The sequence below is a fragment of the Parabacteroides sp. genome, from assembly GCF_977054455.1.
On the sequence record NZ_CDRTCT010000013.1, the window covers coordinates 1 to 115,343 of the forward strand.

Annotated in this window: 80 protein-coding genes; 59 read left to right on the forward strand and 21 right to left on the reverse strand. The window is 46.4% G+C overall.

The window, feature by feature from the left end:
* The first annotated feature begins 183 nt into the window (after positions 1 to 183).
* The 3 genes from ACW6QF_RS07980 to ACW6QF_RS07990 all read left to right on the forward strand — a co-directional run bounded on the left by ACW6QF_RS07980 (position 184) and on the right by ACW6QF_RS07990 (position 9,378).
* Positions 184 to 939, forward strand: coding sequence for a DNA-binding domain-containing protein (locus ACW6QF_RS07980; protein ID WP_456087412.1), 756 nt, complete (start codon positions 184 to 186; stop codon positions 937 to 939).
* Between the two features lie 202 nt (positions 940 to 1,141).
* Positions 1,142 to 5,347 (forward strand): DUF6383 domain-containing protein, encoded by a 4,206-nt coding sequence (locus ACW6QF_RS07985; RefSeq protein WP_456087413.1) that lies wholly within the window; start codon positions 1,142 to 1,144, stop codon positions 5,345 to 5,347.
* A gap of 20 nt (positions 5,348 to 5,367) precedes the next feature.
* The gene (locus tag ACW6QF_RS07990; protein ID WP_456087414.1) at positions 5,368 to 9,378 is read left to right on the forward strand and encodes an Ig-like domain-containing protein; all 4,011 of its coding nucleotides are present in this window, start codon (positions 5,368 to 5,370) and stop codon (positions 9,376 to 9,378) included.
* A gap of 113 nt (positions 9,379 to 9,491) precedes the next feature.
* Here the strand turns inward: ACW6QF_RS07990 and ACW6QF_RS07995 are convergent, their stop codons facing one another.
* Positions 9,492 to 10,382, reverse strand: a complete 891-nt coding sequence (locus ACW6QF_RS07995) for a PfkB family carbohydrate kinase (protein ID WP_456087415.1) — start codon at positions 10,380 to 10,382, stop codon at positions 9,492 to 9,494.
* A gap of 183 nt (positions 10,383 to 10,565) precedes the next feature.
* Between ACW6QF_RS07995 and ACW6QF_RS08000 the strand changes: the two genes are divergently transcribed.
* Both ACW6QF_RS08000 and ACW6QF_RS08005 read left to right on the forward strand, forming a co-directional pair.
* On the forward strand, positions 10,566 to 13,508 hold the full coding sequence (locus ACW6QF_RS08000) for an alpha-L-arabinofuranosidase C-terminal domain-containing protein (protein ID WP_456087416.1): 2,943 nt from the start codon (positions 10,566 to 10,568) through the stop codon (positions 13,506 to 13,508).
* A 25-nt stretch (positions 13,509 to 13,533) separates the two neighbouring features.
* Positions 13,534 to 15,822, forward strand: a complete 2,289-nt coding sequence (locus ACW6QF_RS08005; protein WP_456087417.1) for a DUF2339 domain-containing protein — start codon at positions 13,534 to 13,536, stop codon at positions 15,820 to 15,822.
* A 78-nt stretch (positions 15,823 to 15,900) separates the two neighbouring features.
* Here the strand turns inward: ACW6QF_RS08005 and ACW6QF_RS08010 are convergent, their stop codons facing one another.
* Complete coding sequence (locus ACW6QF_RS08010; RefSeq protein WP_456087418.1) at positions 15,901 to 16,161, reverse strand: hypothetical protein; 261 nt, start codon at positions 16,159 to 16,161, stop codon at positions 15,901 to 15,903.
* A 751-nt stretch (positions 16,162 to 16,912) separates the two neighbouring features.
* Here ACW6QF_RS08010 and ACW6QF_RS08015 point away from each other — a divergent pair.
* The 7 genes from ACW6QF_RS08015 to ACW6QF_RS08045 all read left to right on the forward strand — a co-directional run bounded on the left by ACW6QF_RS08015 (position 16,913) and on the right by ACW6QF_RS08045 (position 33,669).
* Entirely contained in the window at positions 16,913 to 20,044 is a 3,132-nt protein-coding gene (locus ACW6QF_RS08015) for a DUF6383 domain-containing protein (RefSeq protein WP_456087419.1), read from the forward strand.
* 129 nt (positions 20,045 to 20,173) lie between these two features.
* Positions 20,174 to 23,227: a DUF6383 domain-containing protein gene (locus ACW6QF_RS08020; RefSeq protein WP_456087420.1), complete on the forward strand. Its 3,054-nt coding sequence runs from the start codon at positions 20,174 to 20,176 to the stop codon at positions 23,225 to 23,227.
* A gap of 737 nt (positions 23,228 to 23,964) precedes the next feature.
* Positions 23,965 to 24,534 carry an RNA polymerase sigma-70 factor gene (locus ACW6QF_RS08025; RefSeq protein ID WP_456087421.1) on the forward strand — a complete coding sequence of 190 codons (570 nt, stop codon included), beginning with the start codon at positions 23,965 to 23,967 and terminating at the stop codon, positions 24,532 to 24,534.
* Positions 24,535 to 24,601: 67 nt separating this feature from the next.
* Positions 24,602 to 25,585: a FecR domain-containing protein gene (locus ACW6QF_RS08030; RefSeq protein WP_456087422.1), complete on the forward strand. Its 984-nt coding sequence runs from the start codon at positions 24,602 to 24,604 to the stop codon at positions 25,583 to 25,585.
* A gap of 151 nt (positions 25,586 to 25,736) precedes the next feature.
* Entirely contained in the window at positions 25,737 to 29,186 is a 3,450-nt protein-coding gene (locus tag ACW6QF_RS08035; RefSeq protein WP_456087423.1) for a TonB-dependent receptor, read from the forward strand.
* 18 nt (positions 29,187 to 29,204) lie between these two features.
* Positions 29,205 to 31,112: a RagB/SusD family nutrient uptake outer membrane protein gene (locus tag ACW6QF_RS08040; protein ID WP_456087424.1), complete on the forward strand. Its 1,908-nt coding sequence runs from the start codon at positions 29,205 to 29,207 to the stop codon at positions 31,110 to 31,112.
* An 82-nt stretch (positions 31,113 to 31,194) separates the two neighbouring features.
* Positions 31,195 to 33,669 carry a glycoside hydrolase family 88 protein gene (locus ACW6QF_RS08045; RefSeq protein ID WP_456087425.1) on the forward strand — a complete coding sequence of 825 codons (2,475 nt, stop codon included), beginning with the start codon at positions 31,195 to 31,197 and terminating at the stop codon, positions 33,667 to 33,669.
* A 711-nt stretch (positions 33,670 to 34,380) separates the two neighbouring features.
* Here ACW6QF_RS08045 and ACW6QF_RS08050 read toward each other — a convergent pair.
* Positions 34,381 to 35,667 carry a UDP-N-acetylmuramoyl-tripeptide--D-alanyl-D-alanine ligase gene (locus tag ACW6QF_RS08050; RefSeq protein WP_456087426.1) on the reverse strand — a complete coding sequence of 429 codons (1,287 nt, stop codon included), beginning with the start codon at positions 35,665 to 35,667 and terminating at the stop codon, positions 34,381 to 34,383.
* A 97-nt stretch (positions 35,668 to 35,764) separates the two neighbouring features.
* Between ACW6QF_RS08050 and folP the strand changes: the two genes are divergently transcribed.
* The 4 genes from folP to ACW6QF_RS08070 all read left to right on the forward strand — a co-directional run bounded on the left by folP (position 35,765) and on the right by ACW6QF_RS08070 (position 39,788).
* Complete coding sequence (gene folP / locus ACW6QF_RS08055) at positions 35,765 to 36,625, forward strand: dihydropteroate synthase (protein WP_456087427.1); 861 nt, start codon at positions 35,765 to 35,767, stop codon at positions 36,623 to 36,625.
* 4 nt (positions 36,626 to 36,629) lie between these two features.
* A complete protein-coding gene (gene cdaA, locus ACW6QF_RS08060) occupies positions 36,630 to 37,415 on the forward strand; it encodes a diadenylate cyclase CdaA (RefSeq protein ID WP_298546417.1) in 786 nt (261 codons plus the stop codon).
* Between the two features lie 132 nt (positions 37,416 to 37,547).
* Positions 37,548 to 38,564 (forward strand): phosphate acetyltransferase, encoded by a 1,017-nt coding sequence (gene pta / locus ACW6QF_RS08065; RefSeq protein ID WP_456087428.1) that lies wholly within the window; start codon positions 37,548 to 37,550, stop codon positions 38,562 to 38,564.
* A gap of 24 nt (positions 38,565 to 38,588) precedes the next feature.
* Entirely contained in the window at positions 38,589 to 39,788 is a 1,200-nt protein-coding gene (locus ACW6QF_RS08070; RefSeq protein WP_298546413.1) for an acetate/propionate family kinase, read from the forward strand.
* Between the two features lie 80 nt (positions 39,789 to 39,868).
* Here the strand turns inward: ACW6QF_RS08070 and ACW6QF_RS08075 are convergent, their stop codons facing one another.
* The 8 genes from ACW6QF_RS08075 to rsmA form a co-directional block, all read right to left on the reverse strand.
* Positions 39,869 to 40,645, reverse strand: coding sequence for a UDP-2,3-diacylglucosamine diphosphatase (locus ACW6QF_RS08075; RefSeq protein WP_298546411.1), 777 nt, complete (start codon positions 40,643 to 40,645; stop codon positions 39,869 to 39,871).
* Positions 40,646 to 40,649: 4 nt separating this feature from the next.
* On the reverse strand, positions 40,650 to 40,967 hold the full coding sequence (locus tag ACW6QF_RS08080) for an SUF system Fe-S cluster assembly protein (protein WP_008146258.1): 318 nt from the start codon (positions 40,965 to 40,967) through the stop codon (positions 40,650 to 40,652).
* A 394-nt stretch (positions 40,968 to 41,361) separates the two neighbouring features.
* Positions 41,362 to 42,042, reverse strand: a complete 681-nt coding sequence (radC, locus tag ACW6QF_RS08085) for a RadC family protein (protein ID WP_298546404.1) — start codon at positions 42,040 to 42,042, stop codon at positions 41,362 to 41,364.
* Between the two features lie 84 nt (positions 42,043 to 42,126).
* Complete coding sequence (efp, locus tag ACW6QF_RS08090; protein WP_298546402.1) at positions 42,127 to 42,690, reverse strand: elongation factor P; 564 nt, start codon at positions 42,688 to 42,690, stop codon at positions 42,127 to 42,129.
* A 191-nt stretch (positions 42,691 to 42,881) separates the two neighbouring features.
* The gene (locus ACW6QF_RS08095) at positions 42,882 to 43,580 is read right to left on the reverse strand and encodes an LrgB family protein (protein ID WP_298546400.1); all 699 of its coding nucleotides are present in this window, start codon (positions 43,578 to 43,580) and stop codon (positions 42,882 to 42,884) included.
* The gene (locus ACW6QF_RS08100) at positions 43,573 to 43,923 is read right to left on the reverse strand and encodes a CidA/LrgA family protein (RefSeq protein ID WP_298546399.1); all 351 of its coding nucleotides are present in this window, start codon (positions 43,921 to 43,923) and stop codon (positions 43,573 to 43,575) included. Before ACW6QF_RS08100 ends, ACW6QF_RS08095 begins: the two co-directional genes overlap by 8 nt.
* Before the next feature lie 78 nt (positions 43,924 to 44,001).
* Positions 44,002 to 45,351: a magnesium transporter gene (gene mgtE / locus ACW6QF_RS08105; protein WP_298546397.1), complete on the reverse strand. Its 1,350-nt coding sequence runs from the start codon at positions 45,349 to 45,351 to the stop codon at positions 44,002 to 44,004.
* 80 nt (positions 45,352 to 45,431) lie between these two features.
* Positions 45,432 to 46,217 carry a 16S rRNA (adenine(1518)-N(6)/adenine(1519)-N(6))-dimethyltransferase RsmA gene (gene rsmA, locus ACW6QF_RS08110; RefSeq protein WP_456087429.1) on the reverse strand — a complete coding sequence of 262 codons (786 nt, stop codon included), beginning with the start codon at positions 46,215 to 46,217 and terminating at the stop codon, positions 45,432 to 45,434.
* 96 nt (positions 46,218 to 46,313) lie between these two features.
* Between rsmA and ACW6QF_RS08115 the strand changes: the two genes are divergently transcribed.
* The 8 genes from ACW6QF_RS08115 to porU all read left to right on the forward strand — a co-directional run bounded on the left by ACW6QF_RS08115 (position 46,314) and on the right by porU (position 58,608).
* Entirely contained in the window at positions 46,314 to 47,330 is a 1,017-nt protein-coding gene (locus tag ACW6QF_RS08115; protein WP_456087430.1) for a lysylphosphatidylglycerol synthase transmembrane domain-containing protein, read from the forward strand.
* Positions 47,331 to 47,422: 92 nt separating this feature from the next.
* Positions 47,423 to 48,877, forward strand: a complete 1,455-nt coding sequence (locus tag ACW6QF_RS08120; protein ID WP_456087431.1) for an aminoacyl-histidine dipeptidase — start codon at positions 47,423 to 47,425, stop codon at positions 48,875 to 48,877.
* An 858-nt stretch (positions 48,878 to 49,735) separates the two neighbouring features.
* Positions 49,736 to 52,720, forward strand: coding sequence for a DUF6383 domain-containing protein (locus ACW6QF_RS08125; RefSeq protein WP_298552119.1), 2,985 nt, complete (start codon positions 49,736 to 49,738; stop codon positions 52,718 to 52,720).
* Between the two features lie 354 nt (positions 52,721 to 53,074).
* Positions 53,075 to 53,272, forward strand: a complete 198-nt coding sequence (locus ACW6QF_RS08130) for a hypothetical protein (protein WP_298552120.1) — start codon at positions 53,075 to 53,077, stop codon at positions 53,270 to 53,272.
* On the forward strand, positions 53,241 to 53,828 hold the full coding sequence (locus ACW6QF_RS08135) for a hypothetical protein (protein WP_308573259.1): 588 nt from the start codon (positions 53,241 to 53,243) through the stop codon (positions 53,826 to 53,828). Before ACW6QF_RS08130 ends, ACW6QF_RS08135 begins: the two co-directional genes overlap by 32 nt.
* Positions 53,829 to 53,918: 90 nt before the next feature.
* A complete protein-coding gene (locus ACW6QF_RS08140) occupies positions 53,919 to 54,569 on the forward strand; it encodes a redox-sensing transcriptional repressor Rex (RefSeq protein WP_456087432.1) in 651 nt (216 codons plus the stop codon).
* Positions 54,570 to 54,572: 3 nt separating this feature from the next.
* Complete coding sequence (locus ACW6QF_RS08145; protein WP_298552122.1) at positions 54,573 to 55,187, forward strand: fumarylacetoacetate hydrolase family protein; 615 nt, start codon at positions 54,573 to 54,575, stop codon at positions 55,185 to 55,187.
* A gap of 16 nt (positions 55,188 to 55,203) precedes the next feature.
* Entirely contained in the window at positions 55,204 to 58,608 is a 3,405-nt protein-coding gene (porU, locus tag ACW6QF_RS08150) for a type IX secretion system sortase PorU (RefSeq protein WP_456087433.1), read from the forward strand.
* Here porU and ACW6QF_RS08155 read toward each other — a convergent pair.
* Genes ACW6QF_RS08155 through ACW6QF_RS08165 form a run of 3 tightly spaced genes read right to left on the reverse strand, consistent with a single transcriptional unit; the run spans position 58,597 to position 61,377 of the window.
* Entirely contained in the window at positions 58,597 to 59,877 is a 1,281-nt protein-coding gene (locus tag ACW6QF_RS08155; protein WP_456087434.1) for a DUF6080 domain-containing protein, read from the reverse strand. The two genes, porU and ACW6QF_RS08155, sit on opposite strands and share 12 nt — an antisense overlap.
* An 8-nt stretch (positions 59,878 to 59,885) precedes the next feature.
* Positions 59,886 to 60,479 (reverse strand): HAD-IB family hydrolase, encoded by a 594-nt coding sequence (locus ACW6QF_RS08160; protein WP_456087435.1) that lies wholly within the window; start codon positions 60,477 to 60,479, stop codon positions 59,886 to 59,888.
* A gap of 1 nt (position 60,480) precedes the next feature.
* Positions 60,481 to 61,377, reverse strand: a complete 897-nt coding sequence (locus ACW6QF_RS08165; protein ID WP_298552128.1) for a decaprenyl-phosphate phosphoribosyltransferase — start codon at positions 61,375 to 61,377, stop codon at positions 60,481 to 60,483.
* Between the two features lie 128 nt (positions 61,378 to 61,505).
* Between ACW6QF_RS08165 and porV the strand changes: the two genes are divergently transcribed.
* Positions 61,506 to 62,672, forward strand: a complete 1,167-nt coding sequence (gene porV / locus ACW6QF_RS08170) for a type IX secretion system outer membrane channel protein PorV (RefSeq protein ID WP_456087436.1) — start codon at positions 61,506 to 61,508, stop codon at positions 62,670 to 62,672.
* Positions 62,673 to 62,702: 30 nt separating this feature from the next.
* A complete protein-coding gene (gene ispF / locus ACW6QF_RS08175; protein ID WP_456087437.1) occupies positions 62,703 to 63,179 on the forward strand; it encodes a 2-C-methyl-D-erythritol 2,4-cyclodiphosphate synthase in 477 nt (158 codons plus the stop codon).
* Positions 63,180 to 63,293: 114 nt separating this feature from the next.
* Here the strand turns inward: ispF and ACW6QF_RS08180 are convergent, their stop codons facing one another.
* On the reverse strand, positions 63,294 to 65,189 hold the full coding sequence (locus ACW6QF_RS08180; protein ID WP_456087438.1) for an ATP-binding protein: 1,896 nt from the start codon (positions 65,187 to 65,189) through the stop codon (positions 63,294 to 63,296).
* Positions 65,190 to 65,383: 194 nt separating this feature from the next.
* Between ACW6QF_RS08180 and ACW6QF_RS08185 the strand changes: the two genes are divergently transcribed.
* The 5 genes from ACW6QF_RS08185 (at position 65,384) to ACW6QF_RS08205 (ending at position 70,728) form a co-directional block, all read left to right on the forward strand.
* Positions 65,384 to 65,728, forward strand: coding sequence for a translation initiation factor (locus ACW6QF_RS08185; RefSeq protein WP_456087439.1), 345 nt, complete (start codon positions 65,384 to 65,386; stop codon positions 65,726 to 65,728).
* Positions 65,729 to 65,732: 4 nt separating this feature from the next.
* A complete protein-coding gene (locus ACW6QF_RS08190; protein ID WP_456087440.1) occupies positions 65,733 to 68,960 on the forward strand; it encodes a UvrD-helicase domain-containing protein in 3,228 nt (1,075 codons plus the stop codon).
* Between the two features lie 72 nt (positions 68,961 to 69,032).
* Positions 69,033 to 69,695, forward strand: a complete 663-nt coding sequence (locus ACW6QF_RS08195) for a phosphatidylserine decarboxylase family protein (RefSeq protein ID WP_456087441.1) — start codon at positions 69,033 to 69,035, stop codon at positions 69,693 to 69,695.
* A gap of 9 nt (positions 69,696 to 69,704) precedes the next feature.
* Complete coding sequence (locus ACW6QF_RS08200) at positions 69,705 to 70,409, forward strand: CDP-alcohol phosphatidyltransferase family protein (RefSeq protein ID WP_456087442.1); 705 nt, start codon at positions 69,705 to 69,707, stop codon at positions 70,407 to 70,409.
* A 52-nt stretch (positions 70,410 to 70,461) separates the two neighbouring features.
* Positions 70,462 to 70,728 carry a DUF4834 family protein gene (locus ACW6QF_RS08205; RefSeq protein ID WP_456087443.1) on the forward strand — a complete coding sequence of 89 codons (267 nt, stop codon included), beginning with the start codon at positions 70,462 to 70,464 and terminating at the stop codon, positions 70,726 to 70,728.
* A gap of 5 nt (positions 70,729 to 70,733) precedes the next feature.
* Here the strand turns inward: ACW6QF_RS08205 and ACW6QF_RS08210 are convergent, their stop codons facing one another.
* Complete coding sequence (locus ACW6QF_RS08210; protein ID WP_298552143.1) at positions 70,734 to 71,177, reverse strand: nucleoside deaminase; 444 nt, start codon at positions 71,175 to 71,177, stop codon at positions 70,734 to 70,736.
* Positions 71,174 to 71,401, reverse strand: coding sequence for a hypothetical protein (locus ACW6QF_RS08215; RefSeq protein ID WP_005644624.1), 228 nt, complete (start codon positions 71,399 to 71,401; stop codon positions 71,174 to 71,176). The genes ACW6QF_RS08210 and ACW6QF_RS08215 overlap by 4 nt, the downstream gene beginning before the upstream one ends.
* A gap of 70 nt (positions 71,402 to 71,471) precedes the next feature.
* On the opposite strand from ACW6QF_RS08215, the gene ACW6QF_RS08220 reads away from it, so the two are divergent.
* From ACW6QF_RS08220 to ACW6QF_RS08230, 3 genes are read left to right on the forward strand one after another with little or no spacing between them, the layout of a single operon-like run.
* Positions 71,472 to 71,837, forward strand: coding sequence for a YraN family protein (locus ACW6QF_RS08220; protein ID WP_456087444.1), 366 nt, complete (start codon positions 71,472 to 71,474; stop codon positions 71,835 to 71,837).
* A gap of 19 nt (positions 71,838 to 71,856) precedes the next feature.
* Positions 71,857 to 72,213, forward strand: coding sequence for an MmcQ/YjbR family DNA-binding protein (locus ACW6QF_RS08225; protein ID WP_456087445.1), 357 nt, complete (start codon positions 71,857 to 71,859; stop codon positions 72,211 to 72,213).
* Complete coding sequence (locus tag ACW6QF_RS08230; protein ID WP_456087446.1) at positions 72,206 to 72,961, forward strand: biotin--[acetyl-CoA-carboxylase] ligase; 756 nt, start codon at positions 72,206 to 72,208, stop codon at positions 72,959 to 72,961. The genes ACW6QF_RS08225 and ACW6QF_RS08230 overlap by 8 nt, the downstream gene beginning before the upstream one ends.
* On the opposite strand, the gene ACW6QF_RS08235 is transcribed toward ACW6QF_RS08230, so the two are convergent.
* On the reverse strand, positions 72,930 to 75,173 hold the full coding sequence (locus ACW6QF_RS08235; protein ID WP_456087468.1) for a GH92 family glycosyl hydrolase: 2,244 nt from the start codon (positions 75,171 to 75,173) through the stop codon (positions 72,930 to 72,932). The genes ACW6QF_RS08230 and ACW6QF_RS08235 overlap by 32 nt on opposite strands.
* 438 nt (positions 75,174 to 75,611) lie before the next feature.
* Here ACW6QF_RS08235 and ACW6QF_RS08240 point away from each other — a divergent pair, with 438 nt between their 5' ends.
* From ACW6QF_RS08240 to ACW6QF_RS08260, 5 genes are all read left to right on the forward strand, one after another.
* Complete coding sequence (locus ACW6QF_RS08240) at positions 75,612 to 76,181, forward strand: RNA polymerase sigma-70 factor (RefSeq protein WP_456087447.1); 570 nt, start codon at positions 75,612 to 75,614, stop codon at positions 76,179 to 76,181.
* Positions 76,182 to 76,405: 224 nt separating this feature from the next.
* Entirely contained in the window at positions 76,406 to 77,347 is a 942-nt protein-coding gene (locus ACW6QF_RS08245; protein ID WP_456087448.1) for a FecR family protein, read from the forward strand.
* Positions 77,348 to 77,557: 210 nt separating this feature from the next.
* Entirely contained in the window at positions 77,558 to 80,869 is a 3,312-nt protein-coding gene (locus ACW6QF_RS08250; protein WP_298552155.1) for a TonB-dependent receptor, read from the forward strand.
* Between the two features lie 17 nt (positions 80,870 to 80,886).
* On the forward strand, positions 80,887 to 82,368 hold the full coding sequence (locus ACW6QF_RS08255) for a RagB/SusD family nutrient uptake outer membrane protein (RefSeq protein WP_298552157.1): 1,482 nt from the start codon (positions 80,887 to 80,889) through the stop codon (positions 82,366 to 82,368).
* A gap of 14 nt (positions 82,369 to 82,382) precedes the next feature.
* A complete protein-coding gene (locus tag ACW6QF_RS08260) occupies positions 82,383 to 83,762 on the forward strand; it encodes an FAD-dependent oxidoreductase (RefSeq protein WP_298552159.1) in 1,380 nt (459 codons plus the stop codon).
* 102 nt (positions 83,763 to 83,864) lie between these two features.
* On the opposite strand, the gene ACW6QF_RS08265 is transcribed toward ACW6QF_RS08260, so the two are convergent.
* Positions 83,865 to 85,604, reverse strand: a complete 1,740-nt coding sequence (locus ACW6QF_RS08265) for a T9SS type A sorting domain-containing protein (protein ID WP_298552160.1) — start codon at positions 85,602 to 85,604, stop codon at positions 83,865 to 83,867.
* Between the two features lie 72 nt (positions 85,605 to 85,676).
* On the opposite strand from ACW6QF_RS08265, the gene hflX reads away from it, so the two are divergent.
* Positions 85,677 to 86,888 carry a GTPase HflX gene (gene hflX, locus ACW6QF_RS08270; protein ID WP_186929603.1) on the forward strand — a complete coding sequence of 404 codons (1,212 nt, stop codon included), beginning with the start codon at positions 85,677 to 85,679 and terminating at the stop codon, positions 86,886 to 86,888.
* Positions 86,885 to 88,879 carry a DUF4954 family protein gene (locus ACW6QF_RS08275; protein WP_456087449.1) on the forward strand — a complete coding sequence of 665 codons (1,995 nt, stop codon included), beginning with the start codon at positions 86,885 to 86,887 and terminating at the stop codon, positions 88,877 to 88,879. Before hflX ends, ACW6QF_RS08275 begins: the two co-directional genes overlap by 4 nt.
* Here the strand turns inward: ACW6QF_RS08275 and xerD are convergent.
* Positions 88,876 to 89,781: a site-specific tyrosine recombinase XerD gene (xerD, locus tag ACW6QF_RS08280; protein WP_298552165.1), complete on the reverse strand. Its 906-nt coding sequence runs from the start codon at positions 89,779 to 89,781 to the stop codon at positions 88,876 to 88,878. The two genes, ACW6QF_RS08275 and xerD, sit on opposite strands and share 4 nt — an antisense overlap.
* A gap of 315 nt (positions 89,782 to 90,096) precedes the next feature.
* Between xerD and aroQ the strand changes: the two genes are divergently transcribed.
* The 5 genes from aroQ (at position 90,097) to ACW6QF_RS08305 (ending at position 94,409) form a co-directional block, all read left to right on the forward strand.
* Positions 90,097 to 90,531 carry a type II 3-dehydroquinate dehydratase gene (aroQ, locus tag ACW6QF_RS08285; protein WP_456087450.1) on the forward strand — a complete coding sequence of 145 codons (435 nt, stop codon included), beginning with the start codon at positions 90,097 to 90,099 and terminating at the stop codon, positions 90,529 to 90,531.
* Between the two features lie 119 nt (positions 90,532 to 90,650).
* A complete protein-coding gene (gene pyk, locus ACW6QF_RS08290) occupies positions 90,651 to 92,102 on the forward strand; it encodes a pyruvate kinase (RefSeq protein WP_456087451.1) in 1,452 nt (483 codons plus the stop codon).
* Between the two features lie 84 nt (positions 92,103 to 92,186).
* Positions 92,187 to 92,810, forward strand: coding sequence for an O-methyltransferase (locus ACW6QF_RS08295; RefSeq protein ID WP_456087452.1), 624 nt, complete (start codon positions 92,187 to 92,189; stop codon positions 92,808 to 92,810).
* A 15-nt stretch (positions 92,811 to 92,825) separates the two neighbouring features.
* Positions 92,826 to 93,161, forward strand: coding sequence for a 30S ribosome-binding factor RbfA (rbfA, locus tag ACW6QF_RS08300; RefSeq protein ID WP_298552174.1), 336 nt, complete (start codon positions 92,826 to 92,828; stop codon positions 93,159 to 93,161).
* Positions 93,162 to 93,173: 12 nt separating this feature from the next.
* The gene (locus ACW6QF_RS08305) at positions 93,174 to 94,409 is read left to right on the forward strand and encodes an FtsX-like permease family protein (protein ID WP_456087453.1); all 1,236 of its coding nucleotides are present in this window, start codon (positions 93,174 to 93,176) and stop codon (positions 94,407 to 94,409) included.
* A 132-nt stretch (positions 94,410 to 94,541) separates the two neighbouring features.
* Here the strand turns inward: ACW6QF_RS08305 and ACW6QF_RS08310 are convergent, their stop codons facing one another.
* Positions 94,542 to 95,441 carry an Rpn family recombination-promoting nuclease/putative transposase gene (locus ACW6QF_RS08310; protein ID WP_456087454.1) on the reverse strand — a complete coding sequence of 300 codons (900 nt, stop codon included), beginning with the start codon at positions 95,439 to 95,441 and terminating at the stop codon, positions 94,542 to 94,544.
* Between the two features lie 721 nt (positions 95,442 to 96,162).
* On the opposite strand from ACW6QF_RS08310, the gene ACW6QF_RS08315 reads away from it, so the two are divergent.
* The 13 genes from ACW6QF_RS08315 to ftsZ all read left to right on the forward strand — a co-directional run bounded on the left by ACW6QF_RS08315 (position 96,163) and on the right by ftsZ (position 115,258).
* Positions 96,163 to 99,480 (forward strand): DUF6383 domain-containing protein, encoded by a 3,318-nt coding sequence (locus tag ACW6QF_RS08315; RefSeq protein WP_456087455.1) that lies wholly within the window; start codon positions 96,163 to 96,165, stop codon positions 99,478 to 99,480.
* A 415-nt stretch (positions 99,481 to 99,895) separates the two neighbouring features.
* Positions 99,896 to 100,837 carry a 16S rRNA (cytosine(1402)-N(4))-methyltransferase RsmH gene (gene rsmH, locus ACW6QF_RS08320; RefSeq protein WP_298552085.1) on the forward strand — a complete coding sequence of 314 codons (942 nt, stop codon included), beginning with the start codon at positions 99,896 to 99,898 and terminating at the stop codon, positions 100,835 to 100,837.
* A 5-nt stretch (positions 100,838 to 100,842) separates the two neighbouring features.
* Positions 100,843 to 101,193 (forward strand): FtsL-like putative cell division protein, encoded by a 351-nt coding sequence (locus ACW6QF_RS08325; RefSeq protein ID WP_298552087.1) that lies wholly within the window; start codon positions 100,843 to 100,845, stop codon positions 101,191 to 101,193.
* Positions 101,194 to 101,195: 2 nt separating this feature from the next.
* Complete coding sequence (locus ACW6QF_RS08330; RefSeq protein WP_456087456.1) at positions 101,196 to 103,391, forward strand: penicillin-binding protein; 2,196 nt, start codon at positions 101,196 to 101,198, stop codon at positions 103,389 to 103,391.
* 3 nt (positions 103,392 to 103,394) lie between these two features.
* On the forward strand, positions 103,395 to 104,870 hold the full coding sequence (locus tag ACW6QF_RS08335; RefSeq protein WP_456087457.1) for a UDP-N-acetylmuramoyl-L-alanyl-D-glutamate--2,6-diaminopimelate ligase: 1,476 nt from the start codon (positions 103,395 to 103,397) through the stop codon (positions 104,868 to 104,870).
* Between the two features lie 40 nt (positions 104,871 to 104,910).
* Complete coding sequence (mraY, locus tag ACW6QF_RS08340) at positions 104,911 to 106,170, forward strand: phospho-N-acetylmuramoyl-pentapeptide-transferase (RefSeq protein WP_456087458.1); 1,260 nt, start codon at positions 104,911 to 104,913, stop codon at positions 106,168 to 106,170.
* Between the two features lie 68 nt (positions 106,171 to 106,238).
* The gene (gene murD / locus ACW6QF_RS08345) at positions 106,239 to 107,576 is read left to right on the forward strand and encodes a UDP-N-acetylmuramoyl-L-alanine--D-glutamate ligase (protein WP_456087459.1); all 1,338 of its coding nucleotides are present in this window, start codon (positions 106,239 to 106,241) and stop codon (positions 107,574 to 107,576) included.
* Positions 107,577 to 107,680: 104 nt separating this feature from the next.
* Positions 107,681 to 109,027: an FtsW/RodA/SpoVE family cell cycle protein gene (locus ACW6QF_RS08350; RefSeq protein WP_456087460.1), complete on the forward strand. Its 1,347-nt coding sequence runs from the start codon at positions 107,681 to 107,683 to the stop codon at positions 109,025 to 109,027.
* A complete protein-coding gene (murG, locus tag ACW6QF_RS08355; RefSeq protein ID WP_456087461.1) occupies positions 109,024 to 110,130 on the forward strand; it encodes an undecaprenyldiphospho-muramoylpentapeptide beta-N-acetylglucosaminyltransferase in 1,107 nt (368 codons plus the stop codon). Before ACW6QF_RS08350 ends, murG begins: the two co-directional genes overlap by 4 nt.
* Before the next feature lie 165 nt (positions 110,131 to 110,295).
* On the forward strand, positions 110,296 to 111,726 hold the full coding sequence (gene murC / locus ACW6QF_RS08360) for a UDP-N-acetylmuramate--L-alanine ligase (protein ID WP_456087462.1): 1,431 nt from the start codon (positions 110,296 to 110,298) through the stop codon (positions 111,724 to 111,726).
* Between the two features lie 3 nt (positions 111,727 to 111,729).
* The gene (locus ACW6QF_RS08365; protein WP_298552105.1) at positions 111,730 to 112,458 is read left to right on the forward strand and encodes a cell division protein FtsQ/DivIB; all 729 of its coding nucleotides are present in this window, start codon (positions 111,730 to 111,732) and stop codon (positions 112,456 to 112,458) included.
* Between the two features lie 5 nt (positions 112,459 to 112,463).
* On the forward strand, positions 112,464 to 113,888 hold the full coding sequence (gene ftsA / locus ACW6QF_RS08370) for a cell division protein FtsA (RefSeq protein ID WP_456087463.1): 1,425 nt from the start codon (positions 112,464 to 112,466) through the stop codon (positions 113,886 to 113,888).
* Positions 113,889 to 113,914: 26 nt separating this feature from the next.
* Positions 113,915 to 115,258: a cell division protein FtsZ gene (gene ftsZ / locus ACW6QF_RS08375; RefSeq protein WP_298552111.1), complete on the forward strand. Its 1,344-nt coding sequence runs from the start codon at positions 113,915 to 113,917 to the stop codon at positions 115,256 to 115,258.
* Positions 115,259 to 115,343: the final 85 nt, after the last annotated feature.

The following is a 115,343-nucleotide window of genomic DNA, read 5'->3' on the forward strand; positions in this document are numbered from 1 at the left end:
GGATTATATCGTCCGAGAATCGAATATTTTGGAAAATTCCGCAAAAATCGGTCGCCTGAAAATAATCAGACTCTCGGAACCACTAAAACAGAGGCTGCGCCGTAAAACTTAATTACGACACAGCCTCATTAATTGTATTGGTATTTCCCGCCTCACCACCGGGTAACTTAAATTTAAAATATTATGGCAACTGAAAAGACAATCTTGTCAGTAGAATTGTACGATAACGTACTGACAGAAGCCCCCGGCGATTACACCGGAAAAGTCAATATCACCGGTACATACCGCAATGAGAATATTGCGGAAGACATCGTAAAAGAACGTACGGAGTTCCGTCCGGAAACAATCATCAATATCCTGAATCTGGCCGACCAGAAAAAGATCGATGCCGTTCTCAACGGCAAAAGCGTGATCGACGGTGTCGGGCAGTACCTCTTGAACTTCAGCGGCCCGTTAGAAGGCGAGAAACCCATTTTCGATCCCGAAAAGAATAAATTCGGCACTACCTTCACCCCAGGGAATGCCCTGTTGAAAGGCTTGAAAAACCTAACGGCAAGATTCCACATGGCCACAGTAGGCCCGGTCATCAACTCTATTATCGACTCGACAACCGGCAAGGAAAGTCAGGAACTGACCGCCGGCGGTCCGGCCATTATCAACGGCTCTACTCTTCTGTTGAAAGGCGACGATCCTTCCGTAGGCGTCTATTTCACCCCCGACGGAGGAGGCGAACCCCAAAAAGTCTCGGTTATTGTGACCAACACGAAGTCGCAGATCATCATCTCGGTCCCCCAACTCTCCAACGGTTCTTACTATCTTAGTGTCACGACGCAAGCCGGCAGTGGTTACAAATTAGTAAAAGAACCCCGCACATACCGTTTCCCCATCCTGCTGACTGTCGGAGGCGGCGGAGAAGAAGAACGCCCCGGAGAACTCTAACCCGTCCGCTCGATACAGGTGTCGATCCCTCGTTCCCTACGTATGGGGGACGAGGCTTCGGCACTGGTGTCAAACGGGCGATCACTATAGGTATCAACTTAGGCATCACTATGGGTGTCAAAGCCTAAGTTGACACCATACGTCCTAACAAATGTTAATGATTTATTTCAATATTAATAACTCACTTTAAAATCAAAAGCTTATGAAGCGAAAATTACACTTTTTGCTCGCCGTCAGTATAGGGTTGACGGCAAGTGTCGGTTGGCTGCATGCGGAAGATGCCAAGTTAGCCAAAGATGCAAACGTTACATTTAAAGACGTACCGGGTTTTACCTTCGTGTATGCCCAGGGAAATCCGGTTACGGTGACTGCCGGCGATAATAGTACGACTATAATAAAAGCCGATGGTTCAAACGAACAGCTGGTTATTGCTAAAGATAGTGTAAATAAACTGTATCTGTTCGGGGGCAGTAAAAATGGCACAGTATCATCTACTAAAATAACAGTGGAAAGTGGAACGATCGCCAGTGTGTTCGGTGGAGGATATGGGGATTTGACAAATGGCACTCATGCCGCCGTTTCGGATACGAGCAAGATTATTGTCAAAGGAGGTTCTATCCATAACATTATTGGGGGTGGCCTTTACTATTCAAAATCAAAAGTGGTAAAGATCGACATTTCGGGTGTGACGATGGACGATAATGCCTGGGTTATGTGTGGAGGACAAGAAAGCGGAAAGACGTCCGGCAGCATATATCCTGCATTTAATGCCAGTGCGAATACAGTAGAAAGCGGAATTATGAATATTACCGGAGGTACATTCTGTTATGTCGCAATCGGCGGTACGGATGGTTCAAAAGGATATGTGAAAACGGCAAAAGCCAATATTTCGGGTGCAACGATAGTGGGCCTGTTCGGAAATGGTTCGAACGGAGCATCCGATGATGTGGAAGGGAAGATTACAAATTGTACTTTTGCTGCTAAGGGTACTAATTATCCGGTAGAAGTGGCTGCCATCAACAGAGGGCATGTAAAAAATGTCAAGTTGGAGTTTGACAACTGTATTTTCCCGGCAGGAGAAACATTCTGCTTTGTAGGTGGAACTTCGAATTGGAAAAGCGGTTATAAAGGTTCTGAAGTTCAGGTTGTCAATCCGGGTAAAATCTCTTATTCGTTTACAAGCTGTACGAATACTCCCGTATTGGGTCTGAGTGATGGATTGGACGCTGCGAATGTGGAAGTAACCGGTGCAAAGGTCAAAATTGTTCCTTTTAATAACGGCGTCGACCAGCCGATCACCGCTTTCAAGATTAGTGAAAAGAAGACTTGGACCTTCAATAATGGCTTGTTGTCCGACGATGGCGTGACATTGACTGTTGATAAAGATGGTATATTAAACAACCTGTTCTTTGCCAACGGGAAACCTGTTACGATCACTGCACGCGATGGTGGCAAGAAAGGGGCTAAGATAGGCACGGAAGAATACGACCAGACCCTGAGTGTGTTTGGCGGATCATTGAATGCTTCTGTCGAAACATCCAATATTACAATGGAGAGTGGTTCTATCCGTAATCTGTATGGCGGCGGATATGGTGCAGGTAATAAAAGCTCCGGTACAGCGGCTAATGTGACAACGAAAACTACGATTGCCATTAAAGACGGAACTATCAGTAACACACTGGTCGGGGGCGGTTATTACTATTCTAAATCTCCCGAAGTGGACTTGACTATTAGCGGCGGCCGGATTGCTACCCTGTACGCCGGCGGTTATGATGCGGGGAAAACGTCAAATGCGTTGACGTCTACATGGGAAAACTGTGTGAATGGCGTCAAAACATTCAAACTGACCATGACCGGCGGAACCATAACCGAAGGACTCGGATGTGGCGGTGGGCAGGGATATGCTCACACGGATAGTAGCCATGTCGAGATCAGTAATGCAACGCTTGCTGCTTTCTACGGCGTTCTATCGAACGGTAGTGCGAGAACGATTGAAGCGGTGCTTAACAACTGTACATTTAGCGCTATGAATGATTACTATGAATTTGCGTCTGTCAATCGAGGTAAAGCCGGTAATATAGATTTTACTTTTAATGGATGTTCTTTCAATAACTTGGATAAGATTAATTCGAGTTTAGTAGCTGTTGGTGGCTGGGCAAGTTCGGATACGAATGGAAAGGATGTTCCTTGCGTGACAGGTAAAGCCAAATATACATTCATCGACTCTAAAACGAACACACCGGTCATGAAGGTTGGACAAGGCTCAGATAATGCAGATCTTGAACTGATAGGAGCTGTAGCTAAGATTGATTCGGCATTGTATTCAGAAAAAAGTGGCAAACAAGTATGGCATAAAGAATTTACTCTCGGAACCGGCAAAACCTGGACCTTCAACGACGGTCTTTCAATGGCAAGCGGTGTGACGCTGACGAAGACAGGGACATTGAAATATGGCAAGTCTTTCGAAGCCGATGTCAAGACGTTGGCTGAAATGAAGAATGCTCTGGAGATGGCCAATGCAGGGGATGAGTCGATTGCCAATACGATCAATTTGAATGCGGATTTGCTTGTACCGAATGACAGTACAGCTTGGATGGCAGCATTCAATAACATGGGATATTACTATCGAATAATGAAACCTGTCATAATTAATGGTAATGGCAAATCGATATCCGGTACATTCCCAAGTAATGCGACTAAAAAGTATGTTATCACAGCCGACTATACCGGAGATAAAGCAATCACCATTAACGATCTGACCATTGAAAAGACCAATGCAACCGCATTGAATATCACTTGGCCGAAGAATGTGATCCTGAATAATGTAACATTGAATGAAAATGAAGCTGGCGCTCTGAATATCAACTCTGCAGTGGTGAGAGCAACAAATCTGCAAACAGCAGGCAACCGTGTCGGTGTCCGTATTCAGAATCAAAATAGCACAGATCACACATTGCCTCACTTCGAATTAGTAAGTGGAACATTGAAAGATACGGTTCAGATCGCTTTCCATGATCGTACGCTTGCAGGCAATGAAGGCGGCGAAGCTATTACCGATTATGATGCTTTAGTTACTCTCCCGAAAGATGGCGGTTACATCAAGACTTGGAGAAATGCTGAACTGAAAGCCGGCAAAAAAGCTATCGTACGTGTTTGGGCGAATAGCCGGTTTGCTACCGAATATGTCAGCAACAATGCTACCGTACAGTTGGATAGCATCTCTTCCGGTCTGGACTCACTGCTGGTCGACCAAACATTTGCAAATGTTGCCGGTGTGATGAACACAGATGTGAAATATGCTACATTCAATGGTAAGGATCTGGTCGCTTCCGCTTTGAGGAATGGTTTGGTCATCAACTGCGAAGATGCTTATCTGGTGACAGGCAAAGAAGATGCAGCCAATTTTGCAGAGGCGGCAAAAAAGAAGCCGGTTAAACAACTGACGCTTGCTGATAACAAATTGGCAGTCGTTTCTGCATTCTCTGCTCCGGTTATTAATGACGAACAATCTTGGAATGACGCTATGTATGCAGAGCAGAATGTTACGATTACAAAAGACGGTATTCTGAATATCAACGTAGCAATGGCTCTCGATACAGTCTTTATGGAAGAAGGCGCACAATTGAAGGTGCTTCCGAATACAGCCGTAACGGCTAAAGCTGTCCAGTTGGCCTATAAGGTAACAGACAAATGGAAAGCATTCGGATTCCCGTTCAATAAAATGGGGGATAGCAAGACAATGACAGTTAAGGATGCAAGTGGTACTGATGTTAAAACTAAAGAAGGAAACTTTGGTGCTGCAGAAACAGGTCTTTGGGCTGCTACTGTAAAAGATTCTGAAATAGGATTTGCTATGAAATCAGCTGAAGCAACTCTTGATTCCGCTTGTTTGATCGCTGCAGACAGAGATAGCTTTATCTACGTAACAAGCCCGGCTGGCGTGGTTGTCTCTTTAGGAACGAAAGAAGCCCCGGTATCGGTTGGTGATTTGAAGAATGGTACTCCTACATTGAAAATGTCAGCCAACCCGAACCTGTACGAAATGCAGCTTTCCGGCTATGCTTATGTATTAGATGAAGGTCAGAATGTATTTACACAGCAGTTCAACCCGGCAATCGCCCCGTTCCAGAGCTATATCTTAGCTGATGAAACGACTACCAGCACATTGCGCTCCCTCCGTGTAGGCGAAACACCGACAGGCAACGAAACCATCACTCCGGCGGAAGGCTATTATGTCGAATCCGGTCATGGAACGATTACGATCCGCACGGCTGAACCTGTACAGGTGGTTGTCGCCGATATGTTGGGCCGTATCTATTATAATGCCCGCGTAACCTCCGACGGCTATCAGATCAACCTCCCGGCAGGCATCTACGCTGTAAACAAACAGAAAGTAATAGTTAAGTAACAATTAAAACGAAGACGAATATGAAAAAGATAAAATCCGCGTTATCCCTCGCCCTTCTCGTTGCGGCCCCGGCGATATACGCTCAAAATATAGACACCAAAGCCCCCGCAGAACCGGGCTTCATGGTGACGTTGAATGTAACGGACAAAGGCTCTGCCGCCGATACGGTATGGATAAGAGATTACAAAAATACGAAGGATTCCGTTGAACTGAAAGGCAATCAGGTCAAGTATGGCTCATACCTTCGTATAGGTCTGAAAGCCCGACCGGGACAGACTATCGACTCATTGAAGGTAGGTGGAAAGAAAGCGATTTGGACAGGCACTGCTGATGAAAAAAACATACTTGGAACTCTCACCTTCACGGCAGGAAATCCGAACCTCTATTCTCTTCCTCTTGGTCAGATAAAGAGTGAAACGAATGTAATGGTTGCCTGGAAAGAAAAGGCAAGCTGGAACTTGACTTTCGAGAACACGACACAGACGGTCAATACTTCTGGGGCTACGGCTGTTACCGTAAAGGATAACGGTACTGGCAATGCTGATATTATAAAAGGCTATTATAAGACGAATGCCTGCGAGGAAAACGATAAACTGTCAAACGGTGCTTCCGATATCAAGACAGCCGGTACTTACTATGTCAAACTCCAAGCTGATGAGACCGCCGATAAGAAAGGCTTGGATATGGTCATACCGTTGGTTGTCAACAACAAGCTGGCGTTGACTGTTGCAACTCAGCCGTCTGTCGCCTCCGGTTTGATTATAAAAGAAGGCCAGTTGTTATATAATGTCCCTCTCACCGCCGGAACTTGTAAATACGGTGAACGTGTGATCAAAGGTACATGGGCATGGGAGAATCCGAATCTTGTCTTGTCAAAAGGCACTAATACCTGTAAAGCAATCTTTACTCCGGATTCATCTGCAATCTATAATAATGCCACCTCCGGGGATATAACGGTCTCCGCCTTGTATGTGGCTGCTGTCACCGTTGAACAATCTGCCGGCGGTACGGTCACGATTGATGACGCTACCCCTGATAATAAATATGTAGGAACGACCAGCGCTTATGCAGATGTAAAGGTTACGGCCACTCCTGCAACGGGGTATAAGTTCGTATCATGGGCTTCACCTGCTGAACAAGCTAAAGCTGCTTCGACAGAAAAGTATGAAGAAGCTAAAACGAGGGAAATAAAAGCCGCTCCTGACGGCACGGTCATCAAGGCTGTTTTTGCAAAAGCAACCCGTAAGATTACCTTTACGGCTTCTCCTGATAATGGAACGGTCAAAGTGTTGAATGGCGATAAGGAAATTGCGACAGACGCTAATATTTCGTATGGCACAAACCTGACGATCGTAGCCGAACCGGCATCCGGAAAGCAGGTGAAATCTGTTTCTTATGCCTATAAAAAGAGTGATAGCGATACAGGTACAACAACCTCTGCCAACAATTTTGTCGTAGGAGGAGAAGAAGGTGGTTCTTATGCCGTAACTGTAGAATTTGAGGACATCCCGAACCAGAAAGTGATGGTAAATGTCACAGCTCCGGTCAATGGCTCTATTACCATGCTGGATAAAGACAATAAAGCCGTGAATCCTAACTCTTCTGTTGATAAAGGGTCTGCCCTGACAATTGTCGCTGTTCCGAACAGAGGTTATAAGTTGGCTTCGTTGAGAGCGGGCGATACCGAAGTGACTGGCGATTATATTACTGTCAATACCGCCATCACGATTGCGGCAAGCTTCGTGAAAGAAGAATATCTGGTGCAAAACCTGGCTCCCGAACAGGTAGAGTTTAGCAATGTCTCGTTTGGCAAGTCGGAGTTCAACACGTCGATCAAGAATGTGAAAGCCTCTATAAAAGAAGCCTATAAGGGTACTCATAAATTAGTTTCCCTCCTACTGAACAACCAGGCAATCGCCAATGGCGATAACGATTTGCTGGTGGAAGGTGATATGAACTTCTCTGCTTTGGTAAAGACTTTGGAACCGGTCAATATCCAAAATGAAAAGGAGACGAAAGTTATCTATAATGGCAATGCCCAAGTGTATACGGTGAAAACAGCTGCTAATCTTGCGGATTTCAAGGTTACATTTAAAAAAGATGGTAACGAAGTGGTTGCTCCATCGACAGTCGGTAAGTATCAGGTGATCATTACGCGTGAAGCCGATGAGCTATATGCCGCTTACTCGAACGAAAAAGACTATACACTTGAAATCCTTCCGGGAGTACCGGGTGTATTGGATATCCCGTTCTCGGATAAATTGACAGATGCGGATGTAGCTGCTAAGACAACTGTGGCAGGTGAGTGGCTGGATCAAGCTGCTTTTCAAAGCAAATATCCGAATCGTGAACCCGCTACAAAGGCTGGCAATAGTTCTGTCATTTACTTTGTACCGTCAGACGATAATTTGGGATATGTGAAGACAACTACTGTTCCTGCTTCTGAAGCCTCTAATGCAAAAACAGTTACAATCACCTATGCCACTAATGATGCCAACGATCATGGTACTGTCTCTGTTGAAAACGACTTCGTACCGGTTGGCAATAAGACTTATAGCGGTTTGAATTTGACGCTTAATGCGAAAGTTGAAGCCGGTTATAAGATCGATTGGAGCAAAATCACGGTAACAGATGGTACGTTAAAAAACGATCATACGTTTACAGTTTCCGGTAATGTGGCGGTTAATGTTGCTGCCGATGCTTTCACACTCATGTCAACTCCTTCATATAAAACGAACCAGTCAGTGAATGCTACCTATACAGGCCGGTCTTTGGCTTGCACATCCTCTGCTTTAGGCTTGGCTCCTGATGTGGCTTGGAAGGTCCAGTATGTAAAGCAAGATGCTTCAAATCATGATGCGTACACGACCCCTGACCCTGTTGATGCCGGAACTTATAAGATTAAAGTAAGTTGTGACAATGGCACGACATATAGTGCACTTGCAGAAACGGAAATCGGTACGTTGACAATCAAGCCGCAACAATTAGTGGTGACGAATATTAAAGTTCCGAATGCTTCACCTGTAGCTAAGAATGCCATGTTGTCTACTTCTATTTTGGACACGAATGGAAAGGTTACGGATGCACAGGGTAATCCGGTCCCCGGACAATTTACCTGGGAGGATGACAAGAAGGTGACATCTGCCGGCGACCAAAATGTGATATTTACACCGAGTGATCAGAATAACTATTCGGTAGAAGGCCTTCAACTTCACTCTTATGTCTCATTGAAGGGAGTCGCAAGCTATCTGATGACGGTCAAGGCAGAGAATGGAAATGCAAGTAATCTGGTCTTTACGGATGCTACAGGCAATGTGATAAATCCGGCTACCGATAATAAAGTGCCTGCCGGTATGAAGCTGTTTATTACAACTACCAGCGGCACGATTGAGGCTGTTACTGTCAGTGGAGCAAATGCCTCTTCCGGTAGCGAAGCCGGTAGTGGCGAACCTACAAAATGGTATTGTATTGCCGGTAGTGAAGCGTTTACCGTAACTGTAACCTTCAAGTCCGGTACAGAAGGTGGTGGCGACACCCCGTCAGAAGGCGTAGCCGTTACGGGGATCTCCCTGAACAAGTCGACGCTTACTTTGGCTCCTAAGAAATCCGAAAAATTGGTTGCTACCGTAACGCCTACAGGTGCGACCAAGAAGGATGTGAAATGGACCAGTACCGATCCGACGATTGCCAGTGTCGATGCAGACGGAACCGTGAAAGCATTGAAGGCGGGCAAGGCGACGATTATCGCGACCACAGTCGACGGAGGCTTTACCGCAATGTGTGAAGTAACCGTTGATGCCGCTACCGGCATTGAAAAGATCCTGTCCGAAAGCCGCGTCTACGGACAAAGAGGACAGATCGTGATCGAACCGGCTGCACCGGTCGAGGCTACAATTGTGAATATGGCAGGTGTCATGATCTACAAGAGCTTGGTTAACGGAATGGAACAGGTTCCGGCTTACAGCGGCATTTATATTGTCCGCCTGTCTGCTTCCGGCAAGGCGACGACAACGAAAGTTATTGTAAGATAGTATAACTATTATGCGCACCTCGTAATGAGGAAATCATTTGATCCGAAAACGAAGGGGGGAACCGTGAGGCTCTCCCCTTTGTTGTGATCAAGTGCTAATTGCGGGAAATGTCTTTATCCTTGTTTTTTATTCCTTTCGATAATCTCCCAGACATCCTTCTCCGTTCCCCCGAAAGGCCCGGAAGCCTCCAGCTTGATTGTACACATGGCGGCGGCAAAACATCCCGCTTCTTTGTAGGAAGCTCCTTTGTTCCGCATATACAGATAGCCGGCCATATAGGTATCGCCGCATCCTGTAGCGTCTACGATCTCTGTGGGAGGGTAGGCGGGTATCTCATGAAATTCGCCGTCGGCATAAATGACGGATCCCATGCTTCCCAATGTCAGCAAAACCTCCTTGACACCCCAGTTGGCTAATTTCAGGGCTGCTTCGCGCGGGTCTTTGCATCCGGTGAGGACTTCCGTCTCGTGTTCGTTGGCTTTCAGGATATGGATGTATTTCAGCGCCTCTTCCTTTTCCGGCCAGTCTACGGCGAACACTTTCTCACCGCGGACTTCACGCAGGTATCCCTGGGCATCGACCGACAGCATCCCTTTGGTCGATAGATATTTGATTACGTCTAAGGAAAAATCGTCCGCCAGCAGACTTCCCAAATGGTAGATGCGGGCATCGACATCCTGCAACCCTTCGACTGTGAACGGATCGGCTTTTGCCAATACCCGCTGCGTCCGGTTGTCCTGGTTCTCGCCGTATGTGTTCTCGAAGTAGACGGAATGGGCGCTGGGCAACACTTTGACATCAATCCCTTTTCTCCGTATTTCTTCCACCGCATCCATTTCGCTGGCAGCAAGAGCTGTTACCAACAGGAAGTCGGAAGTGTCTAAATTGCTCATTCCATGCGCAAAATAGAAAGATGTCCCTCCCGGCATGTGCAGTGTCCTTTTCGGCGTTACAATCTTATCCAACGTAATGTGGCCGATACAACAAAGATTATGTGTATTCATATTACTTATTTAATCAGAGTGCAAAAGTATATAAAAACAAGGAATAAACCGCTGTTATGGCCATTTTTAGCTCTTTCTCCTCCATTTTGAATAATAAATAGTGTACGTTCTTACACTTTTTCTTTATATTTGCCACTGTTATACGTATTTGATTTATGTAATACCTGAAAAAGCAGTCATCTTATGAGAAAACATCTTTCCTTTTTTATCTTGGTCTTGTTCCTGTTGCCGGGAGTCTTTTCGTTGGCACAGGCATCGTCTTCTTCCGACATACGCTATCTGTTCGCCTATTTTACAGATAAGAATGAGAATCGCAACGGTATGCACTTGGCTTGGAGTGCGGATGGATATTCCTGGACGCCGATAGGGCCGGAACATAGTTTCCTGAAGTGCGATTACGGGACCTGGTATGCCGATAAACGTATGCGCGATCCTTTTGTCATGAAGGGGCCGGATGGACTTTGGCATTGTATCTGGACGCTGAACTGGGACGGGAATGCAATCGGATATGCTCACTCCAAGGACCTCGTGCACTGGTCGCGCCAGTCCTATCCGAAAGTGATGGAAGGGTATGAAGTCCGGAACTGCTGGGCTCCTGAAATGATTTACGACGACGAGAACCGGCAATATGTGATCTTCTGGGCCAGTACGATCAAAGAGAACGGCGTGTGGAAGACCGAGCCGGGAGAAAAATATGACCATCGTATGTATTACACTACGACAAAAGATTTCAAGACCTTTTCCCCTGCAAAGATATTCTTCGATCCGGGACATAACGTGATTGACGTGACCATACAGAAAAAGGATGGCAAATACTATATGCTTTATAAAGACGAACGCATCTGGCCGAAAGCCAAAAAGGAACTGTCGGTTGCCGTAAGCGACCATGCGACAGGTCCGTATCTGCCGACCGGAGACATGCCTTTTGCGACCGACTGGGTGGAAGGGCCGGCCGTTTGCCCGCTGTCCGACGGGAGCTATGTCGTTTATATGGACGCCTATACCCGCCATCGCTATGAAGCGAAACGGACACGTGATTTCCGAACCTGGGAAGATGTGACGGATCGTATTTCGATACCGAAAGATGCCAAACACGGCTCTATCATCACTGTTACCAAAGCGTTTGTCGATAATATCCTTTCGGAAGTGGATGCGGCCCGGCAGCGCGAGAACCTGCGCAATGAACGGCTCGCCTTGCCCGACTCCTTAAAAGAGGCGGTTCCTGTCGAGGCGGAAATTACCGTTGAGGGCGACCGGGCGAAAAAGATCAGTGATTATCTGTTCGGTGTCTTTTTTGAAGATCTGAATTATGCTGCCGACGGCGGCTTGTATGCCGAACTGGTCCAGAACCGCGATTTCGAGTATGATCCGGAGGATAAGACCGGCAACGACCCGGACTGGAACAACCGTTATGCCTGGGATTTGAAGTCATATAAGGCAGATGCCCCGGCAGAAAGTATCGGATTGGAGATCGACACGGTAGAACCGGTCCATCCCAACAATCCGCATTATGCGGTGCTCCGTGCCAAAGGTGCTGAGTTGGACCTGGTCAATGGCGGTTTCGACGGTATCCATATCCGGAAGGGGGAGAAATATGATCTTTCTTTTTTCTCCCGTGTCCGGGGGAACGGTCAGGGCGCCTTGCAAATCCAGTTGAGGAACCGTTTCGGTAAGCCGCTTGCGCAAGCCGCGGTTCAACTCAATTCCGGAGAATGGACGAAGCAGCACCTCACGTTGCAGGCGGTGGAAGATGCGGACAGTGCCTGCCTGTCCATACAGACGATGGCTCCCGGCGTTTATGCCTTAGATCTGATCTCCCTTTTCCCGCAGAAAACATTTAAGAACCGTCCGAACGGTTTGCGTGCCGATCTGGCACAAGCGATAGCCGACCTGCACCCGCGCTTTATGCGCTTTCCGGGAGGTTGCCTGGCGCATGGTGATGGCGTGCATAATATTTATAACTGGAAAGAAACGATCGGTCCGCTGGAAAGCCGCAAACCCCAACGCAATTTGTGGGGGTATCACCAGACGAAAGGGCTTGGGTATTACGAGTTTTTCCAGTTCTGTGAAGATATCCAGGCGGAACCTGTTCCTGTCATTGCCGCAGGCGTATGTTGCCAGAACTCCCGTGGAGGCGGGCAGCAGGGAGTCGCGATGTGCGATATGGACGCTTTTATCCAAGACATTCTGGATTTGGTGGAATATGCGAATGGAGATGCCTCTTCGAAGTGGGGGCGAATGCGTGCCGAAGCCGGCCATTCGGAACCTTTCCGCCTGAAATATATCGGGATCGGAAACGAAGACCAGATAACGGATGCTTTTGAAGAACGTTTTACGATGATCTATGAGGCCCTGAAAGCCAAACATCCGGAAATAACCGTGATCGGTACGGCCGGGCCTTTCAACGAAGGGACCGACTATGAGGAAGGCTGGGAGATTGTTGACAGATTGCAGGTCCCGATGGTGGACGAGCACTATTACCAGACACCCGGCTGGTTCCTGAATAACCAGCATTTCTATGATTCCTACGACCGTCAGGGCGCGAAAGTTTATTTAGGAGAGTATGCCGCCCACCTTCCCGGCCGTCCGAATAACCTCGAAGTCGCTTTGGCGGAAGCGGCTTATATGACTTCACTGGAACGCAACGGCGATATTGTCGGCATGGCCTCCTACGCTCCGCTCCTGGCAAAAGAAGGGCATACGCAATGGAATCCCGATCTCATCTACTTCAACAACCGGGAGGTGAAGCCGACCGTTAACTATTATGTCCAGCAAATGTATGGCCTCAATGCCGGCGACGAGTATCTGCCGGCCACGGTCAGACTATCCGTTCCGTCGGGCGATATTGCCAAACGTCTCCCCGTATCTGTCGTAAAAGATAGTAAAACGGGCGACCTGATCGTGAAATTAGTCAATATCCTACCGGCTGTAACCCGCACAAACATCAGGCTGGACGGAGTTGCAGTTGCCGATACACACGCAGTCAAGACTGTTTTATCCGGCGCGTTGGAAGATACGGATTTGAAACCGCAGACCTTGGACTGCCAGGTCGGACAAGTATTTGCCTGCGAATTGCCGGCATATTCGTTTACGGTGATCAGGATAAAGATAAAATCCGTATATTAGTCGCTGTTAATAAAACAGCAATATTATGGAAACTGCATTTTTCGTTTTGCTACTTCTTGTCGTATGGATCAGCCTGCATAACCATATAGGTAAGGCAATTGCCAATATCGAGTCTCTCAAAAAAGAGATAGCCAGTCTAAGGAAGCAATTGGAAGGGCGGGAAATTGTAGCGGAGGAAGAGTGCCATATCCCGATTTTGTCTGTCGAAATAAGAGTGGATGAAGAGACTTCGAAGCCTGAGGTAAAACAGCCGGAACCGGAACCTCGGAAAGAACCTGTTGTTCCGGTGGCGCCCCCGCCTCTTAAAACGTGGACTCGTCCTAAGCCGGCGCCTCCCAAAAAGAAACGTAAACCGGTTAATTACGAAAAGTTTATCGGAGAGAACCTGTTCGGCAAGATCGGCATCCTGATATTGGTGATCGGCATGGGTTTGTTCGTGAAGTATGCGATCGATAAGAATTGGATCAACGAAGTTTTGCGGACCGTGCTGGGCTTTGTGGTCGGTGGCGGTCTGCTGCTGATCTCGCAGAAGTTGAAGAAAACCTACCGCGCGTTCAGTTCCTTGTTGGCAGGCGGCGCTTTTGCTATTTTCTATGTCACGGTGGCGATGGCCTATCATTACTACGGGCTGTTCAGCCAGGCGACTGCCTTTGTCATTTTGGTGGTGCTTACGATCCTGATGTCCGTCCTTTCCGTCTTTTACAACAGGCGCGAATTGGCCATTATTGCGCTGGTCGGCGGTTTTATATCGCCTTTCCTTGTCAGCAACGGCATGGGGAGTTACTTGGTGCTGTTCGTTTATGTGACAATCCTGAATCTTGGGATGTTCGTCCTTTCCCTTTATAAGAAATGGGGAGAGCTGCCGATCGTCAGTTTCGTGGCGAGCTATCTGATCCTGTTTGGTTATTCGAGCGCGGGAGATCTGGACGTGGCGGGGTTTACGCAATTGGTGCACCTGTTGCTTTTCGCGACCCTGTTCTTCCTTATCTTCCTTCTGCCCGTCGTGACGGTGATACGTTCCGACAGCCGTAAAATCAACCAATTGCTGATGGCAGTCGTGGTACTGAATAACTTCCTTTACCTCTTTTTCTGTTTGTGGTTTCTGCGTGAGATGCAGCTCGAACAGAATATAAAAGGGGCGTTCACCTTGTTTATCGCTCTGATAAATGCGGCGGTGGCCTTTGTTGTAAACCGGAGGAAAGTCGAAAGCAGCTTGCTCTGCCCGGCATTGACCGGACTGGCGCTCACCTTTGTTTCCATCACCATACCGATCCAGTTGGACGGGACCTTTATCACCCTGCTTTGGGCGTGTGAGATGGTGGTCGTCCTGTGGCTCTTCATCAAATGGAGAATCCGGATATATGAATACTTTGTGGCAATCCTGTTTCTCCTGACGAATGTTTCCTATTGGATGGATATCGAAGCCTTGTTGGGGTCAGGCATAAGGCAGGCTTTGTTCGTCAACGGCACATTCGCTACCGGAATTTCTGTCGGCATAGCTTTTTTGCTGGTTGCCTGGTTCTTGTTCCGGAATAAAGATCTGTTTGCGACTACTTCCGTATGGAAATATTCGCCCTGTAATGCGATAACTCTTTTAGACGGAAGTGCGGTCCTTTATACGGCCTTTATGATCGAGTTCGCGCGGAATGTCGACGACTGGTATCTGTCGCAAGGTCTAATGATGGCGTTTACGGCGGTTACCTTGTTTCTATTGCTTCTCGTTATGCGGAGACGTTTTCCGATGGAACGTTATTTCCGGTGGTATGCGTTTTCCTTGTTGATCCCGGTTTGCTGGTATATGTGCGTTTTCCTGTCCGGCCGCTATTTTCAGTGGACGGCTTTGCAGGCACTCGGATGGCTGACGGTGGCTATTATTGCGGCGCATATTTATTGGCTGGCAAAAGAATATTATGCCGTGTTCAATTTCCGTAGCAAGTCGGCGAACAGGATGACGGTCTATGTCAGCATTCTTTCCACCGTTTTGTTGACCCTTGCCGTACGAAGCCTGCTTTGCCAGCTTTCGCTTTCCGATGAGACGAATGCCGGCTTCTCCATTTCCTTGGCGATTGCGGGGTTTGTCGAAATGGCGATTGGCATGCGGTTGCACCTGAAGTCTTTGCGTATGATCAGCCTGACGACTTTCGGCATTGTCTTGCTAAAGTTGGTCGTGATCGATTTGTGGTTGCTGCCGACCCTCGGAAAGATTATTATCTTTATCATTCTGGGTGTTATCCTACTTGTTCTTTCATTTCTTTACCAGAAATTGAAAAAGGTTTTGTTTGAAGAAGACCGGGAAGAGTTGGCAAATAATTAATACAATAACCCCAGATGGGTTCAGATTCTATTTCGGGTAAAATTCCGGATCGTTTTGATTTGACTTTTTGCCGGCTTTTTACCGGAATTGGTAACGATTGAAAAAACGTCGTAGGCAGAAAATGAAAAAACGATGTCTCTTTGTAATCAGATAGGAGAAAGATCGGATATTGTGGAAAACCTGAACTCCCGGAGAATCGCCTGTAGTAAAAAAGTCGGGATATTCCCCGTATATCTCAAACCGATTCCGGGGCTTTTCCGCCACGACGACCGTCTTCGTTCCCTTAACGACCGTCTTCGTTGCCATCAAGACGGTCGTCATGTTATATACACCGCGCATCTCAGAGCCATTACGACCGTCTTCGTGACAAAAAACTGCGCACCTTAGCCGACAAAGCCCTTTTTACCCGCAAACAAGCCGGATTTCAGCCCTATTATTAAAGATTGTATATTGTTGTCAAGGAACCGGTATTTTACAATAAGCCCTCTGTCTTTATGAAATCCATACTGTTCCTGTTTTATAGATACGTGTCATTGCCGTTTTCGTCCAAAAGCTTCTTGTCGCGATTTGCATCCATTCAAAAAACCAAGCATCGGAGGCCCCCAAAAACAGGCAAAAAACCGCACTTTTTGCAGAAAGCCTGTTTTTTGCCGTTTTTGCCTTTTGTAAATGTTTGATTATTAATAGAATATGATTTGCATACTATGTACGCGCGTACCTATATTTATGGGTAAAAATGGCATGTTTTATGCTTTTAAGTGATTGTAGATAAGCGAGATAGATGAGGGAAGACAAAATGACGAAAAAAACGTACGTTTTTTTTAGTCATTTTTCAGCTACAAAAATACGCATACTTTTTAATCCTGCAATTCTTTCTACAAAGATTTTTCTTTTTCTATATTGTTTCTTATCAATTAGATAGCTTAACTTGTACAAAAATACACCTTTTCGGCACGAACCCTGAAGTAGCTCTCAAAAAATGACTAAAAAAAACGTACGTTTTCATTAGTCATTTTGGAGGGGCTGAACTCCCCGTACATATATATTCATTGCTTTTAGTGTAAATAGTATTAATATTAAATTTAGAATTATGAACAAAAGATTTTCTACTCTTTTGGCTACTCTTCTGGTAGCCGGTGGTTTGTCTTCTTCGGCTTGGGCGGATACTGCTGTTAAAGATTATAAAGCAGGTCCTGGTACTGTGGAAGATGGCGAATACACATTCCTTTGTGTTGGAGATGCTGATAATGTACTTTCAATTGGGGATGGAAATGTATTGACTAAGATTTCTGCTCCTTCCACAGGACTGTCTGCCGTTAATAAAGCTCTTTGGAAAGTTTCCGTTATCAAATCAACAAGTGTTGCAGGTGGTAATACTTACAAATTTCAGAACAAGGCAACGGGACAGTGGTTGGCTATTGATTTGAAAAGTGATAAAGCTGCTGGTAGTGCTAACTTTGTTACTTCTGACGGTAATGTGAAAGTAGGTGGTGCTAATTCTACTTGGGGATGGGATGCCACTAAAGGTTTGTATGCTGTAAAAGGTGACTCCATCTTTACTTTGACTGCAGATACAGATCCTAATACACAGTTCAATTTGACAGCTACCAAAGGCGAGACTCCGGGTGCAACTGCTGTTGTTATCGGTTATGATGCAAATTTGAAGGAGAATTTGAAACTTCCTCTTACTGCTGATGAATTTAATACACTTACAAAAGGTAAATTGTATTTCAAAGGAGGAAAGGATGTTTCTACTGGAAATGCTAATGTTTTGACTGCTAATACTTGGAAAGCTGTTGAAGAAGTGGCTGATGGTTCTGGTAGTTCAACTTCAGCTAATTATGTGAATTTGAAGAATGCTGCAGGTAAATACTTAGTTGTAGATACTGTTCTTTATACAGGGACTACTTATGATAGTGATCCTGCATTTAAGTTAAATGTGGATACTGTTTATAAAGAATCAACAGCTCCTACTGCAAATGATGTTAATAAAGCTGCAAAACAGAGATTTAAAGCGGCGTATGAATTCCAGCCTATTTATTGTGTATCTAAAGACTCTATCGTATTGTTGATTGCAAGTCATCCGACTTATAATGAAAATGGAAAACCTTCACAATGGAGTGATAGCCATACGAATTATGGCTCAAATAAAACAGGTCAGATTATTCTTCGTACTTTAGCAAATGCAACTATATTAACAGTTGAAGCTACTGATAATATAGTTGCTAGTCCTAAAGCTTACGTTGTAGAGCCCCTTATCCAGCCGACAGCCGGCAATATCGGCGGTACAGCTAAGATTGCTGCTGATAAGGTTTACTATGTTGCCAATATGGAGAAATATGTAGGTGACAAAGAAAATACTGCTTATGGCAAGTTCTATGATATAAACCGTCCGAACCAAGCTCATTACCTGAATGCTGGTCAGGCATTTAATGCAGGATCTCAGTTTGTCGTTGAAGCTACTCCGGGTGCTGACCATGGTAATTATACAATCAAACAGCGTTTCTATGATATGGTTGTTTGGGAAGGTGTTGCCGATTCAACTGCTGACGGTTCTATTGTTATTCTGCCGACTACGACAGCGCAAACTGCTCTTACAAAGATGGGTATTAATGTTGATCTGGCCGACACGATCAAATTGGTTGACGCAGGTCTTGAATACAAAGATGCTGTAGAATATGCTACATTCCACGCTTCTGATTTTGCGTTAAAAAACAAACAGTTCAAGATTCAGTCTGCTTCTCCACTATTGGGTTCTGACATGTTTATCCACATGAAGAAAGATAGCACATTGGCTTTACAGGATGGTGAAGTGTTGTATTCTTTCAAACATGTTGGTAATGTTCCGGTCAAGTCTGCATCAATCAAAGACGCTGTCGCTCCTTTGTCTGTAGAGGCTTATGAAATCTCAACTAAAGACGGCCAGTATCTGGTCTATGATGGTAAGAACTATCTGTTGACTGCTGATCCGGCTAAATATCTGATGACGGTTACATATAAGTATAATAATGATAAGTCAGAAACACTTACATTGACAAATACAGCCTTTATCTTTATTCCGACAGAAGCTGCTGATAAATATGTGGTTGCTCCGGTATTCCCGCGTGTGGAAATTGCAGGAGCAAGTAAATCTGTAGAAAAGAGATCTGTTACATTGAAATATTCGAATGTAAGCTGTAAGGTCGTTGTAGATGGTGACGTAATGAACCATGATGCTACTGAAACAAAAGATGTAACAGTCGCTTATTCAGGTGTTATCCATGATCTTAATCCTGGAGATGTTAAAGACAGAATGATCACTGTCAACACCAACACCGGTGACCTCGAAAACCGTATCCAGGGTACTGCAAAATATGACCTCTTCTATGTTGCTGAAGAAGACGATCCTCAGAGCCTGTTCTCTATGCCGAAGCATATCCAGATTGAAACAACAAACAACCAGTTCGTAACTGTAAATACAAAGAACGAAGCGTTGGTAGTTGCTGAAAATGCTTTGAAGGCTGCAAACTATACAGCTGAAGACTTCACATTCTGGTTAGATACTGCTGCTTACAACCGTAACGGCGAAACATTGGTTGCTCCTTCTTACTATGTAACAAGAGGTGTTGCTGCCGATACGACTACTAAGGTTGACGCTCACAGACTGTATATGTACAACGCTGCTGACTCTGCTGCAAAAGCAACAGTCAACAAAGAACAGTATCTGGCTTACGGTTCGACTCGCGTGATCTTCCGTGAAGCTTTGCGTTACGGTGCAGACTCTTTGATCGTTGCCGGTGACACATTGACATTGGATGGAAAAGCAACCGCTACAATCGCTAAACCGAAAGCCGGTGTTGCTAACTTCCGTTTCAATTTCCTGCAAGCTAAGGACGAAGCCGAAGGTGTTTACAACATCAAGAGCGGTGACAACTACTTGCGCAACCTGAACGGTGTATTGGTTATCGGTGACGCAGAAGAAGCTGTTATGGTAACAGTCAATGCAACAGATGCGCCTACAGCAAACGAAGGCGTTGAAGTTTCAGAAGTGAAGGTAATCGCTTCCGAAGGCTCAGTTCAGATCGTTGGTGCTCAGGGTAAGAAGGTTGTTGTAACCAACATTTTAGGTCAGGTGGTTGCCAACACGGTTATCGCATCCGACAACGCTGTAATCGCTGCTCCTCAGGGCGTAGTCGTAGTAGCTGTTGAAGGCGAAGAAGCTGTTAAAGCAATCGTTAAATAAGAATGAAGGGAACCTACATATTAAAGTAGATGCCTATGAGGGTGTGTCAGACTGAACGCTGACGCACTCTCATACCCGTTAAAAAATAAGTATTTCAACACTTAAGTATTAATATTAAATTTTAGAATTATGAACAAAAGATTTTCTACTCTTTTGGCTACCGCGTTGGTAGCTGGTAGTTTGTCGGCGTTTGCAGCAGATGCAACAATCAAAGGTCCTGGTACTGGCGAAAATGCTGTAAAAGACGGTGAACTGACCTATCTGTATGCTGGTACCGAAGATGATGCTGATGTTATCGTCCTGAATGCTGCTGGTGAACTGGAAAACAAAGCTGTTACAGAGTTAACGACATTAGCGACTGTAAATTCTGCCTTATGGAAAGTAACCGTTATCAAATCGACTTCTGTAGCAGGTGGCAACACTTACAAATTCCAGAACAAGGCAACAGGTAAGTGGTTGTCTGTGGATTTGAAAAGTAACACAAAAGCTGCTGAAGGCATTGCTACTTCTACAGGCAATGTAAAAGTAGGTGGTTCTAACTCTGTTTGGGGGTGGGATGACACGAAGGGTCTATATGCTGTAGTTGGTGATACGACTTTCTGTTTTAAGCCGGCTACAAATAATTACAATTTGTTGGCGACACATAAAGATAAAACTGTTGCTGGTAATGCTGTTTTTGGCTATACAGCTTTAGACAAAACGTTAGAACTTACTGCTGATGAATTCAATACCTTGACAAAAGGCAAATTGTATTTCAATGGTGGTAAAGATGTTTCAACAGGAAATACAAATGTTTTGACAGCTAATACTTGGAAAGCAGTTGAGGCTATTCAAAAAGGAACAAATAATGCAAACTTTGGAGGTAAAAGATTTAGCTTGAAGAATACTGCTAACAAATATCTGGTAGTTGATACTGTTTATTATGATGGAACAGACGATGCTCTGAAATTAACAGTTGATACTGTATATGCAAAAGATTATACAGCTGATCTATTAAAAGATGATCCAGCTAATAAAAGAGCGGCTAAGTCTTATAGATTCTCAGCAAATTGGAATGTAGCTAAAGATTCTCTTATTATCCTGATGGACGATGTTCCTGCTAAAAAGGCCACAACTGATGCTACCGGATCAGATTGGGCAGGAAATGTAGCAGAAGATAATGGTGCTGCAATTCCTTCTCAGATCGTTTTGCGTAATCTGGCAAATGCAACAGTGTTGACTACGGGTACAAAAGTTACAGAAGATAATAAAGATAATCGTCCTGCATATGAAATTCAGCCTCTTATCCAGGGTACTCCTTCTAACATGGGCGGTATCGCCATTATCACGCCTAATAAGGTTTACTATGTAGCTGATATGAGAGGTTATGCAGATGGTAAAGTTAATGCTAATAACGGTAAATTCTATGATTATAATACTGTTAATATGACTCATTACTTGGAAGCCGGACAAGCATTCAACTATCTTTCTCAGTTTGTTGTAACAGCAACTCCGGGAACAGATAAGGGTAATTATATTATTCAACAACGTGCTACAGGTGATGTTGTTTGGGCTGGCATTGCCGATTCTTTGGCAAATGGCAATATCGTAATTGCTACAGAAACTGGAGTCTCTGATACTATCAAGTTGGTTGATGCTAATATTGCTTATGCAGGTGCAACTCAGTATATAGGTTATCATGCTACCGACCATGCATTGAAGAACAAACAGTTCAAGATCCAGTCCGCTTCTCCGCTGTTGAGCGAAGAAATGTTTATCCATATGAAGAAGGACAGTTCAATGACTTTGAAAGCTGGCGAAGTTATGTATAACTTGGTTCGTTTGGATACTCGTGACTACAATGATGCAGCCATCAAAGATGCTGTAGATAAATTGGCTTGGGATGTTTATGCTATCAAGACTTCTAAAGGTGAATATCTGGTATTGGATAACAACGGAAATTACATTCTGACTGCTGATCCTGCTAAATATAATTTCACTGTAGGTTATAAATATACGGATGGAACAGTAAAGGATGCAGCTAAATCGTTTATTAGAACAGGCTTTGCCTTCATCCCGACTGATGCAGCAGATAAATATGTGATTATGCCGACATTCCCATGTGTGGAAGTTGGTGATCAGGGTAAGAAACTTGCTGAAGTACCTGTTTCTTGCTATTATTCAAATATCCCGAAAGAGGCTAAGGTGGCTTCTGGTAAAACAAACACTCTTACAAAGACTGCTATTACAGCTTCTTTGAAACAGAGTATGGCAACTGTAAACACCAATACAGGCGATTTGGAAAATGAAAAGATTGGTGCAGTTAAATACGACCTCTTCTACGTTGCCGAAGAAGATGATCCTCAGAGCCTGTTCACAATGCCGAAGCATATTCAGATGGAAACTACAAACAACCAGTTCGTAACCATAAATGCTAAGAACGAAGCGTTGGTAGTTGCCGAAAATGCATTGAAGGCTGCTAACTATACAACTGAAGACTTCACATTCTGGTTGGATACCGCCGCTTACAACCGCAACGGTGAAGTACTGGTTGCTCCTTCTTATTATGTGACGAGAGGGGTTGCCGCCGATACGACTGCAAAGGTTGAAGCCCACAGACTGTATATGTACAACGCTGCTGACTCTGCTAAGAATGCAACAGTTGACAAAGAACAATACACTGCTTATGAATCGACTCGCGTAATCTTCCGCGAAGCTCTGCGCTACGGTGCAGATTCTCTGGTTGTTGCCGGTGATACATTAACATTGGACGGTAAAGCTCCGAAGACATCTCCGATTGCTAAGCCGAAAGCTGGTGTTAACAACTTCCGTTTCAATTTCTTGCAGGCAAAAGATGAAGCTGCCGGTGTTTATAACATCAAGTGTGGCGACGATTACCTGCGTAACTTGAACGGTGTATTGGTAATCGGTAAGTTGGCCGAAGCCGTTAAGGTAACAGTGAATGCAGCTGAAGCTCCTACTGCAAATGAAGGCGTGGAAGTTGCCGGAGTGAAAGTGATCGCCGGCGAAGGCTCGGTTCAGATCGCAGGTGCTCAGGGTAAGAAGGTTGTAATCTCTAACATCCTCGGCCAGGTAGTTGCCAATATGGTTATTGCTTCCGACAACGCTGTTATTGCTGCTCCTCAGGGCGTAGTTGTTGTAGCCGTTGAAGGAGAAGATGCCGTAAAAGCTATCGTTAAATAAGAATGGCATTTAGTGGGAGCGAGGTTCGCCTCATCCCTATTAAATATTTTATAATCAAATAATCTACCACGTGTCCGGTTCTTTCGAACTGTTCAAGTAGCCCGTGACGGGTGAACAAGTGGTACATTAATACTAAAGTAAAATAAAAAGTTCATCTGCATTCCCCCTGTGAAGGACGATTGCAGACAAAAAACAAGCTCCGGTAACACAATGCTACCGGAGCTTCGTTGATATTGTAGAATTCTTGAAATTCATCATGGTAATACTAAAAGATCGTTCTTCCCTTAATTCAAAAAGATATTGCATCAAATTGGAGAAAGAAGTCATGCCTCCTTTTGCTTATTTCAACCGTGGTTGATTCAACCGCTGTTGCAAAAATAATGAATAAAACATTACAATGTAACTTTTTTCGAAGAATCGGTTCATTAGGGAATTTTCTGGAAATTTAAATTACTTGTTTAACCAATAACTATTACTATATTTGCATTGTGCAAATAGCACAATTGCGTTGTTTAACTGATTCTTTCAGAAAAAATCTGGAAAATTTATAGAAGAAGAATGAGTTAACGTATCTCGCATCGTATTTGTAAATATGGTGTGGGAGTATGTTGCTTATTTACTTCTACGGTTTTCCAGAGCCTTTCTGATAGATAAGTCACAGCTCTCACACTTCATATATAATTTAAAGATTAGAGTTTGGAGATCGAGAAGCTCGTGATTTAATTCACATTAAAAAGATGCAGGTTGAAAGGAAAATATTATCCGACCATTTTGAAGAAATATATGTCTCTTGGTTTTCCCGGATGAAATATTTCGCGCTGGAATATGTCGTGTCAGAAGAAGACGCAGAAAATATCGTCCAGGACGTATTTACCGAACTGTGGGAAAAGAAAGAGATCTTGGCTTATGATGTGAATCTGGTCGCCCTGCTTTTTACCTCGATCAAGAACCGTTGTATCGACCTGTTGCGCCACCGTATTGTTGTGAAGGAAGCTGTCAACCTGATGCAGGAAGAGTATCAGGCTACTTTGCGGATGAAACTTGCCTCTCTGGAATTATTCGATCAGTCCCTGCTCTCCGAGCAGGATATCGAACGGATCATTACCGAAGTGATAGACTCTCTGCCTGAAAAATGCCGGGAAATTTTTATCAAAAGCAAAATAGAGGGTAAAAAGCAGAAAGACATAGCAGTTGAACTGAATATTTCACTTAAAACCGTTGAAAACCAAATGGCTATCGCCTATAAGAAAATTAAAAGCGAATTGAAGGACTATCTTCCTTTATTACTGTTTTTACTCGTGAATTAAAAAAATCCGTTTATCCTTTGGGGGTTTTGGTTTCCTGATCCGTTTATTAAGAACAAAAGCGGAAAATATGAACGAACGGATACATAAATACTTTTATGAAGAACTTTCTACAGAAGAGCGACTATCCCTGCTGCGCGATGTCGAGGCGGACGAAGAACTCAAAATAGAATTTGCAGAATATCAAAATCTATATGCCTTGTTGAACTTAGGACATCAGGTACAGGATAAAGCAATCGGCAAACAAAAATACGACCGCTTTATTTTGCAAAAGCAACACACCGTGATGTGGAAGCGTTGGACACGCCGGATCGGGTATGCCGCTGCTATTCTGGCATTAGTCGTTTCAACAAGTGTATTGACATATTGGTACGCACAGCCTGAACAAACGGAGTTTTTATCGGAGAATGTGATGAACACTTTGTACACTCCTGCCGGACAGCGGGCACAACTGGTTTTGCAGGACGGAACGGAAGTCTGGTTGAATGCGAAGTCGAAGTTGATCTATCCGGCCCGTTTCACCGGTGATAAAAGGAATGTTACGATCGAAGGGGAAGCCTTCTTCAAAGTGGCGAAAGATCCTTCCCGTCCTTTTATCGTTTCCACGCATGATGTCGACATGAAAGTTTTAGGTACTCAGTTTAACGTGTGCAGCTACCCGGCGACCGGCTATGTGCAAACCAGCTTGCTGGAAGGTTCCGTTCGCGTTTTTTTCCGGGAAAGGGAGTCTGACGGAATCACTTTGGAACCGGATCAGCAGGTGACCGTCTCAAACGGGAAGATGAGGGTGGAACCGATTCGCCTGAAAGATCATTTTTTATGGCGTGACGGTATATATGCCTTTGAGAACGAACCTTTGATCAATATTCTGGAAAAGATGGAACTTTACTATGACGTAAAGATCGTAGTAAAAGATACATCCTTGTTTAAAGATACTTATACGGGGAAATTCAGGCAGCGCGACAGCCTCGACGATGTTTTCCGCGTATTGCAGCAAATCCGTAAATTCAAAGTAGAGAAAGACGCGGAGCGGAACATAGTGACCTTAAAATAACAACATGTCAAACATAAAAACGTATAGCCTATGATGAAAGAACAGTAGAAAAGAAAACAAAAGCGGCAGAAGCTACCAACAACTGCCGCCGGAGTTAAAGCAAACACAAGTCGTAATTTTTTAGTATTCACTTTAAATTTAGAACAAAGATATGAAAAGAAAAACTTTGTTACAGTCCTTTATTGTGCATAATAACCGCATTAAAGATTTTTTTAGAATTATGAGAATATCACTTTTCCTTTTGTTTGTTTGTGTGTGTCAGTTAATGGCAGAAGAGGCTGGTGCGCAAAATATTGAGATCAAGATCAGCCAGAATAGTATGACTATTAAACAACTGGTCAAAGAAATCGAGGCACAGACCGACTATCTGGTTGTGTTTCGGGATCAGGATGTGGATGTCAATAAGACTGTGTCTTTTCGAAAGAAATCTGCAAAGATATCTGATTATTTGGAGCAGGTAGCTGAGAGTACCGGAATTGGGTATCGATTTGATCATGATTATATTACGTTGGTTTCTAAAAAAATGTCTGTCAATCAGGATAAAAAAATGATTTCTGGTAGGATTGTTGACTCGGCAGGTGAACCGATTATAGGTGCGAATCTGGTTGAAAAAGGTACAGCTAATGGTTCGATAACAGATGTTGATGGAAACTTTTCTATACAGGTCTCTGATAAAGCGGTTTTAGTAGTATCATATATTGGTTATTTATCACAGGAAATAAAAATAAAAGATCAGCGTTCTATACGTGTAGTGTTAATTGAAGATACACAAGCTCTGGAAGAAGTTGTCGTAATTGGTTATGGAACAGCAAAACGTCGTGACTTAACAGGTGCTATAGCAAGTGTAAAAGCAGAAAAAATGGAAGTAGAGGCCCCTCGCGATATTACAGATCTTATGCGTGGAACGGCTGCAGGTTTAAATGTCGGTATGTCTACATCGGCAAAAGGAGATTTAACTCCTCAAATACGTGGTGTTAATACTTTGACGGCAGGTTCAAGCCCGACAATAGTTGTGGATGGAGTTATTTATTATGGTTCTTTATCTGACATAAATACGAATGATGTTGCAAGTATTGATGTTTTGAAGGATGCAAGTTCTGCTGCTGTTTACGGTTCACAAGCGGCTAATGGAGTTATTGTAATTACAACAAAAAAAGGTAAAGGTAAAGAGGATGGTTCTGCGTCTGTCACATTTAATGCGAATGTGGGTTTTGTTCAATCAGCCAATCAAATGCCGATTTTAGATGGTAAAGGATATTTAAAATATAGACAGGATTATAATATTGGAAATAGTTCAAGTGACTATTTAGCCCAATATCCTGAAATTTATACAAATCCTTTTGAGTTGGATGGTACAGGTGTTAATCCTTTAGACTGGTACAATTATAATCAAAAAACGCCTGTCTCATCTGTATCGGATGAAGAAATGACGCGTGCATGGCTTTCTAGATTGCAACTTTATACTCCAGAAATTGACAACTATATAGCGGGAATAGAGACAAATTGGGCTGATCTTGTTCTTCATAAAGGTTTACAGCAGGATTATACGGTAAGTGTATCTAATCGAACAGATAAGGTAAACTATCATTGGTCGTTGGGCTATGTAGATCGGAAAGGTATAATAGTTGGAGATGATTATAAAAACCTTCGTACTCGATTGAATCTTGATTCTAAAATAACAAGTTTCCTAACGGTAGGAATGAATGCTAATTTTGCTATTAGGGATGAAAGCTCACAACCGGTAACTTGGGAAGCAATGGCAAAAAATTCACCTTACGCATCAAATAATTTAGATAACTCTGAAAGTTTGTATCGCTATTATGTGGCAGGTGATAATTCGACAACAAACCCTTTGTATGCGCGTGAATATAGGGATCAAACGAAAAAATATTATTCATTGAATGCAAATTTATATGCGAAAATACAGTTACCTTTTGGAATAGAATATCAGATGAATTATACTCCTTATTTACAGTGGTACCATAAATTCTATCATCAATCAGCAGATAGTGAAGTTGAGACTCAAGGTGGAACCTCTGAACGTCAACATGACATTAAGTCACATTGGACAGTTGATAACATAGTCCGTTGGAAAAAAGAGTTTAATAATGAGCATAATTTAGAATTGACTTTATTAGCTAATGCAGAGAAAAAAGAAACTTGGTCAACTATTGCATCAACTTATGATTTTAATCCAAGTGATGTTTTAGGACATCATAATCTGGCTTCTGGTTTGAATCCTACGAATCAAAGTTCTGATACATATTGGACAGGGGATGCTTTAATGGCACGTGTTTTTTATTCTTTCCAAAATAAGTATATGTTGACAGCATCCGTTCGTAGAGATGGCTATTCGGCTTTTGGTGTTAATAATAAACGAGCAACGTTTCCATCCGTTGCACTTGGCTATGTTTTTACTTCTGAGAAATTTATGGAGGGAATAAATCATTGGCTAAATTATGGAAAATTACGCTTCTCTTGGGGGCAGAATGGAAATCGTGATATCGGTCAATATGCTGCACTGTCTAATATGAAAACAAATCCTTTGACTTATATCGGACCGGATGGAACTGTTTTCACCTCAACTTATATTTATGTAAATACAATGGCCAATAATAATTTACGGTGGGAACGGACAGAGTCTTATAATTTGGGATTGGATTTTTCTTTATTTAATGATATTATTGGTGGTTCATTAGAAGTTTATTCAGGAACGACGAAAGACTTGTTGGTTGAACGTTCTCTGCCAAGTATAACAGGCTTTGCAAATGTTACAGCAAACTTGGGAAAATTGAGAAATAAAGGGTTGGAGTTAACTTTGAATGCAAATATTTTCAAGCAGGATGATTTTGAATGGTCTGCATCTTCAACATTTTCTATGAATAGAAGAAAGATTGTTACCCTTTATGGAGACATGGAGAATGTATTGGATAACGAAGGTAATGTGATAGGAGAAAAAGAATCGGATGATCCGACGAATGGATGGTTTATCGGACAAGATCCAGATCGTATATGGGCTTATGAACGTTTAGGGGTATGGCAGTTGGGAGAAGAGGAACAAGCTGCGATTTATGGTTGTAAACCAGGGGATTTTAAATATAAGGATCAGAATGGAGATGGAGTTATGAATACCGAAGATAAAGTTTTTCAAGGATATAAAACGCCTCGTTACCGTTGGTCTATGAGGAATGATTTTACGATATATAAGAATTTTACTATTTCTTTTACAATGTATTCTTATTTTGGACATTATGGTGCGTTTAACGAAGCTGCAAATTATAATGGTGGATCTCCTTACAAATTTTCATCTTATGATTTACCACGTTGGACTAAAGATAATCCGACTAATGATTATGCAAGAATTAGTTCTTATAATGCCGGTACGAATTGGGTAAAAAAATCATTCTTGCGTTTGGATAATGTATCCGTTTCGTACAATTTGCCAAAATCTTTCTTACGGAAATTTGCTATTCAGAATATGAGATTGACGCTTACTGCTCGTAATGTTGCAGTTTTGTCTCCACATTGGACATTTTGGGATCCGGAAAATGGCAGTTTGTCTCCGAGATCTTTTAATTTAGGTATAAACTTTACTTTATAACTTTAAACAGAATAGATTATGGAAATTAATAGATATAAAACAAAACTTTTGGTTTGTGTTGCAGTTTCGTTTTTAGGATGTAGTGATGGTTGGTTGGATACAAAACCGTTATCAATTTATACTCCTGAAAATTCATATGTTGATGCTGCTGGGTTTGAATCTGCTTTGGGGGCATGTATGCGGAATATCGTGAGTGAGTTCTATGGAGATGCTGCTCCCATTATAACGGAAATGGTACAATCAGATATTTGCGTAGAGGGAACAACGAATAAATCAGGACCTCAACAAGATATGGATCAAGCTCTTTTGCCTAGTGCAAATTTGTCAAACATAAATACTACACGGGTCGGTTGGTTTTGGGAATATACATTCAATGTTGTGAAATATTGCAATACAGTTATTTCTAGAATTGATAATATCGAATGGGGAAAGAAAGAAGATCGGAATCATATATTGGGCACAGCTTTTTTTCATAGGGCTTATCGTTACTATAGAGCTGTGCATCAGTTTGGAAATGTCCCTTTTTTAGATGAGGAACTTACGGAGCCGAAGACTGATTTTTATTCGAGTGATAGGTGGAGTATTTTAGAACGTTTGTATTCTGATATGGAATTTGCTTATAAATGGGTTCGTGCCGAAACTGAACGTGGAAAAGTAAATAAAGATGCTTGTGGGGTATTATTGATGAAAATATGTATGAGTTTAGGTAAGTTTGATCGGGCAATTGAAATTGGAAATGAAATTGTCGCTAATCATCCGTTAATGACAGAACGTTTTACATCGAATAAAAGTAAACCTCGAACAAATCTGATGCATGACTTGCATAGTATAGAAGCAAAATTGGACATGAACAATACGGAAGGAATTTTTTATACTTCTTCTTATCCGGATGTTGTCGGTTCTGTTCAGATTTTTACGATGAGAAATGGAGTCCCTTCTTGGAATACCGGGGGGCAGGGAACAATAACACCTGATGGAAAAACGGGTACTGCCTGGAACGTTTCGGCTATTGCTGATGATATACGGGAAGATCCTGATTTGGATATTAATCGTGTGTATGGTCGCGGTACAGGTAAGGCGAGACCAACCAACTATTTTCAATATGAAATTTGGGGTGAAAAAGAAAAAAATGATTTAAGAGGAGTTTATAATCGTGACAGTTGGAGACGAACAGAAGATTTAAAATACAACAATCCAGATTTGAAGAAGTCTGGAAATCCTTGGTATAGAAAAAATCTACAGAAAAATGTGAACATCAGCGTGAATGACTCCATTATGTGCTGGTTTCAGTGGCCTCATTATAAAATATTTGTACCGGAAAAAGAAACGGTAACGCAATGGTATGGTGGTGAAACTCCTTGGTATATTTATCGATCAGCTGAAGTTTATTTGATGTTAGGAGAGTGTTATTATTGGAAAGATCAATATACTCAGGCTGCTGAAATGTTGAATGTCGTACGAACTCGTGCAGGTGCTGAGCCATTGACTGCTGCTGATATTAATATTGGAGAAATATTGAACGAACGAGCACGAGAGTTGTATTATGAAGAATTGCGTCATGTAGAGTTAGTGCGTATTGCATATACTTATGCGAAATTGGGTAAAACCTGTGAAGTGTTTAATCGTACGTATTCATTGGACAATTTTGCTGGTCCGGGGGGAACTGGAGCTAATGTGAAAGAAGCTGGAGTCAATTTTTGGTGGGATTGGGTGATGGCTAAAAATAATTTTTATAGAGAACATGTTACCACTTCATGGTACACTTATCAAATAAGTGTTCACCACGTTTTATGGCCGATTCCAGAAAATGCTATTGTCTCAAATGTGAATGGAGTGATTAATCAGAATATTGGTTATCCTGGGGCTGAGAACAATGTTGAATTATTGACAGTTGCTCCTGTTTCTCCTCAAATAGAAGGTTATTAATCATAAGCCATAGTGACTTCTTTATGAAAGGATGGCTGTTTTTATTGTTAATTTATGAATTGAATAAATATGTAAACGAGTCATGAAGATAAAAAATATATTATTATTTCTTTTATTATCGTTTTTTTGCTCTCTTTCAGCACAGAAGAAAGGTGAATATAATAATTGCAAAATAGATGGATATCGACCAATATGGTTTGATTTGGGGCAAAAATCTGAATATGGATCTAAATATTCAGGTGGTTTGGGTACTTATACGGTAAAACATAACCCGATGGCTATATATTCTCCAGAAACAAATAAAACATTTTTTGTTTTTGGAGGGACTATTAATAAGGATGAAAGGTATTTGCTTTGTATGATTGGTTGTTATGATCATGTAACAGGTAAAGTCTGTAAGCCAACAGTTGTTTATGATAAACAAGGAGTGGATGATCCACATGATAATCCTGCTCTTTTGATTGACAGAGAAGGATATTTATGGGTATATGTTGCAGGGCGGGGCAATCATCGTCCCGGATTTATATATAAGAGTGTGAAACCTTATGATATTTCAAAATTTGAATCGACTGGCTTTAAAGATATAATGGCTTATCCTCAGCCTCGCTTGGTAGAAGGAAAAGGGCATTTTATGTTTTGTACCCGTTATGATGGTGTCCGGCGATTGTTTTACCGGACTTCTCCGGATGGATTGCAATGGAGCGATTACCACCAGATTGCATCTATTATCCCGGAAGGAGAAAACAAGTCAGGCCATTATCAAATTACAGGCCAATATGGGAATAAATTGGTGACAACCTTTAATCGTCATAAAAATGGGGATTGTGATACCCGTACGAATATGTATTATCTACAAACAGTGGATTTTGGGAAAACCTGGACTTTGGCTGATGGTACTCCTATCGAGTTGCCCATTGTGGATAAAGACAGTCCGTGTCGGGTTATAGATGCTGAGTCAAAAGGACAAAATCTTTATATTAAGGATGTGAATTTCGATGAGAGAGGGAATGCAATTGTCTTGTATTTGACCAGTTATGGCCATTTGCCTGGTCCTAAACATGGTCCCCGTGAGTGGTTTGTTGCACATTGGACGGGAAAAGAATGGGTACAATATCTGATTACAACGTCTACTCATAACTATGATTCCGGAAGTCTTTACGTAGAGGGGAATCTTTGGAGAGTAATTGCTCCTACCGCAACAGGGCCACAGCACTGGGGTACAGGGGGAGAAGTAGAGTCATGGATAAGTACAAATTCAGGAAAAACTTGGAAAAAAGAACATGTTTATACAAAAGATAGTCCTCGTAACCACTCTTATATGAGACGTCCGGTGGATGCTGTAGATCCTTTTTATACCTATTGGGCGGATGGGAATCCAGACTGTTTGAGTATATCGAATTTTTATTTTGCAGATTCTAAAGGGAATGTATATCGTTTGCCTTATAACATGAAAGAAGAATGGGAAAAGCCTGAACTCGTGGATTATAATTCTATTCTATCGCCTAAAGAAATTCAAAATAATGTATTCCTATTTGAAAAGGATTACATAAAAAAGATAATGACTAAAACGACGAGTTGGCAATTAGCACATCCTCGTCATAAACAAACAGATTGGACAAATGGGGCTTTTTATGCCGGGGTGTATGCCGCTTGGGAAACAACACAGTCTAAGAAAATATATAATGCAATGATGGCGGTGGGAAATGATTCTACTAATTGGCAGCCTGGCAAACGTTGGTTTCATGCAGATGATATTGCAATTAGTCAGATGTATATCGATTTGTATCGCAAAGAAAAGCGTCCTGAAATGTTAAGTGCGACTATTGAAGCATTGGAGCGTTTTCAAAAAGAGCCTTATCCAACTTCTGGGAAAAAGGATATAATAAAATGGTGGTGGTGCGATGCCTTATTTATGGCTCCTCCTACTTTGATTAAACTGGGGATTGTTACTAATAATAACTCCTATTTGGAATATAGTGACAAATGCTTTAAGGAGTGTTATGATTTATTGTATAATAAGAAAGAACATCTTTTTGCCCGTGATTTGGGATATGTCGTTCAAGGAAATGAGAACAACAGAAAAGAGGCGAATGGCAAATTGATCTTTTGGGGACGTGGCAATGGTTGGGTTATGGGAGGTTTGGTCCGTATATTACAAGAATTACCTCCTAATTATCCGCAAAGAAGTTTTTATGAACAATTGTTTAAGGAGATGGCGGCACGTATTGTTTCTTTGCAACAAGCTGATGGTTTATGGAGAGCAAGTCTTCTTGATCCGGAATCTTATCCAGGAGGTGAGGTTAGTGGCTCTGGCTTTTTGTGTTATGCTTTGGCTTGGGGTGTTAATAATGGGTTACTAAAAGAAGAACTCTACTTAACTGCTGCCAAGAAAGCTTGGATTGGCTTGAATAGGTGTGTGAATGAGGAAGGACAGGTTGGATGGGTACAGCCTATTGGTGCAGATCCAAGAAAAAACTTTTCGGCAGATAGCTGGGAGGTGTATGGTACCGGAGCTTTTTTATTAGCGGGAAGCGAAATAATACGTTTACCTAAATAAGTCTTTTGGTGAGCTATAATGTTTTAACAGGCTTGGTTCGTTAAATTTAATGTAATGTTGAATTAACGAATCAAGCCTGCAAGAAATTGCTAATTTTAGATTAGCTTTTGTATCAGTCACACTGAATCTATGAAAAATCTCTACCACTCTCTCCAATGCCATCCCATGCGCCCCCTTTATAGCACATGATACCCTTTCAGGGGATTCTTGTGAAGTTGTTCCTATCCATCAAAACACCTATGTTTTGAAATCGAATCATTGGTGTTTTGCAAATAGATGCCTGTCGCTTCCCGAAAAGACAGGCTTCGGTTGCCGGATAGATGCCTACCTTTTTGCTGTTACCCTATAGGCTTTTCCCGGACAGGCTAAAGGCTGTATTTTTTAGCCTATAACCTATATTTTATGGGACAGGAACCAATCCGATCCCTTATATGAGAAAGCTGAAAACAGGGTTCACGGCGGTAAAAGGCTAATGGCCAGTGATTTGTTGTGAAGGCTGTGAAACCGGTTTACGATCAACCAATCCTATCGATCGATCCCGCCTTTTTTTATCTTGCATTCACAGGGTTCACAGCAACATGCTGATCTACAGAGTATCCAAAGCAGTGTGAACCCTAATTAAATAAAACAACCAGGGGGTATTTAGAGGATAATCTATGAATATTTGCAAAGATATGTATCTCCTTTACGTGAACCGGATTTGTAGATTGGCTATAAAAATTCTACTACTCTCTCCAGCGCCATCCCATGCGATCCCTTTATCAGTACATGATATCCTTTCAGGGGATTCTTGCGTAGGGCTTCGATCAGTTGTTCCGTTGTGGCATACGTGGTGAAGTTTTTTCCGGCGGCTTTTTGGAAATGTTCGCCACACAGGAATACTTTGTCGTAGTTGCCTTCCTTGATCCGGGCTATGACTTCGGTATGAAGTTCGTCGCTCGTTGGACCTAATTCGCGCATGTCGCCTAAGATGAGGGCTTTGGGCGATACAGGCATTGTGGCGAAATTGTCTAAGGCGACTTTCATGCTGCTCGGATTTGCGTTGTAGGCGTCGATGATCAGTTCGTTGTTTTTAGTCTTTTTCAGTTGTGAACGGTTGTTGGTCGGTTCGTAAGCGGCAATGGCACGGCTGATGCGTTCGGCCGGAATCTTAAAGAAACGGCCTACGGCAACGGCAGCCAACGCATTGTCCAGATTGTAACTGCCGATCAGACGGGTTTCCACCGTGTGGATTTTACCCTGCTGTTTCCATTCGAAAGTCAGGTAAGGATTGCTGCTGACCACGCATCCCCAGGCAAAAGCCGTCTCATCGGAACCGTATGTGACCGGCTCGATCCCTTTGGCGATATCTGTCAGATACTTATTGTCCTGGTTGATGAATATCTTGCCTTTCGTACGGCGCAAATAGTCGTATAATTCACCTTTTGTTTTGATCACGCCCTCGAAAGAACCGAAACCTTCCAGATGGGCACGTCCGACATTGGTGATAATCCCGTAGTTCGGTTGTGCGATGTCGACCAGCTCTTTGATATCCCCCGGATGGCTGGCTCCCATTTCGATCACGGCCATTTCGTGGTCGTGCGTCAGGCGAAGCAAGGTGAGAGGCACCCCGATATGGTTGTTCAGGTTGCCTTCGGTGTAAAGAAGGTTGTATTTGGTAGACAGGACGGCAGCCAATAGCTCTTTGGTCGTTGTCTTTCCGTTTGTCCCGGTGATACCGATAATCGGGCAGCCGATCACTTTACGGTGGCGGTGTGCCAATTGCTGCAAGGTCGTCAGTACGTTGTCCACAAGGATCGTACGATCTCCGGTAAAATAATCCGGATTGTCGATTACGGCATATACGCAACCGGAAGCCAGCGCCTTTTCCGCATATTGGTTTCCGTCGAATTTATCCCCTTTCAAGGCAAAGAAAATCGAACCGCGAGGACAGTTACGGCTGTCGGTTGTCACTTTCGGATTGTGTATAAACAATTCATATAGCTCAGGAATAGTCATCGTCTTTTCTCCTTTATAATTTCTATGAGAGTTATTTCGCGCAAATGTAGTGATTTAATGTATTTACCTTTATCTTTGTCGGAAAGAAAAAATAAGAATGTTACATAAAACGCTCAATATTAGAGGAACGCTTACCTCGCTCGATACTCCGCTGGTGATGGGGATTCTGAATGTCACTCCCGACTCTTTTTATGCCGACAGCCGGAAACAGACGGAAGCTGCCATTGAAGAGCGCATACAGGCGATTTTGTCCGAGGGAGGGCAGATCATCGACCTCGGAGGCTATTCTTCCCGTCCCGATGCCGCAGAGGTCTCGCCGGACGAGGAGATGAGACGTCTGGCTTTTGCCTTGAAGATACTGAATACGCACTATCCGGATGCGGTCCTGTCTGTCGATACTTTCCGGGCGGATGTGGCCCGTCGTTGCGTCGAAGAATACGGTGTGGCGATAATCAATGATATTTCGGGTGGGGAGTTGGATGCAGAGATGTTCGGGACGGTTGCCCGTTTGCATGTACCTTATATAATGATGCATATGCGCGGAACTCCCCAGACGATGCAGCAACATACCGGTTATGGGGATCTGATGGAGGAGATTATGCTCTACTTTGCCAGAAAAGTCCGCCAGCTTCGTCTCTTGGGAGTGAACGATATTATACTGGACCCCGGTTTCGGTTTCAGCAAGACGGTGGACCAGAATTATACGTTAATGGGTCATCTGTGCGAGTTTAAAGAATTCGGTTTGCCTTTGCTCGTCGGTGTTTCCCGCAAGAGCATGATCTATAAATACCTGGGCGGAACACCTGCCGACAGCTTGAACGGGACGACCGTCCTGAACACGATCGCTTTGTTGAATGGGGCGGATATCCTTCGTGTCCATGACGTAAAAGCCGCAATTGAAGCAGTCAAACTCGTCTCAAAAACTTTCAACTTTCAACTTTCAACTTTCAACTGTTAATGTTATGTGGATGAATTTCGGAATAAAAGACCTGATCGATGTCTTACTGGTAGCTTTCTTCTTGTACCAGACATATAAGCTGATGAAGAATTCCGGTACGCTGGCCATCTTCAGTGGGGTTGTCTCGTTTATCATTGTCTGGATTCTGGTTTCCCAGGTATTGGAGATGCGCCTGATGGGAGCGATACTCGACAAGTTTATCAGTGTCGGTTTCCTCGTGCTGGTGATTTTGTTCCAGGATGAGATACGCCGTTTCCTGGTGGCGCTCGGTTCGCACAGGGGATGGAAGTTCCTGGGGAAAATATTTTCGAAGAAGAACCACGACAAGGAGAACGAAGGGAAGTTCATTGCTCCGGTTGTCCTGGCTTGCATGAATATGGCGAAGAAAAAGACGGGGGCGCTGATCTGCATCCAGCAGGATGTCGATCTGACCGTTTATGAGCATACCGGTGAAATGTTCAACGCTGATGTCAATGCCCGCCTGATCGAGAATATCTTCTTTAAAAACAGCCCTTTGCATGACGGCGCCATGATTATCGCCGACAATCGTATCAAGGCTGCCGGCTGCATCCTTCCGGTCGCCCAGAACGCCAATCTGCCGAAAGATATGGGGCTGCGCCATCGTTCAGGCTTAGGTATGTCGCTCGAAACGGATGCACTGGTAATCATCGTTTCGGAAGAACGCGGGAAGATATCGGTCGCCCATAACGGTAAAATCGAAGTGAACGTTACGGCAGAAGAATTGCAACAAATCCTGTCAGGGGAGAAGGAAGTAACAAATTATTGTTAAATGTTCTGAAACTGATAGGCCCGCTTGTAAATCTTTTACTGATTTTGCAAACTCTATATTGCATTTTGCCTACTTTTGTACCCGATTATCGTGATATCTAACTAACAATATAATAAAAACAGATCTTCCGCTATGGACTTAATGCAAGAGATTATTGCACGCGCTAAAGCAAACAAACAGCGTATCGTTCTTCCTGAAGGAACAGAAGAAAGAACATTGAAAGCTGCCGACCGTTTAGTGGCCGACGAAGTTGCAGACATTATCCTGATCGGCGACCCCGCTGAAATCAACAGCCTGGCTGCCCAGTACGGGTTGAACCACATTGGACAAGCTACTATTATCGATCCGAAGAATCACGAAAAGAAAGCCGCTTACGCAGACCTGCTTTTCCAGTTGCGCCAGAAAAAGGGTATGACTCCCGAAAAGGCTGCCGTTTTAGTAGAAGATCCTTTGTTTCTTGCCTGCCTGATGATCAAATCCGGCGATGCCGACGGTGAAATCGCAGGTGCACAGAACACGACCGGTAACGTGTTGCGTCCCGCTTTACAGATTATCAAGACGGCTCCGGGCATGAGCTGCGTTTCAGGTGCGTTCCTGATGTTTACAAAGACTCCGCAGTATGGTAAAGAAGGTATCCTGGTATTTGCCGACTGCGCCGTAATGCCGAATCCGACAGCACCCGAACTGGCAAGTATCGCGATCGCCACGGCTGCTACGGCCCGCGATATCGTAGGTATGGAACCGCGTGTCGCCATGTTGAGCTTCTCCACCAAAGGCAGTGCCTCTCACGAGATGGTCGACAAGGTTGTCGAAGCTACCCGTCTGGCAAAAGAAATGGCTCCCGACCTGAAGGTCGACGGAGAATTGCAGGCCGATGCCGCTTTGGTTGAAAAAGTCGCTTCATTGAAAGCTCCGGGCAGCGATGTGGCCGGACAGGCTAACGTTTTGGTATTCCCGACTCTGGAAGTAGGCAATATCGCTTATAAGCTGGTTCAGCGTTTAGGTGGTGCAGAAGCCGTAGGCCCTATCCTGCAGGGGATGGCTGCTCCGGTTAACGACCTGTCACGCGGTTGTTCCGTTGACGATGTCTATAAGATGGTAGCGATTGCCTGTAACCAGTCGATCGGTCTGAAAGCTGCAAAGAAATAATAACGAATAACATACACTACAAACATGAAAGTATTAGTATTAAACTGCGGTAGCAGTTCGATTAAATATAAATTGTTCGATATGACATCCGGTGAAGTAATGGCACAGGGGGGTATCGAAAAGATCGGTCTGCCGGGTGCATTCCTGAAACTGACCGACAAAGACGGTAAGAAAGTCGTTTTGGAAAAAGAGATTCCCGGCCACAAGGAAGGGATCGAATTTATCCTGAGCATCCTGACCGACAAGACATACGGTTGCATCAAGGATTATAACGAAATCGACGCTGTCGGCCACCGCGTGGTACATGGTGGTGAAAAGTTCGCTTCCAGCGTGAAGATCGACCAGGATGTGATCAACAAGGTAATCGAATGTTCCGATCTGGCTCCGCTGCATAACCCGGCTAACCTGAAGGGTATCGATGCTATGGAAGCGTTGATTCCGGGTATTCCCCAGGTGGCTGTGTTCGACACGGCTTTCCACCAGACAATGCCGGCTAAGGCTTATATGTACGGTTTGCCGTATGAAATGTACACGAAATACGGTGTGCGCCGCTACGGCTTCCACGGAACAAGCCATCGCTATGTTTCCCGTCGCGCTTGCGAAATCCTGGGTGTCCCTTATGAAGAACAGAAGATCATTACGGCCCATGTAGGCAACGGTGGTTCCATCGCTGCCGTAGACCACGGCAAATGCGTGGATACTTCTATGGGGCTGACCCCGGTTGAAGGTCTGCTGATGGGTACTCGTTGCGGTGACGTAGACGCCGGTGCTCTGTCTTTCATTATGGATAAGGAAGGCTTGGACGGTCACGGCTTGTCGGATTTGATCAACAAGAAGAGCGGTGTTGCCGGTTTGGTAGGCGGTTCTTCCGACATGCGTGATCTGGAAAATGCGGTAGCTGCGGGAGACGAACGGGCTATTATGACATTGGACGTTTATAACTACCGTATCAAGAAATATATCGGTGCCTATGCTGCTGCCATGGGCGGTTGCGATATCCTGGTATGGACCGGTGGTGTCGGTGAGAACCAGTGGGCGACACGTCGTGTCGTTTGTGAAAACATGGAATACATGGGCATGAAGATCGACGTAGAAAAGAACGAAGGTATGCGGGGTGAAGAAATGGTCATCAGCACACCGGACAGCAAGGTTACGATCATCGTGGTTCCGACAGACGAAGAATACATGATCGCTGCCGATACGATGGATATATTAGGTAAATAATAAGTATTCTAATCCTCACAGCTTACAAAACATTAGGATTAGTGTTTAGACTGCCCCGACATCGGTTGGGGCAGTCTTTTTTACTCTGTTTCGAACTGCTCCATATACAGTGTCTCCCCGTCCCAGACGATATAGGAGAAGTGTCGCATCCAGTCGCCTGCGATCAGGAGCCGTGCGGTCCGTGAGAGCATCAGGTCGAGCATGATATGGCGGTGTCCGAAGATGAAGAAGTGGATGTCCGGGTGCGTTTTGAGGTATTCTTTTGCAAAGAGGACCATATATTCGTGGTCTTCGCCCAGGTATTCGGCAGCCTCGCTTGTCTTATGTTTTTTCAGTCCGCTTTTGCGGCTGCTGAGCGACCAGCCGAGGGCGAAGCCGAACGTCCAGCGGGGATGGATGCCCGCATACAGCCATTGGCAGAATTTATTGCGGAAGAGGGCGCGGAGGAAGCGGAACGCCTTGCTTCGATAGTCCACCTCGTCGCCATGTCCGAGGAAGAACCGTTTGCCTAAAAGGTCTACGGTGAGCACATCCCGGTGGATGACCGCACCGATCTCCTTCGGGAGATAGTCGAACATCCAGATGTCGTGATTGCCGATGAAGATATGGATCTCCACCCCGTTGTCGGATAGTTCCGCCAGTTTACCGAGGAAACGGACGAAACCTTTCGGTACGACATATTTATACTCATACCAATAGTCGAACATATCCCCCAGGAAATAGATCGCCATTGCCTCGTCCTTGATGCTGTCCAGCCAGCGTACCAGTCTCTTCTCGACGGCAAGGGGATCTTTATGGAAACGGGCCCCCAGGTGGGCGTCCGACGCAAAATATATTTTCTTTCGAAGGGAATCCATGTTTCTATAAAAAACCTAATTCCAGTTTGGCTTCTTCGGACATCATGTCCTTGTCCCATTCCGGTTCGAAAACAAGGTTTACTTCCACGTTGTTCACACCGTCGACAGATTCGATCTTCATCCGGACATCTTCCAGTATGAAATCGGCGGCAGGGCAGTTGGGGGCGGTGAGGGTCATATCGATGCGGACGTTCTTCTCATCGTCCACCTCTATATTGTAGATCAGGCCAAGATCGTAGACGTTAACCGGGATTTCCGGGTCGTACACGGTTTTAAGCATGGCGACAATCGCTTCTTCTGTTTGGAGGAATTCGTTGTTCATCTTTCTTTAATTTGAATGCAAACATACTAAATAATTTTCAATTCCCGGTAGTCGTATATTCTTGTCTGGGCAATCACACCAAAATTCAGTAGATGGGGTGGGGCTACTTATTATTATGTTTTTTCCAAATCCTCTTCACTCTATCTAAGACCGAAGCCGGAGAGAATTTGTCAACACCCCCATGTCGCTACTTCCAACACCCGGATCTTACGCTCCATAGATCCGGGTGTTGGAGGCGGCTACATGGGGGTGTTGGACAAATCCCCTCCGGAATAGGCGGATCGGAAGTGCCCGGCTTATCCTTTCTGTCAACGAAGGCGAAGCCGCTTGCCTTCAACGGCTCGCCTCTTTGGATTAGGTTCTCCACGGGAATATGCGGCTCGCCTTCAGTTTCTCAAAGTCTTCCTTCATCCGAATAGCTGAAATAGTCGCCATCGGCCAGGACAATATGGTCCAACAATTGTATTTCAACCAAGCGGGCGGCGTCCCGGAGGCGTTGCGTCAGTTGGTCGTCCTGCCGGCTGGGACGGGTGTTGCCCGAAGGATGGTTATGGCAGACGATGATGCCTGCCGCAAGGGCGTTGATCGCCGCTTTCAGGATGATGCGGAGGTCGGCGGATGTCTCGCTTGTCCCGCCCTGGCTGATCTTGACCTTTTCGATCACCAGGGAAGAACGGTTCGTCAGTGCGATCCATAATTCTTCGTGGGGGAGGTCGCAGAGCAAAGGATGGAAAAGCCGGTAAGCGTCTTGGCTGGACCGGATGGCCGGACGTTGGACCGGATCGCTGTCGCCGCGCCGTTTCCCAAGTTCGAGGGCGGCATTGATGATGATCGCTTTGACTTGACCGATGCCTTTGAACTTTGACATCAGCTCTTTGACGGACAATTTGCCTAAGGCATTCAGATTGTTATTGACGGAATACAGAATACGTTGTGACAGTTGGACTGCGGTTTCCCGGCTGTTGCCGGAGCCGATCAGGATGGCAAGTAATTCGGCATCGCTAAGGGAAGCAATACCTTTCAATAACATTTTTTCTCGTGGGCGGTCTTCTTCTGCCCATTCTTTTATTTTCATAGCAAGAGAGTTTTGGGGATTTTAGATTTATGATTTATGATTTATACGTTGACAACATAAATCATAAATCATAAATCATGAATTTTACCGGATACGTCCTACATAAGAACCGTCCTGTGTATTGATTTCGATGATTTCACCTTCTTCAATGAACAACGGAACGCGTACTTCGGCACCTGATTCTACTGTTGCAGGTTTCAATGTGTTGGTTGCCGTATCGCCTTTGATACCCGGCTCCGTGTAAGTTACTTTCAACTGTACTTTTACAGGCATGTCTGCGAACAGGACCGTTTCTGTTGAAGCGTCTGAGACAACGTCTACGATCTGGCCTTCGATCATGAAGTCCACACCATTGATCAGGTCTTTGTCGATGATGATATCGTCGAAAGTTTCCTGGTTCATGAAGTGATAGTGTTCGCCTTCCTGATATGTGTACTGGTACGGGCGACGTTCTACGCGTACATCTTCCAACTTTTCACCGATGTTGAAACGACGTTCGATCTGACCGCCTTTTACAACGTCTTTCAGGGTTGTACGCATAATCGTGTTACCTTTTCCCGGTTTTACGTGAAGAAAATCGACGCAGAAATAGAGTTTACCGTCCAGACGGATACATGTTCCTTTCTTGATGTCCTGTGAATTAATCATACTAATGTGCTTTATATTATATTGTTAATTTATTTCGTGATGGATTTCGGGTGCAAAAGTAGTGTTTTCCTCTTAAAGTAACAATAAACTTCTGTATTTTTATTTGGAAATAGATTGCAAATCAGTTTGATATGATGAGGGTGCGCAAAGGCGGAATGCGTTCCCCGGTCAAGTCCGTGATGGCAGGCCGGCTAAAAAAGCGAGATAACAAAGCTGATAGCCGGGACGAGGATCGCCGTCATGATCCCCATCAGGCCGATGGCGAGTCCGCTCAAAGCCCCTTCCACCGCGCCGATCCGGATCGCGACGGAAGTGCCTACCCCGTGCGAAGAGGCGCCCAATGCCAACCCTTTGGCTATGCGGCTTTCAATGCCCAACACTTTCATCACGAACGGTCCGGCGATGCTGCCGAATATTCCGACCGCCACTACGATGACGGCTGTCAGGGAAGGAATGCCGCCGGACTTCTCGGCAATGCCTATCGCTATCGGTGTCGTGACTGACTTCGGTTCGAGCGTGGCGACCAACGCGGCATCTGCTCCCATCAGTTTGCCGATCGCTATAACGCTGACAATCCCGACAATCGCTCCGACAAAGACGGACGTCAGGATCGAAATCACATTCCCTTTCAGGTATTGGATCTGCTCATACAGTACATATCCTAATGCCACGACCGACGGCCCCAACAGGAAATGGATCAGGTGGCTGCCTTTCTGAAACGATTCGTATTCGATATCCATCGCTTTCAGGACAACGATAATGACAAATATGGAGGTGATAAGCGGGTGCAACAGGCTGATACGCGTCTTCGCATACAAAGCCAGAGCAGCCAGATAAGTACCGATCACCAAAGTCAGCGAAAAGACTTCCGATTGTACCAAGTCATTCATTCCCGTCCGTCTCCTTTCCTAACTTTTGCTGGATGAGCGCCACGCTGGCAATTACGAGCAGGGTGCTGACAACGGAGGCTGTTACGATCACCACCCAATGCCGGGAGATGATGCCGAGCGAATCCATCAGTCCCACACCTGCCGGCAGGAAAAACAACCCCATGTTTTCGGTCAGAAGCGTGGAGAGCTTCTTCACTTTGTCCGGCTTGACGGCCTTGAATACTAACGCCAGGAATAACAACACCATCCCAATCACGCTGCCCGGGATAAACCCGTCGATAAAATAACTGATAAACTCTCCTGTGAAATAGAAGAAGAGGATGTAAAATGCTTCTATTAGCATGTTCTTACTGTCTTTTAGATAACCGCTGCAAAGATAACACCTTTGCAAGAGATATGTTCTACAACATATAAGATTTAACTATCCCGCCAGCGCCGAAGCAATGAACATGTAGATCATCATGCCGATGATGTCGTTTGTAATCGTGATAAACGGCCCGGTGGCCAAAGCGGGATCGATCTTCAGTTTATCGAGCGTCATGGGGACCAGTGTCCCGAAGATACTGGCGAACATCACGACCGCAAACAGGCTTAAGGAAACCGAAGCGGTGATGCCTCTGTCGCCTAACATAAAGAAATTATAGATGAACACGACCAGGCTGATGATGCTGGCGTTAATCAGCGAAACGACAGACTCCTTCAATATCTGGGGCAGAATGTTCCCCTCTTTCAGACTGTTGTTGGCCAGACCTTGCACCACGATGGCGGAAGACTGGATACCGACATTTCCGCCTGTCCCGCCGATCAGCGGGATAAACAGCGCCATCTTGGGATTGACGGCAAAATTCCCTTCGAAATTTCCTAAGATCAGGGAGTTGCCGATTCCGCCTATCATGCCGATCAGGAGCCAGGGAAGGCGGGCGGCCGTTTGGGTGAAGACGTTATCCGAAGTTTCCACATCCTGCGAGATACCGGATGCCAACTGGTAGTCACGTTCGTGCTGTTCGCGGACTTCATCCATAACGTCGTCGATGGTGATACGTCCGACGAGGCGCCCGATGCTGTCGATAACGGGCAGGGCGACCAGGTCATACTTCTCGATCGTCTCGGTCACCTCTTCGATACTGTCGCTGTCGCGGACGGAGATCGGGTCTTTCTTCATCACGTGCTTGATCTTCGAGACGGAAGGATTGGTGATCAGCTTCTGCAGTGGGAGGACGCCGCGCAGGCGTTCATCGTCGTCGACTACATAGACGTAATAGATTTCATCCATGTCTTCGGCTTGCTTGCGCATCTCGTCGATACATTTGGGCATACTCCAATTCTCGTTCACCACGATCATTTCGGTACCCATCAAACCACCGGCGGTGTCTTCGTCGTATTTCAACAGGTCGACGATATCGCCTGCCTGCTCTACGTCTTCGATGTGCGAAAGAATCTCTTCCTGGGTATCTTCGTCCAACTCACGCATCAGGTCTACGGCGTCGTCGGTCTCCATATTGTCCACGAAGCGTTTGGCAATCAGTTCGTTCGGGAGTTCCTTCAGTAACTTGTGACGGTCTTCTTCGTCCAGTTCCATCAAGACATCCGCAGCCTTTTCGCCATCCATCAGCAGATAGAGGTAGATCGCCTCTTGCAGGTTAAGTTCCTGATACAGTTCGGCTATGTCCGCCGGATAGAGTTCGTTCAGTATCTCCTTGATCTTGGCATCATCCTTCTCCGTGATGATGTCTTTTAGATGGTCTATATATTCTTTCGTCAGTTCAATCATGCTTTGGAGAATTTATGATTTATGATTTATGATTTATGAAACAATACAAGCTCCATAAGTCATAAATCATAAATCTGAAATCATAAATCTTTTAAATTCCGTTCCGTTATCAGCGTCAGTTCCACGAACTGCTCTACGGATAGCTGTTCCGGCCGCTTGTCGAAGATCGGAAGCGAATAGTCGGGACAATCCTTGCCTAACAGGGGTTTCATGGAGTTGCGCAATGTCTTGCGGCGTTGGTTGAACGAGGTTTTGACGACCGTCTTGAACAGCTTCTCGTCGCATCCCAACGATTTCCGGTCATTCCGCACCATCCGTATCACCGCGCTTTTGACCTTTGGAGGCGGATCGAATACTTTCTCGCTGACCGTAAACAGGTATTCCACTTCGTACCAGGCTTGCAGCAGGACGCTCAGGATGCCGTATGTCTTGCTGCCCGGACCGGCGGCAAGGCGTTCGGCCACCTCTTTCTGTATCATGCCCGAACAGCAGGGAATATGCTCCTTGTAATCGAGTACTTTGAAAAATATCTGGCTGGATATATTATAAGGATAATTGCCGATCACGCAAAACCGGTCCGGGAACAGCTTACCGAGATCCAGGCGCAGGAAGTCTTCCGCCAGAATCTTGCCTTCCAAGGCGGGAAAGTTCTGCTCCAGGTAATCGACCGATTCCATATCCAGCTCCACTACTGTCAGATCGTGTCCTTTTTCCAGTAAGAATTGGGTGAGGACGCCCATACCAGGGCCAATTTCCAGTACAGGCAACTGCTTGTAATCGGACAGTGTATCTGCAATGCGTTCCGCTATTTGCAGATCTTTCAGGAAATGTTGTCCTAACGCTTTCTTTGGCTTAACTAATCTCATCCACTTCTTTGCTGTAATGTGTTCGTATTTAAATATAATGCTTATCTTTGCAGGCGTACAAAAATACAACAAATAATTTAAAGTCATCTACGCATAATGGATTTTAAAGCAATTCTACGCACGTTTCTCAAGATAATTCTCCCGCTTGCTTTCGGTTGTTTGCTTCTCTGGTATCTGTACAGTAAGATGGATATCGGCGAGATCTGGAATGTCATTCGCAAAGGCGTTCGCTACGAGATTATTCTTTTTTCGCTTTTGTTCGGCCTGGGAGCCAATATTATCCGGGGATTGCGTTGGGGATTGCTGATCCGTTCGCTGGGTGATAAGGTGAAGACGAGCAATGTGATTTATGCCGTGCTGGGGAATTACGCCGTGAACCTTGTGCTGCCGCGTGTCGGTGAGGTCTGGCGTTGCGGGATGATAACCAAATATGACAAGATCCCGTTTACCCGCCTGCTGGGAACGCTCCTGGTCGACCGTGTGAGCGATACCATCATGGTCGGGCTGATCACAATCTCCATCATTATTTTCAATTTTGGTTTCTTCCACAGCTTCTTTGCGAAAAACCCGGCGTTGCTGGAGGGTTTCCAGTCTATGTTCAACTCGATATGGATTTACGTGGCAGGCGTAATTTTTATTGCCGGAATTTGGTTTATATTCACATATATGAGTAACTTTACGCTGGTCAAGAAAGCAAAGTCGATGTTGCAGAACGTCTGGGACGGAATGAAGAGCATCTGGCTGATGAAGCATAAAGGTCTTTTCGTGATTGAAACACTGTTGATCTGGACAGGATATTTCCTGTATTTCTACATCACATTCTATGCTTTCGACTTTACCCGTGACCTGGGCGTGACGGTCGGTCTGATCGCCTTTACGATGAGCAGTATCGCCGTGGCGGTACCCGTTCAGGGCGGTATCGGCCCGTGGCATTTTATGGTGATCGCCACCTTGATGTGTTTCGGGGTAAGGGAAAACGATGCAGCGGCTTTCGCCCTGGTGGTGCATACGGTGCAAACCGCCTGGCTCGGACTTACGGGATTGTTCGGTGTGGTGGCGCTGCCCTTTGTAAACAAAGGAATTGACAATGGACAATTGACGATGGACAATTGAATGTCCGGTTGCCCATTCGATATATAACATTAATTATCAACCTGATTGTCAGTTGCCGATGGTCAATTGACAATTAAAACGCAGTTTTATTTATGTCAGCAGAAATCAAGAATCTTTCTCCGCAGCCAGTCTGGGGTTATTTCTATGATCTTACGCAAATCCCTCGTCCGACCGGACACATGGAGGCTGTAACCCGTTTTATGGTAGCTTTTGGTAAAGGATTGGGATTGGAAACCTTACAGGACGAAGTGGGAAACGTTTTGATTCGTAAACCGGCTTCTCCGGGAATGGAAGGACACAAAATCGTGACCATGCAGTCCCACCTCGATATGGTTCCGCAGAAGAACTCTTCGGTAAAACATGATTTCCTAACCGATCCGATCGATGCTTACATAGAGGGAGATTGGGTGAAGGCCCGCGAAACGACATTGGGCGCCGATAACGGCATGGGGGCCGCTTTTGCAATGGCTGTCCTGGCGGACAAGACGTTGAAGCATGGTCCGCTGGAAGCTCTTTTCACCATCAACGAAGAAGTGGGCATGGATGGGGCAGTCGGTTTGAAGCCGGGTTTCCTGAAAGGGGAAATCCTGTTGAACTGTGATTCGGAGGAAGAAGGCAAGCTGTTTGTCGGTTGTGCCGGCGGCGCTGACCTGAATGTCTCCATGCAATTTAAGGAAGATACTTATATCCCGGAGGGCGATGTTGCCGTGAAGATCAGCCTGACCGGCTTGAAAGGCGGTCATTCCGGTGTGGATATCCATCTGGGACGTGCGAATGCGAATAAGCTGATGTTCCGTTTCTTGAAAGAAGCCGTACGCGATTACGGGGCTCGCCTGTCGTCTGTCGACGGCGGTTCGTTGCGCAACGCGATCCCGCGCGAGGCTTTTGCCGTCCTGACGATTCCGGGCGACAATGTGGAAGCTCTCTGGGAACTTGTTTCCGATTATCAGGAAATGTACCGTTCCGAATATAAAGGCATTGAACGCAATATTAATTTAACGGCCGAAATGACCGGTATGCCGGCAACTCTCATACCGGAAGAGATCCAGGATGATCTGATCAATGCGATAGAGGGCTGCCAGAACGGTGTGATCAGTATGCTGATGGATTTTCCGGGCACGGTCGAGTCGTCTACCAACCTGGCAATCGTCAAGTCATCGGACGAAATGATCGAGATTCAGATTTTGGTTCGCAGTTCGTCCGAGAGCCGTAAGGAAGCGGTTTGTTCGAGCTTGGAAAGTATTTTCTCTCTGGCTGGGGCAAAAGTGGAATATTCGGATGGTTACGGCGGATGGCAGCCGAATATCGATTCGCCGATCCTGAAGATCATGCAGCAGGCTTATTTGGATCTGTACGGGAAGAAGCCGGAAGCAATGGTTATGCATGCCGGCTTGGAATGCGGTATCATCCAGGAATCCTATCCTGATATGGACATGATCTCTATCGGCCCCGACTTGGAGCATCCGCATTCTCCTGACGAGCGAGTAAGCATCCCGTCTGTTGCCCGTACGTGGGATTTTATTGTGACGACGCTTGCGAGAATCTGATTCGTATCTTACTTATTTATATAAAGGGAGACAGAGGTGTGTCCAAGCACCTTTATCACGATCTTTTAGGCACGGAAATCCGTGCCTAAATTATATCTGTTAGTTAGCCGGATCTTGTTTTGCCACACCTCCGTTTCATGTTTCAAACATAATCCAAGTTTGAAACTTTAGTTTCATGTAGTTCCTTCCTTTGAAACTTTAGTTTCATGCCGAAGAAACAAAAGTTTCCCCGGACGAAACTTTAGTTTCAACCCGTGAAACTAAAGTTCCGACCGCAGACACTTTAGTTTCGGCTGTTGAGACTAAAGTGTCGAAGCCTGAAACAATGACGGCCTGTGTTTTTGGATAAATATCCGCCTCGAAAAGGGGGTAAAAAGGGCTGTTTTCGGCGTTTATTTGCAAAAAGGCGTTTTTTGGCATTTCTATGGTTTTCGTAATAGATTGATTAATAGTAATGTACAATTTTCTATAATGTACGCGTAGAGGGGCTTTTTTAGGGGATAAATTAAGCGCAAAATCGAATGTAAAATGTTGATTTTTAAAAAGATATGAGGTGGGCTTAAAATGACTAATGAAAACGTACGTTTTTTTAGTCATTTTTCAGCTACAAAAATACGCATACTTTTTAAAACTGCAATTCTTTCTTCAAAGATTTTTCTTTTTCTATATTCTTTCTTATCAATTAGATAGCTTAACCAGTACGAAAAACCACCTTTTTATCACGAACCATCCGAACCCTCCAAAAAAATGACTAAAAAAAACGTACGTTTTCATTAGTCATTTTATAGGATGATCCCAAGAAGGGATGAAAGAACTGAATTTCATTATATATAGTATTATTAATTAAATTATTAGATTATGAACAAAAAGTTTTCTACTCTTGTAGCAGCATGCTTATTGCTCTCTGGTTTCGCAAATGCAACGAATCCGGACGACGCTCCGAAAGATGCTGTGAAAGCTGAAACTGTAGCAACTGGTAATTATTACCACATTGGTGCTTTTACAGGTACTACAAATGTATTCCTTACCATTAAAAAGACGGATGATGGTTTTGCTCTGGTAAAAAAAGGTCTTGAATCAGGAGATTTGTTGACTGCATCTACTGACTCAGCTTTGTGGGAACCGACAGTGATTAAGTCACAGGCTCCTTCTGCTCCTGTTTATACTTTTAAGAATAAGTACACAGGTAAAATCTTAGCTGTAAAGTATGCTGGCGATAACAAAGATCAAACGGCTATCTTGGTTGATCCTGCAACAGAAGGCGCATTCTCTGAATTTACATGGGATTATAATGGTACTGACTCTGCGTTAGTTGCTTATGATGCTCAGAACAAGCCTTATGTATTGGATTTCTCAGGAGCGTCTACTGGTAGTGTAGTAAAATTTGTAAAAGGTAAAAGTGCAAATTTGAACGGAAAGGGTGTTAAACCTTTTAACCCTGCAGAGATTTATATGACAGCAGAAATGCTGAATGCAGAATTAGGAGGAAAATCTTTCAAACTGAATGTCTTAGGTACTTATACAGATAAGACTAAGGATCCTTTGATTGGTGAATTTATTGCTCAGGATGCGAGTACTTTAGGTAATCCCTTGACTTATCCTGGTGTTTATTTACAAGCCAAAGATAAAAGCAAAGATCGTAAAGTTAAAGATGCTGATGGTAATTATCTGAAGAATAATAATGTTTTTCTGGTTGTTGATACTGTATTTGTCGATGGTTTTGGTCGTGTAGACTCTATTAACGCAAAGGGGCTACGGATGGCATTAGATACTATCAGTTCAACTCATGCCGCTTGGTCCTCTCCAGCTGCTTGGACTACAGATTCTGTTGCTGCAGGTAGACAACCGGCTAACTATCGTTTCTTTATTTATAAAAACATTGGAAAGGTTGCATCTGACTCTTTGATTGTAAAAGTTGATACTATACCTTCTATTGGTGTAAGTGGTAATTCTTTCTCACAGGGTATTAACCATGCTTCTGCCCCTGGCGCTGGTTATTTGGCTAATTATGTAATTGGTACAGGTAATACTCCTGTTCTGACTCCGCTTGATTCTTCTTATTTAGTATCTCAGCCTAAATATCAGTTGCCATTTATTACTTTAGGTGAAGGAACAAAAGCTAACTTGCCGGAAGGCATCTACTCTATTCAGCAGAAAAATGGCGGCTTCTATCAAGCAGCTTTAGTTAAGGCTGGTGCCGTTGCTGAATATGATTCTCTCGGTACTGCCGTTTGTAAGGAAGTCCCTTATTCTCAGTGGAGACTTTCTGGTTCAAATGGACGTTATAGCATTGTAAACCGTGAAAATGGTGTTGTATTCAAGAATTATCAACAGGTAATGACTCTTTATACAACTGATAAAGAAAATGAATACAAATATGGTGACGAAACATTGATTATTAAACCGATCGCTGATGTAGATGAAGATGATGCTTACTTAGGTTACAAGCATTTCACTGCTGAAGAATTGGATAATTTAGCTGTCCGTTTACGGTTCACTGCATTTGGTGGTGTTGAAAACTTATATGTAGTTGGTAATAGAGCTGACTCATTACTTCATGTTCGTCAGGTTGCAGATGTGGAAGATGCTATCGAATTCAAACTTGTAGCTGTAAAAGATAAAGATGGAAAAGATAAAGATGTTAAATATAATGCTTCTGAAGGTTTGAATCGTCGCGCTTATCAGCTGATGGTCAATAATTATGGAGATAATAGTGTTAGAGAATATTTAGTTTGGGATGGTAGAAATTCTGCATTTGCATTGAGTGATTTTGAAGATCGTGGTGATGGTGCTGTTGCCGATAGCGCTGCTGTGGCTGTTATCTTCCGTCAGAATTGTGAAGGTGCATATCAGATACTTCCTGTTGATACAGCTATGATTGGTGTAAATCATTCTGGTTTTAAAGCAGATAGTTTGTGGGTAAATGGAACCCAGTTGACTGTAATAGGCTCTAATGATTTATTGGTTGGTTCTGATGTAAAGGGCTTACCTACCGGATATTTCGTATTGGATATTCCAGAAGCTCCGAAATATGCAGCAGTAGAAACAGGCCATTATAGAGTACAGTCTGTAAATAATACATCTTTGGCTATTACTACGAATGCTGATGGTGCAGCTGTATTGCGCGGTGTCGGTGAGTCAATGCTGAAGTCTGACCCTGCTTATGCAGCAAATAACTTCGTGTTATATGTTGATTCAGCTTGTACACATAATGCTGCAATGCCGACATATTATATTTCTACAACTCAGGCTACAGCAGGTACATTGACTCCAGAAGATTCTATTGCTGGTGCCCGTTATTATATGATGAATACTTTGGCAAGAGATGGCAAAGCAAATGCAGAAAAACTTGTATTTGCTAAAGCTAAACAGCCGTTTGAAACGGGTGATACTTTGGTTGTAGCTCCTTATGCAAAGACTGACACAATGGTAATTGGTGGTAAAGACGGTGCTCAGAACCGTGCAGCATTTGCATTCCAGACTACAGCTAATCCGGGTGAATATAAGATTCAGAATGTTGCAACCGGTGAGTATGTAAAACAGGTTAATACTGTTATATCTCTGGCTACAGGTTATGCCAATGGTAATAACTTTACATTGGAAGCTCAGGAAACACCGACTTCTAACGAGGGAGTTACCATTTCCGATGTAACTGTTATCGCAGGCGAAGGTCAGGTAACGGTTGCTAACGCTGCCGGCAAGAAAGTGGTTATCACTAACATCTTAGGCCAGACAGTTGCTAACACGGTTATCACTTCTGACAATGCTATAATCGCTGCTCCTCAGGGTGTAGTCGTAGTAGCTGTTGAAGGCGAAGAAGCTGTTAAAGCTATCGTTAAGTAAAAAGGATATTATGTAGAGGCGGGGCTTGCTTCGCCTCTCTTAATCAATATAATTCTAAAATTTGCCGTGCGCACGTAGGGATACACGGTTGTGTATTTTTACGATGGCAATTATCCCGTGACGGGTGAACAAGCGGTAATATTAATACTAAAGTAAAAAATTAAAAAAGTTCATCTGCCATTATCCCTGTGAAGAGAAAACGCAGACACAAAATGAAGCCTCTCCGGTAGCAATATCAGGGAGGCTTTTTGTTAAAAAGGCATTGGCTCTGTATGTTTTAGAGATTAAGATGAATCTGTTTCGTTTTTTCTTACTACATTTGTATTACAATAATACACAAAAAGACTAAGAGTTATGATACAGACAGTTCCAAATCCTAAGATGACAAGGACGGAAGTTGAAAATTTCCGTCGGGAGTTTCAGCGGATCAAAGACGGCAGATTAACTCCTGAAGAAAAGAAAATGGTAGCTGAAAGAGTGGCCAGAATGAAAAAAACCGCAGAAATATTTATTAGCAACAATGGAGGAAAAAACCCGATACTTGGATATTGAAAATTTATCAATTTGTAAAATAACGGAAGATGATAGCGAGGCGTTGTCATCTTTTTTTTGCGGAAGAGCAGAACTTGATGATTTTTTCCATAATCAAATATTAATCTGTGCAAAGCATCATTATGTCTCTGCATATTGCGTGCGAGACACTATAACTTCGGATATTTTGGCTGTTTTTACTTTAGCGAATGACGCTGTCATAGTTGATAATATGGAAGATCGGGAGGATTTTATCGAACAGTCATCACTGAAAATTAATAAAGAATATATTTCTACATTTGAGAAACAAACCTCATTTCCTGCTGTTAATATCGGTCATTTGGGAGTTAAAACTGGTTTTCAAAGTTTATCTATCGGGCAAATGGTTATAGATTTTGTCTTGTTTACTTTCTCGCAGTTTGACATATCAGGCTGTCAGTTTGTAACTGTAGATTCACTAAATAACCCTCGGACGAATAAATTTTACATGACGAATAGGTTCCTGCTTCAGACATCCTTAGACATATTTAATGAGACGAGAAGAATGTATCTTCCGATTCAATTTTATAAAGATTGAAAACGGCTTTATGAAAAGAGCGTATTCTATTTTTCTATTCCCAAAGAAAAAAATTGTACTTTTGTGAGCTACATTAATAAAAATGGAACAATGGCTAACGATGAAATGAAACAAATCTGGAAAGTGCCGGAGCCGACTCTTAGGAGGCTGCCGTGGTATCTTGCCTTTTTGAAACTGATGAAAGGAAGAGGGGAGACTTTCGTATCATCTACTCAGATTGCCAAAGAAATTAATGTGGATCCCAGTCAGGTGGCGAAAGACCTCTCCTTTGTGAATATTTCGGGGAAGACACGAGTCGGCTATGAGATCAGTACGCTGGTGGACGTGTTGGAAGACTTCTTAGGCTTTACGGCTCAGCATAAAGCATTCCTGTTCGGGGTCGGTAGTCTGGGAGCTGCCTTGCTGCAGGATTCCGGTCTGAAACAGTATGGACTGGAGATTGTCGGAGGCTTCGATGTCCGGCGGGAACTGGCCGGAACGGAGATCAACGGGATACCGGTCTACCACATGGATGATTTTCCTGCCAAGCAGAAAGAATACGGGGCGACGATCGGAGTGATCACCGTCCCTGTCGACAAGGCGCAGGAAGTGACCGAGCAGATTATCGCCGGAGGGATCAAGGCCTTGTGGAACTTTACCCCGTTCCGCATCCGTGTGCCGGAAGATATCGTGGTGCAAAATACCTCTATGTACGCCCACCTTGCCGTGATGTTCAACCGCTTGAATTCAATCAATCACTGACATATGAAAATAATAGCCGTAGGAATGAATTATGCCGCCCACAATAAAGAGCTGCATCATTCGTTAGAATTATCGGAGCCTACTATCTTTATGAAGTCCGACTCTTCGTTGCTGAAGGACGGCAAACCGTTCTTCATTCCTGATTTCTCTTCGGAGATCCACTACGAAACGGAGATCGTCGTGAAGATAGACCGGCTGGGAAAAAACATAGCCGAACGTTTCGCCCACCGTTACTATAACGAGGTGACGGTGGGGATTGACTTCACTGCCCGCGACCTGCAACGTAAACTGCGTGCGCAAGGTCTGCCTTGGGAAATCAGTAAGGCGTTCGATAATTCGGCAGTTCTCGGAACATTCATTCCGGTAGAACGTGCGGGAGATGTGAACCGCATTCCTTTCCACTTGGATATTAACGGAAAGACTGTTCAGGAAGGAAACACGCAGGATATGCTTTTCCCGGTCGATAAGATCATTGCCTATGTGAGCCGTTTCTTTACGTTGAAGATAGGCGATCTGATCTACACCGGAACCCCGGTGGGCGTGGGGCCGGTCAAGATAGACGACCACTTGCAGGGATATATCGGCGAGCAGAAGCTGCTGGATTTCTTTGTGAGATAACACGGAAAAAGAACGTATGAAGAGAATCTTATATACCTTGCTGTTTGTATTCAGTCTGCTGACATCAGCCTGGGCGGATGGGAGTCGCTATGCCTCCCGGTCGGTGTTGAACTCCGGGAAATGGGTGAAGATACAGGTGGAAGAAGACGGCATTTACAAACTGACGGCTGCCGACCTGAAGAAGATGGGCTTTTCCAGCCTGGAAAAGGTCGCCGTTTACGGGTACGGAGGTTGGCCGTTGGAGGAAGATTTCTCTAAGATGTATATAGATGATGTGCCTGAAGTGGCTGTGTGGCGCGGAAGTGATTACTTGCTGTTCTATGGGAAAGGAAAACGCAAATGGGAATATTCTTCTTCCGATAAAGCCTTTGTCCATACCAATAACCCCTATTCCAACTACGGATACTATTTCGTGACCGAAAAAGAAACGGCTGGGCGGACGATGGAAAAGGCTGCATCCGCTGATGGGGCTACTCTGCAGGTGACGACTTTCGATGACTATGTTTTGCACGAAGAAGAGTTGGTATCGGTGAACAGTTCCGGGCGTGAACTATATGGAGAGTCGTTTACTTCTACTTTATCCCGTGATTTTACAATCTCGATTCCGGGCATTACGAACGATGAGGGAAAGGCCACCCTGTCTTTTATCTCCCGCGGCAACGGAACGATCACCATGAATGTCGATGGCAATTCTTTAATCTCCGGCTCGGTGTCGGTCCCCTCGGACGAATACGAAGTGGCACGGGAACTGCATCGCGAAAGTGCTTGGACGGCTGATAAAGGCGAGACTGTAAAGGTCAACATCAGATACAGTACGACCGGGCACAAGAATGTGCACTTGAACTATTTCCGTCTTCAGATGAAGAGACAATTGAAAGTATATGACAATTGTACATTCTTCCGCAGTCTCTCGGCAAGAGGCAATGCTTCTCGCTTTGTGATTCAGGGAGCCGATGCCAATACACTGGTTTTTGATGTGACCGACGGGGTAAATCCGCAGCAGATGGAGACGTCTCTGAACGGGACGGAGCTGTCTTTTTCGATTCCTGCTTCCGTTTCTTTGAGGGAGTTTGTCGTAGTCAAGCCTTCGCAGATTAAAGCTCCCGTGACGGTCGGCGAGGTGGCGAACCAGAATCTGCATGCCTTGGGGCAGCAAGATATGATTATTATTGCCCAGCCTAATTTCACCGCACAAGCGGAACGTCTGGCGGAAGCGCATCGGACAAAAGATAACCTGACGGTCCAGGTCGTAGCGCCGGAAGCGATTTATAACGAGTTTTCGAGCGGTACGCCGGATGCAACCGCTTACCGCCGTTTTATGAAGATGTTCTACGACCGGCAGACTTCGGAAGCCGATGCTCCCAAATATTTACTGCTGTTCGGTGACGGCTCGTTCGACAACCGTAAACTGACCTCTGCTTGGAAATCGGTGGATATGAGCAATATGCTGCTGACATACCAGACGAAAAAGTCGTTGAATCAGTTTTCTTATGTGATAGATGATTATTTTGGCTTCCTTGAGGATGAAGATAGTGGCAATAGTGGCCAGAAAGAGTATGAAGATAAAATCCCCTATAAGAAAGTGAATATCGGTATCGGACGTTTTCCGATCCGTACGTTAGATCAGGCGACCAAAGCTGTGGATAAGGTAATCAACTACATGGAAAACAAGGAGACCGGCATTTGGAAAAACAATCTTTGTTTTATGGCGGATGATGGAAGTAACAGCGACGGGTTCTCTCAAGGGCACATGATCCAGGCTGATACGTTGACGGACTATCTGGTAGCCGACCATCCTGAGTTTCTCGTGAATAAACTCTACTTCGATGCGTATAGGAAAGATGTAACGGGCGGACAGAACGGATACCCCGATGTTCGTTCCAATTTGCAGAAGTTGCTGAAAGACGGCTTGCTCTTGGTTAATTATACGGGGCATGGCGGAACGACAGCCCTGAGCGATGAAAAGGTTTTGACGCAGACGGATATCACTCAGTTCTCTTATCCTCGTTTACCCGTGTGGATCACGGCGACTTGCGACTTTACCCGTTTCGACGATCTGAACACTTCTGCCGGTGAAGATTTGTTCCTGAATGCAAAAAGTGGCGGTATTGCTTTGTTCACGACGGTCCGCGTAGCTTACATCCCTTATAATGCATATATCAACAGTCGTTTGATCCGTAATATGTTTGAGAAGAAGAATGGAAAACGTTTGACGTTGGGAGAAATCATTAAAGAGACAAAATGTGATCTGATCAATTCTTCGGCGGCTCGTTATAAGTTGGGTTTCTGTCTGATCGGTGACCCTGCCATGAAACTGAACTATCCGGAGTATCGTATGCAGGTAACGTCTGTCAACGGAGAGGCTGTGGATGGAGAGGCCATCCCGTTCAAAGCTCTGGAAAAGATAACCGTCGAAGGGCAAGTGCTGGATCCGTCCGGAGCGTTGGCTACGGACTTTACCGGTATCGTGAATCCTACAGTGAAGGATAGTAAGGTCACTGTTACCTGCTTGAATAACAATAAATCAGATGAGGACGCTTTCACCTTTACCGACTATCCGAATACGATTTTTGTCGGGAATGACTCCGTGTGTAACGGTAAGTTCAGCTTTACTTTTACGGTTCCGAAGGATATTTCCTATTCCAATTTGCAGGGGAAAATGAACCTGTATGCCGTCGATACGGAAAATGGCAATGAGGCGCAAGGCAATTTCGACAACTTCATTGTCGGAGGAACTTCCGATACGGCGGAAACCGATACGGTCGGTCCGGAAATCCGTACCCTTTACCTGAATGATACGACATTTGTGGATGGCGGCCAGGTGAACACGACTCCCTATTTTGTCGCCGAATTGTGGGACAAGAGCGGAGTGAATATCACGGGAAGCAGTGTCGGGCATGATATGATGCTGGTAATAGACGAGTCGATCGTCCTGAGCTATAATCTGAACAGTTATTACGAATTGCTGCCGGGCGAAGATGGGGCCGGCATCGTGAAGTTCCCGATCCCGGCACTGGAACCGGGCAAACATACGGCAGAGTTCCGGGTGTGGGATATCCTGAATAATTCGACCGTGCGGACATTTACCTTCGAAGTGGTGGAAGGGCTGAAACCGTTCCTGTTCGATGTGATCGCAACACCGGGCATCGCCCGCGAGCAGGTGACCTTCCATCTTATGCACAACCGTCCGGAAAGCCGGATGCGGGTGGGCATCATGGTCTATGATCTGGCTGGCCGCCAGCTCTGGAAACATGAAGAAAGCGGAACGTCCGGGCTGTTCGAAAACTATACGGTCTCCTGGGATCTGACATCCGGCGGCGCCCGTTTGCGTCCCGGTGTCTATATCTACCGGGCAGCCATCAGCACCGATAATTCCAAAGACGCGACAAAAGCAAGGAAGTTCATCATTTTAGGCGAATAAGAAGGAACGCATGAGCTCCATCGTATTTATCGTAGCCGTCAGGACAAAGAATCCGATAATAACCCAGTCCAGTATCCGGTACATGCGGATCGGCAATCGCGTGTATAGCCAACCCAGCAGGATCGGGACTGCAAACATCCAGTGTCCGCCGAACAGGATCGCTTCGTTCATCCCGTAGCGGATGATAAAGTGGATCACGAAATCGATACTCAGGTACATAAGCAGCAGTTGTACATATTTGTTTTTGAGGTTGAGCAAGGCCGAGGCGGCGACCAAGAACAGCAGAAACACGATCACGGCATTGTTCCAACTGTGCAGGTATTCGCTGGGTCGCAATACGACCTCTTTCCCGACTGATTGTTGTGTGAGAGGCGTGCTTATAATCGTATTGCCCCAGAAATCGACCAGTGCCTGTTTGCCGAATGTCTCGTCGTGGATAAAATATTGTCCGAGTTGCCCGGTCGTTTCGATCGGAGACGGACCTTCCGGGTTGAACAGTTTCGCTTTGAGGGTGTAAAAGCCCATGACGGCAGCTACGCAAACGACAAATGGCAGCATGACTTTGAATCCCGTCCGTATTTTATGCCAGAACGGTGCTTTGTTCAGGAACAGGGCCATTGCCGGTTTGGCTGCGTTGGTGATTGTGATCCCTCCGCAAAGGAAAGAAAGGAAGAGAACAGTCCGCCCTTTTATATATCCGGTCTGTTTGTATTCCCTGGAAAGCATTAATAGTGAGAAGATGAGCAGGAAAAAGGAGAACGGATAGGTTTCCGTTGTGAACGACAGGACAACGGTTGTGAAGAAGCATCCCGTGAACCCTGTCAGCAATAGTGCCCGGCGGGAAGAAATCCGGACGATCTGTTTCAGGTAGCGGTAGATCAGGACCAGTCCGCCGGTTATCAACAGGTTCATCAGCATCAGGCAAATAATACCCGAAGTTTTCTCTTTGAACAGGGTTGTCAACAGGATTGTCAACAGGGTTTTCAACAAATGGAAGATGCCGAAGAAAGGATGGCTGACGTCGAACGCTCCTCCGCGTGTGTGAAGATGGAATAGATTGTCATAACCCAAGTAACTTCCCGCTCCCCCGTTGGGCACGTCTATCAGTTCCGTATGAAAGAGCATCCGGTAGCCGATACACCCGTAAAGGAGGAAGAAGAAAAGGAAAAGCCCGGTTTCTATCGGGGTCGGTGGAAATAACGTGCGCTTAGTCTCTCTCCACTCGATCCGGAGAGCGCGAAACAGAATAGACAGGCAGGATGGCATCATATCTATGTTTATTTGTTGTTGAATGGTTTATAATGGGGAACATCTGCAAGGGCGAGCAGTTCCTTGTCGCCGGAACTGTCGCCATATACATGCAACGTCTCGGAGGCGAAATCCGGATATAGCCGGCGGAGCCTGCGGACCTTCTCGCTTCCTTTACAGTTGGGCGTGGAAAATCGCCCGGTCAGCCTCTCCCCCCTGACTTCCAACTCTGTCCCTTCCACAAGCCGGATTCCGACTGTTTGCGCCCAGGGACGTATCCAGTCAGGCGCGGACGCGCTGATAATGGCGATCTTGTTTCCTTCTTCCTGATGCCTGCGTATTTCTTTCAGGGCGGCAGGATAGACGAAAGCCGGTATGCGGGAGGCATATTCGAGGCAAGCCTGTTGGAAATCCTCCGTTTTCATCCCCCGCAGGAAAGAGGAGATCACAAGCTCTTTGGCCCGGTGCGTGGAGAGAATGCCTGCCGAGGCTGCTCCTTTCAGCAGGACCATCCAGGGGAGCCGCAGGAGGAAAGCCGTTCGTCCGCAAGCCTGAATCAGAAAGTCCGGCAGTGAGTCGCGGGAAATGAGGGTGCCGTCGAAGTCGAATATTGCGATTGCCATATCAATAAATAAGTAAAGCGAATACGATAAACCAGCCGGCCACGGTCAGCTGCAAAGTGCGGTCCTGCAACAGGATATCGGTCGGGTTGCAGTTGCTCTTCTCCACCAGGATGATCTGCAGGTAGCGCATGATGCCTGCCAGTACGAACGGGATCGTGACATACAGGTATTCGCTGCTTCTCGACGTCACTTCGGGCGAAAGCGTATATACTATGTAAGCCACGGCAATGATGGAAGAAAGAAATGACAGGATCACGTTCAGGTAGTCGATCGTATATCCGGTAATATTCTTACGTGAAATCTGTCCGGTTTCCATGAAATTGCGCAAATCGTCCCGGCGCTTGGCGAAGGCGAGGAAGAGGGAAAGGATGAATGTCATGATAATCAGCCAGTGCGAAAGTTCTATCTTCCCGGCGACAGCTCCCGCTTCGAGCCGGATGATGAAACCGCAGGCGACGATCATGGCATCTATGATCTGCACCTGCTTGAGGTAAAGCGTATAGGCTAAGTTCAGGAGGATATATCCTCCTGACAACAACCAGATCTGGTTGTTACTTGTATGGATGAAGCTGAAACAGACTGCACTCATCCCATAGAGCAGGAACATGAAGACGAGGGCTGCCATCGGCGAAACCTTCCGGGAGGCGATCGGACGGAATCGTTTGACCGGATGCAGGCGGTCTTCACCCGCATCCATCAAGTCATTGAAGACATAGACGCCGCTGGTGAGGAGGCAGAAACCGGCAAACAGGATTGCAACGTTCCGCAACCTGTCCGCGTCCCCTATCTCCTGTGCAAAAAACATGGGAAGGAACAAGAGGATGTTTTTTACCCACTGGGAAGGGCGCATCAGAAGAAATAATGCTTTAACTTTGCCTGTCGATTGTATATCTTTCATACTCAAAAGGCAAAAGTAGGAATTTTATTCGAGCATACAATAAAGTTCGGATTATTCAGTTTATAATGCAGTGGGGACGGTTCGCGGACCGCCCCCTATTGAATCGGAAAATAATTAAGAATAGACATATGATAAGTAAATTCAGAATCGGTGCACTCGTTATAATACTCAACTTCTTGGTTGCGGTTGCTGCGGCTTGGGGACAAGTGGATAATCCTTCTTTGCTCCAAATGGCGGTCCCTTCGCTGAATATCGCTCCGGATGCGCGAGGCGGCGGTATGGGAGATATGGGGGCGGCAACTTTGCCGGACATCAATTCGCAGTATTGGAATGCTGCCAAATATGCTTTTATGGGAAGCAAGGCGGGAGTCAGCTTGTCTTATACACCGTGGTTGCGTAAATTGGTCAACGATGTGGCGTTGGTGAACATGACCGGTTACTACAAATTAGGGAATAGCGATTTGCAGGCTATCAGCGCGTCTTTGCGCTATTTCTCATTAGGCGAAGTGAATATATGGGAGAACATCGGGGATGTCCCTATAGGTGTAAATCCGTATGAGATGGCGTTCGACGTGGCTTACAGCCGTAAGCTGTCCGAGTCCTATTCAATGGCGGTAACCTTGCGTTATATCCGTTCGGATATGGGGACGGACCAGAGTGACGAGAGTAATGCGGGCAATGCTTTTGCAGCCGATATTTCCGGTTATTTGGAGAAATATGTGCTGATGGGAAATGCCGAGGCGTTGTGGAGCTTCGGTTTCAACCTGTCCAATATCGGGAGTAAGATCTCGTATGACGGGGGCAATACGAACCAGTACCTTCCGGCAAAGCTGACGTTGGGAACCGGCCTGCTTTACCCGATCGATGACTACAACCAGATCGGCGTTTATCTGGACCTGAACAAATACATGGTCCCGTACGCCCCGCAAAAGGAAGAAGGAGAGACAAATGCCGATTTCCAGACGCGTGTGGACGACTATAAGTCGTGGTCGAGCATTTCCGGCATGATGAAGTCTTTTACCGATTCGCCTAACGGTTTGCTGAAAGAGATCATGGTCTCGGTCGGTGCCGAGTATAGCTATAATGAACAATTCTTCGTTCGCGGCGGTTACTTTTACGAGAATGCGAATGTCGGCAACCGTAAATACTTTTCCGTAGGCGCCGGTTTCCGTATGAGCGTGTTCCAGCTGGATGCCGCTTATCTGATCAGTACGGTTCCGCAGAACCCGTTGGACCAGACACTTCGTTTCTCTCTGTCTTTTGATATGGACGGAATCAAGAACCTGTTTAGGTAATTAAAAATTAAGAATTAAGAATTATAGCGGATGAAGATTCGGGTAGGTTTTGGATATGATGTGCATGCGCTGGTCTCGGGACGTGACTTGTGGCTGGGCGGAGTGAAAATAGAGCATACGATGGGCTTGCAAGGGCACAGCGATGCGGATGTCTTGATTCATGCCATCTGCGATGCGTTGTTAGGAGCAGCCAATATGCGCGATATCGGGTATCATTTTCCCGATACGGCAGGAGAATACAAGGACATCGACAGCAAGATCCTGTTGTTCGATACGATGGAACTGCTCCGTGATGCCGGATATACGTTGGGCAATATAGATGCGACCGTCGCCGCCGAACGTCCGAAACTGAATCCCCATATTCCCGAAATGAAGCGGGTGATGGCCGACGTCCTCCAGGTGGATGTCGACGATATCTCCATCAAGGCGACGACCACCGAGAAGTTGGGCTTTACCGGTCGGCAGGAAGGAATAGCCGCCTACGCAACGGTGCTGATACAGAAATAGTCCGCCTCTTCAGGATCTTTCCCCCTACTATTGCCGGGAGTTTCCCTTATGTGAAACTTTAGTTCCATGCCTATGAAACTATAGTTTCATGGGCATGGAACTGATCTCTCCCTCTTACTCCTTTTTTACTTCGCAGGGAATGGTGAACCAAAACGTGCTACCCGCGCCTTCTTCCGATTCGACTCCGATTTCCCCTTTCAGGCATTCTATGATGGTCTGGCAAATCGATAAGCCGAGTCCCGTCCCCTGGATAAAAGCGTCGAATTTGGCGAACCGCTTGAATACGTGCGGGATGTTCTCTTCGGCGATCCCTTTTCCCGTATCGGTTACATAGAAGCGCAACCCGCCGTCAGTCTCTTCATATCCCATTGTGATAGACCCTTTGAATGTGAATTTGCAGGCGTTTGTCAGGAAGTTGGTAAGGATCTGCATCAGGCGGTTTTTCTCGGAATGGATGAAGCAAGGCTTGTCCGGGAGATCGCATTTCAGCTCCACGCCCGGTTGCGGCTTATCGGAGAATACCTGCATCAAGTGGTTGAACAGGGCGGAAACGTCGATATCACTGTATGTGAAATCGAGTTTGCCGGCTTCTATCTTGGAGAGATCGAGAATGTCGTTGATCAGTTGCAGAAGCAGTTCGTTGTTGGTCTCGATGATCTTGCAAAACTCCTCCCTGTCTTCTTCCGGGCATTCCCCTTGGGCGATCAGGTTGGAAAAACCGACGATTGCGTTCAACGGGGTGCGTATCTCATGGCTCATATTGGCAAGGAATGCCGTTTTCAATCGGTCGGATTCTTCTATCTTCTCCTTTTCCAGCAATTCTTTTTTTCTTTTCTGCTTCAGGATAAGGAGGCGGATGCGCAGTGCGGCAATGGAAGCAAGCAGGAAGAGGATGACGATGCCGCAAAGGATGGCTATCTTGTATTTTTCGAGAAACGTGGGCGGTTCGTCGAAATAGATCGCATTTTTCGGGTAGAAGGACGGGTCGATACCGTGTGCGTAGAGATGTTGGTAGTTCAGGTAGGTTTTGGGTGTTCCTCCCACCAGATCCCGGCCTACGAGCGCGTCTTTGTCTTTCAGTATTTCTTTCAAGGTGGAGACGATGGCGTCGCCGAAATCCTCGGTCGAAATATAATGTCCGCCGGCAAAACTCCCGTTCTTCAATCCCCGGTCGGATATCAGGAAGACGGGCGGATTGGAGAAACTGTTCGTCATCTTTTGCACGTTGTCCACCAGGTAGTGGCTTTCCTCTTTCTGCGGGGTGGCATACCAGGAGTAATAGATGATGCCGGCGTCTTTATTGCTGTAGGTCGTCAGCCTGTCCAGCAGGTTCTCGGTCGAAAGTTCCGGCCATGTGAGCATCTCCAGCCGGAGCGTGGGGAAAGCTTGCTTCAGGATGCTCTGCAACTCCTGCCCGGTTACGATGCTGATATAACGGTTGTCGCTGATGAATACGATTTTTTTCAGTCCGGGTTGTATCTTTAACATTGTTTCGACGGTTTCCCGCACATAGAGAGGTTGGCTCAAAGTCGTGACCTTATAGCCTTTTGTAACGGCAGCCGTCGGTATCATGGCCTTTTTCGGGTCCAGTTTGCGGTCTACCATGTCCTTTATGTTTCGCGGCATCATTCCCCGCGAATAGCTGATCAGGGTCGGAACGTCTTTCCATTCCTTGTCGAACAGCGGGCGGACGACCAGCCATGCAGGATCGCCGATACAGACCACCGCTTTGGGCGGTGTGGGATATTGTTCGCGCAGGTATTGTATTCTTTCGAAGATTTGCGCCGTGTCGCTGATGGCCGGAATCTGCAACTCTTCCCCTTTCACTTCGATCCCTTCGAGGGGAAACAGGGTCCGGATTTTCTCGCAGGGCTCATGTGTCCAGCTTTCGTTGAAATTGATAGAGTGGAGTAATAGAATATAATCCTGTGCCGCTTTCTCTTGGACGGACCAGGCCGGGCAGCACATAAGCAATAGAAACAATATATTTAGAGGGCCGGTTATTTTCATTTCATGTTAGATATAATAATTGAAAATCAGATATCTTTTGCAAAGATAGACAATGTAGCCCGTAACTCTATCACGCTCGGTTATAAAAATGAAACGGCAGTTTCAGTTCGGCCTTGGCGAGGCCGGATTATCGTCGGGTATTGTTTATCCCGGCGTTAATTTGTAGATTTGACCCCATAAAGAAAGGATGAAATATGAAGAGTAACGACTGGAAGGACCGTCTGGGAGTCATGTATTCGACGAACCCGGATTTTCAATATGACACAGGAGACGGAGAGGAAGAAGAAACGCTTCCGAAAGAGAAGCAGCAGTTGCGCATCGCTTTGGATAAGCGGAACCGGGGCGGCAAAGCCGTGACATTGGTGACCGGTTTCCGGGGGACGGCTGCCGATCTGGAAGCGCTTGGGAAGTTCCTGAAAGTAAAGTGCGGCGTCGGCGGCTCGGCCAAAGACGGGGAAATCATCGTACAGGGCGACCTGCGTCCTAAAGTGCTGGAATTATTGCAAAAGGAAGGCTACGTCAAAAGCCGCATAATCTGATCGTATGCTGACAGTCTACAGAGCCTCCGCCGGAGCGGGGAAAACGCACAAGCTGACCGGTGAATATCTGACCTTGCTGTTTACGGGGCCGGGCGCTTTTCGCCGTATCCTTGCCGTGACCTTTACGAACAAGGCGACGGACGAGATGAAGACCCGTATTGTCGACGAACTGTACAATTTGGCTTCCGGAAGGAAGTCGGATTATGTGGAATTGCTGAAGTCCGCCTATTCGTTGACGGAGGTCCAGGTGCGGAAACAGGCGGCCAAGATATTGATCGATATCCTGCATGATTATTCCGCTTTCAACATCAGTACGATCGACCGCTTTTTCCAGCAGACCATGCGTGCCTTTACGCGCGAGATCGGTTTGCAGGGCGGCTACGGGATCGAGATGGACCAGGAACTGGTGCTCACGACGGCAATCGATCACCTGTTGTCGGATCTCGAAAAGCCCGAAAGCAAGGACTTGTTAGGCTGGCTGCTCCGGTTTGCGGAAGATAAGATAGAGAACGGAGGGGAATGGAACCTCCGTAAAGATATTATGGCCCTGAGCCGGGAGGTCTTCAAGGAGAGCTATAAGGCTTTCAGTGAAGCGGTCGGCCGGGATATAGAGGACAAGAAAGCGCTGGATGACTACAAAAACGAGCTGTACGGTATCATCCGTTCGGTGGAGGCCGCCGCTAAGGAACTGGGAGAACGCGGCTTGGCGATCCTGAATAAATACGGACTCAAAGTCACCGACTTCAAAGGCGGCAGCCGTTCGCCCCTGACGCTTCTCGACCGTCTGGTGCAAGGAGAGATGAAAGAGCCGTCGGCTACTTTTATCGGTCTGGCGGATAACCCGGACGGCTGTTTCACGAAAACGGTTTCGCTCGGTACCCGGCAGATCATCGGATGTGCTTTTGAGGATGGATTGAACGATTGCATCAAAGGGATCGTTTCCCTGTTCAATAATCTGACCGCCTATAATACCGCCCGTGAAATTGTCCGTTATTATTATACGTTGGGGATCCTGACCGATGTGTCCCGCCAGATAGCCGCCTACCGGGAAGAAAAGAATGTGATGTTGATTGCCGACACGACCGAATTGCTCAGTAAGGTGATCGGAGGCAGCGACGCCCCTTTCATTTACGAAAAGACCGGTACGCATGTCGACCACTATATGATAGACGAGTTTCAGGACACCAGCGGGATGCAGTGGGACAACTTCCGTCCCCTGATCGAAGAGAGCCTGGCGCATAGCCGGGACAACCTGATCGTGGGGGATGTGAAGCAGAGCATCTACCGTTTCCGTAACTCGGACTGGAAGTTGCTGGACGAACAGGTGCAATCCGACTTTTCCCCCGAAGAAATCCATGAAGAGACGCTGAAGGATAACTGGCGTAGTTGCCGGAATATCGTGGAGTTCAACAATGCCCTTTTTACGACACTTCCGGGTGTCCTGCAGGCTGTCTATAATGAAGCGCTGTCCGTCTCTTCCCTGAGCGAGGAACAGCGTGCGGCTTTTTTCACCAAGATCATGTCCGCCTATGGTAAAAGTTTCCAACAGGTTCCTCCTCCTTTCATGCAGAAAGACGGGCATGTACGGATTGAATTCCTTTCCGGCGATGATGAGAAAGATTGGAAAGAAGAGGCCCTCGGACGTCTGCCCGGCGTGTTGGAGAAGTTGCAGGATAACGGATATGCGTTAAAGGACATTGCGATCCTTGTCCGCACCAACCAGGAAGGGGCACAGGTGGCGGATGCATTGCTGGCCTATAAGGAAGAGCATCCTTCCGAACGCTACAACTACGATATTATTTCGGATGAGGCGTTGTTTGTCAGCGGTTCGACGGCTGTCCGTTTCATGGTTTCCCTGTTGCGTTACCTGAAGAACCCCGAAGACCGGACGAACGAGCAGATCGCTTTATACTCCTATCTGGTGTTGAAAGGGATATTTGGCGTCGAAGCCCCGGCTTTTCCGCCGGAAGTCGTCTCTGTCCTGCAAATTCTCTCCCGTCAGTCCCTCTATGAAATAACGGAAGGCCTGTTCCGCCTTTTTGCCGGCGACTTTCCCGAAAACGAGCAGGTTTTTGTCCAGGCTTTCCTGGATATGGTGTCCGAATATGCCCGGAAGGAGAGCGCGGACCTGAACCGTTTCCTGAAATGGTGGGACGAAACGGGTTGCCGGAAAACGATTGCCACGCCGGACGGACAGAACGCGATCCGTATCCTCACGGTCCATAAGTCGAAGGGGCTGGGCTTTAAGGTCGTAATCATTCCTTTCGGGGATTGGGAGATCGACCATAAGCCGACAAAACCGGTCATCCTCTGGTGTCATCCGGAAGAGAAGCCGTTCGACCGCCTGCATCTGGTTCCCGTACGCTACAGCCAGTCGTTGGGAAAGACGATTTTTGCAGGCGATTATTTTAAGGAACGCTTGCATGCCTTTATTGACAACCTGAATACGTTATATGTCGCTTTTACCCGTTCGAAAGAGGAGTTGATCGTTTTCTCTCCGCGTCCGAAGAAGATGAAGGAAGAAACCGGTGAAGTGGAAAAGATCTCGACTCTGACCGACGCCTTGTGGACCGGCCTGCGTACGGATCTGCCCGATACGCGGGAGGGAGAGAAACTGATCTCGCTGCCTGCCGCTTTCGATATCGGAACAGGCGTTTTCGAGCTGGGCGACTGGTGGCATCCTGCCGCAAAGGAAGAGAACGGGGATATGCAGGAGATCGGGATGACGCGCCTTAGCTCCATCTCGCCGGACGACCGTTTGCAATTACGCCTGCATGGAAAAGGCTATTTCTTCGATAATGCCCGCCGAAAACACGGGGCTTTGATGCACGAGGTGTTGAGCCGTATCCGTACCCGGAAGGATATTCCGCAGTCGGTCGAACGATACCGCCAGGAAGGGGTGATCGACAGAGAGGAAGCGGCGGCGCTCGTCGTACGTCTCGAAGAGTTGTTGAACCTGCCGGAAGCCGCCTCTTGGTATGACGGTACGGCACGTGTGTTGAACGAGGTCGATATCCTGTTCGGCAAAGGGCTGTCCAAGCGTCCGGACCGCGTGATGATCACCGGGAACCGTGTGGTCGTGGTCGACTATAAGTTTGGAGAACATGCCGACCAACGCTATCACAGCCAGGTAAGGAATTACCTGAAACTGATCCGGCAAATGGGGTATGACGAGGTTGAAGGTTTCCTTTGGTATGTTGAATTAAACAAAATAGAAGCGGTGAAAGGGTGATATATTTTTGTTATTCGGTAAAAATGAATATTTTTGCAAATTCTTACGATAAATACTCGATTAGATTAAAGAATGAAAGTACATAAAGAAGGAACAGGTCTATTATTAACGCTTTTCACGATATTCTTTGTCGTGGATGTTGCGCTGTATCATACTGTCGGTAGAAGTTGGGTATTCTATACCACGACTTTCGTCACCACAGTCCTGTTCTTATTGGTACTTAACTTTTTCCGTAGCCCGTTCCGTCGTTTTCCGTTCGATTCGGAAGGGTTGGTGATCGCCCCGGCCGACGGTACGATCGTGGCGATCGAGGAAGTGATGGAGAATGAAATCCTGCATAGGGAATGCTTGCAGATATCCATATTCATGTCCGTTTTCAATGTGCATGCCAACTGGTTCCCGGTGAACGGGACTGTCAAGCAGGTGTCACACCAGAACGGACGTTTCCGCGCTGCTTACTTGCCGAAGAGTAGCACGGAGAACGAGCGTTCGGCTGTTGTCATTACAACCCGTAACGGGGTAGATGTATTGGCACGCCAGATTGCAGGTGCGTTGGCACGACGTATCGTGACCTATGCCAAAGTCGGTGAAAAGTGCCACGTGGACGAGCAGATGGGCTTCATCAAGTTCGGTTCGCGTGTAGACGTTTACCTGCCTGTCGGGACGGAAGTCCTGGTCGAGATGGATCAGAAGGTTACCGGTAACCAGACTCCGATAGCCCGTTTGGGAAAATAAGAGAAATAAATGAGCATCAAGAATAGTATACCTAATTTTGTTACCTGCTGCAGCCTGATATCGGGTTGTATCGCTTGTATTATGGCGTTAAGGGGAAACTTGCCGATGGCGACCCTGTGGATTGTCATTGCGGCCGTTTTCGATTTCGGCGACGGTTTCGCCGCACGCTCCCTGCACGCTTACTCTCCGATGGGAAAGGAGCTGGATTCCCTTTCCGATATGGTAAGTTTCGGGGTTGCTCCCGGAATGATTGTCTATTGGTTGTTGGAGCAGGCGTGCATGACGACTCCTGTTTTGGGAGAGGCGGCCGGTTATGTCCCGTATATGGCTCTGGTGATACCGGTCTTTTCCGGATTGCGCCTTGCCAAATTCAATATCGATGAAAGGCAGACGACTTCTTTTATCGGTATGCCTGTCCCGGCTCATGCTCTTTTCTGGGCGTCTATCGGGTATGCGTTCGATTCAGCCGTACCGGTGGACAGCATCGGGTTTATTGCCGGAACGATAGTTGTGGCGGTTCTGTTCTCGTTTTTGCTGGTGTCTGAAGTCCCGATGTTCTCATTGAAAGTAAAGTCGTTGGCATGGAAAGGCAATGAGTTTCGCTATATTTTAGTAGCCGGGGCGGTGGCCTTTGTGGCTCTCTTTGGTGTTCTGGGCATTGCCGGAACAATCATTCTCTATATAACCTTGTCTTTTTTTAACAAAAGAAGATAAACAAGAGTTCGTATCTTTGTGTTTGTGTAATAAACCAACTAAGTGACGGAATATGTTTAAGTTTTTGTTTGTTATGTTCTTCTTCTTTATCCTGTTAGTTTTTCTAATGGGATTCTCTATCTTGCGTACCTTTAAAAATATCCTGTTCGGAAGCGGAAGTAGCGGAAAGAAGGGTGAACAACGCCGTCAGACAAGCGGTTACTCTTCCGACGCGCACAGCAACAGTTCTGCACGTGACGAATATGCTTCGCAGGCCTCCCGTAAAAAGATCTTTGCAAAAGATGAAGGGGAGTATGTGGATTATGAGGAAGTAAAATAAGCTGTTCAGCGCTTGCGCTGAAAGAAGTTGCGCATTTCTTCGGCGCACTCGTTTTCGAGAACTCCTTTTTTGACTGTCGCTTTGGGATGTAAGGCTTTCGGTGCGTATTGCTGGAAGCCTCTTTTTTCGTCTGTCGCCCCGTAGACGATCTTGCTCAGTTGCGACCATCCGATCGCTCCGGCACACATCACGCATGGTTCCACCGTCACGTAAAGGCTGCATCCGGTCAGATACTTGGCTCCCAAAACACCGACAGCCGCCGTTATTGCGAGCATCTCGGCATGGGCGGTCGGGTCGTTCAGACGTTCCGTCTGGTTGTGGGCGCGGGCTATGATCCGGTTGTTGCATACGATAACGGCTCCGACAGGAACTTCTCCCTCATCGGCGGCTGCACGGGCTTCTATCAGCGCCTGCTTCATGAAATATTCGTCGTTGAACGGGTCGATCATCTTCTCATTTCGTTTTCGTTGAAAAGGGTGGGATAGTCCTCTTCCAGGGTTTTGAGTATGTGGGACAGGATGGTCTCGCGGTACCAGCGGGATTTGTTGATGATTTTATACCTGGCAAGATAACGTTCCACAGCCTTCTGCTCATCGTCGTTGAGCATGAAAGTGACCTTGTGCACGCGCGGGTGATTCGGCTGTGGAGATGAATATTTACGTTTCAGTGTCATAGTTTTGCAAATGTAAGGGTGAAAGCGCAAATAAAAAAGAAAAACGTTATATTTGTGCAAATTACATGGAATGGCTAAACGGAACGAAACAGGAAAAGACGGTGAATCGGTTGCACGTGCTTTTCTGGAAAAGCAGGGCTACAGGATTACCCATACGAACTGGCACTGGCATCATTATGAGCTGGATATCGTTGCAGTTAAGGATGCCTGGCTGGTAGTAGTAGAGGTGAAAACGCGTTCGGAAGATTACCTTTTGGCGCCGGAAGAAGCGGTCGATGCTCCCAAAATCCGCCGTATCGCGGCGGCAGCCGATGCGTATGTCCGCTTTTTCAATCTCGAACTTCCGGTCCGTTTCGACATCATAACCGTAATCAAAAAAGGAGAGGAGTTTGAAATAGATCATATAGAAGATGCTTTCTATGCTCCTTGCCGCTAATAAACCAATATAGAGTAGTATGAATATAGAAGAAGCCAGGGAATATTGCTTGTCGCTGAAGAATGTGACGGAATGTTTCCCTTTCGATGATGTTTCGCTGGTGTTCAAGGTGGAAGGGAAGATGTTCTTGCTCCTGCCTTTGGACGCAGTGGAACCGTGCGTGTCGTTGAAATGCAACACCGATTATGTCGAAGACTTGCGCGAACGATATACGGCAGTAGAAGGCGCCTATCATTTTAACAAGAAATACTGGAACACCATCTACCTCGGCCGGGATATGCCGGACGGCGAGATCAAGCACTGGATCCATCATTCTTATCGCGAGGTGATCGCCAAGTTACCGAAAAAAATAAGAGAAGCCTACGAAAATGAATAACGAAAACGAAACACCTAAGATCATCCGGCTTGCCGAGACGGATTCGACCAATAACTACCTGCGGCAACAATGTGCAAAAGCCAGGTTGCCGGAAGGCAGCCTCGTTATAGCCGATTTTCAAACAGCCGGAAAGGGGCAGGTCGGAAACTCATGGGAGTCGGAAGCCGGAAAGAACTTGATGTTCAGCATTCTTTTGTATCCTGATTTTCTTCCCGCGAACCGCCAGTTCCTGATTTCCCAGATCGCTTCCCTGAGTGTGAAGGAGACGCTGGAGGGGTTTACGGATTCCGTCACGGTGAAATGGCCGAACGATATTTACTGGAAAGACCGTAAGATATGCGGAATGCTGATCGAGAACGATCTGTCCGGGCAGCATCTCTATTGTTCCGTAATCGGTATCGGGCTTAATATCAATCAGGAGGTATTCCGCAGCAATGCGCCCAACCCCGTATCCTTGACTCAGATTACAGGTAAGACGTATGACCGGGAAGAAGTACTGGCCCGCTTCCTGCGTATCTTCTTTCACTACTATTCCCTATTATTGCAGGAGAAAGAGGCAGAAATCCGCGCAGCCTATATGGCGGCCTTATATCATGGTGACGGTTATTATTCCTATATCGATGAAAACGGCCCTTTCGAAGCTTGTATCCATGCAATCGAACCGACCGGCCATCTGATCCTGCAACTCCGTAGCGGCGAACGGAGAAGGTATGCTTTTAAAGAGGTGACAACCGTTGTCCCCCGGTAAGGCCTTCCGGCCGGCCGGTCATTGTGAACACTAAGGTTCCGCCATTCATGATATCCTTGTGGCTGATTGTAAGTCCGGTAACAGGTTTTCCATTCAGTTCCACCGATTTGACGTATTGGTTGGCTTTGGACAAACCTCTGGCTTCGACAGTGAAGGTCTTGCCTTCGGGAAGGGACAAGGAAACCTTTTCTATTTGCGGAGCGCCTAACACATATTCCCCGCTGATCGGGTTGACCGGGTAGAAGCCCATAGCCGAGAAGATATACCAGGCGGACATCTGACCGCAGTCGTCGTTACCGCAGAGGCCGTCCGGTTTGGCCAGATAGAAGCGGTCGAAGATTTCGCGGATCACCTGTTGCGTTTTTTCCGGATGGCCGGCATAGTTGTAGAGATAGGCCACATGATGGCTGGGTTCGTTGCCGTGTGCATATTGTCCGATCAGTCCGGTTACATCGGAGACGAAACCCGTGTTTTCGGCCGTGCTTTCGAGGAAGAACAGCGAGTCCAGTTTAGTCACGAACGCCTCGTCACCGCCCATCAAGTCGATCAAGCCCTGTACATCGTGCTGTACGTGCCAGGTGTATTGCCAGGAATTGCCTTCCGTGAAGTCGCCACCCGAAGAGCTGGCATGCGAGAGCAGGAAGGAATTGAACGGTGTGCGCCAGTTGCCTTTGGAGTCTTTTCCTCTCATCAATTTAAGTTCCGGGTCGAAGAGGTTCTTATAGAATGCAGCACGCTTGGAGAAATGTTCGTAATCTTCCGTCTTGCCTAATGCTTTTGCCATCTGGGCAACACAGTAGTCGTCGTAAGCGCACTCCAGCGTTTTGGAAACCGATTCGGTATCAATGATGTCGAACGGGAAGTAACCATATTTCTCGAATGTCTCCCAATCGGAATTGAAGTGGCTGGTGGCGGCACTCGCCTTGACTGCCTGATAAGCCTCTTCCGCATCGAATCCTTTGAAGCCTTTCAGGTAAGCCTCCACGACTACCGGGATGGCATGGTTGCCGATCATACAGAAGTTTTCTTTTCCCCACAACGCCCAGATCGGCAGGAAGCCCTGGAGTTTCTGGTGGTCGAGCATGGTCTGGATCATGGCGTCTACCTTGTCCGGATTCAGGATGGTGTACAGCGGATGTGCGGCACGGTACGTATCCCAAAGCGAGAAAGTCGAATAATACTGGCCTGTCGGAGAAGTATAGATGTTGTCGTCGATGCCGCGATAGCGTCCGTCGGTGTCGGCGATATTGTTCGGCTGCATCATCAAGTGATACATGGAGGTGTAGAAACTTGTCTTTTCATCCGTCGTGCCTGTGACCTGGGCACGGGAAAGGAGTGCTTGCCATTGGTCGCGTGTAGCCTGTCGGACCGCCTCGAAATCCCATGCGGGGTTTTCTTTTTGAAGGGAAGCGAGAGCGCCGTCGCCGCTGACGCCCGATATGGCGACTTTCACCTGTACGGTTTCACCCGGTTTCGTGTCGAATTCGAGTACCAGGCGTTTTGCCTTTTCTCCTTTCTCCGCCGGTAGTTCTTCCTTGACCGTGTAAGGATGGTCGAATTTGATGACATAGAAATAGTGGCGCGTCACCCAGGCGCGTGTCTGGTTATGTCCGATGATCGTCTGGTTGTCCGGCATTTCAAGCTCGGCTTCTAAGACATGCGTCTTCAGTGCTTCCTTGCTGCCGACCATACCGCGTTGCAGGTCGACCAACAGGCGTGCCGGTCCTTCGCTGTTGAATTTATAACGGTGGAGAGCCGTATGGGCCGTAGCCGTTATTTCCGCATCCACGCCGTAGTCGGACAAGGTGACGGCATAATAGCCCGGTGATGCCTTCTGAGTGGATTTGTCGTATTCGCTTTTATACGTGTTGTCTTTTATGTCGCCGCTGAACGGAAACAGCAGGATATCGCCCAAGTCCGGGCAACCCGTTCCATTCAAATGCGTCTGGGCGAACCCTTCGATAAAGTTGTCTTCATAATTATATCCCGAACAATACCTCCAGGAGCCGACTCCCGATTCGGGGCTTGCCTGTATCAGGCCGAACGGGGCGCAAGCTCCGGGGAACGTATGCCCGTTGTCCGCATTTCCGATAAAGGGATTCACATACTGGCAATAGTCTTCTTCGACATGGTCTTTTGCCTGGGGTGCAGGGCTGCACGCACTGGCCATCCCCAACAGGAACAGTCCGATCACAAGGTCCTTGTCTTTCATCTTGTCCCGAATCTTCAGCCGTTTGATCTGCAGGAAACGCAGCAGGCCGATAACAAGAACGGTCGCCGCGATCACCCCGAAATACTGCACATAATCGGGATCGGCTTGTCTGCCCGGCCAGCCGATTATACTCATAACGATCAGGTAAATCAATAGAACTGCGGTTGTTATATTTACTTTCTTCATTGCATTTTTAGTATTTAAATGCAAACTTAGAGAAAAAATATGATGTATGTTTATTATTCTTTCTATTTAACGGAGAAATACAGAGAAATACAGAGAAATGTCCGGATTGATAACCTGAATAAATCAAAATGCACAATCTCGCCATCGTTGATGTTCAGGTGGAGGTAATGGTGGGAAAAGCGTTTTTAACTGAATAAATCTCGTGGAACAGATGAAAAGTTATATCTTTATCGGCGATTTGACAGTACATGTATGAAAGGCGGATCCGAGATATATTCTTTTAATCAGTTGTTTGCTGACTATAAAAGTCGTTTTGTCCATTTTGCCAATACGTATGTAGGCGACACAATGATTGCGGAAGATATCGCGATCGAAAGCCTGATGTATTATTGGGAAAACAGAGGAAAACTTGCGCCCGGCTCGAATGTCCCGGCCTATGTCCTGACTGTCATCAAGCACAAATGCCTGAATTACCTGCAACGTTTGCGTACGCGGGAGGAAATAGTCGAATATTTGAAAGATTGCGACACTTGGGAACTGAACCTGCGTATCGCTACCCTTGAAGCCTGTAATCCCGAAAAACTGTTCTCCGACGAGCTGCAGGCGCTTGTCGACAAAACGTTGGAAACATTGCCCGAACAGACGCGTGACATCTTTGTCCGCAGCCGCTACAACAACCAAAGCCATAAGGAAATCGCCGCAGCCTTGGGCATCTCGACGAAAACAGTGGAGTTCCACATCACCAAAGCCTTGAAAGTCTTGCGCATAGCCTTAAAGGATTATTTCCCTTTACTGGCATTCTTCCCCAAATTCTTCTGCTGAAAGTTGCCTGCCGACAATTGTCGGCAAGCCTGCTCACAACTGTCGGCAAGCCTGTCGACAATTGTCAACAAGCCTGCTGACGGTTGTGGGCAGGCAGCTATCCGCCGGGAAAATTCCAACTGCCTGCCGGGGAAATCCCGAATACTTGCCGGTATTTTGAAAAAAGTCGCCTTTTCCGTTAGGGATATTTCCCGCTTGTTTGCTTTATTAATAGAAACGGAAAAATGGAAAAAGAAATACTATATAAATTCTTTGACGGAAAAGCTTCCCGTGAAGAGAGGGAAACTGTTCGTACCTGGTTGGAATCTTCTCCTGAAAACGAGCAAGAGCTTTTCAGGGAACGCGAGTTTTTCGATGCGATGATCCTGTCGGGCAGCACGAAGGCGGCCGTGACGGAAAAGAAATCCCGTCCTTTCTATCGGACTGTCTTGTTCGAAGCCATAAAGATTGCCGCCGTGTTTGCCATTGCCATCGCCTGTGGAACGTATTTCTATAAGTCGGAAATCAAGAAGATAGGCGAGGCAATGAATACGATTACGGTTCCTGCCGGCCAGCGTGCAAACCTGACTTTGCCGGACGGCACGAACGTCTGGCTGAATGCCCGTTCCGAAATGCGTTACCCTGCCGCCTTTACTGGTAATAAGCGGGAGATAACCTTGGATGGTGAGGCCTATTTCGAAGTGACTCACAAGGATGACAAGCCTTTTGTCGTCCGGACGAACAAATGTAATGTCGAGGTGCTGGGAACGAAATTCAACGTGGAAGCGTATAGCGACTCTGAGGATTTCTGCACGTCGTTGATGGAAGGTTCGGTACGGGTGTCGGAGAAGGAGAATCCGTCGGAAAGCCTGGTCCTGACGCCTAATCATCAGGTTTCTTTGGTCAACGGCCATTTACAGTCGGAACCGATTGCGGACTTTGATCCTTTTCGCTGGAAAGAAGGATTGATTTGCTTTAAGAATATGAACTTTAAGGAGCTGATGTCCCGTTTTGAGAAATGCTACGGTATACATATTATTATAGAGAACCCTCAATTAGCCGATTATATCTGTAGTGGTAAATTCCGGATATCGGACGGTATAGACAAGGCATTGCGTATTCTGCAAAAAGATGCCAAATATACGTTTGAACGGAACAAGGATGAATCGGTGGTTTACATAAAGTAATGTTTAATCTTAAAATAGAATGCCTATGATATACGAGAAAGGTTAACCTTCAATGAAAAATGCCGATAAATGTCCCCACACTTACCGGCATTGACTTAACACAATTATTTAACTGTATTAATAAACTTGATTTCCAAAGATATGAATAAAAAATCTTTGTCGATGTCTTATTCTGTAAAAAGACCTCGATGTAAACAATTTTTTAGAGTCATGAGAATAACCACCTTGTTATTATTCGTGTTCATTTTCTGCATGCACGCAGAAAACTCCAATTCTCAGAATGTAAATGTTACGATCAAAAGAAGTAACACCGAACTTGAGAATGTATTGAACGATATTGAGAAACAAACTGATTATCTGTTTATTTACAACAAGTTTGTGAATGTGGACAGAAAAGTGTCTGTTAACCTGAAAAAAGCCTCTCTGGAGGAAGTCTTGGCAAATCTGTTCGCCGGAACGGATGTGAGATACTCTGTCGATGGTTCGTATATACTACTGTCCGCAGGTGGAACGACCACTACTATCCCTTTGTCTGCACAGCAGGGCAAAACAGTCAGTGGCGTGATTACGGATATCAATGGTGAACCTATTATTGGCGCCAACGTGATCGAAAAAGGTTCGAAATCTGTCGGAACGGTAACGGATGTCGATGGCAAGTTTATGCTGGCGTTGGACAAACCTTCCGCCACATTGGTCGTGTCTTACATCGGCTACCTGACGAAGGAAGTGCCTGTCGGTAACCAGTCCGTCCTGAAGATCATCTTATCCGAAGATACCCAGAATCTGGAAGAAGTGGTTGTGATCGGTTACGGTTCGGTAAAGAAAAGCGACTTGACCGGTGCTGTCGGTTCCATCCAGGTAGACAAGGTACAGGGTATCAGTGTGAAATCCGTAGACCAGATGTTGCAAGGACGAACTTCCGGTTTGTATATGGTGCAGAATTCAGGTATGCCGGGTGCAAGTTCCACCGTCCGTATCCGTGGCGGTAACTCAATTTCCGGCGGTAACGAGCCGCTATATATCATCGATGGTATGCCGGTTTATCCGAGTGCGGATGCAAGCCAGACGGCATTAAGCCCGCTGAACTCGATCCCGACATCGGATATCGAATCGATAGAAGTTTTGAAGGATGCTTCTTCGACCGCTATTTACGGTTCCCGTGGTGCTAACGGTGTTATTATCGTAACAACCAAAAAAGGTAAAGGTGGAAAAACAGCTGTTGCATTTGATGCTTACTGGGGCATTCAGAATATTTACAAGAAATATGACTTGTTGGATGCCCGTTCATTTGAGAAACTGGCAAATGAGGCATTGGTGAACTCAGGTGGTACGGCAATATATGACGAAAGTTTGATTCCGGAAACAACGGATTGGCAGGATTTGACTTCCAATAAGAATGCGCTGACACAAAACTACCAGTTAACGGTTTCCGGCGGTAATGACAAGACGACCTTTTTAACTTCTTTCAATTATTTCAATCAGGAAGGGGTAATCAAAGCATCCGAGATGAAGAAATATGCTTTCCGTGCCAATATCGACCATAAAATTTCTTCAACGATAAATTTAGGGTTGAGCTTGACGATGACGAAAGTCGACAATAATCGTGTCGGAAATTCTGTTTTGCAGTCCCGTTTGACTACTCCTCCAAATTTGTCGGTAAAGCAAGAGGACGGAAGTTATACGTTTAGTGATAATAATGGTGTCATTACATTCGATAACCCGGTTGGAATTATAAACGAAAAGGTTGCTTGGAACAATAGTTTTCGCACATTAAACACTGCTTTTGTAGAATGGAATATAATAAAAGGTCTGAAGTTTAAATCTTCGGTAGGTGTAGATATTAATTATTCTACGGCTAAAAATTATAATCCGCGTTCAGTTTACTCTGGCAGTCAAAAGGGAGGAGAAGCCGCGAAATATTCTAATAATACTTATACTTGGATAAATGAGAATATTTTGACATATACGAATACGTGGGATGTTCATTCTTTTACAGGAATGATTGGATATACGCAACAGCAATCGACTTATGACAATTTTAATGCCGGTTCATATGGATTTTTGAATGATAATTTGCAAATGAATAATTTAGGGGCAGGGACAACTTATACAGCGCCTAAATCCGAAGTGACAAAATGGGCTTTAAACTCTTATCTGGCCCGTGTTAACTACACTGTGAATAATAAATATTTATTGACTGCATCTATCCGTGCTGACGGTTCTTCTCGTTTCGGTTCGGACAATCGTTGGGGATATTTTCCATCTGCCGCTTTGGCATGGAGAGCTTCGGAGGAGCCATTTATTAAGGACTTGAATATCTTTAGTAACTTGAAACCCCGTGTAAGTTTTGGTGTTACAGGTAACCAGGATGGAATTGGTACTTATCCAGCGTATGCCTTGTTGGGGTCGAACGGTTATGTGGCAGGCGATAATAAGGTGACAGGTTATTATCCGTCACAAGTTGCCAATACGAATCTTAAATGGGAAACGACTTCTCAGTTTGATGCCGGTATCGATTTCGGCTTTTTTAATAATCGTCTGACTGTAGTGATCGATGGGTATTACAAGAAAACCCGTGACCTGCTGTTGAAAGTGAAAGTGCCTGGCTCTTCCGGTTTCTCTACCGGTCTGAAAAATATTGGAGAAGTCGAAAATAAAGGTTTTGAACTGGCAATCAATGCTACACCGGTAGAAGGAGAGTTTACTTGGAATACAAGCTTAAACCTTACTTATAATAAAAATAAAGTATTGGATTTGGGTGATGTTTCATTTATTTATCCGAGCCAGCCGGGGCAGGATGAAACCGGAATACATTTGGGGCGTATCATACAGGTCGGACAGCCTTTAGGAACGTTTTACGGATATGTGTATGACGGACTTTTCAGCACGACGGATGATATAGCTTCTTCCGCCCAGCCGACAGCTAAACCGGGTGATATCCGCTATAAAGATATTAGTGGGCCGGATGGTGTGCCTGATGGAATGATTAATGACCTTGATCGTACGATCATCGGTTGTGCACAGCCAAAGCTCTTCGGGGGATTCAATAATACATTCTCTTATAAGAATTTTGATTTGAATGTAAATACGATCTTCACGATCGGAAATGATGTTTATAACGGAACGAGAGTTACTATGGAGAATATGCAGGGATCAACGAATATGTTTGCTTCAACAATGAATTATTGGACGCCTGATAATCAAAACGCTCCGTTGCCACGCCCGCTCCGTTCAAAGGCTGTGATGCGTGTTTCCAACCAATATGTGGAAAACGGCTCCTACCTGCGCTTCCAGAATATCACGTTAGGTTATAATGTGCCTGCTGAATTCTTGAGCTTTACAAAATATGTTTCGGGATTACGGGTGTATGCGTCTTTGCAGAATTTCTTTACGATAACAAGCTATTCCGGTGACAACCCGGAAGTCAGCAAGTATGGCCAGGATAACCTGGGAGCCGGATATGATGCATTCTCTTATCCGTTTGCAAAGTCAGTATTGTTTGGTTTGAATGTTAAATTCTAAAAGAGTCTAAGTAGTTTATGAAAAAAATAGCATTTATAATATTGAGTTCGGTCATGATGAGCTCATGTACGGACATGGATCTGATACCGGAGTCCAATTTGAGTCCTGAAAACTTCTTTAAATCCGAAGAAGATGCAACTGCAGCGGTCTATGGAACGTATTCGGTTTTTACTGATAATGATATCTATAATCAGTTTTGGGAAGTATTGCAAAGCCAGGGAACCGATGATTGCGAGTGGAGCGGTGGTCGCACAACGACCAATTTGGACAAGAATGCTTTGGATAAATTTGAATATGATGGAAATACGAATTTAGTTTATTCTGTTTGGATTAAACATTACATAGCTGTTAACCGCTCTAATTTTGCGATAGAAAATATTTCGAATATGGGGAGCGACCAGATAAAGGATGATGCCAGAAAGAGACTGATTGGGGAGGCTAAATTCTTACGGGCATTGGCCTATTTTAATTTGGTCCGCGTATACGGAGGAGTCCCTTTGGTCTTGAAGCAAACCACTTCGCTGGATGGCTTGGAAGTTCCCCGGAATACGGTTGACGAATGTTATGCACAGATTATTTCAGACTTGCAAGAAGCGAAATCTGTTCTTCCTGCTATCGGCCAGCTTCCGAAGGGATATTTAGGACGGGCAACGAAAGGTTCCGCATCAGCCATGCTGGCAAAGGTTTATTTGACTCGTGAAGATTACCAGAATGTAGTGAAGGAGACATCGGAAGTGATGCAGATGGGTTATAAACTATGGGATAACTATGCGGATAACTTTGATGTGGAAAAAGAAAACGGACAGGAATCCATTTTTGAAATCCAATATAAACGGAATACTCCCGGTGTGTCAGGCAGTAATTACAATGGATATTATCGTCCTCCCTTTGTCAATATAAATGGTTGGGTCGGATATGGAGATGATCCGGTGACGCGTAATCATTATGAATGTTACGAGGAAGGTGATTTACGTCGGGATGTAAATGTGCGTCTTTATACGAAGGAAGAGTATCCGAATATGTCTTCCAACTATGAGTTCCCTTGTTATGTAAATAAATTTCAAGATCCTTCGCCGTTGGCCGTACGATCTCAAGGAGGAGAAAATAATTATCCGATATTACGTTATTCGGATGTCTACCTGATGCGTGCGGAAGCTTTGAATGCGATTAATGCATCTGATAAAGAGGCGTATGAATGCCTGAATATCATACGTCGTAGGGCTTTCGGACTGAATATGAACGAGGCTTCTGCTATTGATATTAAGCCGGGATTGAGTAAAGAAGATTTCTTGGATGTAATTCTTTTGGAACGGCGTAAGGAATTTGCCTTTGAAGGACAACGTCGTTTTGATTTGGTACGTACGCATAAGTTGAAGGAAGCGATGATGGCGCAGAATCCTACTATTGGTGCTGTGGTAGAGGAAAAACATTATCTGTTGCCTATACCTGTGACAGAGTTGGATGCAAATAAGTTATTGGAGCAAACTCCGGGATGGTAAATAAGTAGTATTATATGAAGAGAAGAAATTTTATCAGAAACATAAGTTCTTTAGGCTTGGCATCTGTAGCGATGGGGAGATCTTTCGCTACAGAAAGTCCCAAAAATGGCAGTTCGCCGGGGAAATCGAAAATACCGGTGTACGATGATTGGGACGTAATAGTTGTGGGAGGGGGACCTTCGGGATGTGCTGCGGCTACGGCCGCGGCACGCGAAGGGGCCAAAACTTTGTTGATAGAAGGGACCGGTGCCTTAGGCGGAATGGGAACTTCTGGCTTGCTGAATGCGTGGTGTCCTTTTACGGATGGCGAGAAAATCATTTATAAAGGGATTGCGGAACGGGTGTTTTCCGAATCCAAGAAAGGTGTTCCCCATATTCATTATGATAATTGGGTACCGATAAATGGTGAATATCTGAAAGTCGTGTATGACGATTTGGTGACCTCCGAAGGGGTTTCGGTTCTCTTTTTCACAACAATGGCTGCAGTCGAAATGAAACGTAAAGGAGTTGTCGATGCGATAGTCGTTGCCAATAAAGCCGGATTGTCTACTTACAAAGCTAAAGTTTTTATCGACTGCACGGGCGATGGTGATCTCTCGGCTTGGGCCGGCGCTGATTTTGTGATGGGAGATGAAAGTGGTTCCGTACAGGAAGGTACTCTATGTTTTACCTTGTCGAATGTCGATCCTTATGAGTTTTCTTTAATAGGAAATGTTCATACCAGCCGGAAGAATGGTCCGATTCATTCTATTTATGGTAACCCCAAATATCCGTTGGTGAAGGATAAGCATATGAATGACAAATTGATCGGGCCGGGTTTCTTAGGATTTAATGCAGGGCATGTGACTGTTGATAGTACGGATCCTGCTTCTTTGACTGAAGCAATGATGAAGGGACGTAAGTTGGTTCGACAGTTGCATGAAGGATTGGTCGAATTTGAGCCAAAGTCTTTTGGCGCTTCTTTTCTGGCAGGTACGGCTAATTTGATGGGAATCCGGGAAAGTCGCCGGATAAAATGCGATTATACATTCACGTTGGAAGATTGGCTGGCTCGTAAGGAATTTGAGGACGGTATCGGACGTAACTGTTATTATATTGATGTTCATAAACAGGATGCGACTGTATATCCTCGTTATAAGAAAGGAGAATCTCATGGAATCCCTTTCTGTTGCCTGACTCCTGTGGGTTTGAAGAATGTAATGGTAGCCGGACGTTGTATCTCGACGGATTCCTACGCTCATGGCAGCCTGCGTGTGATGCCGCCTTCTTTGGTTACCGGCGAAGCGGTGGGTGTCGCAGCCGGCCAGATTTGTAAGTCCAAGTCTCCCGATGTCCACAATGTCGATATTCAGCAGTTGCGGAAACGGTTGAAGGAAGTGGGACAACTGATCTGATTCTGTCTGTTAGTTATTTTTTGAGAAGGTGTGCCAAACCGTCCTCTTCCCGTGCTTGACGCAGGGAGAAAGGGATTTTGACGCACCTTCTCATTCTATCGTTTATAAAAGGATTACTTTCTGGTGTTTTTGGTATTTTGCGGAGTGTATTTGTAGAATATACATTCCGGGTCTGTCGGTAATCCGAATCACCTGCGAACCTTGTCGTATTTCCTTTTGAAGCAAACATTGTCCCATCATATTCAATAGCCTGATATATCCTGTTTCCGGAATATTTCTCAGATATAGCTGTTTGTCTTTTATGAAGAAATGAAAATCCTTTGCATACGGATTCCCGATAGCTGTGTTTTGCTTGGCGGGATGAGGTTCGGCAATGCTTTCGTTTAAGGGAAAGTTTGTTTGGATTATCTCCATTGCTTTTGTGGATGTGTTGTTGGATGATACTTTCAATTCAGTCGGTGAAGAGGCTTTTATGAAGAAGGCGGCGAAAGGGGGGAGGGCATAGTTGCTGTTGAGGGAATAGGTTTTATAACCGCTCCCGTCATATATATAGATGTTCCCGTCCAAAGCGCTATTTTTTTCTATTTGTGATAATACGAGTGGGGCAGGGAATGGATTGCCGCACAAATACCAGCCATAGTTTTCTTGATTGTCTGAAGTTATGTCGGAGCCTAAAGGGATTGCACTAACTCCTGTATGGGCGAAATCTTCGGGAATGTCGCCGAGATGGGATGAAAAAGACAATGTTCGGTCTGTCGCTTTCTCATCTAATGCGATCAGATAACCTTTGTTCTTTTCAAACAGGGGGACGTTTTCGGGACGGATGGGTACGACTTCCCAGTTTCCGGCTGATTGGTTGGTCGAGGATCGTTTATCACCATTGTAAGACTGGACATAAAAATAGTTGCCCCCGTCGTTGGGCGTTGCATCCTTTTGTTCAAAACGGGGATCGATACCGGATGGGTAGACGTCGAAAGGAAAAGATATAAAATACCATTTACCGGCTTCTTCAAAAGTTTTATGGAGGGTGATACGGTCGGAAAGAAGTATCGTCCCTTCTGAATAGAGAAAGGCCTCGTTTTCGTATACGTCCAGATTCTGTAAGATAAACCGATTGCCCGGATTGATTTGCAGTGATCCGGAACAGATGGCGATATCTTTGCAATAAGTATCTGTCGTTATATTTACATCCCCTTTTATGAGTGCGTTTCTGTGGCGGAGTGGGGGAAGATGAGACCAAAGGGTCGTGTCGTTCCAGTTTCCGATACCGGAGAAGAGAGAATATGAAGGGATGTCACCGTATGTGTAAACGCTGTCAGTCATGTAATATCCACCTTTACTGCTTGATGCTTGGAGCGTTCTCAAAGAAATACTGCTTGGTGCTTTCCCGATAATGAGGGTATTGTATTTGAAGAAATCTTTGTCTGATGTTGATGTGTGACCAATCACCGTTTCATTCTGTTCGTTCCTGTATGTATCGAACAGTAAATTCTCCTTTGGAGCCAGGTTTAATCCAGCGACATGAATGGCTATTTTCACCTCATCATAGATGGAAGAAGAGATAGGTTGGAATGTCGTCCCTGAACCGACAGGAATTTTCATCGTGAATTTATCTTGGACGACAGATGAGTTCCCGTTTAAGGAGAAAATCCAGTTGTCCCATATAGATTTGCCGAACGTCTGCAACCTGAACGTGTCGGAGACAAGTATATTGTCATCGCTGTTTACAAAACTTTCCCATGAAGACGGATTGGAAACTTGTGCGTGGAGTTGATAACTTGCACCGAAGAATAAAATCTTTACAAGTGCACGGTGAACAAAGTGTATGACTTTCTTTTTCATAGTTACTACTATTTTGGATTGATATTATGGGTACAAATATACATAAATAATTGAATTTACTATCTTTGCCGTATGAAAGAATTTATTATATCTGAAGCACAGACAGAAAAAGCTGTTCTCGTAGGGCTGATTACTCCCGAACAGAATGAACAGAAAGTGAAGGAATACCTGGATGAATTGGCTTTCCTGGCCGATACGGCAGGTGTCGAAGCTGTGAAGCGTTTTTATCAGAAACTGGATTATCCGAACTCCGTGACCTTTGTCGGTTCCGGCAAGTTGCAGGAGATAAAGGAATATGTGGTGGAAAATGAGATCGGGTTGGTGATATTCGATGACGAACTTTCCGCCAAGCAATTGCGTAATATCGAGAAAGAGTTGCAGGTGAAGATTCTGGACCGGACGAATCTGATTCTGGATATCTTCGCCCGGCGTGCACAGACTGCCCATGCGAAGACGCAGGTGGAACTGGCTCAATATAAATATATGTTGCCCCGCCTGACCCGTTTGTGGACACACTTGGAGCGTCAGCGTGGCGGTGTCGGTATGCGCGGTCCGGGTGAGACGCAGTTGGAAACGGATAAGCGTATCATCCTGGATAAGATCTCCAAGTTGAAACGGGACCTGGTCGAAATCGATAAGCAGAAAAGCGTGCAACGGAAGAACCGCGGAAAGATGGTTCGCGTGGCCCTGGTCGGTTATACCAATGTCGGAAAGTCCACATTGATGAACCAGCTTAGTAAAAGCGAAGTGTTTGCCGAGAACAAACTGTTTGCGACGCTCGACACGACCGTCCGCAAGGTGATTGTCGACAACCTGCCTTTCCTGCTGTCCGATACGGTCGGCTTTATCCGCAAGTTGCCGACCGAGCTGGTCGAATCCTTCAAGTCGACTTTGGATGAGGTGCGTGAGGCGGACTTGTTGGTGCATGTCGTCGATATCTCTCATCCGACGTTTGAGGAACAGATCGAGGTGGTAAACCGCACCTTATCGGAAATCGACAAGACGGAGAAACCGATGATTATGGTATTCAATAAGATCGATGCTTTCACTTTTGTCCCGAAAGATGAAGATGACCTGACTCCGCGTACGCGTGAGAATATCGACCTCGACGAACTGAAACGTACCTGGATGAACAAGATGCAGGATAATTGCATCTTTATCTCGGCCAAGGAACGGACGAACATCGATGCGCTCAAAGCCTTGCTGTACGAGCGGGTGAAACAGATTCATATTACCCGTTTCCCTTATAATGATTTTCTTTTCCAACAATATGATGAAGAATGAGTGAAGGATATTTAAGGCATCTGCAACCGGAGGAAATTGTAGATTTGGAGATAAATGGTTGTACTGCGGATAATTGGGAAAACGTAAAGGTCGCCACTCCTTTTTATGCCGAACACGTTTGTAACGTTCATTTTTCAGGGAATGTGGCATTGGGCCTTTTTGAAAAGGAGTTTACTCTTCCGGGAGGAGTGAAGAAACATAGTGGCATCCGGAATGCGACTTTGCATAATTGCGAGATCGGCGATAATACGTTGATCGAAAATGTGCATAACTATATCTCTAATTATTTCATAGGCGATGATTGCTTCATACAGAACGTGAATGTAATGTATGTGGAAGGAAGATCCTCTTTCGGGAACAATGTCGAAGTGTCCGTCCTGAATGAGACGGGAGGCCGTGAAGTGCCCATTTATAACGGCTTGTCCGCATCATTGGCCTATCTCATTGCTTTGTATCGCCATCGGCCGGCCTTAATACTGCGTTTGCAGGCTATGATTGCCGGCTTTGCCGATTTGCAGACCGGCAGCTATGGTTTTATCGGCAACCATGTGAGAATAATCAATACGGGGACTGTACGCAATACAGTGATTGCCGATTATGCGACGGTCGAAAACTGTACCCGTCTCGATAACGGTACGGTCAATAGCAATGAGAATGCCCCGGTGTACATCGGCGACAGCGTGATCGCAGAGGACTTTATCATCTCTTCGGGAGCTGTGGTGGCCGATGCCGCCAAGATTATCCGTTGCTTTATCGGGCAGGCGTGCCATGTGACGCATAACTTCTCTGCGCACGATTCGCTTCTGTTCAGCAACTGCGCTTTTGAAAACGGGGAAGCTTGTGCCATCTTTGCAGGGCCTTTTACGGTGTCGATGCATAAGAGCAGCCTGCTGATAGCCGGCATGTATTCGTTCCTGAACGCCGGAAGCGGCTCGAACCAGAGTAACCATATGTATAAGTTAGGTCCCATCCACCAGGGAATTGTGGAGCGAGGTTCCAAGACGACCAGTGACTCCTATATCTTGTGGCCTGCACGTGTCGGGGCTTTCTCTCTGGTAATGGGACGTCATCACCATCATAGCGATACATCGGATATGCCTTTCTCCTATCTGATAGAGAAAGACGATGAGACTTACCTGGTTCCCGGTGTGAACCTGCGTAGCGTCGGTACGATCCGTGACGCACAGAAATGGCCGAAGCGGGATAAGCGAACCGACCCGGAACGACTGGATATGATCAACTACAACCTGCTGAGCCCGTATACCATCTACAAGATGATGAAGGCTGTCGGAATCCTGAAGAACTTGCAGGAGTTGGTGGGCGAGACATCCGAAGTCTATTATTACCAAAATACCCGTATCAAGGGTTCCTCTTTGCGTACGGCCCTCGACCTCTATGGCATGGCGATCAATAAATTCCTGGGAAACTCCCTGATCAAACGCTTGGAGGGAACGGATTTCCGTTCTATGGATGAAGTCCGGGCGCAGTTGAAACCGACCTCTCCCGCCGGTCACGGGGAATGGCTGGATCTCTCCGGGCTGCTCCTTCCTCGTGAAGAATTGGACGGGTTGATTGAGAAGATCGAGGAAGGCGAGATCACTTCGCTCAAGGCGATAGAAGAGTTCTTTGCAGCCATGCACTCCAATTATTATGATATGGAATGGACATGGGCGTACGATATGCTGGAAGAATATTACGGTGTGAACCTGTTGTCCATATCGGCAGCGCAAGTCATCGATCTTGTCCGCCGTTGGCAGGACTCGGTGATCGGTCTGGACAACCTGCTTTATAAAGATGCGAAGAAAGAGTTCTCCCTTACCTTCATGACCGGTTTCGGCGTGGACGGTTCGGATAAGGAGAAACTGGAAGATTTCGAAGGCGTGCGCGGAGCATTCGAGAGCAATCCGTTCGTCACGGCAGTCAAAGAACATATTGTTGTCAAAAGGGCTTTGGGAGAAGAACTGATCGAACGCATGGAACGGCTGCTCTAATCCCGCGGCTTGCTTCGTGGATGATGTTCCAGTATCTCCTTTCGTAGGAACTGGCGGTCGATATGTGTATAGATTTCGGTGGTGGTGATCTTCTCATGTCCTAACATCTCCTGGATAGCGAGCAGGTTGGCGCCACCTTCCAACAGATGGGTGGCGAAGGAATGGCGGAACGTATGCGGGCTTACGTTCTTTTTAATGCCTGCCATTTCCGTCTGCTGCTTGATGATATGGAATACCATGATCCGTGACAAGGCCGTTCCCCTCCGGCTCAGGAACAGGATATCTTCAAATCCCTTTTTCACCGCGACATGGTTGCGGTCATAGAGGTAGTTCCTGATCTCCTTGATGGCCGTTTCCGAGATGGGGACCAGGCGCTGCTTGCTTCCCTTTCCTTCCACCTTGATAAATCCTTCGTCGAAATAAACATCCGTGAAGCGTAGCGAAACCAACTCCGACACGCGCAGTCCGCAGCTATACAAGACTTCGAGCATCGCCCGGTTCCGTTGCCCCTCCGGCAATGTCAGGTCGATCGTGTCCAGGATGCTGTTTATCTCGTTGACAGTAAGAACTTCAGGGAGTTTCAAACCGATTTTGGGCGATTCTAACAATTCGGTCGGATCAGTTGTTATATAGTCGTCTAAGAACAGGAATCGATAGAAAGATTTGATCCCTGAAATGATCCTTGCCTGCGAACGTGGATGGATGCCGATATCACGTAAACGGGCAACAAACTGTTGCAGGTCGTCATACGTGACATCTGTATACTTCTTGCCTTCACTTTCGACAAAGTTTGTCAGTTTGTCGAGATCTGTCAGGTAAGCGTCGATAGAGTTGGCTGAGAGCGCTTTCTCTAAACGGAGATAAATTTTATACCGTTCTATTTTGTCATTCTCTTGGTGCATGTTTTGATTTATGATTTATGATTTTAGATTTATGATGTATGATTGGCGGAAGGTGTTCGTGAGGGCTTTGGAAAAAGTTTCACGAGGCTTCCGGAGCTGAAACTTTAGTTTCAGCAGTTCCCTTTGGACGAAACTAAAGTTTCATCCGGGGAAACTTTAGTTTCACTGGCGGGAAACAAAAGTTTCATGCCGATGAAACTTCCGGCAGGCGGGAACGAAGGCGGAATCATACTTCATAATTCATAAGTTTTTACTATCTTTGCCAGATATTTCCTGTCCGTAAAAGACAGGACAAAGGTAATAAATTACGGCAAAATGAAGAAGATTCAGATTATTAACGGCCCCAATCTTAATCTGTTAGGCAAACGCGAACCGACAGTGTACGGAAATGCTTCGTTTGAAGGCCATCTGGGTGAATTGCGTGCCAAGTATCCGCAATGTGAAATTGCTTATTTTCAGAGTAATGTGGAAGGCGAGATGATCAACAAGATCCATGAGGTCGGCTTCGATTACGACGGGATTATTATGAATGCAGGCGCTTATACGCATACGTCCATTGCTCTCCACGATGCGATAAAAGCTGTAACGACTCCGGTTGTGGAGGTACATATCTCAAACGTGCATGCCCGTGAATCTTTCCGTCACGTGTCCATGATTTCCGCCGCTTGCAAAGGAGTGATCTTGGGATTCGGGCTGGATTCGTACCGGTTGGCGGTGGAAGCGGTGCTTCAATTGACAATTGACGATTAGGAAGAAATTTGTTTAGGTAAAAAGATGTTTAATAAAGGTTTGGCTCTTGGAGTTGAGGATTGGCTGTTTTTTAAATTGTCAATTGTCAATTGTCAATTGTCAATTTAAAAAAGGGTTATATGTTAAAGCATACGAAGATTGTTGCTACTGTTTCTGACCAGCGTTGCGAGGTCGAATTTGTCGACGCGTTGTACAAGGCCGGAATGAATGTCGTGCGCCTCAATACGGCTCACATGGCAGAAGAAGGTTTGACCAGAGTCGTGAATAATGTCCGTGCAGTTTCCGATCGCATCGGTATTCTGATGGATACCAAAGGCCCCGAAGTGCGCACGACTACTGCGCAGGCTCCTATCGGGTTCAAAACCGGGGAAACGGTTAGGATCATGGGAAACCCGGAAGGCGAAACCACGCATGATTGTATTTATGTCTCATACCGGAATTTCGCCAATGACCTGGCTATCGGTAGCGATATCCTGATCGATGACGGAGATCTGGAATTGAAAGTGATAGGTAAGAAGGAGGATTATCTGGTTTGTGAGGTCGAAAACGATGCTACTTTGGGCAGTCGTAAGAGCGTGAACGTGCCGGGTGTGCGTATCAACCTGCCTTCCCTGACAGAGAAAGACCGTAAAAATATCCTGTGGGCGATCGAAAACGATTTGGATTTCATTGCTCACTCATTTGTTCGTAACAAGCAGGATGTGATGGATATCCAACGTATTCTGGATGAACATAACAGCCCGATCAAGATCATCGCCAAGATAGAAAACCAGGAAGGTGTCGATAATGTGGATGAGATTCTCGAAGTCGCTTACGGCGTCATGATTGCCCGTGGTGACCTGGGCATCGAAGTGCCGGCGGAAAAGATCCCGGGTATCCAGCGTACGTTGATCCGTAAGTGTGTGGAAGTGAAAAAGCCGGTTATCGTGGCCACCCAGATGCTCCACTCCATGATCAACAACCCGCGTCCTACGCGTGCCGAAGTGACGGATATCGCCAATGCCATTTATTACCGTACGGATGCCCTGATGTTGAGCGGTGAAACGGCCTACGGCAAATATCCGGTAGAAGCTGTCCAGACGATGACGAAGGTAGCCCGCGAAGCGGAAAAGACGAAGCTCTCAGCCAATGATATCCGCGTCCCTATCGAAGGGAACGATCTGGATGTGACATCTTTCCTGGCAAAACAGGCTGTAAAGTCGTCCTCCAAACTGCATGTGAAAGCCATTATTACAGATAGCTATACCGGACGTACGGCACGTTACCTGGCTGCGTTTCGCGGTACTTCCACCGTGTTCTCGATCTGCTACAATCCCCGTGTCATGCGTATGCTGTCTCTTTCTTACGGCGTATGGGCTGTTCACCAGCCTTATAACGACAGTCGTCGCGGCTATTTCTACGATGCGCTGAACGAACTGATCAAGAGCGGACGTATCACCCGTAACGACATGGTGGCTTACCTGAGCGGCAGCTTCGGTGAAGGCGGCGGTACGAGCTTCCTTGAGATTAACAATGTAGGGAAGGTGCTGGACGCCGGAAATAATTATCAGTTACCGACGTTTAAGGAATAAACAAAGATGTATGGTTTGTGATTTATGATTTATCTCCCAGCAGGCAAATCATAGATCATAGATCATGAATCATGGATCGTAAAGATGACAATAGACGAATATATCCTTTCCCATAGCGACGAAGAGGGTGCACTGCTCTCGGCCCTGAACCGGGATGCGAATGTGAACCTGCTTCGTCCGCGTATGTTGTCGGGGCATCTGCAAGGGCGGATATTGAAGATGTTCTGCCGGATGCTTCGTCCCCGTCGCGTGCTTGAGATCGGTACTTATACGGGGTATGCGACGCTCTGTATGGCGGAAGGGCTGGAAGAGGGCGCTTTGATCCATACGCTTGAGATCAACGACGAGATGGAGGACTTCATCATGAAATATCTGAGACAGTCGTCCCATCAGGATAAGATACGGGTTCATTTCGGCGATGCACTCGAAATCATCCCGACGTTGGATGATACTTTCGACCTTGTTTTTATCGATGCCGACAAGCGGCTGTATCCGGAATATTTCGACCTTGTCTTCCCGATGGTGCGTCCTGGCGGCTTGATCCTTGCCGACAACACCTTATGGGACGGTCATGTGGTGGAAGAACATCCTACGGATAAACAAACGCTCGGTATTCTTAGTTTTAATGATAAAATCAAAGAAGACCCGCGTATTGAAAAAGTTATCTTACCTTTGCGTGACGGCCTTACAATGATCTGGAAAAAATAAAAAAAGCAAGAAATTATGGAAAGTACAAGACTTAGTAAAATAGAACGTCTCCTGCAAAAGGAGTTGAGTGATATCTTTCAGAAACAGACACAGGCCATGCATGGTGTCCTGATCTCTGTCAGCGTGGTACGCGTAAGCCCTGATTTGAGTGTGGCACGTGCTTACCTGAGTATCTTCCCGTCCGACAAGTCGAAAGAAATGCTTGAGAATATCCGGGCGAATACGAAAGCGATCCGCTTTGACCTCGGACAGCGCATCCGGAAGCAGGTCCGTAAGATCCCCGAACTGACTTTCTTTATCGACGATTCCCTGGACTATATCGAAAATATTGATAATCTGTTGAAAAAGTAAAAGACTATCGCGTTGAACTTCCCGTTTTATATAGCCCGGCGTTACCTTTTTTCGAAGAAATCCCACAATGCCATCAATATCATTTCGATGGTATCTGTCTGCGGGGTGGTGGTCGCTACAATGGCCTTGGTATGTGCGTTGTCCGTATTGAACGGGTTTGTCGGGCTGGTTTCTTCGATGCTCGGCAACTTCGATCCGGAGTTGAAGATTCAGCCTGTGCATGGAAAGGTTTTCGACCCGTCTCTTCCGGCTGTCCGGGAAGTGAAGGAGCTGCCGGAGGTCGCCTTGTTTTGCGAGGTGCTTCAGGACAATGCGCAAGTCCGTTATCGGGATCGGCAGATTACCGCTACGGTGAAAGGCGTAGACGATACTTTCGGGCGGCTGACGCGGATAGACAGCATTTTAGTCGATAGCCGGGAGGATACCTTTGTCCTGTCCGATGAAGTGGCCAATTATGCCACCCTGGGTGTCGGGACGGCTTTCTCTTTGGGCGTGCGCCCTAATTATGCCGATCCCCTGGAAATTTATGCTCCCAAAAGGAACGAGAAAGTCAATCTCGCCAACCCTGTCGCCTCCTTGAATTTGGAATATGCTTTTGTGGGCGGCGTTTATGCCACTAACCAGCAGATGTATGACGAGAACTTCATCCTGCTGCCTTTGCCGGTGGTCCGTTCTTTGTTCAGTTATGAGAAGGAAGTCTCGGCGATAGAGTTGTCATTGGTTCCCGAAGCGGATATCAATTCGGTCAAGAGCCGTATAAAATCGCTCTTGGGCGATAACTTTTCGGTCAAGGACCGCTATGAACAGCAGGAAGCCTCTTTCCGGATGATGCAGGGGGAGAAATGGATGATCTTTCTGATCTTGTGTTTCATTCTGATCCTGGCTCTGTTTAATGTGATCGGTTCGCTCTCCATGCTGATGATAGAAAAGAAAGAGGATGTCCGAACGTTGCGGAATATGGGTGCGGACGACCGTCTGATCCGTCGTATCTTTCTCTTCGAGGGGTGGATGATTTCCGGGCTCGGTGCTTTGATCGGTATTGTTATCGGCTTGGTCCTTTGTCTGTTGCAACAGGAATTGGGCATTATCAAGTTAGGCCAGGCGGCCGGTTCCTTTATCATTGATGCCTATCCGGTCCGTGTCGAAGCCGGCGACATCGTTATTGTCTTAATAACTGTTCTTTCCATCGGCTTCCTTGCCGCTTGGTATCCCGTCCACTACCTGGGGAAGAAGTGGCTCACCCGATAACCTTTGGAAGATAAGATATTACAAAAATATTATGGTACATCCGGTTCACATTTGGTAAGAAGTAAATCAAAATCAGCCGGAGTGTTTGAATACATAACGTCCCGGCTGACTCTACTGATAAACACTGATCGGTTATAACTCGTTAATTTCTTTCACCGACAAACCGGTACACTGTGCAATCGTCTCGATATTGATTCCCTGTTTTTTAAAATTGGCAGCGATAAGACGTTGCTCTTCCGCTTTACCCACAGCTTTGCCTTCTATTTTGCCTTTTTCCATCCCGTCTTCGAAGCTGGTATCGAGGGCGGCGGAGAGGTCGCGCTCGACGGAAAGGCTCAGTTCGTATTCCAGGCGTTGGTCAGGGGTCATACGCTCTACCTCCACGATGCTCTTCAGCTTGCGGAATATCTGATTGTTCAGTTCTTTCGGTAATCGTTCCATGATCTCGATGTTGTTTAAGACATATAACCACTTCTTGTAAAGTGTATCACACTCCGACAAAGGTAATACAAATTTCGGCATTTCGATATAGATTTCGTTGAGCGTCTCGCTGAAAGGAACTTTCAATTCCCGGTCCATGCGCACGACATCCCAGCGGTATTTATCCGGACGGGACGGATCCATCACGTAGTTCAGGATGCACACGACATATACCTTGCTGATCTGATAGTTCCAGCGTTTGCGGACTATTTCGTCCGGCTCCTTTTCGAGCCTTTCCTTTACGATCATGGATTGTTGCTGGATGGCGAACGAGGCATAGTATAACACCCTGTCGGAGAAGTACTTCTGGCGGCTCTTCTGCATCTCGACAATAAAGACTTCCCCCTTTTCATTCTCGCAGAAGATATCGAAAACGGCACGTCGTTGGTCCTGCTTCAAACCGAGCATCTCGACATTGCGGAACGTGATGTCAATGATGACTTCCTGTTGGATGACTTCATTGAGGAAACTGATGATAAGATCTTTGCTTACTTCACTGCCGAAAATCTTTTTCCAGCCGTAATCAGAGAAGGGATTGATAAATTTGTCCATAATTAAATGTTTTAGTTGAACTATTGATACTTCGCGGACAAATATAGGAAAATATTATGTATAGGAAAGGCAAAAACAAATTTATTTTCAAAATCGAATCATCGGTTTTACGGGTGCCAACGCCTAATGATCAATATTTTGTTGTGAACCCCGTGAAGCCGGTTTACGATCAGCCAAACTTATCAACATATCTCGCCTTTTTTATCTTGTATTCACAGGGTTCACAGCAACATGCTGATCTTTAGAGTCCCTCAAACAGTGTAACCCTAATTACATAAAATAACTAAGGGGTATTTAGAGGATATTTTAAGAAAAACTGAACGATTAAATAATTGGGATATACAAATCTTGTTTTGTCGGCTTGCAAAATAAGAAGAGTAAAGCGATACTTCCATCTATGTCGTGTAGAAATCGATTTGGTTTATATATAATGTACGCACGTACATTGTTTTTAATCTGTAGGGCAGGGAAGTCGTTCGTCTATAAATATCAGAGTTCGTCTTGTAAATATGCGTTTTCGTACGAGATAGCTTATGTTGTTGATAAGAAAGAATATAGAAAAGGAAAAAATATTAAGGAAAAGGATTGTCGGTTTAAAAGTTATGCGTATTTTTGCCAAAAGAAATTCGTACGCAGTATTGATTGATTATAAAGTATTAGAAGCGTACATGTTATTTGATTGAACTTATTACACTTTAGTATTAATATTAAATTTTTGATTATGAACAAAAAGTTTTCTACTCTTGTAGCTGGTGCTGCGCTTTTGATGGGAGCGGTATCAGTTAATGCGCAGTTTACCCATGTGGCTTTGCAGGGGTCTACTGTAGTAGACAAATTGCAGACCAAAAATGGCGCCTATGCTGATAACGGTCTGTATCAGTTGTCTAATAATGATGCTGCTGCAACTACTGCGGATAGTGTTTTGTATATGACTACAGAAGGTAAACTGTTGATGGTCCCAGCTCCTTTAAGTTCTGATAGCTTGGCTAACACTTTGTGGTGCGTGTCTGTTGCTGATCCTGCTTTACAAGGTTCTACTTATAAGTGGAACTTTGTTAATAAAGGAACAGGTCAGCGTTTAGATATCACAATGGGTGATGGTATTATGGCTGCTCCTGGTAGTGTAGCTCTTGTTAATACTTCGGATTCTGTGAAAGTTGGTGGCGATATTGCCGGATGGGCTTTTGCTGGTAACTATAAAGAAACATTATCACAGAATAACTATCTGTATTCTTATTTTTCTACTGACTCTGTTGTTGGTTTAGCAGTTAGAGAAGCAGGTTCTGCTTCTGAGGCTGGTGGTGTATTCTTGGTAAAAGAAGCTGCTTCTAAAGCTATGGATAAAACAAATAAAGAGTTTAAGCCTTTTACTTTGCGTAAAGCTGCTGAAATTATCTTGAGTGCAAAAGAAATTAACACAATCTTTGGTACTTATGAAAAAGAAGATCATGGTGTTAAATTGAATTTTGATCGTGATATCAACAAGACAAATTTAGAAAATCCGTTTAATACGAAGTCTTTTGTTACGGAACAAGTGACAACGAGATCGGCAGCGGCTTCTTCTGATACATTGAAATATGTATATGTAATGAGAAGTGACTCTTCTTATTTGAAAGTTGATACAGCTTATACAAATAATGACGAAAGTAATGCTAAGTTCTTGGCTTATAAATGGTCTAAGCTGGATAAGACTAATCGTAAATATGCTGTAAATGGCACTCCTCAGGATTCATTGAATAAATCAGAATTAAAGGCTCAGTATCAGTTCTTATTCACTTATAGACCTTCTGTTGATAGCTTGAATATTTATGTAAACCAAGCTACATTCCATACAGCAGGTAAAGCAGCAATGGCAAAAGATTTTGCAAGTGATACAACTCATTTCGCAAATGCACGTGTTTCATTGCAGACTTTAGTCTCTGGTGATGATACTCCTCGTATTTTGACTATTGACTCTTTGAATCAGAATACTCATATCTCTTTTGGTTGGGGTGGTTGTACTCCGGTTGCAAGCGACAAAAAGTCTGCTGACAACGGTTTGTATGTCATTTACAACGCTAAGGGTCAGGTATTGGCTTCTCCGATCCATAAAAATGGTACAGCTTATGAATGGGTAACCCTTGATTCTCAAGAACCTAAACATATGCCTGCATATCAATGGTTTGTAGAAAAAACTCAAAATAGTGAATCTTTGAAGGGGACTTCTCCGTTAAAGTTGACAAACCGTGAATTCGGCATAACTGTAAATCCTGTGCAGTTACGTGAAAAAGATGGTAAGATTGTTGCTGATGCGTTTAGTGTTGGTACTTTGACTGTTGATGCTGGGACTGCTGTTGATTTCCAACAGATCAAGGACTCTACAATTTTGAAAGATAAATATCTGGGTTATAAGAAGTTTGATGCAGACAGTTTGACGATTGCTCAGTACAAGTTTAATTATCTGCATAAGTTCGAAAAGAACAGTTGGATTACAAGAGGTAATGCAAAAGACAAAGATTCTGTTCTTTATGCAATCAAAGATGATTATACTGCTTTCACTATTGTTGAAAGAAATAAAGATAATTCATATGGTCCTTCGGTTCCTGCAGGTGATGCCTTTAAAGGTATTGCAGCGTTGGTAAGAACTCAATATATGATGGCTATAAAGGCTGATACTGTTGGTATTGGTGCTGAAGACCGGATTGTTTTGGGTAAAGCACAACATGATAGTGTTTATTTTAAAGAAAATAACGAATATGATAGTAACCACTATTATGCAATTGTAAAAGCAGTTAAGTCTTCTAATAAAATTGATACTATCAAGTTTAGTGTATCTGATGCTGGTGTAAGTGCTTATATGCAAGCTCAGCCGTTGGCAAACGCTACAACTTCTGCATTTGCAATCAAAGTTGACGATGTTCCTTTGTATCGTCGTTTCAACACATCATTGGAAAATGCTGTTGCAGGTCAGGAAGATTCTACGAAGATCCTGAAATTCAAAGAATACTATCGTGGCGAATACTTGATGGATGAAAACAATCCTAAATTCCAGAATGCAGATGTAGATTATCTGGGTATTGAAAGAGCTGACAAAGCAACAGGTTTGTCATTCTATGTTGATACAGCTATCTTGAACTCAACAAAAGCTGGTTATATCAAACCGCAGTACTTTATCTATCTGAATCCGGAAATTCAACCGGCTGTACCTGCTACACCGTGTCCGTTAGATCATAATCATGGTGTAGATGCTGATGGTAATCCTTTGGATGCATACCATTGCTCACATGCAGAAGCTGGCAAACCGGGTTATATGAAAGCACAGTATCTGGTTAGCTTCGCTGACTCTGTAAGCCGTCCTGCTGCAGATGCTGATAAACTGTATAAGTTTGGTGAATATACTCGCGTAGGTTTCGTTGATGGATTACGTATGGGTGATAGCTTGTATATCCTGACTAATGGATTTGAAAAGTTGGCTTTGGCTGATTTGGATACTGCTAAGATCAAGGCCGCTTACAAAGCTGCTAAGATTGAATTCAATATCATTGACTTGAAGGCTGAACGTACAGATGCTCATCACAACTATACTTGGTCATTCCGTTTTGTAGATCCTGAAAAGGCTGCTAACTTGAGAGAAGAAGATCGTCGTTTCTTGATTGAATCTGCAAAGAAAACGGGTGATAAAGACATCGCTCCTGAATATGGCGCATGGTTGAAGAGCCAGAATGGCTGTCTGGTATTGTCAGACAAAGCTACGTCAGAATTCGACAACACGAAGACTGGTGGTGACAATGCTCTGATCTTTAACATTGAAAACGGTTCTAAAGATGATCTGGCAACAGACAACGAAGCAATCGCAACATCTGAAGTAGCCGTTATCGCTCAGGAAGGTGCTGTAAGAATTGCTAACGCTGAAGGCAAGAAAGTTGTTATCACTAACATCTTAGGCCAGACAGTTGCTAACACAGTTATCACTTCAAGCGACGCTGTAATCGCTGCTCCTCAGGGTGTAGTTGTTGTAGCTGTTGAAGGCGAAGAAGCTGTAAAAGCTATCGTTAAATAATTCGATGCATTTATAATTAAATAAATCAACTGCTCCTCTTCTCGTGAGAAAAGAGGGCAGAAAACAAACAAGCCTTTCCGGTAGAAATATCGGAGAGGCTTTTTGTGCATATATGTGAGGGGGAGGATGGGAGGGATTTGAAGAAGAATCGGGGCGGTTTATCTTCCGGAGAATGCGATATTTGAAAACGATCCTGCACAATCGTCCAAATACACGATTCTGACAGGGGTTAAGACCGCCATAATATAACTAATTTTCCGACCTGTTGAAAACTTTTTATTACTTTTCTCTTATATTTCTTGGCGGTTAAATTAGGAAATGTGTACTTTTACCCTCCGATAGGGGGATGTGTGTGCTAATCAACCAACTACAGGCCCTTATTTTAAGGAAAAGTTTAACATGAAGTAGCGAAGAAATGGAAGAAAAAGAAGTCTGTTATCATGTACCGGTAATGCTTCATGAAAGTTTGGAAGGACTGGACATTCAACCTTCCGGGGTGTATGTCGATGTCACCTTCGGCGGAGGAGGACATTCGCGTGAAATCTTGAGCCGGCTGGATAACGAAGGAGAACTGTATGGCTTTGACCAGGATGCCGATGCTGAGAAAAACATTCCGGCAGATTCTCGCTTTGTATTTGTCCGCAGTAATTTTCGTTACTTATATAACTTCATGCGCTATCATGGTGTAGCGGGCGAGGTGGATGGGCTGTTGGCAGACTTAGGCGTTTCTTCCCATCATTTTGATGATAAGGATCGCGGATTTTCTTTCCGTTTCGACGGGGCGTTGGATATGAGAATGAATACCCGGGCAGGACAAACTGCTGCGGATATCGTCAACACCTATACGGAAGAACAGCTGGCCGACCTGTTCTATCTTTACGGCGAATTGAAGGTGGCACGCAAACTGGCTTCCGTGTTGGTGCGTAGCCGGGAAACAAAGAAGATAGAGACGATCGCCGACTTTCTGGAAGTGATAAAGCCCTTTACGGGAAAAGACAAGGAGAAGAAATTCCTGGCCCAGGTATTTCAGGCATTGCGCATCGAGGTGAATGATGAGATGCGTGCCTTGCGCGAGATGTTGCAACAAACGCTGCAAGTGCTGAAACCCGGTGGTCGTCTGGTTGTCATCACCTACCATTCCTTGGAAGACCGGTTGGTGAAGAACTTCCTCAAGACAGGAAACTTTGAGGGGAAGACGGAGCAGGACTTTTTTGGGAATATCAAGTCCCCGTTTCGTCTGGTGAACAATAAGGTGATTGTCCCGTCGGACGAGGAGATCGAACGGAATCCCCGTTCCCGGAGTGCAAAATTAAGGATTGCGGAATTGAATAATGGACAATTGACAATTGACGATTGACAATTATGGCAGTGGAAACGAAACAGAAGAAAAAGAAGAAGGAGAATCGTTTTTCTTTTCTGTATATATTGGGTGGTGGAATCCTGAAGGAGGATTTCATTGTCAGGCATACGAAGATGATCGTGCTTGTTGTCATGCTGATATTCATATTTATCGGTAACCGATATGTCTGTATGCAGCGATTGCGTGAAATCGACCGCCTGCAACAGCAATTGCGCGATGTGCGGTTCGAGGCACTGTCCATTTCTTCGGAACTGACAGGCAACAGCCGTCAGTCGCAGATCGAACTGCTGATAGAAGAACAGGGTATAGAATTGGAAGCGGCAAAGAACCCGCCCTATGAATTGTATAAGTAGAGATGGCTGAAGAGATCGAATCAAAAGAACAAGCTCCTAAGAGTAACCGGATTTTATTCTGTTACTTCTTTATCGTGCTGTTGCTCGGATTGGTGGCAATAGGCATCTTGGTGCGTGCCTGCGATACGGCTTTTGTGGAAAGGGAGACCTGGATGAAGGTGGCCGAGAGCCAGAAGCGTCCGAACCGCCTGATCTATCCCAGCCGTGGGAATATCTATTCTTCCGACGGCAAGCTGATGGCGACCAGTGTGCCTTGCTTTTATCTGTATATCGATTTCAACGCAGACTGTTATACCCATCCGACCAAGAAGTGGAACAGTCTGGATACGCTTCTGAAAAGTAGACATAACGGGATCGATTCCCTTTCTTTTTACCTTTCCCGCAAATTGAAAGACAGGACACCTGCCGGATATAAGAATTACCTGCTGAATGGATTGAAGAAGAAAAGCCGCCAGTTCCCCGTTTGCAGCGGTAAAGTTTCCTATTCCGACTTGAAGGAAATAAAGAAATTCCCGTTCTTCCGTTTGGGGAGGTTCAAGAGCGGCTTCTACACGCGGGAAATGGTGGAACGGCAGAAGCCGTTCGGAACATTGGCTTCCCGTACGATCGGCGACACGTTCCGCGATATCGATCCGAAGACCGGGCTGACCAAGGGAAAGAACGGCCTGGAATTGCAATACGATACTTTGCTTCACGGTGTAGCCGGCCTGAATTCCGTACGCCGTCTCGGTGGAGGATGGACGAATGTCGTAGAGATCGATCCGGTGGAGGGAATGGATATCCGCACGACGATCGACATCAATATCCAGGACATTGCCGAGAAGTCGTTGCTCGACATGCTGAAAAAGATCGATGCCGCATCGGGTACGGCTGTCGTCATGGAAGTCGCGACTGGCGAGGTGAAAGCCATTACCAACATGGGACGTATCCGTGAAGGCGTTTACGGCGAGGATACGAACCATGCCGTGGCGGACGAAACGGAACCCGGCTCGACCTTCAAAGTCGCTTCCATCATGGTGGCGCTTGAAGACGGTGTCTGCCAACCCGGCGATACGGTCGATGTCGGCAACGGTATCTATATGTATAAAGGGGCCCGTATGACGGACCATAATAATAACAAAGGCGGTTACGGCCGTATCTCGGTGGAACAGGCTATTTGGTATTCTTCCAATATCGGGGTTGCCAAGACGATCCTGAAAGGGTATGAAAAGAATCCGACTAAATATGTGGAAGGGCTGTACCGTCTTGGCCTGAACGAAGACCTGCATCTGGAAATCCCCGGAGCCGGCCGTGCCAAAATCCGCCGGCCGGACGACACCGTGCGCTACTGGTCGAAGACGGCCCTGCCGTGGATGTCTTTCGGGTATGAGACCCAGATCCCGCCGATCTATACGCTTGCTTTCTATAATGCGATTGCCAACAACGGCAAGATGGTGCGTCCGATCTTTACGAAGGAAATCATGCACAACGGCAAGACCGTGCAGAGCTTCTCTACCGAGGTAGTCCGGGAATCCATTTGTTCGGAACGTACGCTGGATATGATAAAGGATATGTTGCTGGGCGTAGTGGAAAAAGGAACAGGCAAAGCCGTCCATTCCGACTTTGTCCGTATTGCCGGTAAGACCGGTACGGCCCAGATCGCTTCGGGAGGTGTCTACCGCCAGGCAGGCCACCAGGTTGCCTTTTGCGGCTATTTCCCTGCCGACGAACCGAAATATTCCTGCATCGTCGTGATCCGCCAGCCGCGCAACGGCTATCCTTCGGGGGGTACGATGTCAGGCGGCGTAGTGAAGGCGATAGCCGAGAAGGTATATGCCAGCCACATGTCTTTCGATATCCGCGATATGGAGAAAGACTCGCTGGCCGTAACGTTGCCGCAGCCGAAAGCCGGTGAACGGGGGGCGCTGGAATATGTTTTGAACAAACTCGATATAGAGGCCGATAACGACAGCATCGAAACCGGATGGGTGACGGCTAAGCGTGAAGACGGCAGGGAAGATGTGAAACTGAAAGATATCCCGATCCGCGAAGGATGCGTGCCGAATGTGGTCGGCATGGGAGCGAAAGACGCCGTTTACCTGTTGGAAAGCGCCGGATTGCAGGCTTCGTTGAATGGCAGGGGGCGTGTCTCTTCTCAATCCATATCTCCCGGTTCACGGGTTTCGAAAGGACAAACCGTTTCATTAACATTAAAATAGGCTATGGAACTAAAAGAACTTATTCATCCGTTGGATGTGCTTGAGGTCGTCGGAAACACCGATGTGGAGATCTCCGGCATTCAGTCTGATTCCCGTAAAGTGGAAAAAGGCTTTTTGTTTGTGGCGGTTCGGGGTACGGCCGTAGATGGTCACGCTTATATCCGGAGCGCGATCGGGAAAGGTGCCGCCGCAATCGTCTGCGAGGAAATACCTGCCTGTTCGGATGAAAACATACGGACATCCGAAGGCAAACCGGTGTTTATCCGGGTAAAAGATTCTGCGGATGCCTTAGGCAAATCGCTCTCTGCCTGGTATGAGAATCCTTCGGACAACCTGATACTGGTGGGAGTGACCGGGACAAACGGAAAGACAACGATCGCGACGCTCCTGTACGAGATGTTCCGGAAGATGGGGCATAAGGTAGGGCTGCTCTCTACGGTCTGCAACTATATCGACGGCGAAGCGATTCCGACCGACCATACGACGCCTGACCCTGTCACCCTTCATGCCCTGATGGCACGGATGGTGGACGCCGGTTGCGAATATGCCTTTATGGAGGTCAGCTCGCATTCGATCGACCAGAAGCGTATCAGCGGCCTGTCGTTCAACGGAGGCATCTTTACCAATCTGACGCGCGACCATTTGGATTATCATAAGACGGTCGAGAATTACCTGAAAGCCAAGAAGAAGTTCTTCGACGACCTGCCCGCTTCGGCTTTTGCACTTACGAATGCGGACGATAAAGCCGGCCTCGTCATGTTGCAGAACACGGCTGCCGAGAAGCTGACCTATTCGCTTCGCACGTTGGCCGATTTCAAAGGAAAGATATTGGAATCCCATTTCGAAGGAACCGAAATGCTGGTTAACGGGCGTGAGGTGATGACGCGCTTTGTCGGTCGTTTCAATGCCTATAACCTGTTGGCCGTGTATGGAGCGGCTGTCTCGTTAGGCAAAGATCCGGAAGAAGTGTTGGTGGTGTTGAGCGATCTGCATCCGGTTTCCGGTCGCTTCCAGACGATCCGGTCTCCGAAAGGCTATACGGCAATCGTGGACTATGCCCATACGCCTGACGCATTGACGAACGTGCTGGGCAGCATCCGTGAGGTGCTGGACGGCAACGGCCGTGTGATCACGGTCGTAGGCTGTGGCGGCAACCGCGACAAGGGGAAGCGCCCGATCATGGCGAAGGAAGCAGCCAAGTTGAGCGACCAGCTGATCCTTACCTCCGACAATCCCCGTTTCGAGGAGCCGGATGAGATCATCAAAGATATGGTTGCCGGTCTGAACGCTGCCGATATGGAGCATACGCTTTGCATTACGGACCGTGCGCAGGCGATCAAAACGGCCACCATGCTGGCCTGGAAAGGCGACGTGATCCTGGTTGCCGGCAAAGGCCATGAAGATTATCAGGAAGTAAAAGGCGTAAAGCATCATTTTGACGACCGGGAACAACTCCGGCAATGGATAATCGGCAATTAATTGTCCATTCTCAATTGCCAATTAAAAAACGAAGTTTTATATGTTGTATTATTTGTTTAATTATTTGGATCAGCTCGATTTTCCGGGTGCCGGCATGTTCAAGTATGTATCATTCCGTTCCGCCCTGGCATTGATCCTGTCCTTGTTCATCTCGACGGCTATCGGACGCCGTATCATCGACAAGCTGCAAATGTTGCAGATCGGCGAGACGGTGCGTAACCTCGGCCTGGAAGGGCAGATGAGTAAGAAAGGGACGCCGACGATGGGAGGTATCATCATTATCATTGCGATCGTGGTGCCGACCTTGCTCTGTGCGAAGCTGACCAATATCTATGTGATCCTGATGCTGGTGACGACCATCTGGTTGGGGGCGTTGGGATTTGCCGACGACTATATCAAGGTGTTCCGGAAGAACAAGGAAGGCATGCACGGCAAGTTCAAGATTATCGGACAGATCGGTCTGGGGCTGATCGTCGGCCTGGTACTCTTTATGAGCCCGGATGTGGTGATCAAGGAGAATATGGAAGTCCGGCATGACAATGTGATCGAGGAAGTCCGCTACCATGCGGTTGAAAAGAAGTCGACCAAGACGACGATCCCGTTTGTGAAGAACAACAATTTCGATTATGCGCAGTTGGTCAACTGGGCAGGCGAATACAAGGAAGAGGCAGCCTGGCTGGTCTTCGTCCTGATGGTGATCTTCGTGGTGACGGCCGTGTCGAACGGGGCGAACCTGACGGACGGCCTGGACGGCTTGGCGGCGGGAAGCTCGGCGATTATCGGGGTGGCGCTCGGAATACTTGCGTATATGTCGTCGCACTTCGAGTTTGCCTCCTTCCTGAATATCATGTTCATTCCGGGGGCGGAAGAATTGGTGGTGTTTGCGTCTGCCTTTATCGGGGCGACGGTCGGATTCCTGTGGTACAACGCTTATCCGGCACAAGTGTTTATGGGGGATACGGGGAGCTTGACGTTAGGCGGTATCATCGCCGTGTTCGCGATCATTATCCGGAAGGAATTGTTGATCCCGATCCTGTGCGGCATCTTCCTGGTAGAGAATCTCTCCGTCCTTATGCAGACGTTCTATTTCAAATATACGAAGAAGAAATACGGTGAGGGACGGCGCATCTTCAAGATGGCTCCCCTTCATCATCATTTCCAGAAGCCCGGCAATGCGGGAATACAGGCGTTGATACAGAAACCTTTTAACGTGGTGCCCGAATCGAAGATCGTGGTCCGGTTCTGGTTGATCGGTATCATCCTGGCGGTTATAACGATTGTGACGTTAAAGATGAGATAAAGTGATTTATGATTTATCATCGACGCATAAATCATAAATCATGAATGAATAAAGAAATCATACATCAAATGAAGAAAAGGATTGTTATCTTAGGGGCCGGTGAAAGCGGTGCAGGCGCCGCCGTGCTGGCGAAGGCGAAAGGATTCGATGTGTTCGTTTCCGATTTATCGTCTGTCAAACCCAAGTATAAGGATATGCTGGATGCCCACGGTATCTGTTGGGAAGAGGGCCGGCATACCGAAGCCGACATCCTGAATGCCGACGAGATCATCAAGAGTCCGGGGATTCCCGACAAGGCTCCTATCATAAAGAAACTGAAGGAGAAAGGTACGCCTATCATCTCCGAAATCGAATTTGCCGGACGGTACACGGACGCCAAGATGATCTGTATCACCGGGAGTAACGGCAAGACGACGACGACCATGCTGACCTACCATATCCTCCGGCAGGCGGGAGTGGATGCGGGGCTTGCCGGGAACGTCGGGAACAGCCTCGCCCTTCAGGTGGCTGAAGATCCTCACGCCGTCTACGTGATCGAACTGAGTAGTTTCCAGCTCGACAACATGTACGAATTCAAGGCGGACATCGCCATCTTGTTGAATATAACGCCCGATCATCTGGATCGTTATAACTACGAGATGCAGAACTATGTGGATGCCAAATTCCGCATTATCCGGAACCAGACGGCCGAAGATGCTTTCATATTCTGGAACGACGATCCCATCATTGCCCGCGAAATCGCCAAACGCCATCCGCAGGCAACTCTCTACCCGTTCGCCGAAACTCACGAAGCCGGCGTAAAGGGCTATACGGAAGACAAAAAGATAATAATTGAAACCTCAAACGGAACGTTTACAATGGAAGAAGATTTATTGGCGTTATCGGGAACGCATAATCTGTATAATTCGCTCGCTTCTGGTATCGCATCCAAGCTGGTGGATATCCACGACGAGAATTTACGGGCTTCGCTGAGCGACTTTACCGGAGTGGAACATCGCCTGGAGAAAGTGGCGCGTGTGCGCGGAGTCGATTATATCAACGACTCGAAAGCTACGAATGTAAACTCCTGCTGGTACGCCCTGCAGAGCATGACCACTCCGCTGGTCCTGATACTCGGCGGAACGGACAAGGGGAATGATTATTCCGAAATCGAAGAGCTGGTGAAGAAAAAGGTGCACGCCCTCGTATTCCTCGGTGTGGACAATGCCAAGCTGCACGGTTTCTTCGACGGGAAGGTCCCCGCTATCGAAGATGCCCGTTCGATGGAAGAGGCTGTATCGAAAGCATATAAACTGGCCGAAAAGGGAGACACCGTCCTGTTGTCACCCTGCTGCGCCAGCTTCGACCTCTTCAAGAGCTATGAGGATCGCGGCGACCAGTTCAAGGCTTGTGTGCGGAATCTCTGAACCTGTCCCCGTGCGGGGCATGCACGCGGTAAGGTGCGAGGGGCGCACGCGCTAAGGCGGGCTACCTTCATATAAATACGATAAATTGGTAAAAGAATAAGTAGATGGATTTAGCAAGTAAACTGTTCAAAGGCGACCGGGTGATATGGATTATATTCATGTTCCTGTGCCTGATTTCGGCGGTCGAGGTTTTCAGTGCGACCAGCACGATCGCTTATAAGAGCGTGACGCATTGGGAACCGATTGCGCGGCATGCGACATTCATGCTGGGCGGTTTTGTGCTCGTATTGTTGATGCACAATCTGCCGTGCAGGTTTTACACGTTGTTGAGCGTCGCCCTTCCTGTCTCGGTGTTCTTGTTGATCCTTACGTTTTTTATCGGGGTTGAAATAAACGGGGAAAAACGTTGGCTGAATATATTGGGGTTCACCTTCCAGCCGTCCGAGATCGCCAAGATAGCCCTGGTCGGCTATACCGCTTTCATCATGAGCAAAAGGAACTGGTTTACGGACAAGCAGATGTTTTGGTGGATTCAAGGCGGGGCGGCTGTCGTTTGCGGCCTGATCTTTTTCACGAACGGATCGACGGCTATCCTTCTCTTCTCCATCGTGCAGATGATGATGTTCTTCGGCCAGATTTCGATTGTCCGCCTGGCGAAATGCTGGGGGATATTGATGGCCGTCGTCGTCCTGATGGTGCTATTGCTGTGGAAGATGCCTGACGGCGTGATGGAATATATGCCGGAGCGCGTGCATACATGGAAAGCCCGTATCGAACGTTTCTTTGATCCGGCTCCTCCGGTGAAGATAGAACCGGGAAAGACGATCCATATCGATGGCGACGACTACCAGGTTGTCCATGCCAAGATAGCGCTTGCACGTGGCGGTGTCTGGGGGAAGTTTCCCGGTCACGGCCAGCAACGCGACTTTTTGCCGCAGGCCTATTCTGATTTTATCTATGCCATTATCATTGAAGAGATGGGGATTGCAGGCGGGATCTTTGTCCTCTTCCTTTATATAGCCCTGCTTGTCAGGGTGGGGATGATCGCCCGTAAATGTGACAAGCTCTTTCCGAAGTTCCTGGTCTTGGGGTGCGGGCTGCTGCTTGTGGTCCAGGCTTTGACGAACATGGCGGTGGCGGTAGACCTGATACCGGTGACCGGACAACCTTTGCCGTTGGTCAGCCGGGGGGGGACGTCGACCGTCATCTCGTGTGCTTATATCGGCATCATCCTTAGCATAAGCCGTTTCGGAGCCAATATGGGCAACGATGAAGAGGAAGATGCATGCCCATCGGATGAAAATTCTCCGGGCATCGGACCGGAAACGGATGGGCATCGGATCGAAAACAGCCCGGCATCCCCGGAAGGCGACGAGAGGACAGGCGAAACGAATCCCCTCGAAGCCGTCGCCGAACTGAAAGAAGAAACAACAACAGAAACTAAAATATGAGACAGTACCGAATCATCATAAGCGGCGGTGGGACCGGCGGACATATCTTCCCGGCTATCTCCATTGCCAATACCTTCAGGAAACGTTTCCCGGAGGCGGAAATACTGTTTGTGGGAGCTGATGACCGGATGGAAATGGAGAAAGTGCCTGCCGCCGGTTATCGTATCGTGGGATTGCCGGTAAGCGGCTTCGACCGTGCCCACCTGGCTAATAACATCCGTGTCGCAGGCCGCTTGCTCAAAAGCCTCCGGCTTGCCAAAAAGACGATACGCGAGTTCAAACCCGATATTGCCGTGGGCGTAGGCGGTTATGCCAGCGGGCCCACCCTCTGGATGGCTGCTTCCTTAGGAATCCCTACCCTGATACAGGAACAGAATTCCTATGCCGGCGTCACGAACAAGCTCCTGGCAAAGAAGGCCTGCAAAATATGCGTTGCCTACGAAGGCATGGAGAAGTTCTTCCCGGCCGGCCGTATCGTCGTGACCGGCAATCCGGTCCGTCAGGATCTGGAAGAAGCGTTGGGTAAGCGCGAGGAAGCCTTGAAGTTCTTCGGCCTCTCACCGGACAAGAAGACGATCCTGGTGGTCGGCGGCAGCTTGGGAGCACGGACGATCAACCGCAGCATACAGGGAGATCTGGACAAACTCTTCGCTTCGGATGTCGACGTGCAGGTGATCTGGCAAACCGGACGCTACTACCATGAAGAGGCCTTGAAGCATCTGAAGGCCTACAGGGGAATGCCCGTCTGGTGCTCGGACTTCATCACCCGCATGGACTATGCCTATGCGGCGGCCGATCTGATCATCTCCCGTGCAGGCGCCAGTTCCATTTCCGAACTCTGCCTGCTGAAGAAACCGGTGATCCTGGTCCCTTCTCCCAATGTGGCGGAAGACCATCAGACGAAGAATGCTTTGGCTTTGGCGGGTAAAGAGGCCGCTATCATGGTGGCCGACAAGGATGCCGAACGGCAATTGGTGCCGAAGGCCCTCGAAATCATCCACGACGACGAACGCCTCCGTACCTTGAGCCGCAATATCGCGACATTGGCCCATCACCAGAGCGCGGAACGCATCGTCGACGAGATCGTCAGGATCATCGAATGACCGGCTATGACCTTTTGCGGGAAAACCTATAGGCTTTTGATGAAAAAGCTATAGCCTTTTGCAAGAAAAGCTATAGCCTTTTCTGAAGAAGATGCCGGTCTTTTATAACAAATACGATATGAAGATCGTATCTTTGTAACAAAGAACAGTAACGAGTAATAAAATATGGATATAAACAACATAACGGCTGTCTATTTTGTCGGAGCCGGCGGGATCGGGATGAGTGCCTTGATCCGCTATTTCCTTTCGAAGGGAAAGAAGGTGGCCGGTTACGACAAGACCCCTTCCGGCTTGACGGAACAGTTGAACTATGAAGGAGCCGTCATTCACTATGAGGACAATGTCGACCTGATCCCCGACGACTTTACCGATCCGGCAAAGACGCTGGTCGTCTATACCCCTGCCGTTCCCGAAGCCCATTCGGAACTTTGCTATTTCCGGGGGAATGGTTTCGAGGTGATGAAGCGTGCCCGTGTGCTGGGCGAGATCACCGGTTGCAGCCGCGGATTGTGTGTGGCCGGTACGCATGGCAAGACGACGACCTCCTCGATGGTCGCCCACCTGCTGAAACAGTCTCAGGTGGATTGCAACGCTTTCTTAGGCGGTATCCTGAAGAACTACGACAGCAACCTGATGCTTTCCGACAAGAGTGACCTGACCGTGATAGAAGCGGACGAGTTCGACCGTTCCTTCCATTGGTTGAAACCTTATATGGCCGTTATTACGGCGGCCGATCCCGATCACCTGGATATCTACGGGACTCCGGAAGCCTATCGTGAAAGTTTCGAACATTTCACCTCGCTGATCCGCCCGGACGGTTGCCTGCTAATGAAACAAGGCATCAACGTCACGCCCCGCCTGCAGGAAGGCGTGAAGTTTTATACTTATACCGGCGCTCCCGACGCAAAAGAATTTTCAACTTTCAACTCTCGACTCTCAACTGGAAGCCCCGACTTTTATGCGGAGAACGTACGCATCGGAGGTGGCGAGATCTTCTTCGACTTCGTCGGTCCCGATGTCCGCATCCCCGACATACAGCTGGGCGTGCCCGTGAAAGTAAACATCGAGAACGGAGTCGCCGCTATCGCCCTTGCCTGGCTGAACGGGGTGACGCCGGAGGAGATCAGGCACGGCATGGCGACCTTTGCCGGTCCGCGCCGCCGCTTCGACTTCCATCTCAAGAAGGAAAACATCGTCCTGATCGACGACTACGCCCATCATCCTGCCGAGCTGAAGGCAAGCATCCTTTCCGTGAAGGAGCTTTATGCCGGACGCAAGGTGACCGGTATCTTCCAGCCGCACCTCTACACCCGTACGCGTGACTTTGCCGCCGACTTTGCCGCCAGCCTCTCGCTCCTGGATGAACTGATACTGTTGGACATCTACCCCGCACGCGAGGAACCGATACCGGGCGTCACCTCACAGATCATCTTCGATGCCGTGACCATCGACGACAAACGGCTGATCCGCAAGGAGGAACTGTTGGACGTGGTGGCAGCCGAAGCCGGCAAGCTCGAAGTCGTCCTGATGGTCGGAGCCGGCAATATTGAACTGCTGGTAGACCCGGTAAAACAAATATTGGATAAAAAAGAATAAATCGTGATCCGTATCGTATCCATAATCGTTGCAACACTGTTGTTCTCTTACATCGTGTTTGTCTCCTTCTTCTTTCGGGAAAGCAGGCAGAAGGAGCTGTGCCGTGAGCTGCAGGTAGTGGTCGTGGACAGCCTCGACAAACATTTTGTGAGCGAGAACGACCTGGTGCATATTCTCAAGAAGGCGGACTTGAACCCGATCAGGAAGCCGATGGACGAGGTCAACACCGACCGGATTGAAAACGAACTGCTGAAAAACGAAATGATTGCCCGCGTCGAAGCCTACAAGACTCCTTCCGGCATGATTAAATTGGAAGTAGAGCAAAAAATCCCTATCTTGCGTGTGATAAGTCCGCGAGGCAACTATTATGTGGATAATTTGGGAAGTACGATGCCTGTCAGCCGCCGTTATGTGGCGCACGTTCCGGTAGTGAGCGGATATGTGGAAAAAGAGCTGGCGGTAACCGACTTATACGAATTTGCATTATTTTTGCAGGAGAATGATTTCTGGAATAGTCAGATAGAACAGATTTACGTTCATCCTGACAACGAGGTGGAGCTGATCCCGCGGGTCGGCAACCACCGCATCGTGCTGGGCTCCTTTGCCGATTTCAAGGAGAAGCTGGACAATCTCCGGCTTTTCTACGAGAAAGCGATCCCGAAGGTGGGATGGGAGAAGTACAGCATTATCAGTTTAAAATATAAGGATCAGATTGTTTGTACTAAAAGATAGAGAATATGGCATACACAGACTTTATAGCGGCCATCGACCTTGGCTCTTCTCACATGGTCGGCATGGTAGGCACGAAAGGCCCGACAGGGACCCTTTCCATCATTGCCTACGAAGTGGAGAACTCCGATACTTGTATACGAAGAGGATGTGTATATAATATAAAAGATGCAGCCGGCAAGATCGTGCGGTTGGTCCGCAAACTGGAAAACAAGTTGGGCGGTTCCCGCATCGGCAAGGTGTATATCGGGGTGGGAGGCCAGTCGCTCCGTTCGGTCAACCATGCTGTGTCGAGAGTGCTCGGCAGCGGTACGGTGACCGAAGAGGTGCTGAAGGAGCTGGACCAGGAATGCCGGCAGTATCGTCCCGATATGCTGGACGTGCTGGATATAGCCGCCCCCGCTTATTATCTCGACAACCAGCCGGAAGCCCATCCGGTAGGTCTGGGATGTTCGCGTATTGAAGCCCGCTATAAGTTGCTCGTCGGCCGTCCGTCTCTCCGCCATGCCGTAACCACGAACATGTCGGAGCAGATCAAGCTCGATGTGGCAGGCACCATTGTCGCGCCGTTGGCGTTGGCCGACCTGATCCTGACGGAACAGGAGAAGTCGAAAGGTTGTGCGCTGGTCGATTTCGGCGCAGGCGTCACCTCTGTCACGATGTACAAGGACGGTAACCTGGCAGGCCTCTATGTGATCCCGTTGGGCAGCCATCTGATCACCCGCGACCTGATGTCCCTGGGTATGCCGGAGAAGGAGGCGGAACGGGTCAAACGCACCTACGGCAACGCTATCTGGGAAAAAGACAACGAACAGCAGATGGTCTCGGTAGACCTGGCCGACGGACAGCATTCAAGCGAGATCAAACTCTCGGATATCAATATGGTGGTGGAAGCCCGCAGCCGTGAGATCATCGAAAACATATATGCCCGACTGGAAGATACGGGCGTGGCGAAAGAACCCGGTTACAGCATCGTGATTGCCGGCAACGGGGCCGCGCTGAAGAATATGCGCGAGGCTCTCAGCGAACGTTTCAAGATGGATGTCCGTTATGCTTCCGTCCGCAAAGACCTGATTGCCGACGGCGAGATGATTGCCAATAATCCCGAATATACGACCGTAGCCGCCCTGTTGCTGAAAGGCATGGAGAACTGCGCCCTCTATATCGCTCCCGAACCGGAGAAACCGAAAGTGGTGGAACCGAAGGCCGAGCCGAAGGTAGAACCCGTAATCGTTGCAGTGGAAGAAAAACCGGAAGAACCGCCTGTCGAAAAGAAGGCGGCGGCTTCGGCTACGACCAAGAACCGCAATTCCGGAACTAAGAAAGAGGATGAAAAGAAGAGAAACAAGAGTTGGGGACTCGGAGATCTCTTTAAAAATGCGGTGGATAAGATGGGAGAGGGCATTGACAAGGCCTTGAAAGATGAGCAATAATCGGTAACAATAAAAGACAGACGACAATGGAAGATAATACATACGATTTCGATATGGCGAAAGCGCCTCAGACAATCATCAAGGTGATCGGCGTCGGTGGCGGTGGCGGTAATGCGGTCAGCAACATGTACCGCGAAGGTATCCGGGATGTGTCTTTCGTATTATGCAATACCGATAACCAGGCGTTGCAGAAATCGGAAGTTCCCGACAAGCTCCTGATCGGACGGAACACGACGAACGGGCTTGGCTCCGGCAACGTCCCTGAAAAGGGAGAAGCCGCGGCGCTTGAAAGCGAAAAGGAAATACACGACATGCTCGACGATGGAACCCGCATGGCCTTCGTCACGGCGGGTATGGGCGGAGGAACCGGTACGGGGGCCGGCCCGGTCGTCGCCAAGATCTCCAAAGATATGGGAATCCTTACCGTCGGTATCGTCACGATCCCCTTCGTCTTTGAAGGACGTCCGAAGATCGTGAAAGCGTTGAAAGGCGTAAGGAAGATGGCGCAGAACGTAGACTCCCTGCTTGTCATCAACAACGAACGGTTGAGGAATTTCGCCGATATGCCGGTTCCGCAGGCCAATCGCAAGGCCGACGAGACATTGACGATTGCCGCCAAGAGCATTGCCGAGATTGTCACGACCAACCTCGAACAGAACGTCGATTTCGCCGATGTCGACACGACGATGCGCAACAGCGGTGTCGCCCTGATCAGTATCGGTTTCGGAGAGGGCGAAGGACGTTTGCACCAGGCCATCAACGAGGCGTTGGAAAACACGCTGGTGAACGATGTCAACAATATTTTCAATGCCCAACGCGTGGCGTTTGTCATCTATTACAGCCATGAAGACGAGCTTCGCATCAGCGAGATGACGGATATACACAACTTCATGTCCCAGTTCAAGACCGAATACGAAGTGAAGTGGGGGCACGGCTATGACGACAGCCTGGGCCACAAGATCAAGATCACGATCCTCGTGACCGGCTTCGGTCTGGAAGACATCCTGTCGCAGAGCGAACAGCAGGAGCTTGCCACCGAAGAGGAAATACGCCTGGCAGCAGAGCGGGAAGAAGCGGCAAGAAAAGCGAGAGAAGAAGAAGACAAATGGGTGAAGCAGTATTACGGCGAGTATATCGACTCGCGGCCGAATACCGAAATCGTTGTTTTTGCCGTCGACGAATTGGACGATGACGCCCTGATCGCTTTCATGGAAGATAAACCGGCCTACAAGCGGACGGCCAAAGACGTCCAGCAGATACGCCGGAAGGGAGAGGAACCGGTACGCACCCAAGGCATGTCGTTCACCACGCCTGCCGCTAACCAGAGCAAGAAGCCTAAATCGGGCGGCACGGTTATTAGTTTTAGGTAATGAATAATGACTAATTGATAATTAATAATGAAAAATTAATGATGAATAGTTGGAGACCCGAAGGTTTCATTATTCATTCTTAATT

What these genes read in the sequence shown, in the direction of transcription:
- ACW6QF_RS07980 (WP_456087412.1), top strand. Translation starts at nt 184, where the DNA reads ATGGCAACTGAAAAGACAATCTTGTCAGTAGAATTGTACGATAACGTA.
- ACW6QF_RS07985 (WP_456087413.1), top strand. Translation starts at nt 1,142, where the DNA reads ATGAAGCGAAAATTACACTTTTTGCTCGCCGTCAGTATAGGGTTGACG.
- ACW6QF_RS07990 (WP_456087414.1), top strand. Translation starts at nt 5,368, where the DNA reads ATGAAAAAGATAAAATCCGCGTTATCCCTCGCCCTTCTCGTTGCGGCC.
- ACW6QF_RS07995 (WP_456087415.1), bottom strand. Translation starts at nt 10,382, where the DNA reads ATGAATACACATAATCTTTGTTGTATCGGCCACATTACGTTGGATAAG.
- ACW6QF_RS08000 (WP_456087416.1), top strand. Translation starts at nt 10,566, where the DNA reads ATGAGAAAACATCTTTCCTTTTTTATCTTGGTCTTGTTCCTGTTGCCG.
- ACW6QF_RS08005 (WP_456087417.1), top strand. Translation starts at nt 13,534, where the DNA reads ATGGAAACTGCATTTTTCGTTTTGCTACTTCTTGTCGTATGGATCAGC.
- ACW6QF_RS08010 (WP_456087418.1), bottom strand. Translation starts at nt 16,161, where the DNA reads ATGCGCGGTGTATATAACATGACGACCGTCTTGATGGCAACGAAGACG.
- ACW6QF_RS08015 (WP_456087419.1), top strand. Translation starts at nt 16,913, where the DNA reads ATGAACAAAAGATTTTCTACTCTTTTGGCTACTCTTCTGGTAGCCGGT.
- ACW6QF_RS08020 (WP_456087420.1), top strand. Translation starts at nt 20,174, where the DNA reads ATGAACAAAAGATTTTCTACTCTTTTGGCTACCGCGTTGGTAGCTGGT.
- ACW6QF_RS08025 (WP_456087421.1), top strand. Translation starts at nt 23,965, where the DNA reads ATGCAGGTTGAAAGGAAAATATTATCCGACCATTTTGAAGAAATATAT.
- ACW6QF_RS08030 (WP_456087422.1), top strand. Translation starts at nt 24,602, where the DNA reads ATGAACGAACGGATACATAAATACTTTTATGAAGAACTTTCTACAGAA.
- ACW6QF_RS08035 (WP_456087423.1), top strand. Translation starts at nt 25,737, where the DNA reads ATGAAAAGAAAAACTTTGTTACAGTCCTTTATTGTGCATAATAACCGC.
- ACW6QF_RS08040 (WP_456087424.1), top strand. Translation starts at nt 29,205, where the DNA reads ATGGAAATTAATAGATATAAAACAAAACTTTTGGTTTGTGTTGCAGTT.
- ACW6QF_RS08045 (WP_456087425.1), top strand. Translation starts at nt 31,195, where the DNA reads ATGAAGATAAAAAATATATTATTATTTCTTTTATTATCGTTTTTTTGC.
- ACW6QF_RS08050 (WP_456087426.1), bottom strand. Translation starts at nt 35,667, where the DNA reads ATGACTATTCCTGAGCTATATGAATTGTTTATACACAATCCGAAAGTG.
- folP (WP_456087427.1), top strand. Translation starts at nt 35,765, where the DNA reads ATGTTACATAAAACGCTCAATATTAGAGGAACGCTTACCTCGCTCGAT.
- cdaA (WP_298546417.1), top strand. Translation starts at nt 36,630, where the DNA reads ATGTGGATGAATTTCGGAATAAAAGACCTGATCGATGTCTTACTGGTA.
- pta (WP_456087428.1), top strand. Translation starts at nt 37,548, where the DNA reads ATGGACTTAATGCAAGAGATTATTGCACGCGCTAAAGCAAACAAACAG.
- ACW6QF_RS08070 (WP_298546413.1), top strand. Translation starts at nt 38,589, where the DNA reads ATGAAAGTATTAGTATTAAACTGCGGTAGCAGTTCGATTAAATATAAA.
- ACW6QF_RS08075 (WP_298546411.1), bottom strand. Translation starts at nt 40,645, where the DNA reads ATGGATTCCCTTCGAAAGAAAATATATTTTGCGTCGGACGCCCACCTG.
- ACW6QF_RS08080 (WP_008146258.1), bottom strand. Translation starts at nt 40,967, where the DNA reads ATGAACAACGAATTCCTCCAAACAGAAGAAGCGATTGTCGCCATGCTT.
- radC (WP_298546404.1), bottom strand. Translation starts at nt 42,042, where the DNA reads ATGAAAATAAAAGAATGGGCAGAAGAAGACCGCCCACGAGAAAAAATG.
- efp (WP_298546402.1), bottom strand. Translation starts at nt 42,690, where the DNA reads ATGATTAATTCACAGGACATCAAGAAAGGAACATGTATCCGTCTGGAC.
- ACW6QF_RS08095 (WP_298546400.1), bottom strand. Translation starts at nt 43,580, where the DNA reads ATGAATGACTTGGTACAATCGGAAGTCTTTTCGCTGACTTTGGTGATC.
- ACW6QF_RS08100 (WP_298546399.1), bottom strand. Translation starts at nt 43,923, where the DNA reads ATGCTAATAGAAGCATTTTACATCCTCTTCTTCTATTTCACAGGAGAG.
- mgtE (WP_298546397.1), bottom strand. Translation starts at nt 45,351, where the DNA reads ATGATTGAACTGACGAAAGAATATATAGACCATCTAAAAGACATCATC.
- rsmA (WP_456087429.1), bottom strand. Translation starts at nt 46,217, where the DNA reads ATGAGATTAGTTAAGCCAAAGAAAGCGTTAGGACAACATTTCCTGAAA.
- ACW6QF_RS08115 (WP_456087430.1), top strand. Translation starts at nt 46,314, where the DNA reads ATGGATTTTAAAGCAATTCTACGCACGTTTCTCAAGATAATTCTCCCG.
- ACW6QF_RS08120 (WP_456087431.1), top strand. Translation starts at nt 47,423, where the DNA reads ATGTCAGCAGAAATCAAGAATCTTTCTCCGCAGCCAGTCTGGGGTTAT.
- ACW6QF_RS08125 (WP_298552119.1), top strand. Translation starts at nt 49,736, where the DNA reads ATGAACAAAAAGTTTTCTACTCTTGTAGCAGCATGCTTATTGCTCTCT.
- ACW6QF_RS08130 (WP_298552120.1), top strand. Translation starts at nt 53,075, where the DNA reads ATGATACAGACAGTTCCAAATCCTAAGATGACAAGGACGGAAGTTGAA.
- ACW6QF_RS08135 (WP_308573259.1), top strand. Translation starts at nt 53,241, where the DNA reads ATGGAGGAAAAAACCCGATACTTGGATATTGAAAATTTATCAATTTGT.
- ACW6QF_RS08140 (WP_456087432.1), top strand. Translation starts at nt 53,919, where the DNA reads ATGGCTAACGATGAAATGAAACAAATCTGGAAAGTGCCGGAGCCGACT.
- ACW6QF_RS08145 (WP_298552122.1), top strand. Translation starts at nt 54,573, where the DNA reads ATGAAAATAATAGCCGTAGGAATGAATTATGCCGCCCACAATAAAGAG.
- porU (WP_456087433.1), top strand. Translation starts at nt 55,204, where the DNA reads ATGAAGAGAATCTTATATACCTTGCTGTTTGTATTCAGTCTGCTGACA.
- ACW6QF_RS08155 (WP_456087434.1), bottom strand. Translation starts at nt 59,877, where the DNA reads ATGATGCCATCCTGCCTGTCTATTCTGTTTCGCGCTCTCCGGATCGAG.
- ACW6QF_RS08160 (WP_456087435.1), bottom strand. Translation starts at nt 60,479, where the DNA reads ATGGCAATCGCAATATTCGACTTCGACGGCACCCTCATTTCCCGCGAC.
- ACW6QF_RS08165 (WP_298552128.1), bottom strand. Translation starts at nt 61,377, where the DNA reads ATGAAAGATATACAATCGACAGGCAAAGTTAAAGCATTATTTCTTCTG.
- porV (WP_456087436.1), top strand. Translation starts at nt 61,506, where the DNA reads ATGATAAGTAAATTCAGAATCGGTGCACTCGTTATAATACTCAACTTC.
- ispF (WP_456087437.1), top strand. Translation starts at nt 62,703, where the DNA reads ATGAAGATTCGGGTAGGTTTTGGATATGATGTGCATGCGCTGGTCTCG.
- ACW6QF_RS08180 (WP_456087438.1), bottom strand. Translation starts at nt 65,189, where the DNA reads ATGAAAATAACCGGCCCTCTAAATATATTGTTTCTATTGCTTATGTGC.
- ACW6QF_RS08185 (WP_456087439.1), top strand. Translation starts at nt 65,384, where the DNA reads ATGAAGAGTAACGACTGGAAGGACCGTCTGGGAGTCATGTATTCGACG.
- ACW6QF_RS08190 (WP_456087440.1), top strand. Translation starts at nt 65,733, where the DNA reads ATGCTGACAGTCTACAGAGCCTCCGCCGGAGCGGGGAAAACGCACAAG.
- ACW6QF_RS08195 (WP_456087441.1), top strand. Translation starts at nt 69,033, where the DNA reads ATGAAAGTACATAAAGAAGGAACAGGTCTATTATTAACGCTTTTCACG.
- ACW6QF_RS08200 (WP_456087442.1), top strand. Translation starts at nt 69,705, where the DNA reads ATGAGCATCAAGAATAGTATACCTAATTTTGTTACCTGCTGCAGCCTG.
- ACW6QF_RS08205 (WP_456087443.1), top strand. Translation starts at nt 70,462, where the DNA reads ATGTTTAAGTTTTTGTTTGTTATGTTCTTCTTCTTTATCCTGTTAGTT.
- ACW6QF_RS08210 (WP_298552143.1), bottom strand. Translation starts at nt 71,177, where the DNA reads ATGATCGACCCGTTCAACGACGAATATTTCATGAAGCAGGCGCTGATA.
- ACW6QF_RS08215 (WP_005644624.1), bottom strand. Translation starts at nt 71,401, where the DNA reads ATGACACTGAAACGTAAATATTCATCTCCACAGCCGAATCACCCGCGC.
- ACW6QF_RS08220 (WP_456087444.1), top strand. Translation starts at nt 71,472, where the DNA reads ATGGCTAAACGGAACGAAACAGGAAAAGACGGTGAATCGGTTGCACGT.
- ACW6QF_RS08225 (WP_456087445.1), top strand. Translation starts at nt 71,857, where the DNA reads ATGAATATAGAAGAAGCCAGGGAATATTGCTTGTCGCTGAAGAATGTG.
- ACW6QF_RS08230 (WP_456087446.1), top strand. Translation starts at nt 72,206, where the DNA reads ATGAATAACGAAAACGAAACACCTAAGATCATCCGGCTTGCCGAGACG.
- ACW6QF_RS08235 (WP_456087468.1), bottom strand. Translation starts at nt 75,173, where the DNA reads ATGAAAGACAAGGACCTTGTGATCGGACTGTTCCTGTTGGGGATGGCC.
- ACW6QF_RS08240 (WP_456087447.1), top strand. Translation starts at nt 75,612, where the DNA reads ATGAAAGGCGGATCCGAGATATATTCTTTTAATCAGTTGTTTGCTGAC.
- ACW6QF_RS08245 (WP_456087448.1), top strand. Translation starts at nt 76,406, where the DNA reads ATGGAAAAAGAAATACTATATAAATTCTTTGACGGAAAAGCTTCCCGT.
- ACW6QF_RS08250 (WP_298552155.1), top strand. Translation starts at nt 77,558, where the DNA reads ATGAGAATAACCACCTTGTTATTATTCGTGTTCATTTTCTGCATGCAC.
- ACW6QF_RS08255 (WP_298552157.1), top strand. Translation starts at nt 80,887, where the DNA reads ATGAAAAAAATAGCATTTATAATATTGAGTTCGGTCATGATGAGCTCA.
- ACW6QF_RS08260 (WP_298552159.1), top strand. Translation starts at nt 82,383, where the DNA reads ATGAAGAGAAGAAATTTTATCAGAAACATAAGTTCTTTAGGCTTGGCA.
- ACW6QF_RS08265 (WP_298552160.1), bottom strand. Translation starts at nt 85,604, where the DNA reads ATGAAAAAGAAAGTCATACACTTTGTTCACCGTGCACTTGTAAAGATT.
- hflX (WP_186929603.1), top strand. Translation starts at nt 85,677, where the DNA reads ATGAAAGAATTTATTATATCTGAAGCACAGACAGAAAAAGCTGTTCTC.
- ACW6QF_RS08275 (WP_456087449.1), top strand. Translation starts at nt 86,885, where the DNA reads ATGAGTGAAGGATATTTAAGGCATCTGCAACCGGAGGAAATTGTAGAT.
- xerD (WP_298552165.1), bottom strand. Translation starts at nt 89,781, where the DNA reads ATGCACCAAGAGAATGACAAAATAGAACGGTATAAAATTTATCTCCGT.
- aroQ (WP_456087450.1), top strand. Translation starts at nt 90,097, where the DNA reads ATGAAGAAGATTCAGATTATTAACGGCCCCAATCTTAATCTGTTAGGC.
- pyk (WP_456087451.1), top strand. Translation starts at nt 90,651, where the DNA reads ATGTTAAAGCATACGAAGATTGTTGCTACTGTTTCTGACCAGCGTTGC.
- ACW6QF_RS08295 (WP_456087452.1), top strand. Translation starts at nt 92,187, where the DNA reads ATGACAATAGACGAATATATCCTTTCCCATAGCGACGAAGAGGGTGCA.
- rbfA (WP_298552174.1), top strand. Translation starts at nt 92,826, where the DNA reads ATGGAAAGTACAAGACTTAGTAAAATAGAACGTCTCCTGCAAAAGGAG.
- ACW6QF_RS08310 (WP_456087454.1), bottom strand. Translation starts at nt 95,441, where the DNA reads ATGGACAAATTTATCAATCCCTTCTCTGATTACGGCTGGAAAAAGATT.
- ACW6QF_RS08315 (WP_456087455.1), top strand. Translation starts at nt 96,163, where the DNA reads ATGAACAAAAAGTTTTCTACTCTTGTAGCTGGTGCTGCGCTTTTGATG.
- rsmH (WP_298552085.1), top strand. Translation starts at nt 99,896, where the DNA reads ATGGAAGAAAAAGAAGTCTGTTATCATGTACCGGTAATGCTTCATGAA.
- ACW6QF_RS08325 (WP_298552087.1), top strand. Translation starts at nt 100,843, where the DNA reads ATGGCAGTGGAAACGAAACAGAAGAAAAAGAAGAAGGAGAATCGTTTT.
- ACW6QF_RS08330 (WP_456087456.1), top strand. Translation starts at nt 101,196, where the DNA reads ATGGCTGAAGAGATCGAATCAAAAGAACAAGCTCCTAAGAGTAACCGG.
- ACW6QF_RS08335 (WP_456087457.1), top strand. Translation starts at nt 103,395, where the DNA reads ATGGAACTAAAAGAACTTATTCATCCGTTGGATGTGCTTGAGGTCGTC.
- mraY (WP_456087458.1), top strand. Translation starts at nt 104,911, where the DNA reads ATGTTGTATTATTTGTTTAATTATTTGGATCAGCTCGATTTTCCGGGT.
- murD (WP_456087459.1), top strand. Translation starts at nt 106,239, where the DNA reads ATGAAGAAAAGGATTGTTATCTTAGGGGCCGGTGAAAGCGGTGCAGGC.
- ACW6QF_RS08350 (WP_456087460.1), top strand. Translation starts at nt 107,681, where the DNA reads ATGGATTTAGCAAGTAAACTGTTCAAAGGCGACCGGGTGATATGGATT.
- murG (WP_456087461.1), top strand. Translation starts at nt 109,024, where the DNA reads ATGAGACAGTACCGAATCATCATAAGCGGCGGTGGGACCGGCGGACAT.
- murC (WP_456087462.1), top strand. Translation starts at nt 110,296, where the DNA reads ATGGATATAAACAACATAACGGCTGTCTATTTTGTCGGAGCCGGCGGG.
- ftsA (WP_456087463.1), top strand. Translation starts at nt 112,464, where the DNA reads ATGGCATACACAGACTTTATAGCGGCCATCGACCTTGGCTCTTCTCAC.
- ftsZ (WP_298552111.1), top strand. Translation starts at nt 113,915, where the DNA reads ATGGAAGATAATACATACGATTTCGATATGGCGAAAGCGCCTCAGACA.